Raw genomic sequence first — 115,343 nt, 5'->3', positions numbered from 1 at the left:
AGGGTAGAATTCGCTTCCATTTTAATAGAATTCCAGTTTTTAGGAATTGTATCATAATAAGGGTCATTTCTGTCACCACGAAGGATAACCTGATCGGCCTGAGTTCCATTGATATTTAAAACAGCTCCGGAAGAAACTTTCATTCCGCTGTTTTTGTGAAAATATACCTTAGTTCCGGGATTGATGTCCAGAGTTACACTTGGATTGATGGTAAGATTTCCGTAGATGATCTTCGCTTTATTATTATTCCACGTGGTGGAATTGCTAATCACATTCGGATTGCCGGGAGTCTGAATAAAAAATTCTGCATCCTGAACCACTGAAAATAAAGTCACATGCTGCTGCCCGGTTGGGCCGGTGAAAAGAACTTTATCCTCGGCAATGGCTTCCGGTCCTGTAGCTTCCGGAGCAATTTCAACAAAAATATAAAGGCTGTCTTTCTTTCTTAAAGGAACATTTTTAAAATCGTATCCCGGTTTTCCGTCTACATTGATTCTATATAAGGAAGCAGCTCCCTTTTCAAGATTCACTCTGGGAATCAGGATATCTTTATCTTCATTATTATACACTTTTACCACATAGGTTTCTGAACGTACCTGATGATATACCGTATCACAAAATACTGTGTCTCTTGAGAAACGGAGTTCCTGCGTAGGGCTGTCAAAGGTAATGTCATCCTTATTACATGATACTGCTGCAAGTAGGATCCAGAAGGAAAAAGCCAGTAATAATTTGAATTTCATTGAAATTAAGTTTAAGTAAGTTCCAAATTTAACGAAAATACTTTGAATTTCTTATCTATAAAAAAATATTGAATTCAGTATTTGGAAATTTAAAAAAATGTTGTATTTTTGCAACCTAAAATTTAGCAGAGAAATATCCATTACTATTTCGAAAGCAAACTTAATTTTTTTAAAAATAGTATTATGAAAAACGGAATCCACCCAGAAAATTATAGACTTGTTGTTTTCAAAGATATGAGTAACGACGAGGTGTTTCTTTGCAAGTCTACTGCAGAAACAAAAGACACTATCGAGTATGAAGGACAAGAATATCCATTAATCAAAATGGAAATCTCTTCAACTTCTCACCCTTTCTACACTGGTAAAGTAAAACTAGTTGACACTGCAGGTAGAGTTGATAAGTTCATGAACAAATACAAAAAATTCGCTAAGTAATTTTTGTATACTTAAAAATATTGAAGTCTTCCAATTTTTTGGAAGACTTTTTTTTATTGTTAAAAAATTGCGGATGTTATGAATAAGTTGAATCCATGGTATGCCTTTCATCTCTTTGTCTGTTATCTATCCATCTATTATCTTTTTTATCTTATTCCAACTTCTCTCATCTTTTTGTATTTTTGTTTCTAAATAGTAAGGCTTAACCTTGGTCTCTGCCTTCTACCCTCTAACCCCTAACTTCTAAAAAATGCAATTAGTATTTTCAGACGCACAATATTGGGAAGACTTTCTTCCGCTTACTTTTACCCGCCCTGTTGCAGCCATGCGATGCGGAATCCTTACATTTTCTGAAAGATGGCAGAAAATCCTGGGAAATACTGAGGTGACCTACTTCACGGAACAATATCTTCAGGATAAATTTAAAAGCCCTGAGGAAAAAGAAAGCCTTTTTCTGGTTCCGAATTTCTTTCCTACAGAAACAGTAATTCAACAGATTAAAGACCTTAAACAGGGTGAAGCATTGGTTTATGAAGATGAATTGATCGCAGCTAAAATCAATATGAAAGATTTTTCTCTGAACCAGATTGAAAAAATGACGGATATTAAGGAGGATCTTATTTTCTTTAAAAGACCAAAAGATTTATTTACCTATAACCATCACGCAATAAATTTCGATTTTGACCTGCTTACGAAAGGAAGAACATCGCAGGAGCTATCCTCCACAAATGGCTTTTTAGGAGATAAGAAAGATTTGTTTATTGAAGAAGGAGCTTATATAGAGTTCTCAACGATCAATACAAAGACAGGGAAAATTTATATCGGTAAAAACGCTGAAGTGATGGAAGGCTGTCATCTTCGCGGCCCGATAGCACTTTGTGATGATTCTAAATTTAATCTGGGCGCAAAAATCTACGGGGCAACCACAGTGGGGCCGCACTGCAAAGTGGGAGGCGAAGTGAATAACATTATTATATTCGGATATTCCAGTAAAGGACATGAAGGTTTTGTAGGGAATTCAGTGATTGGAGAATGGTGTAATTTCGGGGCAGACAGCAATTCTTCGAACATGAAAAACAATTACGGGAACGTAAAATTCTGGAATTACAGAGCTAAAGCCTTTGAAGATACAGGGTTGCAGTTTGCAGGTTTGATCATGGGAGATCATTCCAAAACGGCCATCAATACCCAGCTGAATACAGGCACTGTAATAGGAGTAGCATCCAATATCTTTAAACCGGGCTTTCCACCCAATCTTGTAGAAAACTTTTCATGGGGCGGAATGAAAGATGATGAAAGATTCAAACTGGATAAAGTATATGAAGTAGCAGAAAGAGCCATGGCGAGAAGAAAAGTGACTTTAACAGAAGAGGATAAAGCAATTTTGAAACATATTTTTGATACGTATTAATAGAGAAACCTCAGACATTTTCTGAGGTTTATTTTTTAGTTTGAGTATAATAATTGTAAACTATCCAGATATCCTTTTCCGGAAATTACCAATACTTCTTTATCTTTGAAAAAGAAGTATTGGTAATTTGGATTTTCTTTTTTTAACTTATCAAATTTCTTTTCACTCATACTTTTACCATTAAAATAGTAATAATCAGGTGGGCTTTCAGATGTTACTACTACAGCTCCTATTTCTAAATATCGATGCTGGGACTCAATCTGAAACTCTTTTTCATTTATTTGTTCTTTTTTAGAGAAAATAATTGAGGTATTTTCGTAAATATCTCCATTTATTGTATTAGGTACTTCTCTGTTGGGGTTTTTATAAGTTTCATCATTTAACTTATCAAAATTAAAGTATAAGACATTTTTTCTTTTAATCAGCTTATTGGGTATTTCTAAAGTGAAATTTCCATTTTCATCTGTTATTGTTTTTACATATCTTGATTTACAAATGAAGAAAACTTCAGCATTAGATATTTCCTTGTTAGTTCTTTTAAAGATCAGTTTTCCTGAAACCTTTATAACGGCCGCCACTTTTTGTTCAGTAGTAATTTCAGAATTATTTTGAGTCTGTGCCCGAATAAACGTAAGATTGGTAATTAAAATAATTCCTGCAGCAGTCATAGATAATAACCGTTTTGAAATTCTTCCGCAGATTTCTTTGTCATTGGCTGTCTGAAGAATCTCATTAATTTGTTCATCTGTTTTCTCAGTAAAATCTACGACACATTTAGAACATTTCTCACAGAATTTCCCGAAAGGAAAGTCTTGCATATTTTCCCAGTTTTCAGGACAGGGCTTTGGGATTCTAATTTGCTTTTTCATAATCTGTGTTGGTAAATAAACCTCTAGTGCTGGAGGTTTTATACTATTGCTTTGTTAATACAATATCTTTCGGGAAATTAATAGGAAAATCTCCATACTGATCTACATAGGCGTTATGCTGGCAATTAGGATCTATAATGCTTGGAAGATATTCAAAATGTAAGGTCATTTGATTTCCTGTGAAATTTGTAATATCCAAGGTTGCAGTTTTTCTACACATGTTTTTAGGATAGAAGTATAATCGTTTTATATTTCCATTTTTTAAATTGAATCCAATTCCATCAAACTCTGGATTTTGGTTATCAAAATTAGATATTCTATCTATTTCAATTGTTCCGTTCGGAGCAATTACTTTTCTTTCACCTAATATTTTGTCACGATAATAGTAATTAAAATTATCCCCAGATTTATATTTTATTTTTCTTAAATCTAAATATAAAGTTTTATTATCCCATACTCCTTTCCATACTCCTATATATTTGTCTAGTTCGTTGTTTGTGTCTTTATAATAAGCCCCATTAGGAACATCTTCCTTATAGTTTAAAGGATAGGTTTGTGCTTTACATGAAATTGCTAAAATTGTAATTAGCATTAATAATATTTGTTTCATAATATTTATTGTTAATTTGGACAAGGAGTTTCTTTTCGGTCACCGTTTACTAAGTTTAATTGTACATTTCCATTCTCTGTGGTTTTATATAGCTTCAGTCCTGGCATATTCATTTTGTCATTCATGAATTTTAAAAACTCCTTTTCTAATTTTTCCATGTTAAAACTTACATCACCACTTACGTTTGCAATAGTTACAGCCTTATTTAGATACTTGTCAATATAATCTTTATCCAAGTTTTCTAATTCCTTCTGTGTGTAAAGAGGTAAAGGAGTTACAGATGTTGCATCAAAATTAAAAGAATAATTTCCATTACTTGTTACTAAAGTAAATGTAAGATTATTTAATGGTATCTTAGGCATATTCTTAGGTACTGAGTTCCAATTCTGTGCCCAAACAATCCATTGGTTAAAGAAGATGATATCGCCTGGTGAAAACATTGGATACAATCCATCATAATGTGAATGCATTAATGTTATCGTGTTTGAGAATGCTTTGAGATCCACTTGTTGTGTTCCAGGTTTATTTTGTAGTAATTGATTTTGTAAAGATCCATCAGAATTAGTTCCTATCCTATAACCACTTTCATAGCTGTCAGTAGTTTTTCCTTCGAGAGAAGTAATATTATTTTTAAATGTAATATTCGTGGTTTGTGTTTTTAATTTTTCACAGGGGTTTTCAGGATCTGGGTTTTCAGGATAAGGAAATCCGCTATCACCACCAATAGGATCACCACCTCCACCCGGACATTCTCCGTTGGGTCCTACAATTCCTATACACTGATCTATTTCCTGTTCTCTTTCTTTACATTTTACAATAGAATATGTTTCCCAATGCCCAGCGCCGGTTTCGGGATCCGGTAGATTCTCACTATCCGGCATCCATACAGAATAATAACTTGTTGTACATATAATGTCCCTTGCTGCAAGGTTGGCGTTATTATTTGGATGTGCCTTTTTCTTATATTTTGAAAAAAGAAGATTCTGAAAAAAAGCCATATGGTTACTGAAATCAGTAAAATAGAAATAGATATTATCATTTTTTCTTGGAACCTGTAGTACAGAGGTCACCTTTCCGTTTTCTACTATAGGTACGATCAGGAAACTTTCATTATAAGTTCCTACTGTAGTGGCATAATCCCAATAAATAATCCCGTTTACTTTTTTTATTTTTGATTCGTTCTCAAAGTAGATCTTTATTACATTTTTAATATAAGTTTCATCTTCTTTCCAAAGACTTTTGGAAGTATATTCTTTCGATGTAGGATCTACAGAAGAATAAATCTCATCCTGTATGCAGGAATGGAATAAGGTAAAAAGAATGGCCAGCAGGAACAGCCGGAAAATTAAATTTTTCTTCATAAGCATTTGTTTTTTAGTGGTTAAATATATACTTTTTTTACTCTACAAATGTGTGAATAATAAACTGAAACAATACAGTAGAAAAATACTGGTTTCCGTATTATTTTTCTAAAAGAAAAAAATATGTAATTTTGGTAAAAATACATTGTGCTATGACGCTAGGAGAAAAACTGAAAAAAGCGAGAATCAATAAGAACTTTACGCAGGAATACCTTGCCGAAGTACTGAACGTTTCCCAGAAAACCTATTCCAATTTTGAAAATGATAAAAGTAAGCCGGATTTTTTTCAGGTAGAGCATATCGCAAAAGCATTGGAAGTAAGTGTTCTTGATTTTTTAAGCAACGATGGACTTTCTTTTCATTATGACAATATACATGGTGGAAATAATGGTTTTATCTACCAGACTCAACTTCCGGAAAAACTCATAGAACAGTATGAAAAAAGGCTTTAGGATAAGATACGGAGGTTGCTTACCTCAAACAGTTACTCGATAAAAAATAAAAACTTCAAATTTTTTTGAAGTTTTTTTATTTTTGATGTAATAGATCTGTAACGGCAATTGTCTTACCTATAAGAAACAAAACTCATGACCCAAGAAACTTTCAAGAATACGGTGTTTATTCTCAAAGACGAGATGTATCGTTTTGCGAAGCGGTTTGTCATGAGCAGCGATGAAGCAGAAGATGTCGTACAGGATCTCATGATGAAGTTTTGGCAGAAAAGGGATGAGCTTGAGCAGTTCGGGAATTTTAAATCCTATGCGCTGAAGTCTGTCCGGAACGAATGCCTGAACCGCCTGAAGCATCATGATGTAAAAATCGGTTTTGCGGATATGCAGCTTCACCGCTCGGAGCTTTACAGTATGGAAGTTGATAACCTTAAGGAACATATTGTAGGATTTATCAATCAGCTCCCCGAAAAGCAGAAGATGGTCATCCACTTGAAAGATATAGAAGAGTATGATGTTTCCGAAATTTCTGAAATGCTGGAAATGGAGGAAAATGCAGTAAGGGTAAACCTGATGCGTGCGAGACAAAAAGTAAAAGAACAAATCTCACAACTGATGAGCTATGAAAAAAGATCAATTACAAGATAAATACAACGAAGTCTTCCGGGAGATCAGGGAAGATAAAATGAACTGGAGCTTTGAAGACTTTCTTCAGGCTGCAGAAGATGCGGAGCCTGAACAGGATAATACACCTGTTATTCCATTGAACGGAAAAAGTAAGCCGTCCTTTCCCAAATGGTTCTGGATGGCCGCCGGTGTGATACTGATTTTCAGTATCGGTTTTCTCCTGAATAATTATAATACAGATATTCAGGACAGGGAAAAGCTGGTAAAAGATGAGATCTTAAAACAGAAGTCCGGGTTTATTGAAGAAAATAGTGATCACCAGGAACAGGTTGCCGTTAACCATACTGACTCTATTTCCGGAGTGAAAAAAGATTCTGTTTTTCAGAATAATCCGGTAGCAGAAAAAGATGTGCTGGATGAAATACTTCCAAAAAGAGGAAGACTTAAAAAGGAAACAAAGCCCAGATACGTAAGCAATACCTTAAACAGCAAAAGCGTAAATGATTCTGCTGCAGCGTACAATGATTCGTATGTGATTGTAAACGGGAAAAGAATCAGCAGTGAAAAAGAAGCCATAGATGTTGCCAAATACTCATTTATGAAACTAGGAAACGAGTTTAAAAAAACAGTAGCATCTTCTCAAAAAAATGAAAATCTTGAAAGCGAATACTAAAAATAAGATCAATCTCATGAAAAAAATATTTTTTATAATAGCCATAATGCTAAGCAGCTTTGCAACTTATTCTGCACAGACTGATAAGCTGAACAAACTTTTTCAGGATTTTGAAAAAAACGGAGGGGTTACATCCATCAATATCAAAAAACCGATGTTCAAACTCTTGAATACCATTGATGTGAATGACGCCTATGTTGGAAAGATAAAACCTATTTTGAACGATGTAGACGGACTTAAAATTCTGATTATCCCGAAAATTACTTTTCCGGATCGTTTGAAAGACGAAAACCTTGCCAATATAAAAATGAATGAGGAGAAGACAGATAGAGTGAACAATGCATTAAGATCTCTGAATTTCAACGAGCTGATGTCAATGAGCAGCGATGGAACTTCAATGAAGTTCTTAGCTGAAGAAGAAAGAGACAATTATCTGGAAAATCTGGTTTTCAACGTTGATTCCAAAGAAGAGAATATCATTTTTATTCTTAATGGAAAAATGAAGTTATCAGATGTTAATAAAATCATTAATTCTGGCGAAACAACAACGTCTTCTGTAACAAGTTCTTTAAAAAATGACCTTACCTCTGGGAACACTTCTTCTTATCTGAATGGAGATAACAGAAATGTAGGGGAATTCTCAAAAATAGATGCCAGTGTAGGGGTAAATGTTACCTACAAACAGGAAAATACAAGAAGTGTAAAAGTAATTGCTGATGCAGATAAGCTCCAATATGTTATCACCAAAGTAGAAAATGGAGTTTTAAAAATATATGTTGACAATAAAGGAGTAAAAAATCTAAGATTTAAAAACCTGAATGTCAATGTTTCTGCTCCTAGCATTAATGCTATAAAAACATCATCAGGCAGTGTCTTTACTGCAGTGAATCCTGTTACAGAAAGCAGTTTGGCGATTGAAGCAGAATCTGGCTCTATTATTAAAGGAACATTCAATGTGAAGGAGACAGCAGCGGTGGAAGTAAGCTCAGGTTCTGTTCTGGACGTTGATATTAAAACATCAAAACTGGTATTGGACACCTCCAGTGGCGCAAGTGTTAGTATATCAGGAGAGGCTGCCTCTGCTGTAATTGATATCAATAGTGGAGCATCCTGTAAAGCAGATGACCTTAAGATTGCCACTGCAGTGGTAGAATCTACTTCAGGTGCAAGCCTTTCTCTGCTGGTTACTGATAAACTAAAAGTAAGTGTTTCTTCAGGAGCCTCTGTAAAACTGAGAGGAAACCCTGAGCTGGATGCCAGAGTAGATAAAATTTCCGGTGGTAGTTTCAGACAAATAAAATAAAAACTAAACTATGAAGACTCTTAAAAACATTTTCCTTGCTATTCTCACTATAGGTATGCTTCAGTCGTGTATCGTATCAGAAAAACCAAACATCGGCTTTTTTCAAAACTCAAAGTATGACTTCAAAGGAGCACGGTTTGCAAGTATTAATATACCGATGGCTCTTGCCAAATCCTATATTAAAAAGGCTTTAAGGGAAGATGGTGAAAGTGAGGAAACGATCAGTCTGGTAAAGAAAGCCTCAAAAATAAAAGTTCTTACTGTAACCAATGGGAGCAGAGAAATGCTCAATGACTATACCCGGTATCTGAACGATAATCATTATGAAGAATGGGCAACCATAAAGCATGATGGAGACAATATTAATATAAAGGTAAAACAGGATGGAGACGCTATAAAAAATATGCTGATTACCGTAGGTTCCAATAATAATGAAATGGTATTTGTAGATGTGAAAGGAAACTTTACTCCTGGTGATATCTCAAAAATGATTAATTCTGTTTCCGTTAATTAATCCCAAACATCCATAAAGATCTGCTAAAGGCTTATGCCCAAAGAAGAGAAAGTTTACAATGAACGATTCTTTGCCAGTAAGATAGTCAATGGAGGTGTAGGTTTGCTATCCGTAAAGCCAAAGAAAAATAATTTTTAACAAAAATAAGAACCTTTCACAAGTAGTTTCAACATATTCAATTATTTTGTACCGTAACCGTTCTGACAAGGAGCGGTTTTTTCGATTTAAGTTATTGATTATTAAATTTTATTTAAACTATCAAAAAGGATTTTCATATCTCACTAAAATAGCCTAATTTTGCAAAGAAAGTAAAGATGTCTATTCATAACAAAATTGTAGAGACAGCCATCACTTTCGATGACGTTCTTCTAGTCCCTTCTTATTCAGAAGTTTTACCTAATCAGGTTTCATTAAAATCAAGACTTACCGACAAAATCACGCTGAATGTTCCGATAGTTTCCGCTGCGATGGACACTGTTACTGAAGCTGAGCTTGCAATTGCTTTGGCAAGAGTGGGTGGGTTAGGCTTTATTCACAAAAATATGACGATCGCTGAGCAGGCCGCTCAGGTAAACCGTGTGAAGCGTTCCGAAAACGGAATGATCTCTGATCCGGTAACATTATCCAAAGATCATACGTTAGGACAAGCCAGAGATCTTATGTCAAGATATAAGATTTCAGGTCTGCCGGTAGTAGATCCTGATAATGTCCTGATCGGAATTATTACCAACAGAGATGTAAAGTATCAGGAAAATCTTGATATGAAAGTAGAGGAGATCATGACCAAAGAAAATCTGATCACTTCTGATAAAGATACCAATCTTGAAAAGGCAAAAGAAATCCTTCTTAAGAACAGAGTTGAAAAACTACCTATCGTAGATAAAGATAATAAACTTGTAGGTTTAATTACTATCAAGGATATTGATAATCAGTTAGAATACCCGAATGCTAACAAAGATCAGAATGGCCGCCTTATCGTAGGTGCCGGAGTAGGTGTAGGGGAAGATACACTGACAAGAATCGAGGCTTTGGTGCAGGCTGGCGTTGATATCGTAGCAATTGATTCCGCACATGGTCATTCTAAAGGAGTTTTAGACAAGATTTCAGAAATCAGAAAAGCATATCCTACTCTTGATATTGTAGGCGGAAATATTGTAACTGCAGAAGCTGCTAAAGACCTTATCAAAGCAGGTGCAAATGTACTTAAAGTAGGAGTTGGTCCAGGGTCTATCTGTACAACGAGAGTGGTTGCCGGAGTAGGTGTTCCTCAGTTGTCAGCGATCTATAACGTTTACGAATATGCTAAATCTCAAAATGTGACCGTAATTGGCGACGGAGGTATTAAACTTTCCGGAGATATTGTAAAAGCTATCGCTAGTGGAGCAGGTGCTGTAATGTTAGGTTCACTTCTGGCAGGTACAGATGAAGCTCCGGGAGAAGAAATTATCTTCCAGGGAAGAAAATTCAAGTCTTACCAGGGAATGGGAAGCCTTTCAGCAATGAAAAGAGGAGGTAAGGAAAGATATTTCCAGAGTGAAGCTAAGAAATTTGTTCCGGAAGGAATTGAAGGAAGAGTTCCACATAAAGGAAAACTGGAAGACGTAATTTTCCAGTTGACAGGAGGTCTGAGAGCCGGAATGGGATACTGTGGCGCAAAAGATATTGAAACGCTTCAGAAAGATTCCAAACTGGTTATGATTACAGGAAGCGGATTGAAAGAATCTCACCCGCATGATGTCATCATCACACAGGAAGCTCCGAATTATTCTTTATAATAATTAAGAATCATTAATATAAAAATGTCTCCATTCCGATGGGGACATTTTTTATTCAACCTTTGTATATTTAAATCTCGGTTTGATAACCTTGTTCAGGAATTGTCCCTTAGATTTTACCTTTCCAAACTGCTCAATAATAGTGGCAGGTACTTTAAAGTAGTCATAAACCGCCCCTGACTGATATATAATTCTCAATATTTCAGTGTCAGGAAAATAAATGAAATGCTTTACAACACTTGATGGCATAATCCAGTTCATGCAAAAAATATTCCTGAAAAATAAAGCTTCCGGAATTTCCGAAAGCTTCATTAAATTTATTTTAAAAATAGTAATTTATTTTTTCACGAATTTAAATTGATGAGTCTGAAAATTTCTTGTATTTATTTTTAATATATAACCTCCCGGAATAAGTTGTGAAACATCAAGCTTTGAATCAAACATTTCAGACTTTACAAGGCGTCCGTCAATAGTAAAAATCTGGATTGACAGCCCATCTTCTATCCCTGAAATACGGATGAAATCGGTCACCGGATTAGGGAAAATCTGAATTTTATTTTTAGAAAGTTCTGCTGTTCCCAATGTGGTGGTCTGTACATCACCCGACATAGTAGAATTTCCTGCAGCAAGATTTCCATTACACAGCCCGGTTGTAAATGCCGTATTCTCAACCCAGGTACCGACACTGTTGCCAGGAGGAAAAGAGACTGTATTATTTCCTGTAGAATTATAATACACCAATTTAGGATTTGTAAAGGTTCCATATCCTTCGTCAGCAAGAAATTCCCAACGTGTGAGCGTATTGTTCCATTGTATTTTAAATTCACAAGTGCCCAGGCCGCTGCATGGCTCTCCGTCAACAGGTGTGGTAATGTAAATGTTCTTGTTATTGACGTCAACTCCGGTTTTATTGAATATAAAGGTTTGATCGTCAAACAAATTGACACATCCTTTAAAAGTTATGGTCTGTGCGAAAGCTGTGCTTCCGATTATCAGACACGTAAAGTAAAGAATTTTCATAGCGGTTAATTTTGAGAGGGAAAAACTCCCGTCAGTGAAATGATACACTTCAGGGTAAGAAAAGGAGGTCTGTTTTCATGAGGCTGGCTTCCACCTGTGTTTCCTATCATTGTACTTTTCATCAAAGTATTAGCGGCTGTATCAGAATATTCTTTATCAAGACCTTTTGTGTCAGCAGGTAAATTATTTGTTGGAGTACTTTGATTTCCCTCGGCAGTCACAGCACTTACCGTATGGTTGTGGGCCGGCATCTGCGTCACCGTTAATGTCACACTTTCAGTTCCCCCGGTCTGTCCCATTGTATAGGTAGTGGGTCCTCCCGGAGCCTGCCCGTTATGAACAAGTACTCTTCCTCTCATATCAGGTAACGCAAAATTAGTGGTTCCGTTCCCGCCATAGGTAGTTCCCAAAAGAGCAAAAAGAGCTTGGTTCTGAGCGATAGGCAGGAGCTGCCCGTTACATTCTGCCCAGTATTTTGGAACAAAATTATAAGGAACAAAGGCTATCTGTCCTAGAAATGGATCTGATGCCTGAGCTTTTACAGCAGGAGCAAATGCACTGCATATCAGCAGGGTACATGCAAAAAATAAGTTTTTCATGATAATAAAGATTTTATGTAGTATAAAATTAGGAAATATTTTATATAAAACCTTTAATTAAAAGAAAAACCTTTCGCTATATAGCAAAAGGTTAGATTTTATTTATTGAAAACTATATTACAATAGATTTTTTCTCTTTAACGATCAAAGTTTTAATTACATTTTAGTTTTTTAGATTGTCTTTAAAGTCTTCAATCCTGAAATCTGTCAGTGCATTTCCTTTTTCAATTTTTTCTTTGGAATACAATCTGAAATCATTTTCAGTTTTTTCCAAAAGATAGTCATATGGGCCTATATGAGAGATGAGTTTTACCAGAACCGGAGAAATTTCAAGACAGATAAATAGTCCCATAATAAAAGCGGCAGCAAGCCCTATAACAGCAGAATTTTTTCCAAGCTCGTCCAATGCCTGCAGCCTGGCAGCAAACCCATTGAACTTATCTTCAAAGGTTTCAGTAGATTTTCTTTCTGTTTCCAGGTTGGTATATACCTTGGAAATTTCTTTATCCAGATATTCCAGTCTTGGAGCTGCCTGCTTTTGGAAATTCTCAAGATCCTGTCTTCGTTGTTCTTTTAATTCCTGTTTACGTTTGGCATTTGGCCCGTAACCTTCTTTTCCACTGGTTAAACCTGATTGTTTCCCCAGGATTTCTTTTTCAAGTTCTACGGAAGCAGAATCATAGGCCTTCTGATACTGAGCAATTTTTCCTGAGATCTGCTGCTTTTCTGTCTCAAAAGGGCCGCTTTGCTGAAGAATCCTTCCATTCATTTCTCCCTGGAGCTGTTTTTTGTTTCTTTGGATAATGGTATTCAGCTGTTTGTTGACTTCCTTTTCAAAAATTTTAAGTTCCAGCGGCTTAGAAATGATAATTCCCAGAAATGTAGCCAGTATAAGACGTGGAATGGCCATCAGAATCTGATTCCACCATGTTCCTGTTTTTTTGATGGAAGAAACAATATAACGGTCAAGATTGAAGATCATTAACCCCCACAGAATTCCAAATCCTACGGAAGCCCAGATATTGTCGAATACCGTATACATGGCATAACCTGCAGATAAAGTGGCGAATACTGCAGTGAAAAGTACAATCCCTCCAATCCCGGAAAATTTATTCCATTCGCTGGGAGTCTTTCTTAAGATGTGGATGTTCCCGCCTGAACATACCATCAGAAATTTTTGGAACCAGTTTATTGTATGAGTCCCTTGATTTATAGTTTGTTGGTTTGTTTTCATAACTGAAAATTTATACAAAGGTAGTACTAAAAATCATACCAATGTAAAAGATAGTATTATGTTTTACCAAGTAACTATGTGAATTTACCTAATGTATTGCGTTTGAGTGCATTAAATTTGCTTTTGAAATATAAGTGGAAAAGATGAAAATTATTTCAGTCTGTCCGGATTCTGCTTCAAAAAACTATCCCATCCGGAGTAAGATTTGGTATCTGCGATCGTTCCGGAATTAAAATGATGGCAAACAGCAACCGCAAGCCCGTCAGAAGCATCTAAGTATTTCGTAGGGAATTCTTTTAGCTGAAGAAGGTTTTGAAGCATTCCGGCTACCTGCTCCTTACTTGCATTTCCGTTTCCGGTAATGGCCATCTTGATCTTTTTTGGAGAATACTCGGTAATAGGGATGTTTCTGTAAAGACTGGCAGCCATAGCAACTCCCTGCGCACGTCCCAGTTTCAGCATACTCTGTACGTTTTTTCCATAAAAAGGGGCTTCAAGGGCCACTTCATCCGGATGAAACTCATCAATAAGAGACAGTGTTCTTTCAAAAATATATTTGAGCTTGGTTTCGTGGTTGGGGTATTTTTTTAAGATCAGTTCATGGATAGAAACCATCTCCATTTTTCCTTTTTTTATGGAGATGATGCCAAATCCCATTACAGTTGTCCCCGGGTCAATTCCTAAAATTATTTTCTCTGAAATCATTGCTTCAAAGATAGGGCTTTCTATGTTTTAAGTATAAAAAAGAATCCACAATGATTTTCATACCTGTTTAAAACTTTAGTACCTTTAAACAAAAATGATTATGAAAAATGTATTTAATGTACTTATTGTTCCTGTTTTCCTGTTATGCAGCTTTCAGAAGGAAGGAATTTTAACTCAAAGTAAATATCCGGAATCTGTTGCAAAGAGCGACCGGATTATTTATTTGTTTTTTAAAGCCGGTAAAGATCAGTCTGGAAATGCAAAAATTACTCTCCAGAGTACTAAAATTGCAGACGGCAGATTGAAACATATGCCTTCTTTTGAAAGAGGTGATATTCGTGAAGGTGATCTTATTATCACATTGTCTGAGTCTGGTGGAAAAGAGGTTGGGAAACAGCTTGTAAAAAATCCTTTTAACCCTGAACTAGAGGTGTATGAAAAAGAAGGAATTTCAAGACACAAAGCTTTCCTTCAGAATGCAGAATTCAGTGTCCGGTTTTCTTATTCTGAAAATATTCAGTCAGTAAAGATTGAAAAAGCAACTGATGATGGAGTACAGGTAATATTCACACAAAAACTATAATTATGAAAAAAACTTTATTATCCCTTTTGATAGGAAGCAGCTGTTTTGCGCAGACATTTGAGACGGTACCTCTTTTACAGAACGGAGATAACAGCAAGCGAATTGTTATTGCAGTTTTAGGTGACGGATTCACCTCTGCACAGCAAACTGCTTTTACTACATCAGCTCAGGCTACAGTCAATTACCTATTCACAAAAAGCCCTTATACAGAATATAAAAATTATTTTAATGCCTATGTGGTAAAAGTGGTTTCCACAGAATCAGGAGTGAAGCATCCGGGAACAGCTACGGATGTTGCTGAGCCTGTAATCCCTGTATCCAATCCTAATAATTATCTTGGCTCTACTTTCGATGTCGGAGTTCACAGATGTATCTACAGTAATACGACCAATAAGGTAGGACAGGTTCTGGCCGCTAATATTCCTGATTATGATATCACATACGTGTTAGGAAATTCTACGGAATATGGAGGCTGTGGAGGTACCTATGCATTTGCTTCACTCAATGGCTCTTCAAATGAAATTGTAGTGCATGAGCTGGGACATTCCTTTGGTAAATTAGCCGATGAATACTGGTTTTCGGGTTCACTTGAATCTCCGAATAAAACCCAGAATTCCAATCCTGCCACCATTAAGTGGAAAAATTGGGTAGGATTGAATGGAGTAGGCGTATATCCTCATGCAGAAAGTCCAACGTGGTTCCGCCCGCATCAGAGTTGTGAGATGAGGTACCTTAACCAGCAGTTCTGTTCCGTATGTAAAGAAGCAATTATTGAAAGAATCCATAGTCTGGTTTCTCCTGTAGATTCTTATACTCCTGCAAACAATACTTCTGTTGACGCAACATCCAGTGTCACTTTCACGGTTAATGAAATTCTTCCCATTCCCAATACCCTGGCTAACTCGTGGAATCTGAACGGAACGGTTCTGGGAGCAACAGGAAATAGTGTTACGATTACCCCGGGGCAACTGAATAACGGAAATAATACCTTGATATTTTCGGTAGTTGATAACAATCCGCTTTTGAAAGTAGATAATCACAGCACTCTTCATGTTACCAGTGTTTCCTGGACTCTGAGCAAATCAACCCTTAAGCTTTCAGAAGTAAAAGCAGAAGAAAGACGCTTCAGCATGTATCCAAATCCCACAGCTGGAGAATTTTTTATCAAAGGAAAACAGGAATTTTCAAAGAATGTAAGTGTGGAAATATATGATGCTTCCGGAAAATTAATCCCGTCCGGATTTGAATTGAAAGAATCTGCACTACGGGTGGATATTAAAAATTATCCTGCAGGTACTTATCTGTTGAATGTAAAAGAAAATAAAAACCTGATTATTTCTCAGAAGATTATAAAAGAATAAAATTGAAATAAACCGGGGACAGCCGGATTTAATTTTCCAGCTTTTTCTCTGCTATAGACACCCATTGTCCATCGTGACGCAACAGTAAAATTTTATCAACTAAGAATTTAGTTTTGTATTGCATGGTTTTGTATTTTTCCCAGGCTTTGAGGTAATTATCCCAGGTCAGATCTCTGTATCCTATCGTCATATGAGGATTGAAAGAATAATTGCCAAAATTGAAATGTTGTTTTACCCTATAATAAAGCTCTGTTAGGTGAGGATTATTATCAGGCTGAACAAATATTACAGGATTCTTTGGATTAGGAAAACTTCCAAACCCATCAAGTTCTATTTCAAAAGGAGTCATTTCTGTATTGATCTTCTGAAAAGCAGTGTGAATATCACCCTCCAGTTCTGATTCTCTGGAAAAGGGCGGGAAAAGAGTAATGTGTGCTTCATTTTTTAACGCCCTGGAACTGGCGTAATGAATTGCCAGATCTCTTTTGAAGAATTTTATTTCTTCAATAATCTCCTGAGGAGGGTAGATGGCAATGAAGTACATTTTTTTCATAAAGCAAATTAAGAGTTTTTTACATTAAATTCTAATACATAAGAAAATTATGCATAAGTTTGTAATGCATATAAATTCTTTCATGAAAAAGAACAGCCTTTATAAAGGTACCTTACAGAATATTATTTTGAAACTCCTTTCAAAAGAAATTAAAATGTATGGATATCAGATTACCCAAAGAGCTAAAGAGCTTACTCAGGGTGAGCTCGAAATGACAGAGGGAGCCCTTTATCCATTGTTACACAAATTGGAAAGCGATGGAATGATCACTTCCGAAATTCAGAAAATCAACGGAAGAGAACGGAAATACTATCTGCTGACCGGAAAAGGAAAAAAACAGCAGGCAGAACAGGAATTTGAGATGAAAAGCTATTTACTCAACCTACAGACAATTTTTAATATATGATCACAGAGGCACAGGAAAATAAAATGACAGATTATCTGGTTGCTCAACAGCTCTCATTAGATATTCTTGTAGAAATCAGAGATCATATGATCAACCAGATTTCGAATATTCAGTGTAATGAAAATATCAGCTTTGAGGAAGCCTTTTTAAAGGTAAAAGAATCCTGGAATGGAGAGTTTAAAAAGGTGAATTACCTGTTATTTTACCCTGAGAAAATTCCTTTGATTGCCAAAAGAATTATTCAGGAAAAGTACAGTGTGCTTTTCAAAAAATCTTTGATGGTAGGTACCCTGGCTTTTGCTGTCAATCTATTGCTGATTTTTATATCAGGAAATCAAAAGCAATATGATCTTTTTTTTAAACTGTTGAATGGCTCCTTTGTAACAGCAACGATATTAATCTGGATTTTAAATTATAAAATCTGGAAATATATTAAAGCTGACTTTAAATATAGGGGGAAATCTCTTTACACCATGTATCAGCAGAATCTGGGATTAATGGTTGTTTGCGCCAGCTCCATGATGCAGGTGGCCATAAGGAGCGGACATTATGCTTACCGGTTTTTCAGAGAACAGAATTATACTGATGTGGTAGGTTTTCTGATGACTTTGATTCTTCCCTTTTGTATTACAGGTCGCTCTCGTTTTTGCCGTACTCAATTTTATTGAGCATAAAAAGAATTTATTAAAAATGCAGGAATTTCTGAAGTCAGCATAAACCATCAAAATTAATCCTTTGATCTAAGCTGTATAAGCGTATTCTCAAGATGATCTGTGATCTTTTTTACTTCAATATGAGGCCTGAAAATGGAGCTTTTCCCTTTTTCTTCATTTGCGATGTTAGACAGGATAATTACGGATGTTTTTGTATCCGGATAATAGATGTTTAAGGACGGAGAACCCTTTATATAACCACTGTGAAAATAAGAATTAGGTTGCCCGATATTAAGCATGATTCCATAGGCATAGCCCATCTTTCCAAAGATAGCATGGCGTCTTTCTGAACTTTTTGCCATAAACATCTTCAGGGTTTCAGGTTTTAAAATTTTTCCGCCATACAGAGCGTTATTCCATGAATGGAGGTCCTGAATAGTAGATAAGATTCCACCAGCCGGAGTTCCGATTTCTCTTCCCCCTAATCTTTTCGGCATGTTGGGAACTTCCTGAAATGTACCGGGTGTACCAAGATAGGCACTTGCGAAATTTTTCCCTGTAAAAATATCGCCTGTAGAAGAATGCGTCATTCCGGCTTTTTTAAAGAGCTCCAGTACATTCTCACTATATGGTTTTCCGGAGACTTTTTCCACAATCTTCCCAAGGGTATTGAATCCGTCGTTGGAGTAGAAAAAATCTGATCCGCTTTTGAACATCAGTTTTCCGCCCAGCATATTCAATCCAGAAGTATGATTTAACAATTGGTGAATCGTTATGTTTTCATATTCCCTGGTCTGGAATTCTTTCAGGTATTTTGAAGCTTTATCCTTTACGCTGAGCTTTCCCTGTTCCATCTGAAGCAGGATCAAAACAGCCGTGAATTGTTTACTCACAGACCCTATGGCAAAAATGGTATTGCTGTCAATTTTCGTTTTTCTCTTAAAGTCAGCATATCCGTTTTCTCTTCGGTAAAGAGGTAAAGAATCCTTGAAAACAGCTATGCTCCCATTAAAATGATACTTTTTGAAGGTGGAATCAATCTGTTGTTCTAAAAGTGTTTTCTGAAAAGCTGTGATGGTAGAATCAATAATTGCTTTTTTATCAACAGGAGAAGCTTTCGGAGCTTCAGTTCTACAGGAAAACAAAAGACAGAAAAAGGACAGGAGTAATAAATTTTTGATCACAGGTGTTGTATTTTTAAATGATGGTTGTGTTCTTAAAGATACTAAAATATCTAAAAGAGCATTAAGGGATGCAAATTGCGTGCTAGAAAGGGTTTTTTAGGTAAGTTAAATATCATTTTATGATTCTCTTTTAATACTTTTGAATATTATTTGTCACAAAACTATGAATGAATATTTGAAAAGAGATTCAGAAAACATACGGCATCTGCTGGATATTGTCAAAGAACAGGGCGCAGAGTACCTGAGCACTATTGAAGAAAGAACCACATCCATCATCCATCATCATCCATCAGAAAAACATGAGCTGCCCGATACAGGATATGGCACGGAAGAGGCACTTCGTATTTTCAACGAAAAATTTGAGCCGATAATGGTTGGTTCCGGAGGTCCGAGATATTGGGGATTTGTAACCGGCGGTGCGACACCGGCATCGGTAGCGGGCGACTGGCTTGCCACTGTTTATGATCAGAATACCCAGACGATGAAAGGGCAAGGTGATATCTCAGGAATCATAGAGGTGGAAGCTATACGGCTTTTGCTGGATCTCCTTCAGCTTCCCGAAAGTTTTTTGGGAGGCTTTGTAACGGGTGCTACTATGTCCAACTTTACCTGTTTGGCAGCTGCCCGCCAATGGCTTGGCAAAGAGATGGGAAAAGATATTGCCAGAGAAGGTGTTTCCGGAGAAATAAAAGTGCTGGGAGCAACACCCCATTCATCTTCCATCAAATCACTGTCACTATTGGGATTGGGCAGCAATAACATTGTTCAGATTAAAATTCAGGAAGGAAACAGGGAAGCTATTTGTATTCAGGATCTTGAAGAAAATATCCTGAAACTTAACGGAGAGCTATTTATCCTGATTTCCAGCGGAGGAACAGTTAATACAGTGGATTTTGATGATTTTAAGGCAATCAGTAAACTTAAAGAAAGGTACAGGTTCTGGTGGCATATTGATGCGGCTTTCGGTGGATTTGCAGCCTGTTCAGAAACACACAGGCATCTTGTAGAGAATTGGGAATTTGCGGACAGTATAACTGTGGACTGCCATAAATGGATGAATGTACCTTATGAAAGTGCTGTATTTCTGATTAAAGAGCAATATAAAATTCTACAGATTGAAGCCTTTCAGAATTCAAATGCTCCCTATCTTGGAGATCCTTTGGATAATTTTAATTACTTAAACTTCCTTCCTGAGAATTCAAGAAGGCTGAAGGCACTGCCGGCCTGGTTCTCTCTCATGGCATATGGTAAAAAAGGATATCAGGAAATTGTAGATGATAATATATCCTTGGCGGGACAGTTTGGAAAGCTGATTGAAAACAGTGATGATTTTAAACTGCTGGCTCCCGTAAGATTGAATACCGTTTGCTTTACCCTAAAAGATGTGGCAAGACAAAACGAGGTGGATTTATTTCTTGAAAAGGTCAATGATACAGGAAAAGTCTTTATGACGCCTACTTTTTATAACCGGCATAAAGGAATAAGAGCGGCTTTTGTCAACTGGATAACCAGTGAAAAGGACATCCGGCTGGTATTTGATCTTATGAATGAAATTATTGCAGAAATAAAATAATAAAAGCCTGTGGATCAATATTCACAGGCTATTTTAATAACAGATCACTGAACCAGAAAACATATTCTTCATCTTCGTCTTCAGGAGCTGTTTTAGGTTTAGGGTATGTTTTTTTGACTGTTTCGCCGATCTCAAACTCAACTGGGTTTTTGAAAATGGGTCCGTCAAAGGTAAAGGTGTGAAACTCCCCATTTTCTCCACATGGATCTACATTTTCAGGAAGGTCATTGATGAATTTTTGATCAATAATCCGTCCTGCAAAACTTTGATCGAGGTAAGATCCGTTGACGCAGGTTACAATAGTTTTAAAGCCAAGCTCTAAAAATTCATAGATGAGGTTGGTGGTATTTTGTTTCCAAAGAGGAAATATGGCCTTCATACCAATAGCATTTAATTGGTCTTCTCTGTATTTTCTTAAATCTTCCAGGAAAATATCTCCAAAAATGGAATGTGTAATCCCCCGAGCTTTAATTTCTGCCATTTTTTTGCTCATGATTTGCTGGTATTCTTCCATGGATGGCTCTTTGGGAAGCTCCATTTTCATTAAAGGAATTCCAAGGCTTGTCGCTTGTTTTTCTAAAAGAGAAACATGGACTCCATGCATGGAAATTCTTTGAAATTCCTCATTGATGCTGGTGAGAAGAGTGGAGATCTCATATTGATCCTCCTGGAGTATTTTATAAAGGGCGAAGGCAGAGTCTTTTCCACTGCTCCAGTTGAATAAAGCTTTTGGTTTCATCTTAGAAATAAAAATCTTCCAAAAATAGGAAGATTCCGTGAATTAATATTTTTTAGACTGGATTTCTCTGACAGGAATAAAAGCACCGTTAATATAATCGATTTTCTGTTCGAACGGGTAAGCAGGATTTGAAGCAAGCAAAACGCCCACCGCACCGAAGAACATTCCGATACTCAGATTACCTGCATTGGGGCTGCCTCCCGATCTTAGTTTTCCTACAAAATAATAGTCGTTGTCTTTTTTTTCAGCTTTATTAAAGAGGTTTTCGATAGGAAGATAAATGTATAGCTCACCTTTGTAAATAACTGCATAGATGTCTTCCTTTTTTATTTCCTGTTCTTTTCCGTCAACAGTTTCGTAGATCCTTACAATTTTCGGCATGCTGCCATAAAACTTTACGTGGGTGATTTCTTTTTGAGGCTGCTGGTTTTTTAATGAAAGATAATCCTTATAAACACCATCTTTTAACTGGGTAGAATTATATAAAGCTATAGACTGTTTGTCAATATCATCAAATTGTTTAATCTGTTCAAAAGTATATTTCATTGTTGTATCAGCTTTTCTGGATACATTTTTAGCAATGAATTGCCCCAGCATTTCACTGCCTTTTCTTACAATTTCTTTCGTTACATCTGATGCTTTGTGATCAACAACTGTATCTGTTTTTTCAAGTAAAGAATAGGTTCCGTCTTCATTTTTTGCGAATAAAAACCCCTGGAAATAACAATATCCGAATTCTGTAAATGCTTTAGAAACTTCGGCAAAATATAATTGTTTAAGATATAAAACCAAACTTCCATTCTCTGCATTGCCATTATTTAAGCTGTTTAGAACACTTTGGAACTGTTCGGAAAGCGGTGATGTGGGAATAACTCTTGCTTTTGCATTCAATGCGCCCTGCTGTACAATTCCTATTGAAGTCGTATCTATTCTGTCATCAATAACTTTGATGGTTTTATAATAGCTTTTATCTGCTTGATGGGTGGGAAGACTGATTGTAAAATCTTCTGTACGTTTCTGCGATAAGACCATACATGAGGTACAGAGCGCTGTTAACAATAACATTCCTTTTAAATGGGTTTTCATAGTGGTTATTTTGAACTGTAATAACGAATAAATTTAATGATTAGTTTATGAAAATAATAAAACCCCAAAGAATTTCTTTGAGGTTTTTTATTAATATATCGGTCTGATTACGACTTACATATTTCTTCTGTATTTACCGCCCACTTCAAATAGAGCATTGGTAATCTGTCCCAGAGAACAGTATTTCACAGCATCCATCATGACTTCAAATAAGTTCTGCTGGTTGATGGCTGCATGCTGAAGTTTTCTTAACGCTTCTTCAGATCTGTTGTCATTGGCTTGCTGGAAGTTATGAAGAGACACAATCTGTGCCTGTTTTTCCTCTTCTGTAGAACGGATAACTTCTCCTGGTAAAACCGTTGGTGAACCGTCTTTTCCTAAGAATGTATTTACTCCGATGATCGGATATTCACCGGTATGTTTCAGCCATTCGTAATGCATAGATTCTTCCTGGATTTTTGAACGCTGATACATGGTTTCCATGGCTCCCAGAACACCGCCTCTTTCTGTAATTCTGTCGAATTCTGAATAGACAGCTTCTTCTACAAGATCTGTTAATTCTTCAATGATGAATGATCCCTGAAGAGGATTTTCGTTTTTGGCCAATCCTAATTCTTTATTGATAATTAACTGGATTGCCATGGCTCTTCTTACAGATTGCTCAGTAGGAGTCGTGATCGCTTCGTCATAAGCATTGGTATGAAGTGAATTACAGTTGTCATAGATCGCATACAGTGCCTGAAGAGTAGTTCTGATATCGTTGAAATCGATTTCCTGAGCATGCAGAGAGCGTCCTGAAGTCTGGATGTGGTATTTCAGCATCTGGCTTCTTTCATCTGCTCCGTATTTTAATTTCATCGCTTTTGCCCAGATTCTTCTTGCTACACGTCCGATTACTGAATATTCAGGGTCGATACCGTTGGAGAAGAAGAAAGATAAGTTGGGTGCAAAATCATTGATGTCCATTCCACGGCTTAAATAGTATTCCACATACGTGAAACCGTTGGCCAGTGTGAATGCCAATTGGGAAACCGGATTGGCTCCAGCTTCAGCAATATGGTATCCTGAAATGGAAACAGAGTAGAAGTTTCTCACTTTTTCTCTGATGAAATATTCCTGAACGTCACCCATTAATCTCAACGCAAATTCCGTAGAGAAGATACAGGTATTCTGAGCCTGGTCTTCTTTTAAAATATCAGCCTGGACAGTACCACGAACCGTGGCAATTGTTTTCGCTTTGATTTCCGCATATACATCAGCAGGGATTACTTCATCACCCGTTAATCCTAAAAGCTGTAATCCTAAACCATTGTTGGAGGGAGGAAGTTCACCGTTATATTTCGGTCTTTCTAAGCCTTTGTCGTCAAATTTCTCCTTAAGCTTAGCTTCTACTTTAGACTCTAAACCGTTTTCTTTGATATATTTTTCAACATTCTGATCGATGGCCGCATTCATGAAGAAAGCCAGCAGCATCGGTGCAGGACCGTTGATCGTCATTGAAACTGAAGTCAGTGCATTTACAAGATCAAACCCGGAGTATAATTTTTTAGCATCATCCAATGTTGCAATAGAAACCCCCGCATTTCCGATTTTACCATAGATATCCGGTGGTAAAGCAGGATCCTGACCGTATAATGTTACAGAGTCAAATGCTGTAGACAAACGTTTTGCAGGCATTTCTGCAGAAACATAATGGAATCTTCTGTTGGTTCTTTCAGGACCTCCTTCTCCTGCAAACATCCTTGTAGGATCTTCACCTGTTCTCTTGAACGGATAAATTCCCGCTGTATAAGGGAAGCTTCCCGGAAGGTTTTCCTGCCCTTTCCATTTGATCAGATCACCCCAGTCATTGTATTTTGGTAGTGCAATTTTTGGAATTCTTAAGTGGGATAAAGACTCTGTAGAAGTTTCAACCTTGATCTCTTTTCCTCTTACGAAGTAAGAATAAAACTCTGCATGGAAAGCTTTTTTCGTGTCGTCCCAGGTTCTCAGGAAATCGATATTATCCTGTTGAAGCTCTTTTTCTGCCTTTTGATATTCAGCATCCAAAACTTCATTGGAAATGATATTTTTTACGCCTTCAATATGATACATTTTCCTGGCTAATTCAGCCTGCTTTTCAATATTGAGGTCGTATTGTTTGTTGTTTTCAACGATTTCAGAAAGATAGCGGACTCTTTTCGGAGGGATAATGGTTACTTCTTCTGTGATTTCCTGCTCTGCAAAAGTATTTAAGTTCAAGTCTGCAAACTTTTCGTTTACTTTTGAAACCAATCTGTTGTATAATTCAGTGGTACCATGATCATTGAACTGAGATGCTTTTGTGGCATAAACCGGCATGTCTTCCAATTGGCTTTCCCATAAAAGGTGGTTTCTCTGGAACTGCTTTCTTACCGCCTGAAGAGCATCCAGGGCTCCGCGTTTGTCAGATTTGTTCAATGCGACAAGATCCGCATAGTCTAACATGTCGATTTTTTCCAGCTGTGTAGAAGCTCCATATTCAGGAGTCATTACGTACATGGAAACATCTGCGAAATCCGAAACTTCTGAGCCAGACTGCCCGATCCCTGACGTTTCGAGGATGATTACATCCGGGTGAGCCAGCTTCAGTACATTCAGTGCAGAATGAATAAACGGAGATACAGAAACGTTGTTTTCTCTGGTGGCCATAGAACGCATATACACCCTTGGATCATTGATCGCATTCATACGGATTCTGTCTCCCAGTAAAGCACCTCCGGTTTTTTTTTTCGAAGGGTCAATGGAAATAATCGCGATTTTTTTATCTGTATTTGAACGTAAGAAACGTCTTACCAATTCGTCTGTCAAAGAAGATTTACCTGCTCCTCCGGTACCTGTAATACCAATAATCGGAATGGTTAAATCTTTAGATTTTTCGTCGATTGCTTTTACAAGATCCGGCTTTTCTTCTGAAAAGTTTTCAACGGCAGAGATGATTTGTGCAATGCTAGATGGGTTTTCAAAGCTGATATCATCAAGATCTTTGGCTGTAACATCTTTTCCTGTAGCAAAATCTGATCGGTGTACCAGATCATCAATCATTCCCTGAAGGCCAAGCTCACGGCCGTCATCCGGAGAATAAATTCTGTCGATTCCGTAAGACATAAGATCTTTGATTTCTTCCGGAAGGATGACACCGCCACCGCCACCAAAAATTTTGATCTGAGGTGAATTTTTTTCTCTCAAAAGGTCGTAGATATATTTGAAATATTCATTGTGACCTCCCTGGTATGAGGTTAATGCAATTGCATTGGCATCTTCCTGGATCGCTGTATTTACAACTTCTTCTGCTGATTTATCGTGTCCTAAGTGGATCACTTCGCATCCTGTTCCCTGAATAACACGACGCATAATATTGATTGCAGCATCATGCCCATCAAATAATGAGGCAGCAGTTACGATTCTTACCTTGTTGGTTGGAGTATATTTTTGGGTTTCCATAAAAAATTCTAGACAGTTTCTAAGTTCTCAAATATAGTAATAAAATGAAAACCTTGTCTTGCAGTGTAATGTTTTGATTTTTAAACGTTTAAATTAATTATTTTTTTAGCAGGGCAGTCTTTGCCAGAGGCGAGGCCTGTATTTTCCGGATTATTAGGATACTCCATAAAAATATAAATGCCGGCAGATCAAAATCTACCGGCATTTTTCCATTGCTTCAACCTGATGTGGGTCTTTAATTGTAAAAAAGCTTTTGTTTTTATTGTTTTTCTGAAAATAGTGTTCTTCTTTTGCTGTCCAATCCCAAGTTCAATCCTAAAAATGAAATGAGATTATCCTTATCACCGTAATTCTTTCCAAAAGCTGCATTAATGTACACACTGTCAGATACTTTATAATTAATGATTCCGTTGGAACGATAGGTGTTGTCCAGATCACTGCTTCTGTAGATAAATTCATAGCCGATAGAGAATCTATTGTAGACGAGCTCTATTTTTCCACCAAAATCATAATTGTTGGTTTTGCTGAATCCGTTAGCAACATCATAAACTGTTTTGTCCTGCATGTATCTTGCAACGGCATAGAAATTTAACCTTTTTTCCGTTTTTGAAGTGTCTGTAGAGGTTTCTTTGATGGTTACTTTGGATTTTACCTTATTTTGATCTTCAGCAGAGCTGGGATTTTGTCTTTCGAGATTAATTCCGGAACTCATGGTCATCCAAAATCCCAATTTTCCGAATTGATTATTCTTGAATTGATTATCTAAAAAGAAAGTGCTGTAGGCCGAAGCCACATCTAATTGAAAAGCAGGTTTTTCGTCAAGGTACTTTTTATATTTTTCAGTTTCGGTTTTATAATAATCTGTGACAAACTCATCTTGTGCTTTTTCAAGTTTTTCTTCCTTTTCGCTTGGGCTGATGTTAGATGTGATGATCTCTTTGAACTGTGGTGATTGTTCAAACTCTCTTTGAATATCGGTTAATTCCCTGGAAATGTTATTGTTTGAATTCGCAATGGCATCTATATTTTTTTTATTCCTTACCTTAAGTACTGTGGTTCTTAAGGAAAAAGATGCAGAAGGATTTTCTGTGTCAAGATTTTCAATTTTATAATTTCTCAGAAAGGCCAATGAGAATGAAACATTTTTTGCTTCACTGAAAATGTTATTCTTATACTCATAAGTATTGTCCGGTTTTTTAATACTGTTAATGCCGGCATATTTCAAAGCATCCATCTCCGTTAAAGGAAATAAATGAGTGGGGGTAAGTTCTACTGCATAAGCATTAGGAAGACCGTCACTTTCGCTGAAAGAATTAACTATACTGGTCATGAAAGCCTTTTTCGATTTTGGAGTTTCCAAATCCGAACTTGCTAAGCCGAGAAGCATTACACTGGGTGCATTGGAAAGCTCCAGTTTATTTAGTTCTGCACTAATTTCTTTGTTTTGAGAAAATAGCAATGTTGTTCCGGTCACCAGAGCTGTTAGTATTAATATCTTTTTCATAGCTCAACTTTTATGTATTTATAAACTCCATAGATAAATTTACCGGATAAATCTTTAGTTGTTTTCCCTTCAAAAGGATTGAAATGAAAGTTCTTACTAGGGATCTGAGGAAACTCAAATTTTATTCTGCATGTATTGATTAAGATCTGCAGATGGTTCACCTGCATATTAATATTAAAAGAGGTTGCGAAAAGTAAATTATTGGATTCTAAATCTGCTTTTGGAATGGTAAAAGAAAACCCATCCTCTTTTAAATTGTTGTCATCTATCCGCATTCCATTGATGATAAAATGGGGATCGCCAAATTGTGTGTTAGCGCTTATTATTACATTCACTTCCACGTTATTTTCGTGAAAGTCAGCAATTTTTACTGTTTTGTAGGGAATTTTTTTCATGTCTATTAATTTTTTTGTGTATTTTTTTTAAAATTATTGACTCATTCTCATGAGGATTTTGGCTTTAATTTTATTTCAAATTTATCATTTGTAACATCCGTTGTCAATTACCTTTTCGGGTGATATGATATTGTTTTAATGACCGGATCCAATTTTTCAGGAATAAAAAAGTGCAGCTTCTGATTCAATAATTAAATTGTGAGTACTGATTCTGCACCCCAATTAAATTCTCTATTTTTGCAGCATATTTTACAGACATGCAAAAAGCCTTGATGTATTTCGCTTTAGGAACGGTAGTAAGCTTCCTGATCAATTATTTCTTTTTAAGTTCTGAAAACATCGGACTGGATATTTATTATGCCTTTGCCTTCGGCTCTGCCTGGGGAATTGCTTATTATCTGGATACTCCTGATTTTACACTGCCTAAAAAATTAGGCCTTTCATTTGCAGCCATGGCGGTTCTGGTGCTTATCGGAGCTTTAATTTTTAATCTTGAGCTGGCGATTCCATCTATCCTGAAATTTTCAACAGTTTTTGTGGCCTACTATTTATTTGCAAGCTTCAGGGGAAATAAATCCCTTAGAAACTAGGCTAATGAAGCATAATAAAGCTTAAATACATTAACGCCAGAAACATCAGAATCAATCCTATATAGTTTACTATAAATAATAAGGAACCTTTCAGAATACTTATCCTTTTTTTGGTTTCGTATACCCTGTGGTGTGCTACAAAGAAATAAATGGTCATATAAAGGCCAAGCCCCAGACTGACTAAGACATACAATAAGGTAAGTAAGCTGCTCTCCGGAAGAAAGCTTGCAATTTTTTCTCCCACTATAAATATCATTATTGCTAACAGAAGGAATGAGAAATAGTGAAGGGTAAATATACCATGATCAAAGTACCACCATTTTTTCTTGTTATGAAACAGCCATAGAAAGAATGCAAATATCGGGAGATATACAAAGAGCGCTTTAGGAATGGTATGAATAAAATTTTCTTTATACTTTTCCCAAATCTGATTCTTGCTGTATCCGTCTTCTTTCAATTCAAATACTTTTTCTGCAACGGGCCTCATTAAGGAATAGATACCTGTGTTGTCCTTGGCAAGAATAGAATCATATTGTTTTATTGTATAAGCATGCATAATGGATGCTTCCTGAGGATCAAATGTACTGTCAAACAGTTCATCTTTTTCCTTACCGTCATTTATTTGTAAGGTATCGAGTCCTTTTTGTGTAGTGGCTGCCGTTTCATGCGAGAGGACGCCTTCTTTTTGCAATTTTTTTACAAGGTCTTTGGAAATATCTTTCTGATTTTTTGCCCTGGTTTCTTTTTTAATGTGACTCGGTTTCTCAGCTTCCTCTTTGGCATGAGGTAAAATATTGGGGATGAAAAATGTCAGGAAACTTATGAATATATATAGTTTTACAGGAGCCACATATAATTGTCTTTTACCCGCAAGGTATTCTTTGGTAAGTCTTCCTGGCCGGGTAAACAGATATTGTATGGTTTTCCAGAACTGCCCGTCATAATGGGTGAAATCCTCAATAAAATGAGTAAAGAGAAAATGGAAGGGCTGTCTGCTTTCAATATTTTCCTGTCCGCAGTGGGGGCAAAACCTTTCTTCAACGTGGTGCCCGCAGTTCAGGCAGGTTTTATCTTCTCTTAGTTTTCCGTGGTTCATGGATTTTAGAATATGGTTAGCGCAAATATAATTATTTCATTGAAATTATAATTATATTAGTATGTTTTACGGAAATCTTTAAAGTAAATTTAATAAAAGAAAGAGTTGAGGGAATAAACTCTTTGCTTTTTCATTTGTGTTTTTAGAATCTTCGACGTATTTTTTCGGCACAACAGTTTTCAATATGTATGCCAGAATTGTAAATAAGTTAAAATCTATTGACAGCGAGGATATAATGAAGATTATATAGATTAAATAAAATATGTTTTTGGGTTACAAAAATAATTTGTACCTTTGCACACCCTTTTAGGGGTAAATTATGTTTAATCTTTAACTAAAACGTGTGAATACATTAAGTTACAAAACTGTTTCAGCGAACAAAGCTACTGCTAATAAAGAATGGGTTGTGGTAGACGCTGAAGGACAGCCGTTAGGTAGATTAGCTTCTACGGTTGCAAAGATTTTGAGAGGTAAGCACAAAACGAATTACACACCTCACGTAGATTGTGGTGATAACGTAATCGTTTTGAATGCTGGGAAAATTACACTTTCCGGAAACAAGTGGGCTGATAAGACTTATATCTGGCATACAGGATATCCTGGTGGACAGAAGTCTATGACTGCGGCTGAACTTCAAAAGAAAGATTCTTTAAAGGTATTAGAGAAGTCTGTAAAAGGTATGTTACCTAAAAACAGACTAGGAGCTGCTATCCTTAAGAACCTTTATTTATATGAAGGAACTGAGCACAAACATGAAGCTCAACAGCCTAAAACAATTAATGTTAACGAATTTAAATAATTAATTATGTCTATAGTTCACAAAATCGGAAGAAGAAAAACTTCTGTAGCAAGAGTTTATGTAAGACCAGGTTCTGGAAACATTACAGTAAACGGAAAAGATGCTAAAGAATATTTCTCTACAGACGTGATGGTTTACAAATTAAACCAACCGTTTATCCTTTCTGAGACTGTTGGTCAGTATGACGTTACCGTAAATGTTTTCGGTGGTGGAAATACAGGTCAGGCAGAAGCTATCAGATTAGGTATTTCAAGAGCTTTATGCGAAATCAACGCTGAGTTCAGATTAGCATTAAAGCCAGCTGGTTTACTTACAAGAGACGCAAGAATGGTGGAAAGAAAGAAGCCAGGTCAGAAAAAAGCAAGAAAGAGATTCCAATTCTCAAAACGTTAATTTTCAGACTTCAGATTCAAGATTTCAGATTTCAGAATTTATTCAATCTGTTGTCTTTTATCTAAAATCTATTTATCTAAACAAAAAAATTGCCCGTTACGTTTAGCATCCAAACGCTTCTCCCATCTAAAGAAGTTGTTGATTGTTTAAAAGACGGAAAGTAAACTAACAAAAACAGAAAACATGGCAAAAGCAAATGTAAAAGACCTTTTAGAGGCTGGCGTACACTTCGGTCACATGACTAGAAAGTGGAATCCAAATATGGCTCCATACATTTTTATGGAGAAAAACGGTATTCACATTGTAGACTTACATAAAACAGCAGTTAAATTAGATGAAGCTTGCAGTGCTTTAGAAAAATTAACTTCTGCAGGTAAAAAAGTTCTTTTCGTAGCTACTAAGAAGCAAGCGAAAGAAGTTGTTGCAAAACACGCTTCTGAACTTAATATGCCTTATATTACTGAAAGATGGCCAGGTGGTATGTTAACGAACTTCGTTACTATCAGAAAGGCTGTAAAGAAGATGAACTCTATCGACAAAATGAAAAAAGACGGTACGTTCGAAACTTTATCTAAAAAAGAAAGATTACAAGTTGACAGACAAAGAGCTAACCTTGAGAAGAACTTAGGTTCTATCGCTGACATGGTGAGACTTCCATCTGCTGTATTTGTAGTTGATATCTTAAGAGAACACATCGCGGTAACTGAAGCTAAGAAACTAGGTATTCCGGTTTTCGGTATCGTTGATACAAACTCTGACCCTAGAAAAGTTGACTTCGTTATCCCAGGAAACGATGATGCTTCTAAGTCTATTGATATGATTCTTAGCGTAGTTTCTGAATCAATCAAAGAAGGTCAGTCTCAAAGAAAAGCTGATAAAGAAAAATCTAAAGAAGAAGGAGAAAAAGTATCTGCTGATACAGATGCTGATTTCGATGCAGAATAATTAAAGATTTTCTTTACTATAGGAAAAACGCTGGATTTCGATCCAGCGTTTTTTTATTTGTTTATATTAAGGCTTTTATTATTAAAAAATAAAAACCTACAGTATTCTGCAGGTTATATTTAGTTTGAAAGTTTTATAGAATAGGAAGTCGTTATATACTTTGTAGATTGATAAGTCGAGTTGCATAAAATTCCGGATAAGCTGTAGTTCTGATTTTTAGGAACCATAGTATATCCTATTTTTCCGGCTCCGATTGGGATTTTCTTGAAGAAATTATTCCCGGTTACCGTAAGCACCATGTTGCAGGGAGATTTGTTTTCTACCGAAATAGAGGTCTTAGGATTCTTAGGATCATCGCTGTTAAGAAGATCATTAAGAACTTCTGTTGTTTCCGGCTTATAAGTCTTTAATAGTTCGTTATATTCTCTTTCCGTATTGGCTGCTTTGTTGCCTGCACTGCTGCCAGGGTAGGGGTAGGAAGTTCTTCCCGGATAGCTGCCATAGTTTACATTACAGCTGGCAAGAATTAATGAGATCCCGGTAAGAACTAATAGTTTTTTCATCCTATTTTATTTTTTTTTGACTTTGTTTTTTTTGGTGACTTTTCCGGTATCGGTTCCTTTTGGACAGATTTCAGTTCTGCACCAGGTTGTTTCGGATTGTCTATCGTTACAAATATACTTTTTTTAATATCTTTTGTAGAGGAATATTTCATATCGCAGATATTGCTGTTGAGTGTATATAAACCCTTGGTAAGCACAATAAAGTTTTCTGAATGGGCTGCAACAGCCAGATTGTAAAACTCTTTTCCTTCAATTCTCAGTACAATATTGCAGTCTGAGCTATTTTTAAATAAAAGAATTGACTCGTTCCGGCTGATATCCTTATTAAACATAGCATTCAATACCTTTACTGTTTTTTCCTTATGCTGAACAGTTGTTTCAGCAATGAGCTTTTTAAATTCTTCAGCATCTTCCGAATCAGGATTTCTCATAATGCTTTTAGGAATATCTGCAGTAACAGGCCTGGCTTCCATTGGCTTGGCGGTACGGGCTCCTTTTGTCCATTCTGTGTTTTTTAAAGCAATAAGTTTTGGCTTCAGTACGCTTTTCTTAGGATCGTCAGGGTGTGCGTTCTTCAGGTATTGTTCAATTTCTTTGATATTTGTGCTTTTTAGAATCTCTTTACTGCTTTTTTGAGCGTTTGTAAAGGTCGGGATAAGAAATGTGAAGAATAAAATCGTTAAAAAATTTTATTTCATCAAGTTTTTATTTCATCAGCTTATCCGGAATTTGATATACGTAATTGTTTTTCCCTTTGCTGAGAACAGCTCTTCGTAATACGTTTTGATATCTCTCAAATGTTCCGTATTGGGATCATATTCCGGGGCACCATAGATATCGTGATGGGCAGAAATAATTTCATAGCCTGCTCCCTGCAGATATCCAAGCGTATATCCGTGCAGGAATTCTGAATCAGTTTTCAGGTGGATAATCCCTCCTGGCTTAAGGAATTTTTTATAACGGTTTAAAAAATCCGGATGTGTTAATCTGTGTTTTGTTCTTTTATATTTGATTTGTGGATCCGGGAACGTAATCCATATTTCATCTACTTCATTTTCAGCAAAAAAATAATCTACAAGTTCAATCTGCGTTCTCAAAAAAGCCACATTATTCATGTTGCTATCTACAGCTTCTTTAGCGCCAAACCAAAATCTTGCCCCCTTGATATCAACTCCGATAAAGTTTTTTTCAGGAAATGTTTTTGCGAGTCCTACCGAATATTCTCCTTTTCCACAGCCTAATTCCAATACAATTGGATGATCATTTTTAAAGAAATTTTCTCTCCATTTTCCCCTAAGTTCGAAACCATTTAAAGCCTCTTCCCTTGTGGGTTGGATTACATTCGGTAATATTTTGTTTTCTGCAAATCTTGCTAATTTATTCTTGCCCATTGAGTTATAAAATGAGTGCAAAAATAGTGAAAATTTGTGGAGTATCTTTGTCTTTTGGGGGTAAAAGACAAAGAGATCATTCGTTTCCAGCTGATATTAATGGCTACCCAACGCCACCATAATAGGCCTTTCAATTGTTTTTTGCGAGGCATACTGAGCTCCGCAAACAAGGCTGGTAAAAAGATACTGGCCTTTTTCTATAACAATTGAGCCTTCGCCCTGGGCAGGCACAGCCAGTCTGTATTTAGTAGTCCCTACACCTTCCATTCTTACAATGATATTACAGTCAGATTTATTTTGAATCAGAACAATGCACTCTTTGGTATTGGGATCATTATCAAATAAAGAATTAAGGATTTTGACTGTCCTGTTTTTATGTTCCACAGGAGATACCGCCATAAGCATATTGAATTCTTCTGCTTCAGCATTAGGGATAGCAGCATTTGCAGTGGTGTTAACAACAAATGTATTCTGAGCAGTACTTGGTGTGTAAACAGTAGTAGGCTGCTTTGCTGCCAGTTCAGCCTTATATTTTGCAATTTGCTTCTGTTTGATGATGGCATTCATTTCATCAAAAGTGATCTTTGTAGAGGGTCTTCTCCTCAGCATAGCGAGCATTTCCTGCATATCTTTTACTTTCTGGTCGGCAGGATGTGCATTTTTGATGTATTCTTTCATCATTTCCATTACCCTGGGTTTCAGGACAGATCTTCGGGGATCATCGGGATGGGCATCCCTTAAGAAGGCATTGATTTCGTAGATATTCTTACTTTTCAAAATATTACTGTAGTCTTTCCCTTTTTTTTGAGCAGACATCGTAACGAAAAACATACAACAAAGAAGTAAAAGTACTTTTTTCATTAATTAGTATTAAATTAAAATTTGGTGCTTCTATTTAATTTGCTTTCCGGGTTGGTTAGTTTTAATTGAATAACGAAATACCGGTGTTTTTATTTTAAACACTTGTTTGTGAGATAAATTTAAACATATTTTTGAATATCAGAGAAGAAAATGCTGTTAAAGTTGAATTATTTACATTGAAAGAATTGTGAAATGACAACAACCGTATGTACAGGCAAAAAAAATCCATGTAAAGCACATGGATTATTACGTTATTCTAGTTATTGGCTACCACCTCCTGGAGATGTGAGCTTCTAAGTCTTTTCTGATAGATTGGAAGGTATTTTTCAATAGGAATTTTTATCGCCTCAAAATTACCGGCCAATACATAAGCCTGGATGTTTTCAGAAGTATAAACAAACTGGAGGAAGTTATCAATTAAATTTTCAGGGATTTTAAATTTCGCGAAATAATCTTTCCCCAGATAATTTTTGATTTGTGCCACAGAGCTGTTCATTCTTTCATAAGCCTGATAACGCTGCTTTTTCTTTCTTTCCCCGGAAAGGATGTCATAAATACTCTCAAGACTGAAAGTAAGCCCGCCATCCCGAAGTCCGGCAACAGGAAGTTCAGGTGGAGTGCCGTCACCTTTCGGTTCAGGAAGACCAATTACTTTTTTAAGAGCATATGCTTTGTCTTCTTTTCTTAAAGAGTTTACATCATACCGAAGATTTCCGGTAGGCTTAAATCTGCTGAGTACAATTTCCTGAATTTCATAATAAGCAATTTTAAGCTCAACCAGGTTTTTTTGCTGCATTGACTGAGGAGTCAGCTTAATATCTTTTCGCTCGGTCACAATAGAGGTAAACCGGATCACATCCCCGGCGTTGGCGGGAATATTAAAATTACCATTGTAATCCGTAAGAACGGTTTTCTGTGTATTCAGGTTAGTGACATAAACCTGATTGAGATATAAAATAGAGTTGTCTCTCAGAAATACCTCTCCGGAATATAGTTGTGCATTAATTTTTGCCAGAAAAACCAATAGCAGCAAAGTAAACAGTTTCTTCATATAATGTGCAAAATTACATAGAAATAAAGCAATTTTGCTTAATTAGATATGGAATAGTGGTTAAAGTTATATTAAACTTTAACATTTAATTGTTAAGGAGTGTTAGAAATCTGTCAACACTTTAAAAAGGATGATTTATACGTAAATAAGCCGGAAGGAAATAATACTGAATTTAAGTAAAACTTCTTTCGGCTGCTTATTTTTATCTGTGCCTCACCAGCAGCCAGCTCGTGTATTTTATCATAAGGCTGGAGCCATATTCTGTCCAGGTGACAAAATACCAATAAGTAGCAGTAGGAACATATCTGCCGCCAACTCTTCCGTCCCAGGTGTATCTGTTTTCAGGAGTTCCTCTGAAAACCTCTGCTCCATATCTGTCGAAGATCCGGAATACAAGATTCTCATTTTTCATTAGGGCAGAATAGCTTATTTCTTCATTATAACCGTCTCCATTTGGAGTAATGGTGTTGATCAGATTAATGATAGCAAATGGTTTTTTAACATCCTCGCATATTTTAGAGTCTCTTACAAATACAGTGTGCTCTCCTCTGGGTACATTGTAGAAAGTATTGGAGCTCTGCCATACTACCCCATCCAAAGAATATTCATAAGGAGGTATGCCGCCGCTTACTCCGACTTTTACTGTTGTACCGTCAATTTCAATAGATGTAATCGCAGGAAGCGTCAGTTCTGTAACATTTACATATTGTTTGTAAACACAGCCGTTGAAGGTAAGTTCTACCCAATAACTGCCAGGGGCAACATTGGTAATGGAAGGAGTAGTTGCTCCTGTGCTCCATAAATATCTTTCAAAGCCGGATCCCGCATCAAGTGTAGTGGTGGTTTTCGGACATATGGCCTTATCTTTTAATACCTCTGATTTTTTAGGAATTTTAATGTTGATTATAAGAGTGCCAATTTCCGGACAGACTCCATTTTTTTGAAAACGGATGTAGTAAGTCTGAGAAGTTGTAATATTAACAGGGGGTGTAATTATATTTACATTGTTTTGTGCATCTGCTAAAGTGGCATGGAAAGTAAATGTAACATTCGGGTCCAGTGTGAACTGGGGAATAAACTGAGCTAAGTTGACACTTTTTATTCCATCCAAATCATCATCACAAGTACTTTCTACAACAGTCTTAGTAATCAATGTTATTTTTTCTCCGATACTGAATTGTAAAGGTTTTATCACAGAAGCACATCCATCCGGAGAATCTACTCTGATGTAAATCGTTGTAGTTGCGGTATAGCTCCAGTTGTTAGGAAGGGTATTATTGTTTCCGGCGTTGGCATCTGCCAGATTTGCATAATATCTTACATTAGGAAAATAATTTGGATTATTCAGTACAACAGGAGTGATGCTAGAAAGTGTAACAATAACTGTTCCGTCCAGATTATCATCACAGAAAACGCCGTTGTAATTATCCAGAATAATAGCTTTATTAAAAAGAGATAATGTTATTTGTGCAATACTTTTACAGCCAATATTGTTTTTTATAACAGCGTATATGATGGTACCATTCGGTGCGGTATAAGCTGTTGTATTAGTTATCAAGGCTCCTGCATTTTCATTCTGAGCATCCAAAAGGGATGGATAATAAGTAATGGTCACGGGTGAATTACTTGTAACGTTGGCGGTAGTAAGATTGAATGTTCCTTGTCCATTGATATCACAGGCAAATAATGTTGTATTCATTACTGCAAGAGTCTGAATATTGATGGTAACAGTTACTGTTTCACAATCCGGGAAATCCGGATCATTTCCGCAAAAGGTATAAGTGAATGTATCTGTTCCTGGTGTACCGGGTGTATTTACAGTATATGTAATAATGCCGGTAGTAGGGTTTACAGCAGCTGTACCCAATGACGGTGCTGCCGTGATAGCTACAGTACCGGGAACAGGAGTTTGTGGCGAACTACTGAATGCAGGGGTTATAGTTTTAGCACTACATACGTTATATGATGTATTGGTTAGTTTTGTACAGTTTAAAACCTTAAATTTTTCAGTGATCAATGGTGCACAACTTCCCATTGTTACAGAACATGTATAATATCCTGGTAGTGCAGGAGTAAACGAAGAAGCAGTAGCTCCAGGAATAATAACTCCATTTCTATACCATTGGTAGGTATCATAGATGAGAGGATCCACCGTAAGAACCATTCCCGGAATACAGCCGCCTCCGGATTGTAAAATAACGGGTTGTGTAGGAAAACCCGCAAAAAAGCCTCCATACCCTACAGCATCACTTCCGGCAGTAATTCCGGCCATAATTGCTTTATCTGAAACTACCGTAATCGTACCTGTCACATTGGGAATGCCATAGGTAACCCAATTGGTGGTGCCTGTCATATTGTACGGGCCGGTTATAGCAGGAGGATTTGCCCCATTTACTGTAATATTAGCCCCTCTTTCGGTAATGAGGTTGAGTTTTGTAGGGATATTCAGAATGCCTGTGGGGTGATTATTGGAAAGAACAAAGTTTTCATTAATAAGCCCGAGCTCATTAATCTGTTTCGGAAGGTAGCAGTTTAAAGCAGGAATGAAATTGAATCCTCCAGTATATGTTTCACTTCCCATATTTGAATCTCCGGCTAAAATCTGGTAAACATAAGCATTTTTAGATGTTTTGAGATATAAATTATAATGTCCGTTTCCTTGAAGAATATATTTGGAGTCAGGAACAACGAAATATTTTCCCGCATTGATGATTGCTATAGGAGCTATTTCATTGTTGACATAGATCTGAGTATTGTCTTCACTCGCAATTACAATAGCTCCTTCTGTATGGGAGCCAATCGGCCCGTTACCTTTTACAATGGCAAATTCATTTCCAAGTCTGTTGACAGGTACTGACTGATCCATTAAAATATCTGAACCAGATGGAAAATTTCCGGCATATTGTCCGTTAAAGTTTCCATTAGTAACATTAATGGGTTTGTTTGAGGTAATTTTCGAACCAATAAAACCGTTAAAGTTTCCTGCAATGTTCCCAATTCCATCAATGATATAAGACTGTCCTTTATTTAAGGTGAAAGTCATTGTTGGATTGGTCGCTCCGGTCATTCCGTTTGAAAACTGAACGGTAGGGCTATATCCGGAAATGGTAACAGTGGTGTTATCTTCAGTGGCCAGTACGCTGGTCATGAAGTTCAGAATAGGATTGCTCACAGTGATAGGTGCAGAAGCGGCGTAAAATTTTAACCCTGTGGAAGGGATTCCTTTGGAAGTAATGATTTCCGCATGATTGTATACCGAAAATCTTAAATTGGCATAAAAAGGGAATTCTGCTTTAAGGTATAAGCCTTTGGTTGTTGGGATAAATAAATCCGTCTGCAGTTTGGTAATAATATAATCCCTTAATACATCAAATTTCTGTGGATTATTTTTACTGATAATTACCGTTCCAATCAGAACGTTATTATTATAAATATTTACAGGAAAAGGAGTCGTTCTGTTGGTGGACAAATACAATTTCTGATAAGGATTTGGAGCAACTGTCCTGTCTATCATGGGAGCAAACCAATGCTCTCGGTCCAATTGGGCAAAAGCAGAGGTGAAAATGTAAAACATAAACAAAAAAGATAAAATTTTTTTCATTCAGTGGTAGTCTTTATCACAAATTTAGTAATAAATAGTATTAAATTCTTGAAAAAAGAATAAAAAAACCATGATTCCTATGGTTTAAAAATCCGGGTCTTTATTATCTAGGTTTTTAACATCATTTTAATTATGAAAGTTAACAAATAAGCCACGATTAAACAATCGTGGCTCATTCAATATAGTTTTAAACTAATTATTACTCTCTGTTTTTAACAAGAATCCAACCTGTATATTTTATTGGAGTCTTTTCTTTGTTGGATTCATTCCAGGTGATATGATACCAGTATGTTCCTGTTCCTAATTTCTTATCAAAGTGTTTTCCATCCCATCTGTAGTTGTTGAATCTGTTTCCGGTGAATACCATATTTCCATATCTGTCATATACTATAAAGCTCAGATTTTCTTTATAAGCCAGTTCACTGTAATCTATATAGTCATTTACATTATCTCCATTAGGGGTAATGGCATTTAACAGATTAGGAATTGTAACTTCTACAGCAACAGGAGTGCAGTTATAGTTGTCTTTTACATAGAAAGTGTGCTGTCCTCTTGTTAAACCTGTGAAAGTGCTTGAATCCTGCCAGTTAGCTGTTCCGTCAACTGCATATTTGTAAGGAGGTTTACCACCGCTTACAATTACTGTTGCTGTATTGTTGTTGATCTCAATGGTTTGAATTACCGGATCTTCAACTTTTTTCACCTTTACGGTCTGAGGAAGGAAACATCCGTTCTTACCAAGTATTACGGTGTATTCTCCAACACCCACGTCTCTGATACCTGAAGTAGTAGCACCTGTGCTCCATTGGTATGAATCGTATCCTGAACCTGCATCCAGGTTAGTTTTCGCATCCATACAGATATACTGATCTACAAGGATTGGAGACTTTTTGATTGGAAGTACAATTAATTCAATTTTTGCATTTGCTGTACATCCTTCAGCAGTAGTTACTTTCACATATACAAATCCTCCTGTTGAAGGGAAATTTTCAGGCGTTGTAATTTCATTAATCCCTGCAGTAAGATCATTCAGAGTACGGTAATATTTTTTTATAACAGCATTATAGTCTGTTACCTTTGCTTTTGTAAGATCAAAATAAGCGTAAGGAGCCACATCATACCAACAAGCCTTAATAGAGGTGTCAGTTACGATGAACGGTACTACAGTAAGGTTTAATGTTACCTGCTCGCAATCTGTAAACTCAACTGAGTTTCCACAGAATTTATAAATGATTTTGTCTGGACCTAAATATCCGGGATTGGGTGTATAAGTGATTGTCCCGTTTGGATTTACCACAGCTGTACCCTTTGTAGGAGGGGTTAAAATTACTACTGTACTTGGAACCACCGTTTGGGTGGAAGAAGTAAACGCAGGTGTGATAATTTTAGTGGAGCAGGCATTGAGAGCTTGCGTAGTTTCTTTTAAACAGTTTTGTACCTTATAAATCGGAGTGGTGATAGGAGGGCATGTTCCCATTGTTACTTTCACTGTATAGTTTCCTGATTGTGTAGGAGTGTAAGTATAAGTTGTTGCACCAGAAATAGCAACTCCCTCACGGTACCATTGGTAGGTTTCATATCCGTCATCTACTTCCAGAATAAGCCCCGGAACACATTCTCCTGCTTTTTTGGCAATGACAGGAATGGATGAAAATCCGGCAAAATATCCTCCGTATCCTGCAGTACTGTAACCTCCGTTGATGCCTGCTGTTACGGCTTTTGTAGATGTGATTTTTAAATTTCCTGTTACTCCTGTTATTCCATAAGTAACCCAGTTGCTGTTTCCTGTCAATGGGAATGGCCCATCTGTTGTCGCAACAGGGTTATCATTTACCATTACGGTAGCTCCAGTTTCTGTTAATATATTTAATTTTACGATTAAGTCACTCTGTGTTATACTTGCTCCGCCTGCACCCAGGGGCATCTCATTAATTTTACCGATTTCATCAATTTTTCTCGGTAGGAAACAGTTTAATGGCGGAATGTAGTTGAATCCGTTGGTTGCAGCGTTCGATCCGATTCCTATAAACTGATAAAGGTATACATTCTTAGTCGTTGAAATAAACATATTGGAATGTCCTGTACCTTGGCTCACATAACTTGTTTCATTGATTCTGTACCATTGTCCGGCAGCAAGGGTTGCAACAGGAGTAGTGCCTCCATTCAGATATACTTCAGTATTATCTTCCGTCGCAATGATAAGTCCCCCCTCCATATTAAGATTAGGAGCGGTAGATCTGGTTTTTACCATAGCAAAAGTATTGCCAAGTCTTTCAACCGGAACAGATTGATCCAGAATAGGGTCTGTACCGGATGTTGGGGTTGAGAAGTTACCGTTGCAGCTTCCATTGGTAAGGGTTACAGGCTTATTGGAAACCACTTTTGCTCCCATGAAACCTGATTGATTGGCAGATTGTGAACCAGAACCTGCGAAAATAAAAGATTGCCCTTTCTGCAATGTAAAAGTATGAGAATTACTGGTAGGAGTTCCGTTGATGAAAACTACTCCTGCAGTAGGGTTCCAGGTTACTGTTACGCTGGTATTATCTTCAGTAGCCATGATACCGGCAGTAAAGTTGTAAACAGGGTTGGTATCAGTATTAGGACTTTGAGCAACAAAAAATGTTTTCCCGATTCCTGCTTTTCCTTTGCTGGTAATAACTTCCCCGTGAATATCCTGGGCAAGCCTTAAACTGCAGTAGAAAGGCTTTGTTCCTTTCAGATAGAGCCCTTTATTGCCAACGATAAAAGCATCAGTTACTGTACCTGTAGAAATAAGACTGTTGGCAACCTTATAGGTTTGAGGACTACCTTTGCTGATGGTAACTGTGGTAACAGGAAGATTGTTGTTATAGATTGTAACATCAAAGGGAGTAGGAGAGTCAGTGGAAAGATATATCATGTTGTTATAACTTCCGTAACTGTCGTAATAAGGAGCAATCCAATGCTCGGTATCCCTTTGTGCAAAGAGTGTATTAATTGTCAAAAAAATTAATACCAGACTGAGTAAAAATCTTTTCATGTGTATGGAATTAGGATTTCTACAAAATTAAAATAAAAAATGAAATACTTTTAATAAAATTTAAATAAATGTTAAAAAAATGTTACCATTTTTTAATTAAAATCCATCTTGAGTATCAAACTGCTAATTGAATTTCATGCTTATTCTATTTTTTAGTGTTGGTGGAAGACGGATATTTTTTCCATATAGTATAGTGTCCATATTTATGAATAAAAAATCCCGGTGAACTTCACCGGGATTCTATATTTTTTGAAAGATGTGCTTATAGGCTTACTCTTACAAATCCTGTTACTTTTAGGTCTTCGTTTACAGATTTTACGTAATCAGCAACTGAGATACTTCCGTCTTTAATGAAATCCTGGTGTACCAATGTGTTGTCTTTGTAGAATCTCTGCATTTTACCTTTAAGGATGTTATCGATAATGTTTGCAGGCTTACCTTCTTCAGTAAGTTTGTGTCTTTCGATCTCTAATTCTCTGTCGATAGTTTCCTGAGAAACAGCAGTTTCGTCAAGAGCGATAGGGTTCATTGCAGCTACCTGCATAGAAACGGCTTTAGCAGCTTCGTCAGCTCCGTCTACTTTAGCAGAAAGAGAAGTGATTGCAGCGATTTTGTTTCCAGCGTGGATGTAAGCTCCCAAGAAATCTCCCTGGATTCTTTCGAAAGAACCGATTTCAATTTTCTCACCGATAACTCCTGTTTGCTCAACTAATTTCTCAGCAACAGTGATTCCGTGGAAATCAGTAGCTAAAAGCTCTTCTTTAGTAGCCGCGAAGATTGCCATTTCAGCTAATTCGTAAGCTAGCTCGATGAATGCTTCGTTTTTAGCAACGAAGTCAGTTTCACAATTTAAAGAGATTACAGCACCTAAAGTGTTGTCTTCGTTTACTCTTGCGATTACTGCACCTTCAGTAGATTCTCTGTCAGCTCTGTTAGCAGCAACTTTTTGTCCTTTCTTTCTAAGGATATCTACCGCTTTTTCGAAGTCTCCTTCAGCTTCAACTAGAGCTTTCTTGCAGTCCATCATACCTGCACCTGTTTGGTTTCTTAATTTAGCTACGTCTGCAGCAACTGGTGTATAAGACATAATATCTATTATTTTTTATTTAAGATTAGTATTAATTTTCAGCTTAATTTTAGAGCAGTGCAAAGATAATGATTTTAATGATAAACTAAAAAATGACTTTTCACGTTATTAATATATTTAATACTATTTTAAAGATTTGATTAATGAAAAAAATCTTCTTTCTCCTATTTATATGCATTTTCTCTCTTGGATTTTCCCAAAAAAAGAAAAAAACAAAATCTAAAGCCGTTGTTGAAAAAGAAACTGTAATTATCTATACAGAGCAGGAAGCTGAAATTTCAAAAGAAGCGAGAGTGATTGCCGGATTTTTGAAACAGAATCCCGGACATGCCAAAACAGATTATTTTAAAAGAAGACTGATTGATATTATTATGGCGGGTAATTCTCCTGAAGCAAAACCTACCATTAAGCCAATCAGCAAAGAAAAAATTGAAAATATTGTAAAAAATAATGAGCTGAACAGTGGTAAAACGGTTGCTGTGAACAAACCGTATACTGCTAACGGTAAGCCTGTATCTGATAATACAGCGGCGGCGATTGAGGCTTTAAAAGAAGAAAGGCGAACTACTTCGACAGGTACTGCAGGTGCAGCAAAAACTGCAGGAACATCCAAATCAGGACCCAGTGAGGAAAATAAGAGAACAGCGGCTATGCTTACCCATCTTTTCAATAATGATATAAACAAAAATGAGGCTTATGTAAATATTAAAAACAGGTCAGCATGTAACCTCGTAGTAAAAATAAGCGGTAAAAAATATTATAACCTGACTGTTCCTGCAAAAGGAGAAAACTTTATCCTTGTAGATAAAGGAGAATATATAATGACAACAATGGTATGTGATGCAAAATATTCCTCTTTGAAGAAAATTTCTCAGGATATTGAAATTGCACTCAATGTTTCAGAATAGATTACAATAAACAGAAGAAAACTAAATAAAAAGGTTAAGAAGAAATTCTTAACCTTTTTATTTTTTTATCCTTTAAATTGACCCATCGCAATGAATTTATCCTGTCTCTGGGTTTCAAGCTCCTGTCCTGTAAATTTGGAGAACGCTTTGATATTTTGTAAAATTGAATTTTTCAGGTTCAGATAAGTTGTTTCCTGATCATAATGAGCACCTCCAAGCGGTTCCTCAATAATTCCATCAATAAACTTTTCTCTTAAAGCATCTGCCGGAGTAAGGTTTAATGCATTGGCAGCGTCTTCCTTGTGATCCCAGTTTCTCCATAAGATAGAGGAACAGCTTTCCGGTGCAATAACAGTATACCATGTGTTTTCTAACATATATACTTTATTTCCTACCCCTATTCCTAATGCACCACCACTTGCCCCTTCTCCGATAATATAAGTGAAGATTGGCGTTTTCAGCTGAACCATTTCAAAAATGTTTCTTGCAATAGCCTCACCCTGTCCTCTTTCTTCAGCTTCCAATCCCGGATAAGCTCCCGGTGTATCTACTAAAGTTACTACAGGGATATTGAATTTTTCAGCAAGCTTCATTAGTCTTAAAGCTTTTCTGTATCCCTCCGGATTTGGCATTCCAAATCTTCTGTGCTGTCTTTCTTTAGTTGTTCTTCCTTTCTGAGTTCCTATGATCATTACTTTCTGACCATCAAGGGTAATCAATCCTCCAATCATTGCCGGATCATCAGCGAAATTTCTGTCTCCATGAAGTTCTAAGAAACTGCCTTTGTCTGCCATTCCGTGGATATAGTCCAATGTGTAAGGACGATCCGGGTGGCGGGACAGTTGTACTCTTTGCCAAGGCGTAAGGTTTGAATAGATTTCTTTTTTCTTTTCTAAAATCTTATCCTCAATCTGGCTGCATGCTAATTTTACATCAACACCACTTTCTTCTCCTACTAAAGAACAGGTCTGGTATTGATCCATCAATTCTTTGATAGGAAGTTCGAAACTTAAATATTCCATTTCTTGAAGTAAATTAAATCTTTCAAATGTATGAAAAATTATGGTTATTCTATTTAAAATTATTTATAGCATTGCTTATTCTGGAGATACTTTCCTCTTTACCAAGGGTTTCCAGAATGTCCGGAACATCCGGTCCTTTCAGTTCTCCCACCAAAGACAAACGCAGCGGCATCATTACTTTACCCATTCCCAATCCTTTGCTTTCAGCGAAATCATGCATCTTTTCCTTTAGCGTTTCAGCAGTAAAGTCTGTAGATTCGAAGGCAACAGCCAGTTCTCCTAAAATTGCAGATGTTTCATCATTCCATGCTTTTTTTGAAGCTTTTTCATCATAAGAAGCTGGGGCTTCAAAGAAGAATTTTCCGTTTTCATAAATGTCTTTCGGAAAAGTGGCTCTTTCTTTCATAAGATGAATCACCTTCAATAGCTTTTCATCCGATACACCGGTAAGATCAAGATCTGTATTTTTCAGAACCTGAAGAAGCTCTTCATCAGACTTCATCTGAATATACTGGTGGTTGAACCATTCAGACTTTTCTTTACTGAATCTCGCACCGGCTTTATGTACTTTATGAAGATCAAATTCCTTGATCATTTCATCTAAAGGAAGTATTTCCTTGTCATCTGCAGGAGACCATCCTAATAGGGCAACCATATTGATGAAGGCGTCAGGAAGATAACCGTTTTCTCTGTATCCTTTAGAAACTACACCTGTTGCAGGATCTTTAAAATCAAGCGGGAATACCGGAAATCCGAATTTATCTCCATCTCTTTTACTTAGTTTTCCTTTTCCTTCAGGCTTTAAAATTAAAGATAAGTGTGCAAACTGAGGCGCTTCCCACTGCATTGCTTCATATAATAAGGTGTGAAGTCCTAACGATGGCAGCCATTCTTCTCCACGGATGACGTGAGAGATCTCCATTTCGTGATCATCAATAATATTGGCAAAATGGTAGGTTGGCATTCCGTCATTTTTCACAAGAACTTTATCATCTAAAGTATTGGTATTGACAGAGAATTTTCCACGGATGATATCCTCAAGATTTAATACCCGGTCAACAGGCATCTTGAATCTTACCACATAAGGAGTTTTCTCGTCTAATAGGCGTTGAACTTCTTCTTCAGGAAGAGCAAGGCTGTTTCTCAGGCGGTTTCTCGTTTTATTATCATAAGAGAAAACATCACCTCTGGCTTCATATTCTGCACGTACAGCATCCAGTTCCTCTGCAGTATCAAATGCAATATAAGCATACTCTGTTTTCAGGATCTGCTCAGTATATCGGTCATAGATATCTCTTCTCTCAGATTGTCTGTAAGGAGCAAACTTTCCTCCTTTCTTAGGACTTTCATCAGGGATGATTCCGCACCATTCCAAAGCTTCTTCAATATATTCTTCAGCGCCTTCCACATATCTGGCAGTATCTGTATCTTCAATTCTCAATACAAATTCCCCACCTTGATTTTTTGCAAAAAGATAATCATATAATGCGGTTCTTACGCCTCCCAGATGTAACGGCCCTGTAGGACTTGGAGCAAAACGTACTCTTACTTTCTCCATTTCAATTTTAATTTTTGCAAATTTACTTAAAATTATGCGTTTAAGAGATGATTTATGATCTGGTATTGGTTTTTTGATTCTAACTTTTTTATTTATTTCTGCAGATCTTCGTGAAATGCTGTATGAAAGCTTCCAGTCTTATATTTCAGGATTGAATTTATATTTGTTTTTTTTATAATGTGTTTGAATTGGTTTTCGGTATTTAATATTAAATTCCAAATTGAGATGTGTAATTTATTTATTAATGTTTTTTTAATTAATTATTAAATTCACTAAATAATGATATAAATCATTATTCAATTATTTTTTCACAAGGTAATGAATATTATATTTGCGGAAACTTTTAAATAACCTATGAAAAAACAAATTTTATTTTGCTTCAGTAGCTTACTGATGCTTTTTATGAGTTCATGTTCAACAGAAGAGCTGAACAATGAGGTAACCCCTGAAAGCCCTGCAGCAAAGGCTAATAACCGATTGGCAGCTGCCAAATTCGCAGGAGACGGAGTTTACGATGTCTTAGGACACGGTTATAATGTTACCGGTGAATATGCCAATGCAACAGCAGCCGGTTTTAAAGTGATCGATATTGACCGTTTTAAAGCAGAGCAGACCAACAGACTAATCAGCGAAAACACATTCTCCCAGGAATACACTGAAGAATATGGAGAAAATGCTGAAACGTATTCTAAAATGGTTTCTACCAAAGTAAATGTTACGGCGGGTATTCCCTTATTCAAGAAAACACTTTCAGTAGGATTCAATTCTGCAGTGACTACCAACAATAAGTTTGAAGGGAAATACATCTACGGAAGCTACAACCTTACCATTAAACAAAAAAGAGTAAGATTCAATGCAACTACAGATATGTTGGGCGATTATCTTACTCCGGAATTTGTTCAGGATTTACAGACAAAAACTCCACAACAAATTGTAGAAGACTACGGAACTCACGTAACGCTTGATATTTACACAGGGGCGAAACTGGATGTTTTATTCCAGGCAGAAACAAGAAGCCAGAGTCGTGACCGTGCTGCAAGAATTGGAGTAAAAGTAGGGATGAAAGATATCTTTGATGTAGATGTAACCAACGATGTGAATACTTCAGAATCATCCATGAACTATTCTAAAAAATTATCCTTTAAAACAAGAGGTGGAGATCCTTCAAAAGGTTTGGTAGGAGAGTTGAATCTTGATACGTCAAATCCTAAAATCAACATTTCCAACTGGCAGAACAGCTCTAATGCAAGCAACACTGTTTTGGTAGATTTCGGAAGCAACGGATTGGTAATTATCTATGACCTGGTAAAAGACGCTGCTAAAAAAGCTCAGCTTAAAGCCTATGTAGATCAATATCTTATAGATAATAAAGTGTATATGGAATTCAATACAATTCCTGTTTACAGATATTATAACGGAGTAGATCATTATTATACTAAAACTCTTGGCAGCTACAGCGGATATTCTTATGAAGGAACAGAGTTCAATGCGTTCTTATATAAAGCTCCAAACACAATTCCTATCTACAGATACTATAATGGTAAAGATCATTATTATACAAAGACTCCGGGATATTATCAGGGATATGTAGACGAAGGAATTGAGTTCAATGCTTTTGCTGCCCAACAGCCTAATACGGTTCCTATTTACAGATACTGGAATGGTAAAGACCATTACTATTCAAGATCAGGTGTAAGACCTTCCGGATATGTATATGAAGGAATTGAATTTTACGCTTACTAATTAAAAATATTGTTATTTTACAGCAAGACAAGATGCCGCCTCAGCTTTGAGGTGGCTTTTTTATATTGGCAACACAAATAAATATTCATAAAAAATTTTCGTTGATAAGAGGAACACCGGAAGAATATTTCAGGCAGTCTTACCATTAAAAATGTATTTTTGTAGCTTATAAATTAAAATGATCAATGAAAAAAGCAATCTGTCTTTTTATCGTAGGAGAGAAATACTGGAAAATGTACAATAAAAACAGAGCAAGCTTTGAAAGCTATGCTAAAAAATGTGGTGCAGATCTGAAGATCATTGATCAACCTATGGACGGTAAATTTCATCGTCCGCTTCTTTCTCAAAAATTGTTGATCCCTTCTGAAACAACAGATTACGATATGGTTCTTTTTTTGGACCTGGATATCATTATTTCAGATAAAGCGCCTTCAATCTTTGATTATCTTCCTGAAGATAAATACTTCGGGGCAATTCTGGATCCAAGAGGAACTGATGAGTTCAACAAAACCTGGGGACATATCCCGAGAATTCTGGAAGAAACCAGTGAAATATATTTTACCGACCGCCATTTTGAAGCCAATTCATTATTGCAGGGAAGTATTAACGGCGGTGTATTTATTTTCAGACCGAAAAAAATAGCGGATACTTTTAAAGAATATTATTTTTCAGACCATAATCAGGGAGAACTGAATAGTTTTGAAGAAACACCATTCGCTTACTTTTCACAGATCAATAATTGGTTTGAAGCTTTACCGCCGGCATTCAATGTTCAGATCCTGTATAAAATAAAAGGAACAGAAAAAGGAAAAGAAGTAGAAGATGAAGAGAAAAAAATTCCGGGATTTTTCAGGAAATATTATTACAGAAAAACAGGAAGCTGCTTTTATCCCACAAAGAAGTATAAAAATTATGTGCAACAAATTATTGCTGAGAATTATTTTACCCATTTTTCTGGCAATTATCCTATAATCTACAATTAAATTATGAGCTTACTTTCACGCTTCTCCAGCAAATTTATAACAGTTTCTTACGGAATCACTGTCAATGATGAAGTTAAAGAACTAAAGAATTTATTGGATATTCTCCTTCCTTTGATCGATCAGAATGATGAGGTCATTGTCCTCCAGGATATCACCAATAAAAATAAAGAGGTTACAGAGCTGCTTGCGGATTATAATACTATTGTTAAGATTGAAGCAAGACTGGATGGAGACTTTGCAACGTTTAAAAACAGATTAATAGAAAAGGCAAAGTGCCAGTACCTGTTTCAGATTGATGCAGATGAATATCCTACCGAACATTTCATCAAAACATTGAAACCTTATCTTAAAAAAGAAAAAAGTGTCGAAATGTTTCTGGTCCCAAGAATCAATATTGTAGAAGGAATTACAGAAGAATATGTACAGCAGATGGGCTGGAATATGAATGCCGAAGGCTACATCAATTATCCTGACTACCAGGAAAGGATTATCAAAAACAACAAAAAAATCTTCTGGAAAAATAAAGTACACGAAGTTTTGTATGGAAACAAAAACTTTACAGAAGTGCCAAAAAAATACGAATTATCATTAGTTCATAAAAAGAATTTTGAAAAACAGAAAAAGCAGAATGATTTTTATGAAACATTGGAAGATTAATCAGTTTGAATTATTAGAAAACTAAAATGGAAAATTTAGGAATTAACGTTTTTGGATTTATAAATGGAGAATTTGGTATTGCAGAAGCTACAAGGCTTAATTGTAAGGCAATACAGACGGCAGGAATTCCCATCAGTCTGATCAATTACAATGTGAATACCAATCACAACAATAATGACCTTACTTTTACGGAGTTTTCTGATCACGCCCCTTATCCCATCAATCTGATTCAGATATCTCCATCTGAAACTCCTAACTTTTTTGATTATTTTGATCACTCTTTTTTTAAGGATAAATACAATATTCTTTATATGGCATGGGAATCTGAGACGATTCCGGAAGATTATGTGATGAATATGAATCTTTTTGATGAAATCTGGACTCCATCTACTTATTGCAAAGAGTGTATCGAAAAATACGTTAGCTTACCTGTAAAGGTTATTCCACATCCTATCAATATAGAACTTGCAGATACTGATGACAGAGATGCGGTGCAATTTTATGATAAAAGCCTTTTTAACTTCCTTTTCATTTTTGATTATAACAGTTCTGTTGAGAGAAAGAATGTAATCAATCTGATTAAAATTTTCAGAGAGACTTTTGATCACGGAGATAATAATGCTTTCCTGACGATCAAAACTTCGCGTTCTCAAAAATTTCCTACAGAAAAAGAACAGCTGATACAGGCTATTGGCGATTCAAAGAAAATTAAGATTGTTGAAAAGATTTTTGATAAAAATGCCCTGAATTATGTGATCAGCAATTGCGACAGCTATATTTCTCTTCATAGATCTGAAGGTTTCGGTTTGACCATGGCTGAAGCGATGTATTTTAAAAAGCCTGTTATCGCTACAGGATATTCCGGGAACCTGGAGTTTATGAATACGGAAAACAGCTTCTTAGTTCCGGCAGATGTTATTGCTTCTGATTCTCGTGTCATTAATTACGAAGCCAATACCGTTTGGTCAGAACCTTCATTACAGGAAGCAGGGATTTATTTAAAAACTGTTTACGAAGGAAAAGCAGAGGTGGAGGAAAAGGCTGAAAAAGGACAAAAAACCATTGCAGAAGATCTTTCACTGAAAAGGATAGGGCAGCTCATCAAAACAAGATGTGAAGAGCTTTTTGCTGAGAAAAGAATCGGACAGAACAAGTCAACATTAATCAAGCTGTATGTGGAAAACATTTTGTTGAAAAAAGATTTAAGGATTTACAAGAAGAGTGCTCCGATTCAGTTTATTTACAATATCAAGATGTATATCAGAAATAGAAAAGGCAAGAAGTAATCATTTCCTGCCTTTGATTTTTTTAAGGAAAGCATTTACTTGCTTTCTTGCTTTATTATAAAGAGTTCGTTCAAGATAATTGATTTTTGTCTGTAAGCTTTCAATTTCACTCAGATAGAACACATTGTTTACATCGCCACCACTTCTTTCTTTTTTGCCGAAGTCATCAATAAAACCAAGTCTTTTTCTGAATAGTTCTCCGATAGATTGGAGTGAAAAATTTTCAGCGATTTGTGATTTTGCATTTTCTCGCATTACAGTCAGACTCTCAAAATTGTTTTTGATATAACGGAGCTTTTCAACAGCATCTTTCAGGCTGGGTCTGGCAAGTGTTAAACCTTCGTCAATCAGTCCTTTCGTATTGGAAGTTTTAATAAAATCATACTGAATAAGAAAGCTGTTGTTTACATTCATGAAATCCAGGTTTCCCGAATAACCGGTTCCTACTACAATTTTTCCATACGCCATTGCTTCTGCCATGGTTAGCCCGAAACCTTCAGAACCATGAAGGGAAATCAGTACGTCAGCCTGCTGGATCAGCGAATGCAGCTTTTCCTTTGAAAAATGCTCATTAATGATAATTACATTAGGAATAGTACTATAGGCTTCCAAGGCTTTCTGGGCATCTTTGCTTCTCTCAAGATTATGCGTTTTTACGATAAGAACACTGTTTTTATCTTCTTTAAAAACGGTGGTGAAAGCTTCAAGCGTAGCCTCCGGGTTTTTCCTGATAGTTGTGCTTAATGAATCGAAAATCGTAAGATAAATCTTTGAATCCTGAGAAATAGTATACTGGTTCAGATCAAAATCCTTAGAATCTGCCATTTTTTGAATTGGGTGAGAAAATCTGATCACCGGAATTCCTGTATATTTTGTGAAAATATTCACACAGAAATCACTTGGAACCCAAAGCTCATCAAATACATTCAATATTTCAACAACCTTATCGGAAACTTCAGGAAACTCCCAGGCCCAGTAGATGATGTTGTAATGATCCTTAAGATTCAGATCCTGATTCTTGGAAAAAAAATTGTTGATAAAATTGATATTAATATGGAAAATATTAATTGTGGATGATGCTTCGGAACCTGTATCAATTCTTTCAAAAGTTTCGCTGGAATAATTAATCCGGTTTACTTTGATACCGATTACTTCCAGTGCTAAGGCATTCAGCCTGGTCGCTTCGGAAATTCCGAAATTCCCGTCAAAAAAACCATGATAATTTACACTTAATGACATAGCTTATAATGTTTTAAGTTTTTCTTTTACTTCTTCAGGTGAAAATGCTCTCAGGCTGTCCACAGAATTGCTGCTTAAAGTATTCCAAAGTTCTTCATCATTATTCAGCTGAATGATAGATTCTGCAAAGCTGCTTTCGTCATTGGCAATCAATACATTTTTTTTATCGGTAAGCTTCATTCCTTCAGCACCAATATCTGTGGTAACCACCGGTAAAAAGTATTCAAAAGCCTGCCCGATCTTGCCTTTTACCCCGGCACCAAATCTTAAAGGAGCCACCATAATTTTTGAATTCATAAAATGCTCTTCAATGCTTTCCACAAAACCTAAAAATTTAAACTTAGGATATAGTTTAAGATCCAGCTTTTCTGCAACATTGCCGATGATGCTTACTTCCAGTTCAGGATTCGTCTTCCAGACAATGGGCATTATTTTTTCATATAAAAATTTCACTGCATCAATATTCGGTTCATGTATAGAGCCAATGAAGGTAATTCCTTTACTTTCACTGAAGCTTTTTCTTTCAGAAATATCAATTTTAGGATAATGGATATTGGAAATCGTAATGATTTTATTTTTATCAGCATACTGGCTCATAATCTCTTTCTCTTTATCAGAGATCGCAATAATATAATCCAGTTGTGGAGCAACAACGGTTTCCAGGCGGAAAAAATGTTTATAATTTTTCTTTAAAGAAATGCGGGCCGGTTCCAGTTCAATCGCTCTTTTAAACCTTAAAAAATGAATATCTACCATATCGTAAATGAATTTGGTAGAAGGTAAAACGGCTTTCATTTTTTTATAAAACAGATTCAGGGCCAGAGGACCGTTGAACCAAACGTAATCTATATTTTTAAAGGAAGACAGGAAATCAAGGATATTCTTATACCTGTTGTTTTCTATGTAAACGATAACATTATGCTGTTGATAAAACTTCACATAAGAATCATCTTCAAACATATGGGGAGCGAATAAAATACAGTTGTATCCTGATTCTTTGTAAATAAATATAAGTTCTTTCAGCCGGTTGGCTCCGGATTCTTTATCATGGGCCGGGAAATCTCTTGATACAAACAGGATTGTTTTTTTTGAAGCGTCATACAGGTTGATATTGACGATATCCTTAGACTGAAGATATTTGAGTTTTTCTTTTCTTTCGAAGTGTTTTTTTATTTTTTTTAAGATTCCCATTTGTCAGTTTTTAGTATCCAGTTCAAAAACTTTATTTACCCAACTATCCAAAGTGTATCTGTAGTAGATTTCTTCCGGAATTTTCTCGTAAGGCTTTTCAAAAAAAGATTTGTCAAGATTACTAATATTTTTGTTTAAAATCAAAATATTATTGGGATTGTAAAAATCATAGGTTTTAATGGCTTCGTTATCCGTAATGATTTTCTTATCCAGCGCCATCGCCTCAAAAACCCTGAAGCTGAGCCCATATTGTCCTGCGCGCATCAGATCCAGTAAAACTTTAGAGTTTTTATAATATGTTGGAAGAGCATCATGCGGAATTTTTTTGATACTGAAAACCAGGAAAAGATTTTTAGGCACTGTCATGAAGATATTCGTCAGCTGATGTTTCCATGATTTTTTTCCGATAATCATGATCTGGAACTTCAGTCCCTGCTCAATCAGCTTTTTAGCCAGTAATTTTATCAGAGAAACCCTTCTGTTATCGTAAGATGTGATGTAGAAAAGATCCATTTCAGGCTGCTGGGTTTCTTTCGCACAGTGCGGAAGGTAAATGTAATTGGTTAACTTTTCAAATCCGTGCTTTTTAACATCGATATAATCAAAAGAAAATACCTTGTCAAAAAGATACAGTTTATCTTCTACAGGAACTCTTTCAAGATTGTCATACAGATAAGTAACCAGCCGGTCTGTATATTTTCTTATTTTTTTAAGAGTGGAAAGATCGAATGTATCCGGATTCATCACGAGTATCTGATCCTGATGTCCTAATTTTTCAAGAGAATCCAGAACGTATTTCTGCCTTTTTTCAGTCTTAAGATTTTTGTTTAAAAAAGTTTTGCTTAAAGCATTGACAGCCCTTTCATTGAAGTTGGAATGAGTAACGGTACTGATCTTTATATGATGTGCATCAATACCGCGTTTGCATAATGTTTCAACAATATACTTATCATAATCCCAAAAATCATAACTAATGATACAAATCTTCATTCAACTAATTTTGCTCTTTTTTTAATGATTCATAGGTTTCATAAACGCTTAAAGACTGCAGGTAAGATAACTGATACCCTTCTTTTCCGTCTAAAATACCAAGTCTCATTATATAGGCTTTAAAGAATTTAAAAGCTGTTTTAAGATATTGAACCCAAACACTGTACTTTTTTCCTTTTGCAGCCAGTTCTTTCCCCTTTAAAACTCCGTAATGAATCATTTTTTTTCTATATGATTCATAATCTGAAACGGAGTAATGGAGTAATTTATTTGTTAAAATCCCGATGGTTCCGTTAACCTCCAGAGTTTCATGCACCTTTTTGCCTGCCATATATCTGGCTTTCGATTTTCTGAATAGCCTGAAATTTTTATCAGACTGTGTTCCTGAAAAATGAATAGGTTTCTGGGCAAAAAAGAATTTCCTGTAAAAATAGTAGGCATCCTTTTGCCAGGGTTTATTCAGCTCATCAATAATTTCCTGTTTCAGGGCCGGTGTAATTCTTTCATCACCATCCAAAAATAAAACCCAGTCATTAGTTGCATTATCCAGCGCCATATTTCTTTGCTTTGTAAAGTCTTCAAATTTATTTTGAATCACCTTTACATTGGGAAATTTCTTCGCAATTTCTACAGTTTTATCCGTGCTAAATGAGTCTACTACTATTATTTCATCACAGAAATCAAAAGACTCGAGGACGTCCTGTATATTTTTTTCCTCATTATATGTTATGATTAAACCACTTATATTCATCACAACGGTTTGTTTGATAGAGAAGTACGTGAATACTTCCTTAAAATTGTTTTTTAAACTAGTTTTACTCTGTCAAAGATAAGTTTTAATTTGAATTTTATAATCGAATCTTTGCCTTTTATAATCAATTCTACACAGTTCGTATAAGTGCTGTGTAGAGTAATAATTCACTTTACCTCCAATTCTTACTGCAAAATCAATTCCTATTTTTTCAAAATAGAAAAAAAAGCTGATTTATTTACTTTTTTTTGAAGATAGTTTCCATAGGAATTTGCCAAAACCTTAAATGACTGTGATGTTTTGAGGCTGAGAATCTCCATAAGAATAAATATACAGTAAGGGTATGGTTCTTTGTTCACCATACCCATTAAATTTTTTCTTAAAGAATTTTGCCTGAGGATATTTCTGACTGAAGATCTCTTTTGTCTTATCTGCGGAAAAGCTGTCGGCAATCATAATTTCATCAGCAGTATCTGTAAATGAATCCAGAAAGTCTTACGATGTTCTATTTTTCATTAATAGTAATGTCTGCAAGTGAAAAAGCCGTTTATTTATATTCAAGAATGGTCTTTTCAATAATTTTTACACAATCCAGTAATTGTTCTTTAGTAATAACCAATGGTGGTGCCAGTCTGATGATGTTGCCGTGTGTAGGTTTTGCCAGCAATCCGTTTTCTTTCAGCTTCAGGCAAAGATTCCATGCAGTGGAGCTGTCAGGAGTATCGTTGATCAGAATAGCATTTAAAAGGCCTTTTCCTCTTACTTTGGTAATAAGGTCTGTTTTTTCGATCAGTTTTTCAATTTCAGCTCTGAACAATTGTCCGAGTTCTTCAGCTTTTTCAGATAGCTTTTCTTCAGCTACTACATCCAATGCCGCTACAGCTACAGCACAAGCAATAGGGTTTCCTCCGAATGTAGAACCGTGCTGTCCAGGCTTAATAACATTCATGATATTATCATTCGCCAAAACAGCTGATACAGGATACATTCCTCCGGAAAGCGCTTTTCCTAAGATTAAGATATCCGGTTGTACATCTTCGTGGTGGCATGCAATCAGTCTTCCTGTTCTTGCAATACCTGTCTGAACTTCATCAGCGATGAAAAGTACGTTGTATTTTTTACACAGCTCAGAAGCATTTTTAAGGAAGTTTTCATCCGGAACATACACTCCTGCTTCTCCCTGAATAGGTTCTACCAGGAATGCTGCAATATTTTCAGCATCTCTGCTAAGAACTTCTTCCAAGGCTGCAATATCGTTATAAGGAATTTTGATAAATCCTGGGGTAAAAGGTCCGTAGTTTTGGTTGGCATCCGGATCATTAGAAAAAGAAACAATGGTTGTCGTTCTTCCATGGAAATTGTTTTCGCAAACGATGATTTTTGCTGCGTTTTCCGAAATCCCTTTTACTTCATAACTCCACTTTCTGGCTAACTTTACGGCTGTTTCCACAGCTTCAGCCCCGGAATTCATTGGTAAAACTTTATCAAATCCAAAAAGAGAGGTAATTTTCTGTTCGTATTCCCCTAATTTAGAATTGTAGAAAGCTCTTGATGTTAAAGCCAGCTTTTGTGCCTGCTCTACCAATGCTCCTACAATTTTTGGGTGAGAGTGTCCCTGGTTCACAGCAGAATATGCTGAAAGAAAATCATAGTACCTTTTGCCCTCCACGTCCCAAACGAAAATACCTTCTCCGCGGTCCAGAACTACCGGAAGCGGATGATAATTATGAGCTCCATGTTTGTCTTCAAGGTCAATAAAATACTGTGAGTTTTTTGTTTGTTCTGCTGTTGACATATATTTTGGTTTTCAACAAATTTACGCAATATTAATGATATGCATGAACAAATGCCCAGTATGGTTTTGGGATATAATTGAAGTAGATTTTAAGCTGGAATAATATCGTATTAGAAAATATTTGCTCTGTAGACAGGTAGTTTTAGGTATTATATCTTTCTTATGATGGAATTTTAATTTTCGCTACTTTATTAATTTTTATGATCCAAAAATAAAAACTGCCTCAAAAAGAGGCAGTTCCAATTTATATTTTAAATAATCTTAGTGATTATCATATTTTCTATCCATTACAAAATCTTCCATGAATTTTGTAGTATAGTTTCCTGCAAGATAGTCTTCGTTATCCATCAGTTGTCTGTGGAAAGGAATGGTAGTTTTTACCCCTTCAATATAGAATTCTTCAAGAGCACGTCTCATTTTCGCAATAGCTTCCTCACGGGTTTGAGCCGTAGTGATAAGCTTGGCGATCATTGAGTCGTAGTTGGAAGGGATTGTATATCCGGAATACACGTGAGTGTCTACTCTGATCCCGTGTCCGCCAGGGATGTTTAATCCTGTGATTTTTCCTGGTGACGGTCTGAAGTCTGCATAAGGATCTTCTGCATTGATTCTGCACTCAATTGAATGTAATTTAGGGTAATAGTTGATTCCTGAAATAGGAGTTCCCGCAGCAAGAAGAATTTGTTCTCTGATCAGGTCATAATCAATTACCTGCTCAGTAATAGGGTGCTCTACCTGGATTCTTGTATTCATTTCCATGAAATAGAAATTTCTGTGCTTGTCTACAAGGAATTCGATCGTTCCTACCCCTTCGTATCCAATAAATTCAGCCGCTTTTACAGCTGCGTCGCCCATTTTTTCACGAAGTTCGTCAGTCATGAAAGGAGAAGGTGTTTCTTCCGTTAATTTCTGATTTCTTCTCTGTACAGAACAGTCTCTTTCAGAAAGGTGGCAGGCTTTACCATATTGATCACCGGCAACCTGTATTTCGATGTGTCTAGGCTCTTCAATCAGCTTTTCCATATACATCCCTCCGTTTCCAAAGGCAGCTACAGCTTCCTGAATTGCAGATTCCCAGTGATCTTTAAGATCTTCGGCTTTCCAAACAGCTCTCATCCCTTTTCCACCACCACCGGCAGTAGCCTTGATCATTACAGGATATCCGGTTTCTTCAGCGATTTTTACAGCATGCTCATAAGATTCGATTAATCCGTCAGAACCTGGCACACATGGTACGCCAGCCGCTTTCATGGTAGCCTTGGCATTAGCCTTATCACCCATTTTTTCAATCTGCTCAGGAGAAGCACCAATAAATTTGATACCGTTCTTTTGACAGATTCTTGAGAAGTTAGCGTTTTCAGATAAGAATCCGTAACCCGGATGAATGGCGTCAGCATTGGTAATTTCCGCAGCGGCAATAATGTTAGGAATTTTAAGATAAGAATCTTTACTCATTGCAGGGCCAATACATACTGCTTCATCAGCAAATCTTACATGAAGACTGTCTTTGTCGGCAGTAGAGTATACCGCAACAGTTTTGATTCCCATTTCTTTACAAGTACGTAAAATACGCATTGCAATTTCGCCACGATTGGCTATTAATATTTTTTTGAACATCTTCTTCAATTTGAAAATTAGATAATTTGAAAATTAGATAATGTTATTTTAATGTAGAATTTAATCTAACATCTAATGTCTAACATCTAACTTCTAAATTAAGATGGATCTACTAAGAATAATGGTTGGTCATACTCTACAGGAGTAGCATCGTCAACTAAAATTTTAACGATTTTTCCGCTGATTTCAGATTCAATCTGGTTGAATAGCTTCATTGCTTCAATAACGCAAACTACTTTACCAACAGCAACTTCGTCACCTACATTTACAAATACATCTTTATCAGGAGATGGTTTTCTATAGAAAGTACCGATCATTGGTGACTTGATCGTTACATATTTGCTGTCATCAGATGCCGCTTCAGCTTTTTCAGCAGCAGGAGCAGCAGGAGTTGCAGCCGGTGCCGGAGCAGCTACCGCTTGTGGTGCAGTGTGGTATACTGCGGGCTGTGCATAAACAGTATCGCTTCCAGCTAATGGAGTTTTAATAGTGATTTCGAAATCTTTAGTTTTGTACTTCACTTCTGAAACTTCAGCTTTAGATACAAACTTAATAAGATTTTGTATGTCTTTAATGTCCATAAATTTGATATTTGATTTGGTGCCAAAGATACCAAAAAAACGTAAAAAACAACAAAAAACCGCCAAATTTTATCAAAATTGGGCGGTTTTTGTATTAAAATGAGGCTTTTTCAATGAAAAGCGACTCTTAGTTTTCTTCAGTAGCAGCTACTTCTTTTTCCAATACTACTTTACCTCTGTAATAAAGTTTCCCTTCATGCCAGTGAGCTCTGTGGTATAGGTGAAGCTCTCCTGTTGTTGCATCTTTAGCTAATTGAGGAACTACAGCTTTGTAATGAGTTCTTCTCTTATCTCTTCTTGTGGACGACTGTCTTCTCTTTGGATGTGCCATTTTCTAATAACTTTTTTAATTGATGAGCGATGAGATTCATCATCTCATCATATTTAAATTATTCTATTTAATTATTGTCTTTTAATTTTCTTAAAGCATCCCATCTAGGGTCACTTTCATGTTCTTCCTCTTCGGTTACCTCAATATCTTTAGGACTGAACTGATCAAGAATCTGAAGATCTTCATCACTTACATTCGGTGAAATCTTTTTCATCGGGATAGAAAGCATTACATTTTCGTAGATTAAATGGGCTACATTGAAAGCATGCTCTGTGCTGGGAATAGTAATGACATCTTCATTGCTGTCATCATATTCTTCCCCGAAATTCACCAGAATTTTAATTTCATTCTCAATAGGATAGTCGAAATCTTCATTTGTGATATCACAAACCAACTCAACCCATCCATTAATTTTAATCTCAAATTCTAGAAAAGTAGTATGTTTATCAAGTGATACATTTACTTCTATTCTAGGATTTGTAAATTCCTGTTCAGTGTCAAATAATTGAAAGAACGTTTTATCTATCTCAAACCTGAACTCGTGTTTTCCGTTTTTCAGTCCGGAAAAGCTTACGTCATAGTTTCTTAACTTGTCCATAAAATGAGTGTGCAAAAATATGCATTTTTTTTATAATAACAAATAAAATCTACAACAAATTGTTTTAAAATTTGTTTTAAAGATTTATGCTTCAGTTTCCTCCGGTAGATCTTCATCTATTCCGTTGTCTACAACCATTTTTCTTGGCTGAAGGCGGTCATTCATCAGTTCGCTGTATTCACTTCTGTTCTTGAAAACCTTGATTGCCGTGAAGATCGCTTCTGTGAAACTCTGTTCATCGGCCACATTTTTTCCTGCAATATCATACGCTACTCCATGATCCGGAGAAGTTCTGATGAAAGGAAGCCCGGCTGTATAATTTACCCCTTCTTCATAAGCCAGTGTTTTGAAAGGAGCCAGTCCCTGATCATGATACATGGCCAAAACTGCATCGAAATTCTTGTATTTGTTCGGCTGGAAAAAGCTGTCTGCAGGAAAAGGTCCGAAGGCCAGTATTCCGTTGTCCGAAAGTTCTTTGATTGCCGGAGCGATAATTTCAATTTCTTCATTTCCGATGACACCGCCATCGCCTGCATGAGGATTTAACCCTAACACTGCAATTTTAGGTTTTTGAATACAGAAATCTTCTATAAGCGTTTGATTCAATACCCTGATCTGTTTCTTTATTTTTTCTTTGGAAATATTTTCAGCGATCTGTGCAATAGGAATATGATGCGTGGAAACGGCTACTTTAAGATCTTCAGTAACAAGGAACATCAGTCCCTTTTTGTTGAATTTCTCTTCAAAATACCCTGTGTGTCCGGCATGTTTAAAGCCCATTTTTACCATTTCATCTTTGTTGATGGGAGCAGTCACCAGGACGTCAATATCTCCTTTTATCAAAGCCTCAGTTGCTGCCTCCAGAGAATCAATCGCCATTTTCGTAGATTCTTCCGTGGGTACTCCCAATTCTACATTAACATTTTCTTTGGTAAGGTTAACCATATTTAGTTTCCCTGCCTGGGCCTGTGAAGGCTCATTAATATAGTTGAAGTTAACATTCAGCTTAAAAATATTTTTCTGATAAGTGAATAATTTCCCCGAACCAAAAATTACAGGAGTGAAAAAATCTGTAATAGTTTTGTCTTTCAGAGACTTCATAATGATCTCAGGACCGATGCCATTGAAATCACCGATTGAAATTCCTACTCGTACTTTATGGTTTTTTGGGCTCATTTTGATTATCTTTGAAGATTATAATTTACAAATTTAGCAAAAAATAATATGTTCACAGGAATTATTGAAGCAGTTGGTGTTATTGAGAAGATTGAGGAAAAAGGAAGCAATATAGATTTTACGCTTACATGTCCTTTTACAAACGAGCTGAAAATTGATCAGAGTCTTGCACATAACGGATGCTGCCTTACAGTGGTTGAAATAAAAGACAATCAATATGTGGTAACAGCCATCAACGAAACGCTGGAAAAAACCAACCTTGGAAAATGGGAATTGGGAACTGTTGTAAATCTTGAGCGATGCATGAAGATGGATGGAAGACTGGATGGGCATATTGTTCAGGGACATGTTGATAAAACCGGTGAAGTTGTTAATATTGAAAATAAAGACGGAAGTTATTTTATTACCATGAAATATGAAAATGACGGAAGTTTTGTTACGGTGCCACAGGGGTCAATCACGGTAAACGGAATCAGCCTTACCGTTGCTAAAAGTGAGGATGCTCAGTTCTCTGTAGCCATTATTCCTTATACCTGGGAATTTACTAATATGAAACATTTGAAAATTGGTGATAAAGTAAACCTGGAATTTGATATCATTGGTAAGTATATTGCTAGGTTAATTAAAAAGTAGAATGTCGATTAATAAGTATAAAGGATATAGCTTAAGGAACCGGGTGTTTTTCGGCTTCTTACTGGTATGTTTTTTAAGTGTTGTGGCTACTTCACTTGTCCCGTATTTTGTTCTGAGGAATAATTCCCTGCAGCAAAGTAATATTGACATGCAGGAGAAAACTACTGCGGTAATGAGGTATCTGGATTATGCCGTAAGCCGTACACTTGTAGAAACTAAAGATTTACCAACCGTTTTAGGAAATAAAATTTTTGAGATAGGGGATATTAATCAACATGATATAATTATTTATGATCTTAAAGGAAATTACCTTCTTTCCAATAAAGATGAAGCCTTGGTTGAGCAGAAAACAATTCCTATAGAGATTGTTAACAGGATATTAGCCACGGATGCAAGAGTGGATCTTACAAGATATGATGCTGTTAAAGATGCAAGGTTAACCTCTTCTTATCTTCTCTTAAAAAATAATGAACTGAAACCTATAGGAATAGTCTATATTCCTTTATATCACAATGAATCTGCTTACCTTGAAGTGCTGCATCAGTATGTAAAATATATTCTTTTAGTTGATATATTTCTCATTCTGTTTAGTATCTGGATCAGCTGGGTTACTTCTAATAGTCTTGCAAAAACAATTACGAAATTCTCTGACATGATTACCCGTATTACATTGTTTGAAAATGAAATGCGTCCCATCAGGTATTATAAGAATGATGAGCTTAATGCGTTGGCAAGAGCTTATAACAGAATGATTTTACAAATTCAGGATCAGAAAGAAAGGCTTAGGTTTAAGGCATCTGAAGAAGCATGGAGAGAGATGGCCAAGCAGGTGGCTCATGAGGTGAAAAACCCATTAACACCGATGAAGCTTACGATTCAGAATTTTGAAAGAAAATTTAATCCGGAAGATCCTAATATCAGTGAAAGAGTAAAACAAATGAGTAAAACTATTGTGGACCAGATTGATCTGATTGCCACTGTAGCCTCAGCCTTCTCAGAATTTGCAAAACTTCCAGAAAAAAATAATGAAGTCATCAATCTGAATACGGAAGTGGAAGATATTCTCCGTGTTTTCAATGATGACAGTATCTTTATGCATGCCAACAAGAGTAATATTATGATCAATATGGACAGGATTTACCTTTCCAGAATCATAACAAACCTTGTGACCAATGCTAAGCAGGCTGAAAGCGAACATAGAAAGCTAATCATTAATGTAGACGTAGAGCAGCATCAGAGAAGAGTAATGATCTCTGTTCAGGATAACGGAATAGGTATTCCCGAAAATATGTACGAAAGAATCTTTGAACCGAACTTTACATCAAAAAGCAGCGGAATGGGGCTCGGTCTGTCAATGGTAAGAAAAATGATTGAAGATTATAAAGGTGAGATCTCCGTGAAATCAGAAGTAGGAAAAGGGTCTACATTCATTATTACACTGCCTACCAATTTATAGTGAAGCCTTTTACATTTAAACAGTTTGAAATTCAGCAGTCTAAAGAGGTCTTCCGTGTAGGAACAGATGGAGTTCTGCTGGGGGCGTTGGCAGATGTTGAGCGTGCTTCCAATGTGCTGGAAGTAGGAACAGGTACGGGGTTGATTTCCCTGATGCTGGCGCAAAGAAATCCACGGGCAGAGTTTTTAGGAGTGGATATTAATAAAGATGCTGCAAGGCTTACCCAACTCAATTTTGAAAATTCGCCTTTTTATACAAGGCTAAAAAATTTCCATCAGGATTTTAAAACTTTTGATACACAAGATCGGTTTGATCTTGTTGTATCCAATCCACCTTATTTTGAAGAATCAGGATCTGAAAAAGACAAGATTGCCCGTCAGACTGTAGAATTAAACTTCAGGCAGTTGATAACCAAAGCATCAATGCTTTTATCTGAAAATGGAATTTTTTCAGTCATTATTCCTGTTGAAGCAGAAGAAGTTTTTGTTTTAACAGGGAAAGAAATAGGGCTGTTTCTGTGCCACAGAGTCAATATCAAAGGAATTGAAAACTCGAAAACTAAAAGATTAGTTCTGGAGTTTTCGTTACAAGAGCAAGAAATTAACGAATCTGACTTTATAGTAGAAAAAAGTCCGAGACAATACTCGGACCAATATCTTGAACTCACCAAAGAGTTTCATGTTTTTAAATAGAGAAGTTGGTATTTCCAACTTTCTTAACCTTTAGTTTCCTATTCAAATAATTCTGAAGTATCCAATACAGAAACTTTTCCGTCTTCACATCTGATGGCTTCACCAGGGAAGTTTTGAATCATATGGTAATCATGTGTTGCCATTACTACTGCGGCGCCGTTTTCAAGGGCAACCTGCTTCAACAGCGTCATAATTTCATTCGAAGTTTCAGGGTCTAGGTTTCCTGTCGGCTCATCGGCTAAGATAAGATCAGGGTGGTTGAGAAGTGCTCTTGCAATGGCAATACGCTGCTGCTCACCTCCGGAAAGTTCGTGAGGCATTTTATGCTTTTTGCTCTTCATGTTCACGCTTCCTAAAACCTCATTGATGCGGTCTTCCATTTTTATCTTGTCAGTCCAGCCTGTTGCTTCAAGAACGAATTTTAAGTTTTTCTCAACGGTTCTGTCGGAAAGCAGCTGGAAATCCTGGAATACAATTCCTAATTTTCTTCTCAGATTTGGAATATCAGAAGGTTTTAGCTTTGCCAGTTCAAATCCTACAACAGTTCCGTGTCCTGATGCCAATGGAATGTGTCCGTAAAGCGTTTTCAGAAGGGAACTTTTTCCGGAACCTGTTTTTCCGATAAGGTAGCAGAATCTACCTTTTTTAATGTTAAGATTTACATCAGAAAGAACAGTGAAGTTTTTTTGCGCAATCTTTGCGTGCTGTAAACTTATAATATTGTCTCCGGAGATATTTGTATGTGGCATAATTTAATTTTAAAGGCTGTTTCTAATAAAAATATTTCAACTTTTAAAAATAGAAAAAAGATGTTGATGTAGCCTAAATTTTAGTAAATTTTAACAACAAAAAATGCCTGAAAAGCAACTTCTCAAGCATGTTTTGTATATGATAATAAAAAGATTATCTCTTAGCGCGTGCAGCACTTACAGTTAAACTCTTTCTGCCTTTAGCTCTTCTCGCAGCCAAAACTCTTCTTCCATTTGGCGTAGACATTCTTTCTCTGAAACCGTGTTTGTTTCTTCTCTTTCTTTCTGATGGCTGGAATGTTCTTTTACTCATTATTATATGTTTAAATCGTAATTAATCTATTAATTTTCAGGTTGCAAAGATATATAAATTTTTATAAGTTACAAACTTTAATTATCTTTTTTTAAAATAAATGTAATGTTTTTCAGTGAGGCATTTACAACCCCTTATAAGAAAACCATTTTCCGGAGGCAAAAATAATATTTAAATGATTTATATAAAAGCTCTATCTTTGAAAACTTTAATTTTAACGAAAAATAAACACCGGATGTTTACACCAGCAGAACTTTTAGATATCAATATATTACTTACCCAAGAGAGCAAAATTGTGATTCTTACCCATTATAATCCGGATGGAGATGCTATTGGTTCAAGTTTGGGATTGAAGCACTATCTGAAAGCAAAAGGAATTCATGCAGAGGTTATCGTACCGAATGATTTTCCGAAGTTCCTGAAATGGATGCCGGAGTCCAAAAAAGTTATTATTGCAGAATATAAAAGAAAGCTGGCTTCTGATATGATTGCAGGGGCAGATGTTATTTTCTGTCTGGATTTTAATTCTCCGTCAAGAATCGGATTATTGGGAGACTGGCTTATAAAAGCGCCGGGAAAGAAAATTCTTATTGATCACCATCAGCAGCCGGAACAATTTGATTTTGTTTACTCAGATACGGTAATTCCGGCCACTTCACAGATGATTTATCATTTCATTGAAGCAATGAATGATGAAAAACTGGTGAATCAGGATATGGCTGAATGTCTTTATACCGGAATTATGACGGATACCGGAGGGTTCCGATTTCGTTCTACCAGTGCAACGACACACAGAATCATTGCCAATCTTATTGAAAACGGGGCTGATCCTGCGATGATCACATCCAATACATGGGATACCAATACGGTTTCCCGTCTGCATTTACTTGCTTTGGTGCTTGGAAGAATAGAAGTGGTGAATGACGGAACAGTGGCAGTCTTAAGCCTTACCAGAAATGAGCTGAAAGAGTTTGGTTTCCAGAAAGGAGATACAGAAGGTTTTGTTAATTATGGTTTAAGTATTGCCGGAGTAAAAATGTCTGCATTCTTTATGGAAGACCTGTACGAAGACTTTGTTAAAATTTCTTTCAGAAGTAAAGATGATGTGGATGTGAACCAATTCTCAAGGAAATATTTCAACGGTGGCGGGCATATTAATGCGGCCGGTGGAAAATCTTTAGATTCTTTAGCCGGAACGATAGTCAACTTTAAAGAGAAAGTAAAAGAAGAAGGTTTTTAAAGAGTTGAAAGACTGAAATTTTTAATCATTAGGTTTTACGATATCCCTTTTCTTCAAGTTCCTGACAGGTATATTCATACACCTGCTGAAACATTTCATCCATATATCTTTTGTTGAAAAGGCTATATTTCGTCATCTTTGGCGGATCTAAAAATATATTACAGTATTTTGCTTTCGAATACACGGATTTTGCAATCGCTAAGTGAAGAATTCTGTCAAATTCCTTCATCAGACTCATTTTTTTTAACTCATCATAGCTGATCGAGTTGACATGAGAGGCAATCAGGAAATTGCATTTATCCATAATTGGTTCAATGGGAAGATTGTCCAGAACACCGCCATCTACATAAATTTTTTCCCCTATCCTTACCGGAGGAAGAATAAAAGGGACACTTGATGAAGCCAGCAGCGGCCCGAAAAGTTCTCCTTCAGAAAAAAAGTCTACAATGCCATGAGTCATTTCTGTGGCAGCAACGTAAACCGGGATTTTCAGAATACTGAAATTGTCTTCCGGGAAGTAATCTTTGAGGAGTTTTAAAATAAAATTAGAACTGAAAATCCCGTTTTTTGATAATTTTAAAGCTGATCGCGAGAAAAAGGAGGTTTGTCTTACAATTTCCATCATCTCATCCGGCGTTTTTCCAAAAGAATAAAAAGCACCAATGATAGAGCCGGCACTGGTTCCGGAGATAATCTGCGGTTTCAGATGATATTCTTCCAGAGCTTTCAGTACGGCAATATGGGCAATCCCACGCATTCCTCCGCCTGAAAGTGTAAGCCCGATGACCGGTGGTGCCGGTGGTTTCTTTTTTTTGAATGAAAATAAAGCCATACCAAGTTATCCTCTACTAATATACAGGATTTTTATTAAATACGGCTGTAATATGTCATCAAGCGATGTTATAAAACCAGTTTCTTGGGAAGATTGTGAAGAAGTTCTGTATTGATGATTTCGGCACAGATGCCAGGCTTTTCCCAGTGGCCATTGTGTCCGCAGTCCAGAATATAAGATTTGATATTCGTTCTGTCCGGAAGATGTTTGATCATCATATCGGTTTTTACCGCATTATCATGTTTTCCTGCCAGTACCAGTATTTTGGCCTCCAGGTTTTCGAGAACATGTTTTTTGTCGGTTCTTTCTACCATGCCTTTTACACAGGCAAGGGCACCAAGATTGTTGGTGGAAAGGGCGGTTTCAAGAGCGGTTTCAATTTTCCCTTCCAGGATATCTCTTTCGTTCGGGTTGAATAAATTGGGAACGCCGGCTCTTGCATAATGGGCAAATGCATCCTTAATGATTCTGTAGCTTTTGATACGCTGTTGTTTTTTCTCTTCATCATCCGGAAAGTAAGTAGAGAAAAATAAAGTCAAACTTTTTAAAGAATCGGGGTATTTTTCAGCAAAGGCAAGTGAAGTATAGCCTCCCATGGAATGTCCTAACAGATGCACTTTTTCTAAATGCTGATGATCTAAAACTTTTTTTACCTCCTCTGCCATCAGTTCCATGGTATGAACTTCTGCAAGAATTTCGGACTGTCCGTGGCCGGGAAGGTCAATTTTGAGCAGTGAAAAATCTTTGGAAAGATGATGTTCCATATCGCTCCATATGGATATGTTTTCCATAAATCCGTGAAGAAGTACCAATGTTTCCTTTCCGGTTCCTTTTCTTTCAAAGTTCAGCATGATTCCAAAATTATAGAAGGTTAAAAATAATTGAGCAGATTGCACACTGCAGCTCCGTTTCTTCCTTCAAATGTAAACAAAAAAGAGCATTTTAAAAATGCTCTTCGTCTTTTTATTGAGTTAATTCCTTGTAAACCTTTGTTTCCCATGGTTTGATGTCTGTTACGCCATATCTTTCCTTTTTAGATATAGCGAGGTTATCCAGCATGTCTACAAAATTTTTGTAATTGGCTTCATCCGTTGGTTTTATAATAACCGTGAATTTGTTCTGTGCAGGAGCGTTTTTATAAGCTTCAGCAATGATTTTTGAAATCTTTATTCCACTGAAATCTGTTTCTTTCAGATTTCCTGTATTCAAGTCTTTCTGATTGCTCTGATGATAAAATACACGGTTGTCTTTTCCAAGGATAAATGTAATCTGATTTTGATCGCCGATTACGGGAATATCTGTTGGATGAAGGTTGGGATCTTTAGCGGGCAGCCCCAGATCCATTACATTAGGTTTTGTAAAATTAGTGGTGAACATAAAGAATGTGATGAGCAAGAACCCCAGATCTACCATAGGAGTCATGTCTACCCTGATCATTTTTTTCTTTTGTTTGCCTTGTTTTTCTTGTGCAATTACTTCTGCCATGATTAAAAGTTTTAAAATGTTAAACGTTATTTTTTAATAATTCTTACAAAACATATGCCTTGTTTGTGGAATAATCAATAGATTCATGAATCTATTGATTGTTTTTATAATGAATTTTAAAATATTCCCGCGTCTTTTTAAAAACTGATCACCTTAATATAATTTGGTTTACTGATTAACTTAATTTGGCACAGATTTAAATAAAAAAAACTCACACCGTAAAGTGTGAGTTTAAATGATATATAAATAACTTACTTATTCTTTTTGTAGAAATTAACACCGCATTCCAGGAATTTTTTGAAATCCTCTTTAGGCATGTACCCTGAAACGGGGGTGTTGATTACTTTCCCGTCCGGAGTAATTAAAACATAGTGAGGCTGTGAGTTATTGTTAAAATTAACCTGTTGGAATAAGCTCCATCTGTCACCAATTGTTTTTACCTTTTTGATCTGCCCGTCACCAAGGTCTATTTTGGTTTTTTGATCCTCGGGAAGCTCCTCTTTATCATCTACATATAAAGAAGCCAATACTACATCATTCTGTAGGATGGGTAAAATATCTGGTTCGCTCCATACAAATTCCTCCATTTTTCTGCAGTTTTCACAACCGTATCCGGTGAAGTCAATCAGGATAGGTTTATCCTCTTTTTTGGCAAGCTCCACTGCTTTGAAGAAATCGTGTTTCGGGTGCATCCCTAGAATTCCGTCTTTTTCATCATGGAAATAGCTTACGTTCAGCGGAGGTAAAATTCCGCTTAATAATTGAAGCTTCGGACGCTCAGAAGGGATCAGACCCTGGATTAAGTAAATCACAAAACCAATTCCCAATACTCCCAATATCTTTCTTGTCATGGAAATTTTAGGCTTTTTATCATCATGCGGGAATCTGATGAATCCTAATAAATATAATGCTAATCCTAATGCAACAATGATCCAGATGGCGATAAAAAGTTCTCTTTTTAAGAAGAATGTTTTAGATACAAGATCTGCTTTAGAGAGGAACTTCAACGCCAATGCCAGTTCTACGAACCCTAAAACCACTTTTACCGTATTCATCCAGCCTCCTGATTTCGGAAGACTTTGTAATGCCTGCGGGAATAAAGCCAGTAATCCGAAAACAATAGCCCATGCCAGTCCGAACCCTGCCAATGCAAATGTCAGCAGCATTGGAACGTTTGTAGAACCCGTTACGGCACTTCCCAATAAACTGCCTAATATAGGTCCTGTACAAGAGAAAGAAACAATCACCAATGTTAATGCCATAAAGAAAATACCGATAATACCTCCGGCTTCTTCCGCTTTAGAAGACTTGTTGGCGATAGAACTTGGCAACGTGATATCATAATACCCGAAGAAACTTCCGGCAAAGAATATGAATATAATAAAGAAGGCAATATTCAGCCATACACTGGTAGAAATCTCGTTGAAGATATTTCCTGCAATACCATCAATAACATGGAAAGGAATACTCAGTAAAACAAAGATAAGAAGGATGAAAAACCCATAGATAAGAGCATCTCTTTTCCCTTTTGCTTTGTTTTTACTTCCTTTGGTAAAAAATGAAACCGTTAATGGGATCATCGGGAAAACGCAAGGAGTAAGCAAAGCGATTAACCCTCCGATAAATCCTAGGAATAGGTAAGTCCAGTAGTTTTCATCCACTTTGGCAGACGCTGTACCGCAATCCGTCAAAGGCTTTTTAAAATCGATCGTTTCAATTTTCAGCTGTTTAGGATCCAGTTTAGAAGTTTCTGTGACCACAGCTTCAGTTTTTGCCGGATTTTCAGTAACTGTTTCTGTTGTTTTTACCGAATCTTTTACAGGATCAGCTGTTTCTTCAGTGGCAGCCGCTTCCGTAGCCCCTTTTGGCGTAACTTTTTGGTTGAATTCTAATGTATTGGGAGCCAGGCAAACTCTGTCGTCACAGGTCTGATACGTAATCTCAGAAGTAACATCCGCAGGTTTTGCAGGATCTTTTAATTTAAATTTCTGTTTAAATCCAGCCGAATTGGAATAATAAACAATGGTTCCCCCGAATGCTTCAGAAAATTCTTCATGCTTTTTGCCTGTTTCGGTAAACTTTCCAATCAGCTCGATATTCTTTCCTGTCACTTTATACTCAGTAGGAATTCCGGTATCTTCCGGTAAATCTTTTGAATAAATGTGCCATCCGCTTTCCATGGTAGCATTCAATACCGCTTCGTATTGGTTGTTCCCAAGATCGTTGATGGTAAATTTAAACTTTACAGGATTTTTTATCTGCGCATTCATTCCTGTCGCTAAAAAGAGCAGAATTAATAAAAACCAATTTCTAAATTTCATTGTTCCTTTCATTAAAAATTTTGAGACTCCACTTTGTCTTCTCGTTCTTTATATATCTTCTATCCTGCCTGAAAGGGATGATCCCAAGTACAGAATCATTACTGTCAGTCAGTATCCAGATTTTTTGCCTCGCTAAAATAGATAATTTTTCGTCCCTAAAAAACTTAGAAACTTTCTTTTTCCCCGAAAAGCCAGCCGGATAAAACTCGTCTCCCTCTTTTTGTTTTCGCAAATAGAGCGGAAAATGGAGTTTCTCAGCATCAAAATCCCATTCCCATCCTTTATTGAATTCATCAATGTGCTCAATATGATCTACGAGATTGATATTGATCTGGTTTTCTGAAAAATCAAAATGTCCGATCAGCAGTATTTGTTCTTTAGATTCTTTTTCGTTGTTTCTATCAATGAAAATCAGTTCATCACGATTGATAACTAAGTGGTATTTTTTTGAAAAAAAAGAACTGTTATTTTTGGCTTTAAAAATTTTGACGATTTCTTCTTCCTGGTTGAAACCGTATTTTTTTAAAATTTCAAATTTCACGAAACCGCTTTGCTGATTCAACTTTTCCTTTGATAGTATTTTATAGCCTTGGTTAAATACGGTAAGCTGATTTTCTATCTCATGGATCTGCTTCTGAATAAAATCTTTGGTTTGATTCAGCAGAGAAGAACTTTTTCTGAAGTTTTCCAGAAAATGATCATTGGTTTCCATCAGCATCGGAACAATTTCATTTCTGATTTTATTCCTCAGATAATCATTCTTTTTATTAGACAGGTCTTCCCGGAATTCAATAGCATGCTGTGCGGCAAACTCATATATTTCTTTTTTTGAAAAGGCTAGGAAAGGGCGAAGTATATGATTATCATTCGATGGAATTCCGCTCAGCCCATTGATGCCGGCAGCTTTGGAAAGATTGATGATGAAAGTTTCCAGCTGATCATTCAGATGGTGGGCTGTAACCAGAAATTCCAGTTTTTCTTTTTCCTGAATTTCTTTGAAAAAGGCATACCGAAGTTCTCTCGCCCAAAGCTGGATTGAGTTTTCCGGTTTCTGATCTTTTTCTGAAACTTCATACAAATGAAATTTTATATGATTTTTCTCACAAAAATCCTGCACTGTTTTCTGATCCTGGTCAGAATCATTTCCACGGAGTTTATAATTGATATGGGCAACCTGAAACCGGAACTGCGTGCCTTGAGTTTCATGTCCGAAATCCCGGAATAAAGAGGCCAGAACCATAGAGTCGGCGCCTCCGCTTACCGCCAGAAGATAGGTGTGATTTTCCGGTTCGTGAACGAGATTTTTTAACTGATTGATAAAGGTTATTTTTTTCAACATATATGTTGAGAATTTCTTTTATGCAAAGATAACCGATATAATTCAATTGAATTTTGCTAACTTTGAGTAGTCTAAAAATGATTATTTATGAAGATTTTAAAAATTTTAGCAGTTTCTGCAATGGCGATGGGAATGACATCTTGTGTCAGCAAGAAACAGTATGATGCTTTGAGCACAAACTATAAGCAGTGTATTGAAAATATTGGAGAAAGACAAAGAGAAATTCAGGATTTGAAATCTCAGAACTCTGCATTGGCAGGTGAAAATAATTTACTGAAAAGCCAGCATGATGCTTTAAAGTCATCACTTGATGCATGTTTGTCCAATACCGGAAAAAGTTCTGCTAACATTGATAAACTGGTAGGTGAAATTAATGCTTCTAACTCTTATATCAAGCAGCTGATCTCCAGCAATGCTAAAAATGACAGCCTGAACCTTGCATTGTCTAACAAACTGAAGAGATCTTTGGATAATGTATCAGATGAAGATGTACAGGTAAAAGTACTGAAAGGAGTAGTGATGATCTCTCTTTCTGATAAAATGTTATACAAAACAGGAGATTACAATATTTTACCTGCCGCTCAGGAAGTGCTGGGTAAAGTAGCTAAGGTGATCAATGATTATGATAAATACTCTGTATTAATCGAAGGTAATACGGATAATGCTCCGTTAAATTCTCCGAATCTTCCAAGAGATAACTGGGATCTTTCTGCATTAAGAGGTACCTCTGTTGCGAAAGTTCTTCAAACCCAGTTTGGTGTAGATCCGGCGAGAATTACTGCTGGAGGACGTTCTGAGTATAATCCTAAAGCTACTAACATGAGCGTTTCAGGAAGATCAGAAAACAGAAGAACGGAAATCATCATTATGCCTAAACTTGATGAGTTTATGAAGCTGATGGATATCACTCCTAAAAAATAATCACAAAACCATACATAATAATAAATCCCGGAGCAATTCGGGATTTGTTTTTTATGATATTTCCTGGATATGAATAGATATATTTTAAAACAAAAAAATCCCGAAGGTGGTCGGGATTTTTTAATCAAATTAATTCTTCCTTTTTCAGGTGCGAAATAATTCGTTGCAAAAATGAAGTGGATATTTCTGTCTTAGCTTTTGCTGCAGAAGAATCAGCTCTACTTTTCAGTACAACTTTTTTGTGATTCTCATGGTTAGTTTGTGTCTCTCCTGCAATCATCTTGTTTCTCTTAGTGTTTTTACCCCTTATTCTCTTTGCAAACTTAAAACTAATACCATAAAATAACATCCGTATTTTCCCGGTATTTTATATGGGGATTTCACTGAAATAAATGATGACTTAATTGTGATAAATAAATTATTTCAATCTAATTGTTTGGTTAACAAAATAATATGTATATTTAAATCTCTATATAAGGAAATAATAAAGAGGTGTCCGAAAATCTAAAGAGTAGGAATTTAATACTAAACTAAAATAATTATGAAAAATTTGAAAAAACTTTCAAGAGGAGCAATGAAAAATGTACAGGGAGCAGTTATGGATTGTAACCCACAGATCATCTGTCAAAGAACCACCGACTGCTGTCCGGGATGGGTATGTGCCTCAAGAGGACAATATTGTGTAGCTTTATAACAAACTTTTAAAGCTAAGTACATAAAGCAAGAGGGATTTATTTCTCTCTTTTTTTGTATCTTCTTTTTGAATTTAAAAAGTAGCTTTAAAATCCTTAAATTTGTTTAAATTAAAATTATATGAGTTTTTTTGAAGAAAAGAATCCTGAGATGGACAGATATTTGGAAGCACATGCTTCTTCGGAATCCGACATTTTGAAAAAACTGAGAAGAGAGACCTACCAGAAGACAACACAACCTCATATGATTTCCGGATATCAGCAAGGAAGATTATTGACGATTATTTCCCAGATGATGCAGCCGAAAAGTATCCTTGAAATAGGTACATTTACAGGATATGCAACCTTATGTCTTGCGTCAGGTCTGGCAAAAGACGGGAAAATTACTACTCTGGATGTGAATGAAGATCTCGCTTATCTCCCTAAAAAATACTTTGAGTCAAGTGAATATGCCGGTCAGATAGATTTTAAACTTCAGGATGCCAAAGAATTTTTGCAGGAAACGGATGAATTTTTTGACCTGATTTTTGTAGATGCCGATAAAGAAAATTATGCTGAATATTTCAAACTTATCAAACCCCATACAAAATCAGGTACAGTAATCCTGTTTGATAATGTTTTGTGGTACGGAAAGGTGTTGGAAGAAAATCCAAAGCTGAAATCTACGCAGTCTATCCAGGAATTAAATGATTTAGCGGCAAAAGATGAAGATTTTGAAAATCTTATTTTACCTTTGCGTGATGGAGTCAACTTTCTTCGCAGAAAGTAATTAAATATCCAAAGATTAAAATAGTTAAAGAGGATACAGTTCGTATTTTTTCTTTAAATTATTCAATCTTTAAATTGAGAGTTAATGAATAAAGGAATTTGTATTGTTACAGTAGCGCCGGTTCGTGCAGAGAATTCTGACAGAGCTGAAATTGTTACGGAAATATTGTTCGGAGAAAGTGCAGATATTTTGGAAGTGGATAAAAACTGGACCAAAATAAAAATGCACTATGATGGCTATGAAGGATGGATGGACGCCAAACAGCTAAAACCGATGACAGATGAAGAACTTGCCAATAGAAAAGTGACTGTCGTTACTGAAGATTTCTCTTCCGTATTAATGAATGATGGTAAGACTTTACTGTCTATGGGCTCAGAAGTAGAGTTTCCGGTAGTGGCTTCAAGAAGAAGTCATGATGTACGCGAAAGTATTGCACTGACCGCAAAAGAATTCCTGAACGTACCTTATCTTTGGGGAGGCAAAAGTTTTTTTGCAGTAGACTGCTCCGGATTTACCCAATTGGTTTATAAAATCCATAATATAAAAATACCCAGAGATGCCTCACAACAGGCTGAAGTAGGAGAACCACTAACTTTTGTAGAAGAAACACAGCCTGGAGACCTTGCCTTCTTTGAAAATGCAGAAGGAAAAATTATCCATGTCGGAATTATGCTGGACAATCAAAAAATTATCCATGCCTCCGGGAAGGTGAGAATTGATACCCTGGATTCCACTGGAATTTTCAATAAAGAAATGAATAAGCATACTCATAAACTGAGAGTGCTGAAAAGTGTAATTTAATCATGATTAGTCTCCTCTGAAATGGAAAATATTCTCTTTACAATTTTTGATATTTTTAATTTTGGATGGGTGGTTTTTCTGTGGTGGTTTACCTTAAAAAACTATAACACCCTGCCAGAGAGAATTCCTGTGCATTTTGATATGGAAGGAAAAGCTGATGGATTTGGTGGAAGAATGTACGCATTTCTGATGCCTGTACTGGCTTTGGGATTATATGCGCTATTCGTTTATGGTATGAGGCATCCTGAAGATACTAATTTCCCCGTAGAAATTACAGAACAGAATATGAATGCTCAGTTTTTAGTTATGAAAACCGGATTAAGAATTCTTTTTGTGATACTGGCAGTTATTTTTACGAATATCCAGGACTATATATTCAGATATGCAGTTGATGATCAGGCGAAGCCCAGGATTTCATTTGCTTCCATTTTTTTATCCGTTGTGCTGTTTGTTCCTCTATTGCTTTTCATTACTCATCTATTCAAATGATACATTCTAAAAATAATTCAGAACACTATACCTGGGGAGATCATTGTGACAGCTGGATCCTGAAAAATACCGGGAACTTATCTGTAAAGCAGGAAAAGATGCCTGCAGGAACTTCAGAAAAGCTACACTTTCACAAGGTGGCAGAGCAGTTTTTTTATATTCTGAAAGGAGAAGCGGTATTGTACATCAATGAAGAGAAATTTTTGGTTCAGAAAGGGGAATCCGTTTCCATTGAACCCGGGTCAAAACATTTTATCTCCAATGAATCTGATGAAGAAATTGAATTTTTAGTCATATCAAATCCCCCGGCGGAGTATGACAGAATTGAAATTAAAGAATAATTAAAATGGCTTTTCTCTACAATATATTTATCAGCCTTCTGACTTTTGGAATGAAAGTTTTTGCATTGATTAATGATAAAACTAAAAAAGGTGTTGAAGGGAGAAAACAGTCTTTGGACAAAGTGAAGTCAGCATTTTCGAAGACGGATAAAGTAATCTGGATGCATGCTGCAAGTTTGGGCGAGTATGAGCAGGGATTGCCTGTATTGGAAAAGCTTAAGGAAAATTTCCCTCAGCACAAAGTACTGGTAACCTTTTTTTCTCCGTCAGGATATGAGAATGTGGTTAAAAAGAAACATATTGCAGATGTTATCTGTTATCTGCCATTTGATAAAAAAAGCACTGTAAAAGAATTTATAGCTCAATTTAATACTGAACTATTTTTTACGGTTAAATACGATTACTGGTACAATCTCCTTGCTGAGTTAAAAAATCAGGGAACAAAAATCTATGTTATCTCTGCATTGTTCTATGAGAGGCAGTCTTTCTTTACTTCCTATGGAAAATGGTTTGTAAGGCAGCTTCAGAAGGATGTAGATTGGTTTTTCCACCAGACTCAGTTTTCATTGGCTCTGGCAAAAAGTGTAGGGCTGGTAAAGTCTTCTGTAACGGGAGATACAAGATTTGACAGGGTAAAACAGCTTCGTGAAAGGAATAATCACGTAGATTTTATTACAGATTTCAAAGGTCAAAATAAAACGGTTGTTTTCGGAAGTTCATGGCATGCTGAAGAAAAAATTGCCGAAGTGGTTTCTCATAAAAATAATACGGTAAAACTTATCATTGCACCTCATGATCTGAAAAGAGTAGGGCATTTGAAAGGTATATTTCCAAATGCATTATTGTACAGCGAGATACAAAAAAATCAGGCAGCAAAGCCTGGAGGCCAAATATTAATTATAGATAGTATTGGGCTGCTGTCAAAACTATACTCTTATGCAGATGCAGCCGTTGTAGGAGGAGGGTTTCATGATGCCGGCCTACACAATATTCTGGAAGCGGCAACTTTTGGTGTTCCTGTAATTTTTGGGAATCATTACAAAAAAAACCCGGAAGCTGACGATCTGATCTCAGCGAATGGCGGGAAGTCGTTTCCTGACGAATATACAGCTGCAGAATTTGTTTTATTTCTCTTGAATGAAGATAATAGAGAAGAGCTTACAGAAATATCTCAAAATGCAAAAGAATTTGTAGATGGGAAACCCGATTCTACCAAAATGATTCTTCAGAAAATTTTATCTTAAGAATCCCTGGCTTTTAATATCCTTCATGATCTGGTCAATATTTTCAGGAACTTTCTCACATTTAAACCAATTGAAATCCAGACCATTATTGATACACAGTTTTTGCAGGTAATGATTTTCTAAAATTTTATCTAAAGTTTCATTAAGGTATTCATCAATCTCCATCCAGTAATCTTCATCCAGCTTTTTTATAAGAGTCAGAGATTTGAAGACTTTATTGATAATATAAATGTAAAGCTTGTACACGTTGTCAAACCTTTGTCTGCTGAGGTCGCTGTTGCTTTCCAATATTTTGTTAACGAGAAGAAGATTCAGTGAAACTTCCCCGAATTTATCAGTAGTGATTTTTACGTGTTCGGTGATTTCTGCACTTATTTTTCGAACAGTAGACAGGAAATATTTGGCATTACCCACATATTTTGAAGCCAGAAGTACCTGTTCCTCCACATGTTCTTCCATAGAATTTCTTTTGTCATCCGTGGTTTCCGGATCAATCAGTTCAAAGTAAAGCTTTTTAGATAATAATTTATCTTTTCTCAGGAGTCTGAAAATAAGCTTGTCTTTATCGGAACCTGAAAAAGCACTCAGAGCAGCTTTGAACTCTTTAGAATATTCCATTAATTAAAAATTTTTGAATATTTCAGGAATCCGTTTAATGCCCAGTTAGCGGTATAATACAGCGATTTTACTGTTGAGAATCCCATGAAATCTTTATAAACAAGATATTGGTCTTTAATAATATTTTTTTTCTTTCTGGAAACACTGTTTTCACGCATTCTGTATTTAGCCATCGTCTTTTTTACAGGAATCCCTTCAGGAATTACTTTTAAAAGATTCAGCCACATCACATGATCTTCACGTTTGCTTTTTACAGGAAACAGAAATTTTCCAACCCTTTGGGTGTCATACATTGTGGAGACGGGAGCAAGACGGCAGGTTTTCAGCAGATTGGAGAATGTAACTACCTTATCCGCCAGAAAATCTTTCAGGATAGGCTGAAGCTGTTCATCACACCTTGAATAGTTACAGTATACGAGTTCTGCATTGTGCTCCTTCATATAATCCGTCATGGTTTCAAGATATTCCGGATACCAATAATCATCAGAATCCAGAAAAGCGATATATCTTCCCTGTGCTCTTTCCAGCCCGTTGTTTCTTGCATTTCCTGCACCTCCGTTTTTCTCCAGTACCCGCAGTTTTATTCTGGGATCATTATATTTTCTGATGATCTCAACAGTATTATCTTTGGAAAGGTCATCCGTGATCAGCCATTCCCAGTTTTCGTAGGTTTGGTTAAGAACAGACTGTATGGTTTCCTCAATAAATTCTGCAGAATTATAACAGGGAGTGATAATGGAAACAAGATCTTTCATTTATGCTTTTTGAATTGTAAAATTATAAAAATCTTTTTTCATAAAAATGCCAGGAGCTTACACCTACCGCAATAACCACCAACATACATACCAAAGCCATTACAAATGGATTGTAATCTTCAAACAATCCTAATGTCTGGAAAGTTCTGATAATAGGAAAATGGAAAATGTAGATTCCGTAGGTGAAATCACCATATTTTCCGAAATTATTTAAGAATTTAAATGAATAGGCAATATACATGACGATAACGCCGATCATCATCGGAGAAAAAAGCTGAATTTTTAAATATAAATCAATCCAAACAGTGGCGAGAGCAATGATGAAAATTATATTTTTATGTTGGATGAATTTATCAAAATTAAAGTAAATCAACATTCCGGGGATAAAATAGGATAATGTTCCGGGAAGCTGCTTGGCAACTGAAATTTTATGTAAAGATTCAAAATAATTGAGATAAATAAGCGACAAGAAGTACAAAATAACCAAGCTTATATTTCTGTACTTATTATTCTTTCCGAAAAGTAAAAACAACAAAGGAACCGCAAAATAGTAGCACATTTCTATTTTCAGTGTCCATAGGGCACCATTCACTGCTTGGTTTCCAAAAACTCCGGGGAGCCAGGGTGCTTTAAAATTTAAAAATAATGAATTCCAAAAAAGGTATTTGTAAACTTGTGTATTACTGAAATATTCTGTGAAAGAATACGTACTTACCAAGCTTAATAAAATCGCACATAAAAAAATAACCAATAAATAAGCGGGAACAATTCTTTTGATTCTCTTTTTTAAATAACTTTTCAGGCTTGAAGACCTGTCATAGCTCCTTGCAATAAGAAATCCACTCACTGCAAAGAAACCGAAAACGGCAATTTCTATAGGGCTGTGTTCAAAAATCCTGAGATCAGGAGATGCGCTGAGGGTACCAAGATGTCCAAGAAAGACAATAAAGGCAAGGAGAACCCGTATAAAGTCAAAATTGTTTTTCGTAATATCCTGCATTTGTATTTTTCTTTCTTACAAAAATAACTTTTTTAATAAAATGAATGGTGTCAATTTATTCATTATTTGTTAAATAAAGGGAAAATGAGGTCTGGCTGTTTTAAAATATATATAAATAAAGGTCAATGAAATAATTTTTCATAAAAAATAGTAATATAAATCAAAAAAATTATAATTTTAGCGCTTGAAAAAATTGATCTATGAAGAAATTAGCATTACTATTTGCAGGTTTGTCATTGTTTGCCGCTACAGGATGTAGTGATAACAATGATACTGTTCTTGAAGCTCCTCTAGTTGGGACCTGGCAGCCATTGAAAGAAGTGGTTACTACTGTTGAGACTGGTGAAGATCCGGTTTCTAACACGATTACTTACACGGATTGCCAGAAGCAGACCAGATGGTGGTTCAGCCCTGATTCCAAAGGAGGAAAAACAAACTGGGGCGATACTGCTACACCCGGCCAGTGTGCTATTCTTTCAGAAATAAAATTCAACTATACCTATAATAAGGAAGGAAAAGATGTGCAGATGAAAATTCAGGGAGTCGTAGAGCCGCAGAATGCAAAGATTATTACGTTGGATAATACAACGCTCAATCTTGCAATAAGAGAAGAGACTCAGGATCCTACTGTATTTCAGACAAGAACTTATACGTTCAAAAGAGTTAGTCAATAATAGTATATACTTCAGGATATAAACAGATCTCATCTCCGGATGGGATTTTTTTATTGAGCAGAGAATGGCAATTCATCATAAATTAAATTTCTATTTCCTTTAAAATCATTATTTTTGTGAATCTTGTCAAAAAGAAAAATAATTCAGTCTAACATATAACATATATATAAAGTGTTTTACGATCATCAGCAGATAGAAAAAAAGTGGCAGAAATACTGGGAGGAAAATCAAACCTATAAAACCTCTAATAACACAGACAAACCTAAGTTTTATGTACTCGATATGTTTCCGTATCCATCAGGAGCAGGACTTCACGTAGGTCACCCGCTGGGATATATTGCATCGGATATCTATGCGAGATACAAAAGACACCAGGGGTTTAATGTACTCCACCCGGTAGGATATGACAGCTTTGGACTTCCTGCTGAGCAATATGCTATTCAGACAGGACAGCATCCGGCGATTACGACGGAACAGAATATCAACAGATACGAAGAGCAGCTGAAAAAAATTGGCTTCTCATTCGACTGGAGCAGAGAAGTAAGAACTTCAGACGCTTCTTATTATAAATGGACGCAGTGGATTTTCATCCAGTTGTACCACTCCTGGTATAATAAAAATACGGATAAGGCAGAATCTATTGATTCATTGATTCAGCATTTTGAAGAAAAAGGGACAGAAGGTTTAAATGCCAATCAGAATGATGAATTAAACTTTACTGCAGAAGAGTGGAAGAATGCTTCCGATATTGATAAAGAAGATATCCTGTTAAACTACCGTCTTGCTTACAGAGCAGAAACCACGGTGAATTGGTGCCCTGCATTAGGAACTGTATTGGCTAATGATGAAGTGAAAGATGGAAAATCCGAAAGAGGAGGATTCCCGGTATTCCAAAAGAAAATGATGCAGTGGAGTATGAGGATTTCTGCATACTCTGAAAGATTATTACAGGGATTAAATACATTAGACTGGCCACAGCCGTTGAAAGATTCTCAGGACCACTGGATCGGAAAATCTCAGGGAGCGCAGGTTCAGTTCAAAGTAGAAGGCTATGACGAAACGGTTGAGGTGTTTACGACAAGACCTGATACCATCTTTGGAGCTACCTTTATGGTGCTGGCTCCGGAAAATCCTTTGGTGGAAACCATTACTACTGCTGCACAAAAAGCAGAAGTAGATACTTATATTGAAGAAACTTCCAAAAAAACGGAGAGAGACAGAATGTCTGACGTGAAAAACGTAAGTGGGGCTTTCACCGGAAGTTATGCCATCAATCCGTTCAGCAATGAAAAAATGCCGATCTATATTTCCGATTATGTATTGATGGGATATGGAACAGGGGCGGTTATGGCAGTTCCTGCACACGATGAGCGTGATCACAGGTTTGCGAAGAAATTTAATCTTGAAATCAAGAAAGTGGTAGAAACTGAAGAAGACGTTCAGGAAAAATCTTTTGATTCCAAAGATTCCGTTTGTGTAAATTCTGATTTCTTAAACGGATTACATTATAATGAAGCAAAAGCAAAAATGATTTCCGAGATCGAAGCAAAAGAAATCGGTCATGGAACTACAAACTACAGACAGCGTGATGCTATTTTCTCAAGACAGCGTTATTGGGGAGAACCAGTTCCTATATATTATAAGGATGGGATGCCCTACACATTGCCAACATCCGCTTTACCGTTAGAACTTCCTGAAGTTGAAAAATATTTACCTACAGAAGACGGAGATCCGCCATTAGGAAACGCAAAAGAATTTGCCTGGGATGAAACCAACCAGAAAGTAGTGGCTACAGATCTTATTGATGATATAACCATTTTCCCGTTAGAATTATCTACAATGCCGGGTTGGGCAGGAAGCTCATGGTACTTCCTTAGATATATGGATCCTAATGATGAAGAAACTTTTGTTAAAAAAGAACTGGCAGATTATTGGGGACAGGTAGACTTATATATAGGAGGAAGCGAGCATGCAACCGGCCATTTATTATATTCCCGTTTCTGGAACATGTTCTTAAAAGACAGAGGATATATCAGCCATGATGAGCCATTCCAGAAATTGATTAACCAGGGGATGATCTTAGGGATGAGCGCATTTGTATACAGAATTGACGGGACTAATCAATATGTATCTAAAAATTTAGCAAAAGACTACCAGACTCAGCAGATCCACGTAGACGTATCCTTATTAAAAGGTACCTCTGACGAATTGGATACTGAAGCCTTCAAAGCATGGAGACCTGATTATGCTAATGCAGAATTTATTCTGGAAGACGGAAAATACATCACAGACCGTGAAGTAGAAAAAATGTCCAAGTCAAAATATAATGTAGTAAACCCTGATGATATCTGTGATGAATACGGAGCCGACGGTTTAAGACTATATGAAATGTTCCTGGGACCATTAGAACAATCTAAGCCTTGGAATACACAGGGATTAAGCGGAGTATATGGTTTCCTTAAAAAATTCTGGAACCTGTATTTCAATGGGGAAGTATTTGAAGTTTCAGACGAAGAACCTACAAAAGCAGAACACAAAGTTTTGCATACCTTAATAAAGAAGGTAGTTTATGATATTGAAAATTTCTCTTTCAATACTTCAGTATCATCCTTTATGATCGCTGTGAACGAGCTGCAGAAAATAAAATGCAGCAAGCGCAATATTTTAGAGCCGCTAGCCGTTATCATTTCTCCGTATGCTCCTCACATCTGTGAAGAATTGTGGAGTTTATTAGGGCACGGTACATCGATAGAATTTGAAAAATTCCCGGCATTGAATGAGGATTATCTGGTTGAAGACGAAATTGAGTATCCGGTAAGCGTAAACGGTAAAATGAAGTTCAAAATTTCACTTTCCGCTCAATTATCTGCCAAGGAAGTAGAAGATTTGGTGATTTCTAATGAGAAAATGCAACAAATTTTGGAAGGTAAAACCCCTAAAAAAATCATTGTAGTCCCTCACCGTATTGTGAATATCGTAATTTAAAAAAAAATTAACATTGGGAAATTAAAAAAAATGGGTGTCTTATTTTTATGATTTTTTAATTCAAATGTTAAATTTGGATAAAATAAATAAAATAATTTAAAATAATTATTATTTCGAAATCGTATTAAATTTTCTTTATCAAAAAAAAGCAAAATGTTTAATTAAGACTCTTGCATTTTAATTAATTTTGCCTTTAATTTACACCCTGTAAAATTTTAAAACAATATAATTTAGTTAAATATGGAAATGAATGTTTCAAAAAATGATGAGCAAGTAGTTGCTAGAAAGGCAGGAGGTTTAAATCCAGCTGTTATTATTCCTATTCTATTTATTATAGGAGTATGTATTTATTTATTCGTTCTTGGGAGCCCAGGAAACTTTAAAGATGCAGACAAACTAGGAAGTGGTTCTGTAGCTTTTTCAAGTGTTGAAGGAAAAGACATTCACCCAGAATCGTTTTTAGGTATTATCTACAAAGGAGGGGTTATTGTACCAATCTTGATTACTTTCATGATTACGGTAATCGTTTTCTCTTTTGAAAGATATTTCGTTCTTGGTAAAGCAGCTGGAAAAGGAAACTTAGACAACTTCGTTGTACAAGTAAGAAGCTTACTTAACCAAAACAAAATTGACGAAGCTATCGAAGAGTGTGACAGACAACAAGGTTCTGTTGGTAACGTAGTAAAAGAAGGTCTTACTACTTACAAAGCACTTTCTCACGATACTACATTAAATAAGGAGCAGAAAATGGTAGCGCTTAACAAAGCTATCGAAGAAGCTACTACTCTTGAGATGCCAATGCTTGAGAAAAACATGATGATCCTTTCTACTTTAGGTACTGTTGCAACATTAGTAGCACTACTTGGAACGGTAATCGGGATGATCAAGGCGTTCTTCGCATTAGGTTCAGGAGGAGGTACTCCGGATGCTGCTGCTCTATCTACTGGTATCTCTGAAGCCTTGATCAACACGGCATTAGGTATTGGTACTTCAGCAATCGCTATTATCCTTTATAACTTCTTTACATCTAAAATTGACGGATTAACTTACAAGATCGATGAGATCTCTATGAGTATCCAACAATCTTTCGCTGAATTCAACTAAGAATTAGCAAGATATTTGCATTAGCAATTAAAAGAAGTTTAATTAAAAATATTTTATAATAATGGCGAGAGTCAAACCAAAAAGACATGGAGTAATTACGGACATGACTGCAATGTGTGACGTTGCGTTCCTACTCCTTACGTTCTTTATCTTGACCACTCAGTTTAAAAAACCTGACGTGGAGCAGATCAAACCGCCATCTTCAATTTCGGAAAAATTGCTTCCTGATGCTAGTTTAATGACTATCAATGCTACTCCGGACGGAAAATTCTATTTCCAGCCAGTAGACAATGCATCAGAAAGACTTGCTCTTTTGGAAAAAATGGGACAAAAGTACGGCGTTACTTTTGACAACAACCAAAAAGCAGCTTTCCAGAAAGTTCAGGCAATTGGAGTTCCAATGAACCAGCTTAAAGGTTATTTGGATATGCCTGCAGATGAGCAGAAAAATTATAAGAGTCCTACAGGAATTCCTATGGACAGTACAAATAAACAATTAATTGATTGGGTAAAAGAAAGTTTGAGCGTTAACCCTGACTACAAGTTAGCTATTAAAGGTGACGTTACAACGCAGTATCCTAAAGTTAAAAGTCTATTTGAGGGTTTAAGAGATATTGATTTTCTTAAATTTTGGTTGATTACATCACAAGAAGGTAAACCTAACGAATAATATCGATAGAAATGGCAGAAGTACAAGTACAAGAGAAAGGCGGCAAGGGCGGCAAGGTCCGTTCCAAGAAGCAAAGTACCAGAGTCGATATGACTCCGATGGTGGACTTGGGTTTTCTATTGATTACCTTCTTTATGTTCACAACTACGTTCAGTAAACCGAACGTTATGGATTTGGGTCTTCCGGCTAAACCGAAAGATGAAACAAAAAAACCACCTCCAACAGAAATTAAACTTTCGAACTCAATTTCTATCTTATTAGGAAAAAATAACAGAGTGTTTTGGCACCAGCAGGATGCAACTTCCTTGAATGACCAGACTCTTATGGAAACTACTCTTGATAGAGAAGGAATTAGAAAAGTAATTCAGCAGGCAAAATCTAGAGCTGCAGATCAAAGTAAATTTACCGTGATCATTAAGCCAACTGATGATGCTATATATAAGAACTTTGTTGATATTCTTGATGAAATGGCAATTACCAAAAGTGAGCAGTACGGGGTTACTGATATCAAGCCTTGGGAAAAAGCGATTTACGAGAAAAAAGTAGGAGGTGCTGCTGCACCGGCTGCTACAAAGTAATTTAACCATAAAATTGTATATCTAATCTATGGCAGATGAAAATGTATACGGTCAGAATCTTACTTTAGACGAGATCGTATTTGAAAATAGAAACAAGGAATATGGTGCCTATGATCTTAGACATCAGTATCCGAGACTTTTAACTAAGTCTTTTATCATCGGAACAGCATTATTCCTTTTGGCAGCTTTGTCTCCGTTCATCTATCTTACGATTAAAAATCTTACAGCTCCTCCTAAACAAGAAGTAAAGGCAGATCTGGTAGATATTATCGAGGAAGAACCGATTATCGAGCAGCCTAAAGAAGAAGAACCACCACCACCTCCGCCTCCAAAAGAGGAAGAGAAAATCGAAGTGATTCAGAACGTGGTTCCAGAGCCTGTAAAAGCTCCGAAAATTGAAACACCACCACCGCCGATTTCTAAGCAGTTGGAAACTACAACTGGTTTGAATAATCAGGAGGGGGTAAAAGCTCCGGCTTATACACCACCACCGCCGCCACCATCTACAGGTACTAAAGCTAGTACAGTAGAAGTGAAAGCGAACAACCCGAACGAGATCTATAAAGATGTTGACCAGTCTGCAGAATATCCTGGAGGTATGGGAGCATTAAGAAAGTTCTTGGGAGATAACTTCGATACATCTTTGATGGAAGGAGGTGAAGGAACACTTAAAGCTAAGCTTAAGTTCGTTGTAGAAAAAGACGGAACTGTATCTGCGGTTACCATTGAAGAGAAATCTCCAAATGCTGACTTCAACAGTGAAGCTGTACGTGTAGTTAAGAAACTTAAAAAATGGACTCCTGCGAAAAGAAACGGGGAGAGCGTTAGGTCTTACTATAGCGTACCATTTACGATGAACTTTGAATAAGACTTATTTATTCAAAATATAAATAAAAAGAGAAGCATATGCTTCTCTTTTTATTTTTTTTGGTATTTTTGTTACATGATGTTCAATTGGTTATCCCTGGTTACGGGATTGTTTTATATCGTTTTAGGAATTGTAGTGATTGTCTATAAATTCTTCTTTACTATTTTAGAGCCTGCTGTTGCCTATGCATTAGGAGTAGTACTGGTTATTTATGGTATTTTCAGAATTTACAGAGCAATCTCAAGAATTAAAAAATCGAGAAATGAAGAATAGTTTCAAGCTTGCAGTAATTTTTGTGTTAAGCATAATACTGGCTGGCTGTAAAAAGGAGAAAAATACTCCTTCCTATCACAAAGGTGATCTTACAATTTATACTGACGAATCTTTTCAAAGCGTTACAGAAGCATTAGCCGAAGGCTATATGATCAATTATCCTGAAACACACATTAAAGTAGAAACCAAGAAAGAAGATTTAGGACTTCTTGATCTTCTGAAAGGAAATGCCAAGGTGATTGTGATGTCCAGAAATCTTAATCCTGAAGAAATAAAAACATATGAGGAAAGAACAGATTTGAAGTTTCTTCCTGCTAAATTTGCTGCAGATGCAGTAGTTTTTGTTGTTCCTAAAGATTCACCGAAAGAAAGTATCTCCATGGAGGAAATCAATAACGGGCTGATATCTGATAAAAAGGAATTTATCTTTGATGGAACTAATTCCAGTAATCTGAATTTTGTCGCTGGAAAATTTAAAAAACAGCCAAAAGACCTGAAATTTTCCATTATTCCGGGAAATCAGAAGATTATAGAGGAATTAGGAAAATATCCTGATAAAATAGGGGTTATTGGGCTTAATACTTTTAGCCGTCCTTATGATAAAACTTCAGAAAAATTGAGAGAAATGGTAAAGGTGCTTCCTGTAGTAGATAAAGGGAAATCATATAATGCAGATTTTGAAGGACTACGTACTATGGAATATCCGTTTACAAGAGTACTGTATTTTCTTATTAACGAAGGTAATTTTAATATTGCCAATGGATTTATAAGATTTTCGTGTACCCATTTAGGTCAGAAAATTGTACAGAAAGAAGGCTTGCAGCCTTATAACCTGTATAAAAGAGAAGTGCAAATGCGTTAAAAAAAATTAAATTCACAATTTATCCCTATTAAAAATATTGATTTGGTCTGAAAATTGTGTAGAATATAACTCAATTATTAGAAAATATAAAATGAAAGATATAATGAATATGAATGTAAAGAAGATTGCTTTTGGAGCAGCCGTGGTATTTTTTACCGGTTTTGCCTCTGCACAGACATTGCAGGATGGTATTAACAGTATAGACAGTGATAAATTTGCGCAGGCAAAAACAAACTTCACTGAAATGATCGCTAAAGAGCCTACAGCTGAAAACTACTTCTATTTAGGAAATACTTTCTTAAGACAAGGAGAACCGGATTATGCTAAGGCGATTGAAAGTTTCAACAAAGGACTGGCTGCTGACGGTAAAAGCTATCTGAATAAAATTGGTTTAGCTGCAGTTAAATTAGGTAAGGGTGATAAAAATGCTGTTGCTGAAATTCAAAAAGTAGTTACTGATTCCAGAGAAAAAGATGCTGAAGTTCTGTTCAGAGCTGCAGAAGCTTTAACTTTATTTGAGAAAAACAATTCACCGGATCTGGCTATCCAGTTTTTGACTAAAGCTATTGAGAAAGCTGAGAAAAAAGGAGTTCCTGCACATTATTATTATACATTAGGAGATGCTTACAGATTGAAAAGATCTCCTGGAGAAGCAATGTCGGCTTACGACAAGGCTTTACCTGTAGCTAAAAATAAAGCTTCCGTTTACACAAGAATGGCTACTTTATGGATGGCTGCACAAGTATGGCAAAAAGCCAAAGAAAGTGTTGATAAAGCAATTGCTGTAGACCCTACTTATGCTCCTGCATATAAGGCATTAGCTGGTTACGATATTAGATACCAACAGAACGCAAAAGCTACACAAGATCTTATCAACTATACCAAATATGCTGATGAAGATCCATATACTCAATTAGAAATTGCAAAATTATACTTCACAAATGAAGATTATGCAAATTCTAAAATGGTATTAGATAAGATTTTTGATAAAATCGATGATCCTATTAAGTTCAAGTTAAGAGCTTACAATGCATATGCAGATAAAAATTATGCAGATGCTAAACAAAATATGGATACTTTCGTTTCTCAGGCTGAGAAGACAAGAGTATTACCTGCTGACCAAGGTTTACAGGGACTTATTGCTGCTGGTTTAGCAAAAGATGAAAAGGATGCTGCTAAAAAATCTGCTTTAATGGCTGAAGCTCAGCAAAAAGTGGGTATTGCAAAAGCTGCAAAAGATGAAACAATGAAGTGGGATCTTGAATTGGCTAACATCGCAGGTGGTGGAGGTGCTTCACAAGCTGAGGCTGATAAAGGACCAACTAACCCTACTATTGAAGCATTGAAAAAACAAGTAGCGGCTAACAGCCAGGACTCTGATGCTCTGTTTAAGCTGGCAACAGCTTACCAAGATGCTAAAAACTGGAACGGAGCTATCCTTACTTGGCAGAAAATGTCTGCACTTCTTCCTGACTGGGCACCGGCGTATTACAGCCAGGGGTATTCTTACCAGCAGGCAGGAAATAATGATGCTGCAAAAATTGCTTATGAGAAATTCATCAGTACAGTAAAACCTGCTGACCAGGAAGCGAACAAGCAGACTCTTGCGTATGCTTACTTTGCCGTAGCTTATATGAGTAAAGATTCTGATGTTGCAAAAGCAAAAGATTATGTAGCTAAGTCTTTACAGCTGGATCCTACTTATCAGGATGCTGTAAAATTAAATGCTGAAATCAATAAATAATTTAAAATTTAAATTATAGCTATTAAAACTTCCCATTCATAATGTTTGGGAAGTTTTTATTTTAAACCCTATCTTTGAATATATGAAAACTGATATACTTGCTTTTGGTGCACACCCTGACGATGTAGAACTTGGATGTGGCGGAACTATTGCTAAAATGGTTTCTGAAGGAAAAAAATGTGTTGTTGTAGATCTTACAAAAGGAGAACTCGGAACAAGGGGGACCGATGAAACCAGAAAAGCTGAAGCAGCAGATGCCGCCAAAATTTTAGGGCTTTCCGCACGAGAGAACCTTGGAATGAAGGATGGCTTTTTGGTAAATTCGGAAGAATACCAGATGAGGATTGTGAAAATGATCCGCAAATACAGGCCGGAAATCGTTTTGGCCAATGCTATTGATGATAGACATCCCGATCATGCGAAAGGAGCGAAATTAGTATCGGATGCGTGCTTTTTATCCGGACTGAGAAAAATTGAGACTGTATTAGAAGGAGAACCTCAGGAAGTGTGGAGACCTAAACATGTATTTCATTATATTCAGTGGAAAGATATTAAACCTGAATTTGTAATTGACATCTCAGAACATCTTAATACCAAGCTTGAAGCCTGCATGGCATATAAAACTCAGTTTTATGACCCATCTTCTAAAGAACCTGAGACGCCGATTACCACAAAAGACTTTTATGAAAGCTTGACGTACCGCGCACAGGATTTAGGGCGATTATCGGGAGTTACTTATGCTGAGGGTTTTACGTCTGAGAAGTTAATTTCTTTGAAAAATTTTGATGGAATTGTTTGGTAGTTGACGAAAATGTCCTATATTTGCACTCAGAAAAACGGTGATTGTAGCTCAGTTGGTTAGAGCGTCGGATTGTGGTTCCGAAGGTCGTGGGTTCGAGACCCATCATTCACCCAAAGAAAGTACACTTTTTGAAAGTGTACTTTTTTATTTTGTACTATTTTCAGCAGCTGCTGAAAATTTCTTTTTTCTACTTTTTTCTCCAAAATTTTTCACGCATTACGTTTTATATTCTTAGCAGACACATAAAAATGGTATTCTTTACTCCTTTTAAATAAATTTATGGATTAGATGGCTGAAACTTTTATATTTGTTTAGCTAAATCACGAGATGTAATTCTCGTTAAATTATCTCAAAAACCAAAACTATTACGATGAAAAAATTCTTTACAATTCTCACTTTATTATTTGTACTAACATTTTATGCTCAATCTTACTATAAAAATATGTTTGATGAGAAGCATTATGATACATCATTAGGTAATTCAGATAGCCCTGATCAGGCTGAGTTTTCTTGGGGGGTGCCTGCTCATATGGAAGCATTAGTATTAATGTATGAAAAGACAAAAGAAGAAAAATATGCTAAAACCTTAATTAAGTGCATGGGAAATGTGATTGATCGAAGAGATGATCTTAGAGGTCAGGTGCCGGGATTAAGTCAGATTTTTGATTATCGTCATGTTTCAGGTGCCGCATGGTCCACTAATCATTACAATGCCACAACAGATATAGGGTTGCCTTATTCTCATTTAGTGCATAGTGCTAATATTACATATCCTATGGCTAAGTTTGCAGCTATTGTTAAAAATGATGGTAGCATTCAAAATATATTATATCAATCAGGTGGTCGTTATAATGGAATGACTTTTAAAGATATTGCTGATGATCTTAAACAAAAGGTAAAAGAAACGCTTCTTTATCATAAAGACCAGTGGTTTACGGAGTATAATTCTAATCCTAATGATAGTATAGGTTATTATAAAGAAAGAGATTCTATTAATCCTAACAATAACCCTCCAATAAATTATAAAAGCGTAATAGCTCCCTTTAATATGCAAAGCTCTATGGGACGGGTTTTGGTACAAATGTATAAAGCAACAGATGATCAAAATTATCTTAAACAGCTTAATAAAATTGCTAATTTCTTAAAATTAAATACCTCTGTTAACAGTAATCTAGGGTCATATACTTGGAGATATTGGAACCATTTTAATTTACGTGATGATATATCCCACGCAGGCTTAACGGTGAGCTTTCCATATGAATGCTTTAAATATAATATAAAGAATAGCACCAACGATTCTCTTTATACATCTTTAGATATGAAGAGATATGTTAAAAGTTTTACAAAAGATATTTATCAGGGACCTTTATCAATCAATGATGCAGTGAATTATAACGGGTTAAAATGGAATATTAAATATAGTACTATAAATAATGTTTCAACGGATATTAATACCAAATATGATTCATACGTTTCTTACATGTGGCTATATCTATCCTCGGAATATGATAAAAAAATATATCAGATAATTGCAGACTTACAAGCGGCAAAAAATTATTATGATCATATTAATGTAGAAGGGTCATCTTTGACATTGGCGCTTTTAGCAAATTATGAAAACTTTATAGTACCTGTGAATACTTATCATTTGTGGGGAGAAGATTCTGATTGGAGAGGTGTTGCAAAGGGGAATTTTGATGACGATGATGACGATGAGTTTGTGAAAATCAGGAATTATGATGGGTTGATAGGTACTCTGGAACCTTATGGTAAGAGTTTCCGTACTGTTACAAACAGCATAGTCTATAATGGCTCCTACAATTGGAAAGGCTTGGGTGCTGGTGATTTCTTTGGGGATAATAAAAGCGAAATTATTGCATTGAGTGATCATACTGATTTTAATAAGAATGGCTTTTATATTTTTAAAATTGAAAATAACCAAATCGTTGAGCATTCAAAATTTATAGGTTTTGGAGCAGAGTCAGATTGGGTGGGAATTACTGCCGGGAATTTTATCAGTGGAGGGAAAGATGATTTTGTTGCTGTCCGAAATTATAATAAAGAAGTAAGAGTATATCAATTTAATGGTACTGACCCTGAATTGGTCTATTTTAATCAGCTCAATCTGCCTGCAAATTCTAAAATTAAAGCAGTTGCGGCTGGTAATCTTGACGGCGTTGGTAAAGATGAAATTGTATTGCTTATTGATGCTGATGACTATATGCAGAATGGTGTATATGCATATAGTATTGATGATAATGGAGTAATGACATTGATTGATAAATCTATAGGATTTGGCGCGGCTTCAGATTGGAAAGGATTAGCTGTTGGAAATCTTGATGGAGATGGAGCAGATGAAATTATTGCTCACAGAAACTTTGATGGAGATTATAAAGTTTTTAAAATGAAAGAATCAAATGGAATTAAGTTTTTAGATAATATTGGAATTGAAAGCTTCCCAGTATTGCAAACCAAGAACAATGTTATGTGTTTTGGAAACTTTGATCTAAGTTCAAAAAATGATGAACTGGTTACTCTTAGAAAAGATGGTGGCATAGTGATGTTTTCAGCCGCGAAAGTTGTCAAAAATCCTCCTGCAGCCGGTAAACAATCAGATCCATGTCAGAATGAGCAGCCGGAAGTGTTATTCAGCTTTCTGAAATCAGCATTTAAAAAAGAGTCAAAAGAAATAATATCAGCAAGATAGGGAAATCAGTATGACGAATTTTAAATATAAATATTAAAATAAAATTCAATAGAAACGGGCTTTAGCCCATTTTTTTGTAATAAATCAGTTACAAAGTATCATTATTACTAAAAGATTCCGGTTGAACTGCCGGATTTCAGCCCATAAAAAAAGCATCTTTTTCAGATGCTTGTGTTTTTAGAATATTCTTTTATTAAACTTCGTCGTCAGAATCAATCGTGAAAGATCTGCTTTTGAAGTCTTTGTCATGTTTTTCTGAAATTACATCCTCACCCTTTTCATTAATGATGAAATCTGTGGACTCATTAAACATCTCCTGGAAACTCTTAAAATCTTCCTTATAAAGGTAAATTTTATGCTTCTCGAATGTAGCTTCCCCATTCTCTCCGAAATTCTTCTTACTCTCAGTGATGGTAAGATAATAATCTCCTGCTTTCGTCTCGCGCACATCAAAGAAATAAGTTCTTCTCCCTGCTTTTAACACCTTCGTGAAAATCTCATTTTCATGGCGTTCCTTGTATTCACTCATTGTTAGATATTTTTTAATCTTGTTAAGAACAAATATAAAAGAATTCTTTTAATCACAAAATTTTTTTTATGATTTATTTAACAATTGAGAACGAAATGGCTATGCAGTTACAGAATTGGCAATTTCGGTCAGGTTGATAATTTGATGGGCTTTTTGAGCGCTAGACTCTCTGTGTGTGATAATTATGGAAGTAGCATTACTGATTTTTTTATCAATATTTTCCAGAATATTCTGCTCCGTTTCAGTGTCTAAAGCCGACAGCGAATCGTCAAAAATAATGATATTAGGGTCTTTTATTAACGCTCTTGCGATACAAATTCTTTGCTTTTGTCCCCCCGAAAGCATGACCCCGCGTTCACCTACTAGTGTTTTATATTGATCTTTAAACTCTACAATATTTTTGTGAACATCTGCAATATGGGCATACTCTACCACTTTCTCATGAGAAGGATGATCAATGGCAAAACCAATGTTATTTTCGATAGAATCAGAAAATAAATAGCTCTCCTGTGGAATATATCCAATGAAGTTTCTGTAGTTATCCAGATTATGATCTTTCAGGCTTTTACCGTCAACTAGGATTTCTCCTTCACTAGGATCTATCAGTCTGCATAAAAGTAAGGCAATCGTTGATTTTCCGCTTCCGGTTTTACCCATAATCGCTAAAGATTCTCCCGCTTTTACTTTAAAGCTTAAATTATCCAGGGCTTTGATTCCCGTATTGGGATATACATAAGAAACATTTCTGAACTCTATATCTCCTTTAATAGGATAATTCTCAAAATTAGTGTTAACGATCTCAGATTTCTTATCCATAAATTCATTGATTCTCTGCATAGATGCTTCTGCTCTTTGATTCACAGAAGTTACCCATCCTACCATAGAGAAAGGAAAAATAAGGGTGTTGATATACATAAAGAAATCTGCAATCTTACCGATGCTTAATTCTCCCGCAATATACTTAGCGCCGCCAATCCAGATGATAGCAACATTTAGCAATCCGATTACAAAAAGAATAATGGTAAAAAAATAGGCCTCTGTTTTGGCTAGATCCAAAGCCTTGTTCTGATAGTCAGTAACTTTGATTCCATAATTTTTTTCGATATATTTTTCTCTGGCGAAAAATTTTACCACACGGATTCCGGAAAAGCTGTCCTGGACAAAAGTTGAAATAGCAGACTGGCTTTTCTGCATAATTTTCGACTTTTTATTGATGATTGAACTTACTTTATAAATGGCATAAGATAAAATAGGAAGCGGAAGTAAAGTCCACATGGTCATGGAAGCATCCGTTTTTACCATATAAATAGCCGTGATCACTACAAGGACAATTAGGTTGGCCACATACATCACGCCGGGGCCAAGGTACATTCTTACCGCCACCACATCTTCACTCAATCTGTTCATTAAGTCTCCGATGGTGGTCTGTTTATAATCTGTTAAAGATAAATCCTGATAATGTCGGTAAATTTTATTTTTAAGCTCATATTCTATCCTTCTGGAAGCAACAATGATAGTCTGCCTCATCATAAAGGTGAAAAATCCGGTTAAAAGAGAACATCCTACAATAATTCCAACATAGATTAAGACCTGCTGGTTAAAGCCCAGATTCCCACTTTTGGTAAGTTCATCTACGGATTTTCCTACAAACTGAACCTTATATATATTGAAGAAATTACTGGCAATGATAAAGAGTACCCCCCAAAACAGTAGTATTTTGTGTTTCCAAAAATAAGGGTTTAAGGTTTTTAGCGCTTTCATATAGTTTGACAAAATTACAAAAATGTCATCACATTACGAATTTCATCAATTTTAAATTTTGTATCTTTGCACCCATAAAAAAGCTCTTTGAATGTTAGGAAGACGACAAATCCGTGAAAAAGTAGTACAAACCGTGTATTCATACTACCAAAATCCTGTAAAATTTGATGTTTTAGAGAAAAATATGTTTACCGGGATAGAGAAAATCTATTATCTGTACATCTACCAGCTTAATTTTTTGGTAGCCCTGAAAGAACTGGCCGAAAATCAGATTGAGATTGGAAAGAATAAATTTCTTAAAACTGATGCTGATATCAATCCTAACCAAAAATTCATCAACAACCAGGTGTTGCTTAAACTGGAAGAAAATCCTGAAAGATTATTTTTTACCGGTCAGCACAAGCAATTGAAATGGGATATGCATGATGATTTATTGGTAAAAACTTTCCAGAGGATCACTGCAGGAAAACGTTATCAGGATTTCATGAAAGAAGAAGGATACTCTTTTGAAGAAGATCAGAAATTTATTGGTAAATTATTCCTGAGATATATTGCTGAAAATGATGATTTTCATGATTATTTAGGAGATAAGGAACTTTCATGGTATGATGATATTCATATTGCCAATTCAATGGTACAGAAAACAATTGGTTTCCTGAGAGAGGATGAAGAAAGCAGAACTTTGATCAAGATGATTAAAGATGAAGAAGATAAAACTTTCGCGGCAAAACTGTTGAGAGATACGCTGAACAACTGGGAAAACAACGAAAAGAAACTGGAAGAAAGACTTGAGAACTGGGATCTGGAAAGAGTTTCTTTAATGGATAAGGTAATTTTGTCTACAGCGATTACTGAACTTGACAACTTTGCTTTCACGCCTTCAAGAGTCATCATTAATGAATATATTGAAATTGCAAAAGTGTTTGCCACAGACCGTTCCAATATCTTCATCAATGGAATTTTAGATAAATATTGTAAAGATCAAAATAGAATATAAAATGAAAAAGACGTTATCAATTATCGCCTTGTCAATTATAGGCTTTGGGTTAGTTTCATGTAAAAAAGAAAACAAAGAAACTCAAAGTACTGAGACTGCAACTACCGATTCTACAGCTGTTGCGGCTCCGGTAACTACAGATTCTGCAGCAGCACCAGTAACAGGTGAAGCAGCAGCACCGGTTTCTAACAAGCCATCTACTTCCGTTGCTTTATCTGAAAATAGCTTCGATTTTGGGAAAATCAAAAAAGGAGACAAAGTAGAGCATGTATATGAAGTTACCAATACAGGAAAAAACCCATTAATTATTTCTGAAGTTAAGCCAGGATGCGGTTGTACTGCTCCAGACTTTACAAAAGAACCGATTATGCCTGGTAAAAAAGGAAAAGTTACTTTGCACTTTGACTCTTCAAGCTTTGACGGAAACGTTCAGAAGTATGCAGATGTTTTCGCAAACGTAGAAAAATCTCCAATAAGATTAACGTTCACGGCGAACATTCAACCATAATATTTAAAATATGTTAACACTATTTTTACAGGCAGCAGGTGGATCTTCACCTATGATGCTGATCATGATGGGGGTAATGTTTGTTGGGTTTTATTTCCTGATGATCAGACCTCAGATGAGAAAACAGAAACAGGAAAAAAACTTTCAGGAAAACCTTAAAGTTGGAACAAGAGTAGTTCTTACATCAGGTCTCCACGGAAGAATTGCTCAGGTTCAGGATGACGGTTTCGTAATCGAAACTTTATCCGGAAAACTGAAGTTTGAAAAAGCAGCAGTTTCAAGAGAAATGACTGAAGCCCGTTTTGGAGATAAAGCAAAATCTGCGGATAAAACAGATGACAAAAAAGAAACAGCAACTGAAGAAAAGAAATAATTCAGTCTGAAAATATTTAGATGCGGCGGGTGAACGAAGTTCACCCGCCGCAATTTATTTGTACAATAAGTTGGCCCACTTGTCAAAGCAATTAGAGAAATTAGTGTTTAATAAAAAATTATCTTTGCTGTATGAATCAAAACGCAAATAAAACAGTTCTTATTCTGGGCGCCAATTCGGATGTAGCAAAACAATGTATAAAGCAGTATCTTGAAAAAGGATTTTCAATAATGGCTGCTTCCCGAAATACAACATCTCTGAATGATTTTATCCGCTCAAATAATCTGGATCGTTCAAAAGTTTCTGTTTTGTATTTTGATGCTGCTGATTTTGATTCTCATCATCAGTTTTATTCCAATCTTCCTGTAAAACCTCATATTGTAGTCTATGCTGCAGGCTTTTTAGTAGACAATCAAAAAGCTCTCACTGATTTCAAAGGCGCAAAACAAATGATGGAAGTCAATTACATGGGCGGAGTGTCCATTCTGAGTATTATTGCAATGGATAAGGGCAATAAGAACCTGGAAAGGATTGTTGGGCTCTCTTCATTATCAGGAGTAAGAGGAAGAAAAAGTAATTTTGTCTACGGAAGTACAAAGGCTGCATTTACCCAGTTTCTCGCAGGGTTGAGACAAGAACTGGCTTCCCGTAAGATCACTGTGAATGCTTTGGTAATCGGTTATATCAGGACAAAAATCAATGAAGGGCTGGAATTGAATGAATCTCTGATCATGGAACCTGATTATGTGGCGAAATTTATTGTCAATGCAGGGAAATCATTTATCATTGTTCCGGGCTTAAAATGGAAGATTATTTACCATATTCTTAGACTTTTACCGGAAAGTTTAGCTGCAAAATTACCTTAAGTAATATTTTATTAATGTTATTTTTTCTTATGGCTGCCACTTCGGTATCGTTTTTGTAATTCTATGACCCGAAAATTATTTCTTCCTGCAAGATTCAATTTCTGAATGATTATTGAATAAAGCTGAAATATTCTGCTCAGCTGCCAATCTTATTTTCAAGGATAAATATAATTTACTTTCACTCATACAGTGGAAGCAAATTTCTTTTTTCAAATCCTGCAGGAGATGCCAATATCTATTCATAGTAAAATATATACAATACAAAAATGGACGATTTAGAATTGAACAAAATTCAACAACACTGGGATACGTTAATCTCTTCAGCCATTTCATGGGCACCGAGAATTTTTACTGCAGTCATTTCTGCATTATTAATTTATCTGATTGGATCGTGGATGATAAGAATGATTAAGAAACTGGTTCAAAAAGCTTTCAAAAAACGAAATATGGAAGCTTCACTGCAGCACTTTCTTTTAAATATGATCAATTGGGGACTTAATATTTTGTTGTTTATCGTTGTTGTAACGCAGCTGGGAGTACAGACTTCTGCATTTGTTGCCATGATTGGTGCCGCAGGTCTGGCAGTAGGTTTAGCGTTACAGGGATCATTAACGAATTTTGCAGGTGGAATTTTAATTTTATTACTAAAGCCTTTTAAAATTGGTGATTTTATTTCTACCAATTCAGGAGTTTCAGGAACTGTAGATGCAATAGATATTTTTCATACGAAACTGGTCACTCCACAAAACCACCTGATTGTTATTCCTAACGGGGTGGTTTCAAACAATAGTATTACCAATTTTACTCAGCTAGGAACAAGAAGAACCTCGTTGGACATCGGAGTTGCCTATGATGCAGATCTTAAGCATACGAAGCAGATTCTAATGGAAGTCATTAAAAATAATCAGTACGCCCTTACAGCACCTGCGCCACAAGTAGTGGTTACCGAACTTGGAGAAAGTGCCATCAATTTATCAGTAAGGGTAAGTGCTTCCACGGAAAACTTCTGGACGATGAATGAAGAACTGATTATTGGTTGTAAAGAAGCTCTTGACAATGCAGGAATCGGAATCCCTTTTCCACAGAGAGATATACATGTTTACAACAAGTAGAATAATATCAAAAGACTCCCGCATATTTAATGTGGGAGTGTTTTATTTACTCCATATCCTGCAGCAGCTCCAAGGCTTTTATCATATCAATTCCCTTACCCAATACAGGTTTAAATAAATCCCCTTTCTCTTTGATTCTGTCAAGGGCATTATTAATAGTAAAATCTGTAGGTTTCAGCCCCGGTTTTAATTCATCCCAATCCAGCGGCATAGAAACGGATGCCCCTTGTTTGGGTCTCAGGCTGTAAGCGCTTGCAAGGGTCTGCCCGGTCCTGTTCTGCAGATAATCAAGATAGATTTTTTTGTTATCTCTTTTTTGAAGACTTCTTTCCAGGGTCGTAATTTTAGGCAGCTTGTCATTGACCTGTTTCATGAGAATATGCGCAAAGTCCTTTACCTGGTCAAAATCATAATGTGCCCCCATTGGAATATAGATATGAATTCCTGTACTTCCGGAAGTTTTGCAGTAGCCTTTTATTTTGATTGCTTTTAGCACCTCATTTACCTGAAGAGCTGTTTCAATCACCTCATCAAATGTGTTTTTTGTAGAAGGATCCAGATCTAACACCAGATAGTCAGGATGCTCAAGATCCGGTAAGGAACTGTTCCAGGGGTTGAGGTCAATACAGCCCAGATTATTCAGATAGGCCAATGTAGCCTTGTCATTGCAGTAGATATAATCAATATATTTATCATTGGATTCAGAATAGACCTGTGTTGTTTTTATCCATTCAGGAATATGGTCTCCTGCATCTTTCTGATAAAAGCCCTGTTCTTCAATTCCGTTCGGAAAGCGGTTAAGAGAAAGCGGCCGGTTTTTTAAATGCGGTAAAATATAAGATGCCACAGACTGATAATAATCAATGACATCTCCTTTTGTTATGCCGTCTTCAGGAAAATAGACTTTATCCTGATTTGTCAGCTTTACAATATGTTTATCCAATGTGATTTCTTTTTCTTTCTCAGAAACTTTTGTTTTTTTTGATGCTGCTTTCATTTTTATTTCTTTAGGTTTTTCGGTGAAGGATGAATCCTGAAGATCTTCAGGACCTTTGTCTTCCCTGATTGTTATAAAAACAGGATGTCTGAAGATTCCGTCCCGGGTAATTTCAGAATATTTGATTTCACATACCAGCTCAGGCCTTGTCCAGGTTACCGGCATGTTGGTCTTGGGAATTGTTTTGAAAGGTGAAGATTTTACAATTAACTTCTGAAGTCTTTGATAAAGCTGTTTTAGAGAAGTAGCATTGAATCCTGTTCCTGTATGACCACAGTAAGTAAGCTGCCCATTGATATATTTTCCCAATATCAATGCCCCAAAGCTTTCCCGTGATCCTCTGGGCTCTGTAAAACCACAAATCATTACTTCTTCTGTGTCAGAAAACTTTATTTTAAGCCAGTCACTGGTTCTGTTATTTTCAATATACAGACTATCAGCCCGTTTTGCAATCATCCCTTCCAGCTGCATTTTTTTCATCTGAGAAAAAAACTCAATCCCTTTTTCCTGAATATGATCGCAATATTTAATTCGATCGGTTTCCGTAAGCGCTTCTTTTAAAAGTTCCTTTCGCTGAATAAGGGGAAGCTCTTCTGTAGAATGGCCATTCAGCCAAAGAAGGTCGAAAACCTGATAGACAAGGGCTGCATTGGGATTATCCCCGATTTGCTGCAGAAGCTGAAAACTAGGCTTTCCCTGTTCATCATACACTACAACTTCTCCATCCAGAATCATGTGATATTTTTGTTTATCGAAATCCTGGGTGATTTTATCAAATTTAGATAAAAATGAAATTCCATTTCGGGAGTAGAAGAGCGGAGATTGATGGCTGAGATCAGCAATGGCTCTGTAGCCATCCCATTTTATTTCAAAGATCCAGTCTTTATCGTTGAAGGCTTCTTCTGAAAGTTTGGCCAGCATAGGTTTGATAAAAGACTTCAGTTTTTTCTCGTTTGTTAAAGAATTAAAACTTCTGAACCGTTTCTCAGTTGTTATGACTTCTTTTTTTCCTTTGTTTTTAGGCTTTTTTTTTCCTCTAAAAATTGGGTAACCAGAGATTTTGGTGAAGTATTTTCTTCAGCATCATACGGACTTTCTGCAAACTTATCTTTATGTTTAATGAGCAGCCATGAGTTATCCTCTGTATTTTTCATTTTAACCAAAGCAAATTCACCTTTCAGTTTTTTGCCATGTAAAATAAATTTTAAAGAACCTGCATGCAATTCTTTCAGAAGCTCTTTTTCATCAGAAAGTTGGGTGTTTTCTTCCAAAGGTTCATACGTTCCGCTGTCCCATATTTCTACCTGTCCGGCACCGTAATTGCCCTCAGGAATATTTCCTTCGAAATCTTTATAATCGTAAGGATGATCTTCCACCATCATAGCCAGGCGTTTGTCTTTTGGGTCTAAAGACGGGCCTTTCGGAACTGCCCAGCTTTTCAAGACTCCTTCCATTTCAAGCCTGAAATCATAGTGAAGCCTGCTGGCAGCATGTCTCTGAATAACAAAAACCAGTTTTTCCTTGCTTTTTTTTGTTTTTCCTTTTGGTTCGCTGGTTTCATCGAACTTTCGTTTTTTATGATAATCTTTGAGAGCCATTATGATGCGGATTTGGATTTGGAACTGTTCAGGCTGGCTTTTAACTGTGCCATGAGGTCAATCACTTTGCCTTCTTTTGCGGGCTGGGCTTTTTTGGCTTTTATATTTTTGCCTTTTGCTTTCTGCTTGATGATCTTCATCAGTTCATCAGAATAGGTGTCTTTATACATTGCAGGATCAAATTCCTGAGAAAGCTGCTTGATAAGGCTGACCGCCATTTTGAGTTCTGCCGGTTTGGGTGCTTTATGAGCAGGAATTTTTAAATCTGCATATGCTCTTATTTCCTGATCAAATCTCAGGCGGTTAAGAACCAGTATATCATTTTTGTAGGGGCGGATCATGCCAATGGTTTCCGTCTCACGAAGTACGAATGTGCCAATCCCTACCATTTTAGTTTCTTCAAGTGCTTTTAATAAGAGCCTGTATGCACTTTCACCATTTTTCTGGGGTTCCAGATAATAAGGTGTTTCAAAATACACACTATCTACTTCCACTTCCTTTACGAACTGGTCAATAGAGAGTATCTTTGTTTTTTCAGGGCTTGCGGCTTCGTAATCTTCCTCATCCAGAACGATATATTTGTCGTCCATGAGATAACCTTTGACGATATTTTCCCATTTTACCTCTTTCCCCGTGCTTTCATTGACTCTTTTGAACCGGATGTTTGAAAAATCAGATTTATCAAGCATGTCGAGATCCAGTTTTGTAGTTTCTGTTGCCGAATAGATTTTAACGGGAATATTTACTAAACCGAATCCAATGGCGCCATTCCAAATTGCTTTCATTGTCTTACGTTTTTAAAACTCAAGCAATTAATATGCCGCAGGAGGCTTGTGTGGTATCCTTAACAGGCTTTTGTTATCAAATGACAATTGTTTTTTAGCATTAACTTTTATATCTTTATAATATCCGCAATCCGTGGTTACAAAAGAAATATGGAAGAGCTTTTTATTTATATCAAAAAATTTGGAACACTGAATCCGCAGGATGAATTTTTGATTGCTGAAGGAATTCAGGAAATCACGGTTAAGAAAGGAGAACCTTTTATAGAAGCGGGAAAGGTGAGCCAAAGAATTGCTTTTGTAAAAAAAGGTGTTTTCCGGTCTTTATATTACAATAAACAGGGTGATGATTTTACCCGGTATTTCATCTATGAAGGAAGATTTATCGGAGATTTTCAGGGGTTTAATGATCAGCTGCCTGCTCATGAAGATATTGAAGCTATTACCGATGCTGTATTGCTGGTGATAGATCTTAAACATTTTAAAATTCTGGAAGAGAAAATTGCCGTATGGCCGGTTTTATTTGCCAGAATCCATGCTTTTGTAGTCGAGAATAAGCTCAAGGTAGCCAGTATTATGCTGAATCAGGATGCTAAATCGCGCTATATTCATTTTTTAAACCATTATCCAGGTCTTGCCAACAGAGTTCCGCAGTCTATGCTTGCTTCTTATCTCGGGGTTACGCCTTCTTCATTGAGCAGGATCAGAAGAAATATAGTCTAGAATTAATGATAAATGATAATCGATAAATGATACCACTTTGGGTGGAAGAGTAATAGAGTTTGTGAGTTTTTACTAACTTCTAAAATCTAGCTTCTAGTTTCTCAATAAATCTCTTTTTGTCAAATGGCAATGGTCTTTCTGTCTGGCTGTCATAGCTTTGTCCCATAAAATTAAGTACAAATATGGATATTGTATTAGGATTACAGTGGGGTGATGAAGGAAAAGGGAAATTCATTGATCTGATTAGTGAAAATTATGACATTACAGCACGTTTTAATGGCGGTTCTAATGCTGGGCACAGTATTGAAAGAAACGGCCGCAGAATTACACTTAAAATGATCCCTTCGGGAATCTTTATGAAAGGAGTGCAGAATGTGATCGGGACTGGAACTGTTCTGGATCCTGTAAGTTTTAAAAAAGAAATTATACATCTTCAGGCGTTTGATGCAACGGTTCAGCCGGAAACCAATGTGGTTATTTCACTCAAAGCTCACTTTGTGCTGCCTACGCATAAGCTTCTGGATATTTTTATGGAAGAAAGTTCTGATTACACAACCATCGGAACCACCAAAAATGGGATCGCGCAGGCTTATTCAAATAAAATTTTAAGACAGAATGTAAGAATAGGAGATATGTTTGCTCCTGACTTTAGAAGCAGAGTGCAGCACATTTTAGAAAGAGATTATAAGATGTTAAGCGCAGGAGACATGCCGCTGCCTTCTTTGGAGGAAATAAGTAATGAATTTTTTGAAGCGGTAGATTTTTTAAAGAGATTCAATTGTATTGAAACGGAAATATATCTGAATAGTGCTTTGTCAGAAGGGAAAAAAATCTTAGCGGAAGGTTCTCAGGCGGCAATGCTGGATATTGACCATGGAACCTATCCTTATGTAACCTCTTCATCCACCACAGCTTCAGGAGCGAGCAGTGGGCTAGGAGTTTCACCGAAAAAGATCGGTGAAATATTTGGAATAGCAAAAGTATACTGTACAAGAGTAGGGAACGGAGTATTTCCAACCGAGCTTTTTGATGAATTAGGGGAAGAGATCAGAACTAAAGGAAATGAGTTTGGCTCCAATACAGAACGTCCGAGAAGAACCGGATGGCTGGACCTTCCTGCTTTAAAATATGCCGTGATGATCAACGGAGTTACCCAGCTGGTTCTGACGAAAGCCGATGTTTTGAGCGGATTGAAATCTGTAGCCGTCTGTACCCATTATAAATTGGAAAACGGAATGATTGAAACTGTTTCCGGGATTCTTCCTGAAAATGGAAAGTCAATATTGAAATGGTTTGATGGATGGAATGCGGATTTTTCTGTCTTGACGAGCCCTTCAGAATTGCCGAAGGAACTAATAGAGTTTCTGTCATTTTTGGAGGCAGAATTAGGGATCCCAGTAGCTTATCTTTCAACAGGACCGGGAAGGGAGCAGATGCTGAAGATGAAATAAAAATATAGATCTGAGGATTAAGCATAAAAGTAAAGCGGGGCAAATACCCCGCTTTACTTTTATGCTTTTAAATTCAACTGTAATTCTAATTCGTCGAGCTGTGCATCAGCAATAGAAGCCGGTGCATCAATCATTACATCCCGTCCTGAATTGTTCTTAGGGAAAGCGATATAATCTCTGATCACTTCGTTACCATCAAGAATAGCTACCAAACGGTCAAATCCGAATGCTAAACCTCCGTGTGGCGGAGCTCCGTATTTAAAGGCGTTCATAAGAAACCCAAACTGAGCTTCTGCTTCTTCTCTGGTAAATCCTAATAAATCAAACATTTTAGACTGAAGATCTCTGTCAAAAATTCTGATCGATCCTCCTCCGATTTCATTTCCGTTCAGAACCATATCATAAGCGTTGGCTCTTGCTTTTCCTGGATCAGTTTCCAACAAGTGGATATCTTCCGGCTTTGGAGAGGTGAAAGGGTGGTGCATCGCATGGTAACGTCCACTTTCTTCATCAAATTCCAACAGAGGGAAATCAACTACCCAAAGTGGTGCGAATTCGTTTCCTTTTCTTAATCCCAAACGGTTTCCAAGTTCCATTCTCAATGCTGAAAGCTGAGCTCTTACTTTATTTTCGTTTCCGGAAAGAATCAACATTAAGTCTCCTTCTTTTGCTCCGAATTTTTCAATGATTTTTCCTAAATCTTCTTCGTTATAGAATTTGTTTACTGATGAGGTTTTCACTCCGTCATTCTGGAATTTTGCCCAAACCATTCCTGAAGCTCCGATCTGAGGGCGCTTTACCCAATCAACAAGCTCATCGATTTGCTTTCTTGTATATTCTGCACATCCTTCTACATTGATTCCGACCACTAATTCAGCCTCATCAAATATCTTAAAGTCTTTTCCTTTTACCAGTTCATTCAGTTCTACGAACTCCATTCCGAAACGGATATCCGGTTTGTCATTTCCATATTTTCTCATCGCATCTGCGAAAGTCATTCTTGGGAAATCTCCGAATTCCTGACCTGTAATATCTTTTATCAGCGTTTTGGTCATTCCTTCAAATACGTTCATGACATCTTCCTGTTCTACAAAAGCCATCTCACAGTCGATCTGTGTAAATTCCGGCTGTCTGTCGGCTCTTAAATCCTCATCGCGGAAACATTTTACAATCTGGAAATATTTATCCATTCCACCTACCATCAAAAGCTGTTTGAAAGTCTGTGGAGACTGTGGCAATGCATAAAACTGTCCCGGGTTCATTCTGCTTGGTACTACGAAGTCTCTTGCTCCCTCTGGAGTTGACTTGATCAGAACAGGAGTTTCCACTTCAATGAATCCTTCCTCAGATAAGTAATTTCTTACTTTCTGTGCCATCTTGTGACGGAAGATCAGTTTATCTTTTACCGGATTTCTTCTGATATCCAGGTAACGGTATTTCATTCTTAATTCTTCACCGCCGTCTGTTTCATCCTCAATGGTGAAAGGAGGAAGCTGGGAGTCGTTCAGAATAGTCAGTTTTTCTACCAGAATTTCAATTTCTCCTGTTGGAATATTAGGGTTTTTGCTTACTCTTTCAATGACTTTTCCGGTAGCCTTAATCACAAATTCACGGCCCAGTTTTTTAGCTTCTTCCATCAATTGTGCAGAAGAGCGGTCCTGGTCAAAAACCAGCTGGGTAATTCCGTAACGATCTCGAAGATCTACCCAAATCATAAATCCTTTATCACGGATAGTCTGTACCCATCCTGATAGTGTAACTTCTTCATTCAGATTTTTCAGAGATAGCTCTCCGTTGGTGTGTGATCGAAACATAATTATTTGTTTAAAGTTCAATGTTTAAGGTTCAATTCCGAACCTTGAATTTTTCGTTGGCAAAGATAAGATTTTTGCAGGTTTTATAAATAAAAAAACTTCCTTTCGGAAGTTTCATATATTGTTTTAGGTTTTTTAATCTCTGTTACCGCCTTTTGCTATCAGAATTTTCTTTACTTCTTCGCTGCCTTTTGTTTCATCAGCTACTTCAAGAGGTGTTTTGTTCTGACATTTTTTATTAACATTGGCTTTATTATTCAAAAGATAGTTGATAATGTTCTTTCTATCAGACATTACACTAAAACCAAGAGGGGAATAAAGTATATCTCCAACAAGGAAGCATTTGTTGTAATCTCCGGGGGCAAACTGTTTCTTAAATGTTGCTATATCATCAGAATAAATGGCTTTCATCTTTTCCTGAGTCATCTTTTGGGCAGATAACATGCTGCCAGATAGTAACAGTCCAAATAGAAAGATAGTAGAGATTATTTTTTTCATAAGGATAATTTTTAAGAATATACAAATCTAAATTAAATTTTATTACCAATTGCTAAGTTTTCCTACTAATTGGATTTGTATTTTTGGGATTATATAAAATAATTGATTACGAAATGACGAAATATATTGAGTTTTTGAAAAAAGCATTCAGCGGTGAGGAAACTGATTTTACGAAAGTGAACATCAGAAGTGCCGTACTGCTTTTAGCCATTCCGATGATGCTGGAAATGGCTATGGAATCTGTATTTGCACTTGTTGACCTCTATTTTGTCGGCCATCTGAAAGAAAGCGGTTTTGCTATCCAGACGGTAGGACTTACAGAATCTGTACTTTCGGTGATGTATTCTATTGCGATTGGGATGAGTATGGCGGCAACAGCATTGGTCGCAAGAAGAATTGGTGAGAAAAACCCGGAACAGGCTTCCAGAAGTGCTGCGCAGGTATTGCTTGTTTCCTTTGCCATTACTTTTGTATTAAGCTTACTCGGAGTGATCTATGCGGAAGAAATTCTGATTTTAATGGGTTCTAAACCCGAAGCGGCTGCTTATGGAAAGAACTTTACCAGAATTATGATGGGAAGCAGTACGATTATCATGCTTTTATTTTTAATCAATGGTATTTTCAGGGGAGCTGGCAATGCTATGATCGCAATGAAAAGTTTATGGATGGCCAATATCGCCAATATTATTCTCTGTCCGATACTGATAAGAGGATTGGGGCCTGTTCCTGCTTTGGGATTAACCGGAGCCGCTTTGGCGACAACAATAGGACGCAGCATTGGGGTTATTTATCAGTTGTACCATCTTTTGGTGGCCGATACACAAATCCGTATAAAGATTCCTTATTTTAAACTGAATTATGGATTAATCAAATCCATTATCAAAATAGCAACACCCGGGATCTTTCAGTTTGTTATTGCTTCGTGCAGCTGGATCTTCCTCGCCGAACTTGTAGCAACTACAGGAGGTGAAAATGCTTCAGCCGGTTATCAGACCGCTTTAAGGCTGATGATGTTCTTTATGCTTCCGGCCTGGGGTTTAAGTAATGCAGCATCTACGCTGGTGGGGCAGAATATGGGCGCAAATGAGATGCTGAGAGCAGAACAGTCGGTGATGAAAACCGTGAAATATAATGTCATCTTTATGCTGGTGGTGAGTCTGATCTTTCTTTTTATGGGGAACTTTTTAGTGGGGTTTTTTACCCAGGAAATTGCCATTAAAGATTTTGCTAAAAATGCGCTTCAGATTATGAGTATAGGATTTATTTTCTATGGAATAGGAATGGTGATGATCAATGCCTTCAATGGAGCTGGCGATACATGGACACCCACCTGGGTTAATCTTTTTGGATTCTGGCTGTTTCAGATCCCTCTGGCTTATTTTTTATCCAAATATCTTGAAATGGGGCCTAAAGGAGTGTTTATTTCAATTCCGGCAGCAGAAACTTTAATTACAATCGTTGCCTTTATTTTATTTAAAAAAGGAAAATGGAAAACGATAAAAGTTTAAGGCAAGGTGCTGGAAGATGGAAGAAGGAAGTACTGGCAGCTTGAAATATTTAAGCTAGCCTTTGTTAACAAAAATGAAAAAAGATAAGTAATCTGCTTGTTGAAGATTGGATGCTGGAAGCTGGAAGTACTTGCTGCCTGAAATATTTAAACTGGCCTTTTATCATCAAGATGAAAGAAAATAGGATTAATTGATAACAGAGAATCGAAAATAGTAACCTGATAGTAGCTGCCAGCATCCATCCTCCAGCTTCCCTCCTTAGTTTATAAAACTTTAACAACTTCATTAATTGGATTTTAGTATTATATTCTCTAAATTCGTAGTACAACAAATACATAATACTATGGGAAAAGGAGACAAAAAATCAAGAAGAGGAAAAATTAATTCAGGAAGTTATGGAAAAAGAAGACCCCGAAAAGCTTCAAAGTCTTTTGCCGCTTCTGAAGAAAAATCTAAAAAGTAATCAAAAATAAAAAAGACCGAAGATCATATCTCCGGTCTTTTTTTATGAAAATTAAATTAATTATTTACCTCCAAGAATATTTCCAAGGATGCTGCCTAATCCACCGCCGCCTTGTTGTTGGTTTCCACCACCGCCCAATACACTTCCCAGTATATCATTCAGAGGATTTCCTGATGATTGAGACTGGCCGCCATTTCCTAAAACACTTCCAAGAATGTCATTTAAAGGATTAGACTGCTGAGCCTGAGCCTGGTTTGATGCATTTCCAAGGATTCCTCCCAAAAGATCTCCCAAACCACCTGCGCCTACATTACTCTGCTGTTTCTGCTGCCCGATGTAACCCATGACAACAGGTGCAAGCATAGCAAGGATAGGACCTATTTTATCTATTGAAATCCCCGTGTTTTGCGACAGCTGGTTTTCAACGGTACTTTTTTGCCCACCAAAGATATGATCAAGAATAGATCCGCCTTCGGCTTGTCTCGCCTCTATTTGTGAAGCGTCATTTAAGATACTTCCGTTATGGTCTTTATCTAAAGCACTATTTAAAGCTTCCGCTTCTTTAGCATCCTGAGATTTGTTTCTAAGATAAGAAATGATAAGAGGGGCCGCTACAGCTAATAGGGCAATTACCTGGTTTTTGCTGATCCCGAATTTATTTTCAGCCTGTTCAGCAACCTGGCTGCCGGTGTTCCCTGTAAGTAAGTCAATTAAACTCATTTTTGTGTTTATTAAGTATTTAATAAATCAAAGTTATCAAAAAATATGGCTCAGAAAATGACGGTCTTTCATAATTATTGTTAAAGTTTTCTGATCTGTTCTTCCGTGTAACCTTTGCTTTTTAAAAGCTTTATATATTCTACTGCACTAATGGTCATCCACTCAATAGGTTCAGGAGCCTTTTTCTTATCAATAGTGAACTCGAGAATACCTGCATTATTATTCATCCATGGAAGTGTATAATAATTCAGTCCGCCTTTATATTCTTTAAATGTGTGAAATTCTTTTCCTTTTTCTGTTAGAAAGATAGCTTTAAACAGCAGAAAGTACCCTGCCGGAATTAATAGACAGACCCATGAAAATTTTCTCAGATGAGCATACTTTGCAGAAGAAAGACCATATCCGATGGATAAAGCAAAAATTATATTGAAAGGCAAAAAGAAAACGTAATTGTCTGATACAGCATAAAACGTGGAAAATCCATATACACAAACTGCTCCTGTAGCAAAAACAAAAAACATTTTCCTGTTAGTTTTATAAAGGTATACAATACCTGCGCCTCCAAAAAATGTAAATATGTTGAAATTATAAATAAGATATACCAACGATTGAAAAAAATCTTTTACATACTGAATCATGCTTTTTTTCAAAGAATCTTCTACCCAGGTTCCCTGATCAGAACTGTAAGGAGATGTGAAAGGGAGCCCCTGAGAAATATTGAGAATAAATAAAAAGCCGAATAATATGGCAAAAATCAATAGTGCAGCTGCTGTATATTTTTTTTCAATTCTGAAATAAAATAAGAAGACCAGTAAAGCAGGGATCAGAAGGATATTCTGAATGTGTACCCATAAACTGACTCCTAAAAACAGACCGCTCAACGGGATATACATTTTTTTCTTTTCAGTAAAGCTTTTTATAACTGAAAAGAAAAAAAGACTTACCCAAAGAGAATTGTAAGTATATACTTCTACTATTTCTGCATTTCTCCAAAACGTAAAACTGAAACCGAAAACAAAAGCAGCTGTAAGAGATGCCCATTCTGTTTTTGAAATACTTTTCACTGCGAGATAAACGACAGAAACTGTAGCAGCTCCTGAAAAAACCACCAGAAACCGGCTTGCTTCAATAGCATTGTTACCTGCCAGATTTTTAATAAAAATAACCGTATTAATATATAAAAAGTGGCTGGTTGCAGTGGCAGTTGTTTCCCATATGCCTTTTTCTGCACTCAATACAAATCCTACACAGTCGGCAAAAGGAATTTTTGAAAAACTTCCGAAATAGTAAATCCCGAGAAAAATAATAAACAAAAATACAGCTGATAAATATTTGTTCATATTAGTTCTTTATGATCGGCACATTAGAACAGGCTTCTCCGAACATCAGAGATTTTACGATAGGTTTTAATTGTTCTACCAATTCGATATAAGCATTTTCCGGGATTTCTTTATCAGAACAACCTTTTACAAGTACCCTTTTTCCTCTCATTTCCTCAAAATCATGAGTCTGAATAGCATTGTGCATTAAAATAACTTCCATATCCTCACGGTTTCCAAAAACTATTTTCTTTGCTACATCTGTAAGTTTGGCTGTTAAAACAAAATATGCCCAGAGTGGAATAATAGTATCTACAGAATTGTAGATGTATATATATTTGTCCTTATATTGCTCAGTATCGATGGCGTCTACCTTTTCACGGAAATCTTTTTCCTTGAGGATCATTTCCTGAAAAAGAAAATCTTTAAGGTCAATACCCTTTCTTTCCCCTTTTGGAAGTAAAGTGGCAAGGTCAAAATTGATAAGGCCGCTTTCAGCAACTTTATTCCGGATTTCAAATTCTTCTGACATTTTTTATCATTATCTTTGAACAAATTTACGAATTAAGATCATATCTATTTTAATTTGTTCTCTATCCTTACTATAGAAATGAAGTATTACATTATTGCAGGTGAAGCTTCAGGTGATTTGCACGGAAGTAACCTGATGAAGGCCTTGAAACAAAAAGATCCGAACGCAGAGTTCAGGTTTTGGGGTGGTGACCTTATGAAGGCTCAGGGCGGAACACTGGTAAAGCATTACCGCGACCTTGCTTTTATGGGATTCCTGGAAGTCGTTATGAACCTCCGTACCATTCTGAATAATATTAAGTTTTGTAAACAGGATATTCAGAAGAACAGACCTGATGTTTTGATTCTGGTGGACTATCCGGGTTTCAACCTGAGAATTGCCAGATTTGCCAAAGAACTTGGGATCAAAGTTGTGTATTATATTTCTCCACAGCTTTGGGCATGGAAAGAAGGGCGCGTAGAGACTATCAAGAAGTATGTGGATGAAATGATGGTTATTCTCCCTTTTGAAGAAGACTTTTACAGAAAACATGGCGTTCATTCCCATTTTGTAGGCCATCCTTTGCTGGATGCTATTTCGGACCTTCAGGAGATCAGTATTGAAAAATTTAAATCGGAACACGGACTGAATGAAAAAGAAATCATTGCATTGCTGCCGGGTTCCAGAGAACAGGAAGTGGAGAAAATGCTTGAAATAATGCTTTCCGTAAGACCGAATTTTAAAAATTACCAGTTTGTAATTGCCGGAGCACCGAGTCTTCCTAAAGAATTTTATCAGAAATATGTGGATGACAATGTTCATTTTGTATCCAATAAAACCTATGATTTGCTGAGATGTTCCAAAGCCGCTTTGGTTACTTCCGGAACAGCTACACTGGAAACCGCTTTGCTGAATATTCCTGAAGTGGTTTGCTATCGTGGAAGCAAGATTTCTTATGCTATTGCTAAAAGATTAGTGAAAAATATCAATTATATTTCTTTGGTAAACCTGATCATGGACAGAGAAGTTGTGAAAGAACTGATTCAGAACGATCTGAATACTAAAAACCTTGTAGAAGAGCTCAATAAGATTTTAGCAGGAGAAAAAAGAGAACAGGTTCTGAATGATTATAATCTTCTGAGAGAAAAATTAGGTGGCAAAGGAGCCAGTGATCATGCCGCTGAGGTGATCTTGAAAGTATAGTTCTTACAGAGCATCCGCGAATTTTAATCTACCATTTAACTATGAATTTCTATACCCGTTTCTTATTATTACTGGCATTCACATTGTTTTTCTCAAATAGTTCTGCCCAACAAGGCAATTCAAGAGAGAAAGTTCAGATATTCTATTACGGCTGGTATGGAAATCCGGCAGCCGACGGAAGTTATCAGCACTGGAATCATGAAATTCTTCCTCACTGGAGTAATCCGAAATGGAACAACTTGGGTCATCACCAAGGAGGAGATGATATTGGAGCCAATTTTTATCCGGCGCTTGGAAATTATAGTTCCAACGATGCAAAGATCATTGAAAAACATATGAAAATGATCAAAGACTCTGGAGTAGGAGTGGTGGTAGTAAGCTGGCTGGGAAAAGATTCATTCACCGATAAAAGTCTGATCAAATTTCTGGATATTGCAGATCGTTTTGACTTAAAAATTGCATTTCACATTGAGCCGTTTTATAAAAATACTTCAGAATTAAAAGAACAGCTTTCCTATCTTATAAAAACGTATTCCCGTCATCATGCTTTCTATAAAAAAGAAGGAAAACCTCTGTTTTATGTATACGACAGCTATAAAATTCCTAAAGAAGAGTGGGCGAAAATGTTATCCGAAAATGGAGAAAAAACAGTCAGGAATACAGAGCTAGATGCACTTTATATTGGGCTTTGGGTTGAAAAAGATGACTCGGAATTTTTTGATTCAGCAGGCTTTGATGGTTTTTTATACTTATTTTGCCAGCGAAGGTTTTGTATATGGAAGTACAACTGCTAACTGGAATTTCATGGCCCACTACGCTAAAGATCACAACCTGATTTTTATTCCTTGTGTAGGACCAGGCTATTCCGATACCAGAATACGCCCATGGAATGAAGCAAATTTCAAAAGCAGAGACCATGGAAAGTATTACGAAAAGATGTTTGATGCTGCAATCAGCGTATATCCGGATTTCATTGGGATTACATCATTCAATGAATGGCATGAAGGGACACAGATAGAACCTGCTACTCCTAAAAAAGTGGGTGATTTTAAATATGAAGATTATGGGAAAGACCCTTTATTTTATATTAAAGAAACGAGGCGTTTAACGGATAAATTTTTGAAAAAGAAGTAATATACTTTCAATCGTAATCTTTATAGAAAAAAATCAAGTGCCCTGTTAATGTTTTTATGAAACACAAAGTGTTTATTTAGCTATTTAAGAGATAACATACCATTAGTTAATTATCTACTTTACAAGGATAATTAATTGAAATTGCACAAGCAGCCACATCTTATTCTGGTAATATGTTTTATCCTTGGAATTCTTTCTCAGGATAGAATGGTAATGGCTGAACCTATTATTTATTGGGTTGCATCAGTTTGCTTGATTCTGCTGGCTTTAATTTGCTTTCATTCTTATATGCTGCACAAAGCCAAAACTGTTTTACTGTTGCTTTTGTTTTTTGGAACAGGGATTATTTTTCACTTTTATAATATTTCTTCATCCGATGGCCAGCTGCAGGTAAAGAAAAAGGAGACTGTTACTTTTAAGATTTCTCAGAAATTACATTCTACTGAAAAATATAGAAAATACGAGGGACCAGCACAGAAAGGAAATATAAGTTTCAACTCAATTTTTTATGTTCCAAGGGATTATAGAGAGCTGGATTTTATTCATTACTATAAAGCTGAGGCTTATATCACACAGCCTAAGGCCCCCCAGTATGACTTCCAGTTCGGATATGCCAGGTACCTGAAAAGGAAACATATTGATTGCCTGGTTTATATTTCAAAAGATATTATTTCCGGAAAGCGGGATGATTTAACACCTGCAGATAAGCTGCGGCAATACAGGCTTGAGATTCTTAAGAAGATTGATAAAACCGGAATGTCGGGAAAAAGTAAAGAATTTTTAAAAGGTATCATTCTGGCGGACCGAACAGAGATTGATGCAGATACCGTACAGGATTTTAATAAGTCCGGGCTGGTTCATTTCCTG

General features: G+C 36.3%; 115 protein-coding genes and 1 tRNA gene (2 of these 116 cut by a window edge). 58 read left to right on the top strand and 58 right to left on the bottom strand.

Translation table 11 applies throughout. The features are described 5' to 3' along the window. Positions 1-743, bottom strand: partial view of a hypothetical protein gene (locus ACP3T3_RS12765; protein ID WP_426476235.1) — the 5' portion only. Its footprint begins 667 nt before the window's first position; the window shows 743 of its 1,410 coding nt (coding positions 1-743); its start codon is at positions 741-743; the stop codon falls past the left edge of the window. 183 nt (positions 744-926) lie between these two features. Here ACP3T3_RS12765 and ACP3T3_RS12760 point away from each other — a divergent pair, with 183 nt between their 5' ends. Together ACP3T3_RS12760 and ACP3T3_RS12755 are read left to right on the top strand one after the other, a co-directional pair. After that, complete coding sequence (locus ACP3T3_RS12760; RefSeq protein WP_002976190.1) at positions 927-1,178, top strand: type B 50S ribosomal protein L31; 252 nt, start codon at positions 927-929, stop codon at positions 1,176-1,178. Positions 1,179-1,428: 250 nt separating this feature from the next. Beyond that, on the top strand, positions 1,429-2,589 hold the full coding sequence (locus tag ACP3T3_RS12755) for a GlmU family protein (RefSeq protein ID WP_426476234.1): 1,161 nt from the start codon (positions 1,429-1,431) through the stop codon (positions 2,587-2,589). Between the two features lie 35 nt (positions 2,590-2,624). On the opposite strand, the gene ACP3T3_RS12750 is transcribed toward ACP3T3_RS12755, so the two are convergent. Genes ACP3T3_RS12750 through ACP3T3_RS12740 form a run of 3 tightly spaced genes read right to left on the bottom strand, consistent with a single transcriptional unit; the run spans position 2,625 to position 5,429 of the window. Further along, positions 2,625-3,458 (bottom strand): hypothetical protein, encoded by an 834-nt coding sequence (locus ACP3T3_RS12750; protein WP_426476233.1) that lies wholly within the window; start codon positions 3,456-3,458, stop codon positions 2,625-2,627. A gap of 43 nt (positions 3,459-3,501) precedes the next feature. Continuing rightward, on the bottom strand, positions 3,502-4,068 hold the full coding sequence (locus ACP3T3_RS12745) for a DUF6705 family protein (RefSeq protein WP_426476232.1): 567 nt from the start codon (positions 4,066-4,068) through the stop codon (positions 3,502-3,504). 11 nt (positions 4,069-4,079) lie between these two features. Then, a complete protein-coding gene (locus ACP3T3_RS12740) occupies positions 4,080-5,429 on the bottom strand; it encodes a hypothetical protein (RefSeq protein ID WP_426476231.1) in 1,350 nt (449 codons plus the stop codon). Positions 5,430-5,581: 152 nt separating this feature from the next. On the opposite strand from ACP3T3_RS12740, the gene ACP3T3_RS12735 reads away from it, so the two are divergent. The 6 genes from ACP3T3_RS12735 to guaB all read left to right on the top strand — a co-directional run bounded on the left by ACP3T3_RS12735 (position 5,582) and on the right by guaB (position 10,770). Beyond that, positions 5,582-5,881 (top strand): helix-turn-helix domain-containing protein, encoded by a 300-nt coding sequence (locus ACP3T3_RS12735; protein ID WP_426476230.1) that lies wholly within the window; start codon positions 5,582-5,584, stop codon positions 5,879-5,881. Between the two features lie 135 nt (positions 5,882-6,016). After that, positions 6,017-6,526 (top strand): RNA polymerase sigma factor, encoded by a 510-nt coding sequence (locus ACP3T3_RS12730; RefSeq protein WP_426476229.1) that lies wholly within the window; start codon positions 6,017-6,019, stop codon positions 6,524-6,526. After that, positions 6,501-7,178: a hypothetical protein gene (locus ACP3T3_RS12725; RefSeq protein ID WP_426476228.1), complete on the top strand. Its 678-nt coding sequence runs from the start codon at positions 6,501-6,503 to the stop codon at positions 7,176-7,178. Before ACP3T3_RS12730 ends, ACP3T3_RS12725 begins: the two co-directional genes overlap by 26 nt. A 16-nt stretch (positions 7,179-7,194) precedes the next feature. Next, positions 7,195-8,481 (top strand): DUF4252 domain-containing protein, encoded by a 1,287-nt coding sequence (locus ACP3T3_RS12720; RefSeq protein ID WP_426476227.1) that lies wholly within the window; start codon positions 7,195-7,197, stop codon positions 8,479-8,481. Positions 8,482-8,491: 10 nt separating this feature from the next. Next, positions 8,492-8,995 (top strand): DUF4252 domain-containing protein, encoded by a 504-nt coding sequence (locus tag ACP3T3_RS12715; RefSeq protein ID WP_426476226.1) that lies wholly within the window; start codon positions 8,492-8,494, stop codon positions 8,993-8,995. Positions 8,996-9,309: 314 nt separating this feature from the next. After that, positions 9,310-10,770, top strand: coding sequence for an IMP dehydrogenase (gene guaB, locus ACP3T3_RS12710; protein ID WP_426476225.1), 1,461 nt, complete (start codon positions 9,310-9,312; stop codon positions 10,768-10,770). Between the two features lie 51 nt (positions 10,771-10,821). Here guaB and ACP3T3_RS12705 read toward each other — a convergent pair whose 3' ends face one another. The 5 genes from ACP3T3_RS12705 to ruvC all read right to left on the bottom strand — a co-directional run bounded on the left by ACP3T3_RS12705 (position 10,822) and on the right by ruvC (position 14,328). Next, positions 10,822-11,082 (bottom strand): KTSC domain-containing protein, encoded by a 261-nt coding sequence (locus tag ACP3T3_RS12705; protein WP_426476224.1) that lies wholly within the window; start codon positions 11,080-11,082, stop codon positions 10,822-10,824. 24 nt (positions 11,083-11,106) lie between these two features. Then, positions 11,107-11,790: a T9SS type A sorting domain-containing protein gene (locus ACP3T3_RS12700; RefSeq protein ID WP_426476223.1), complete on the bottom strand. Its 684-nt coding sequence runs from the start codon at positions 11,788-11,790 to the stop codon at positions 11,107-11,109. 5 nt (positions 11,791-11,795) lie between these two features. Beyond that, positions 11,796-12,389 carry a phage tail protein gene (locus ACP3T3_RS12695; RefSeq protein WP_426476222.1) on the bottom strand — a complete coding sequence of 198 codons (594 nt, stop codon included), beginning with the start codon at positions 12,387-12,389 and terminating at the stop codon, positions 11,796-11,798. Positions 12,390-12,552: 163 nt separating this feature from the next. After that, positions 12,553-13,623 carry a DUF4407 domain-containing protein gene (locus ACP3T3_RS12690; protein WP_426476221.1) on the bottom strand — a complete coding sequence of 357 codons (1,071 nt, stop codon included), beginning with the start codon at positions 13,621-13,623 and terminating at the stop codon, positions 12,553-12,555. 150 nt (positions 13,624-13,773) lie between these two features. Next, positions 13,774-14,328, bottom strand: a complete 555-nt coding sequence (gene ruvC / locus ACP3T3_RS12685; protein WP_426476220.1) for a crossover junction endodeoxyribonuclease RuvC — start codon at positions 14,326-14,328, stop codon at positions 13,774-13,776. Between the two features lie 100 nt (positions 14,329-14,428). Between ruvC and ACP3T3_RS12680 the strand changes: the two genes are divergently transcribed. Both ACP3T3_RS12680 and ACP3T3_RS12675 read left to right on the top strand, forming a co-directional pair. Continuing rightward, positions 14,429-14,911 carry a hypothetical protein gene (locus tag ACP3T3_RS12680; protein WP_426476219.1) on the top strand — a complete coding sequence of 161 codons (483 nt, stop codon included), beginning with the start codon at positions 14,429-14,431 and terminating at the stop codon, positions 14,909-14,911. A 2-nt stretch (positions 14,912-14,913) separates the two neighbouring features. Beyond that, a complete protein-coding gene (locus ACP3T3_RS12675; RefSeq protein WP_426476218.1) occupies positions 14,914-16,272 on the top strand; it encodes a M64 family metallopeptidase in 1,359 nt (452 codons plus the stop codon). Between the two features lie 28 nt (positions 16,273-16,300). On the opposite strand, the gene ACP3T3_RS12670 is transcribed toward ACP3T3_RS12675, so the two are convergent. After that, positions 16,301-16,825, bottom strand: a complete 525-nt coding sequence (locus ACP3T3_RS12670; RefSeq protein WP_426476217.1) for a 2'-5' RNA ligase family protein — start codon at positions 16,823-16,825, stop codon at positions 16,301-16,303. Positions 16,826-16,907: 82 nt separating this feature from the next. Between ACP3T3_RS12670 and ACP3T3_RS12665 the strand changes: the two genes are divergently transcribed. After that, positions 16,908-17,231 carry a PadR family transcriptional regulator gene (locus ACP3T3_RS12665; protein ID WP_426476216.1) on the top strand — a complete coding sequence of 108 codons (324 nt, stop codon included), beginning with the start codon at positions 16,908-16,910 and terminating at the stop codon, positions 17,229-17,231. After that, positions 17,228-17,899 carry a hypothetical protein gene (locus ACP3T3_RS12660; protein WP_426476215.1) on the top strand — a complete coding sequence of 224 codons (672 nt, stop codon included), beginning with the start codon at positions 17,228-17,230 and terminating at the stop codon, positions 17,897-17,899. The genes ACP3T3_RS12665 and ACP3T3_RS12660 overlap by 4 nt, the downstream gene beginning before the upstream one ends. 59 nt (positions 17,900-17,958) lie before the next feature. On the opposite strand, the gene ACP3T3_RS12655 is transcribed toward ACP3T3_RS12660, so the two are convergent. Beyond that, the gene (locus ACP3T3_RS12655; protein WP_426476214.1) at positions 17,959-19,068 is read right to left on the bottom strand and encodes a serine hydrolase domain-containing protein; all 1,110 of its coding nucleotides are present in this window, start codon (positions 19,066-19,068) and stop codon (positions 17,959-17,961) included. 163 nt (positions 19,069-19,231) lie between these two features. Between ACP3T3_RS12655 and ACP3T3_RS12650 the strand changes: the two genes are divergently transcribed. Further along, positions 19,232-20,641, top strand: a complete 1,410-nt coding sequence (locus ACP3T3_RS12650) for a pyridoxal phosphate-dependent decarboxylase family protein (protein WP_426476213.1) — start codon at positions 19,232-19,234, stop codon at positions 20,639-20,641. Between the two features lie 28 nt (positions 20,642-20,669). Here the strand turns inward: ACP3T3_RS12650 and ACP3T3_RS12645 are convergent, their stop codons facing one another. From ACP3T3_RS12645 to ACP3T3_RS12625, 5 genes are all read right to left on the bottom strand, one after another. Next, positions 20,670-21,380, bottom strand: a complete 711-nt coding sequence (locus tag ACP3T3_RS12645) for a diphthine--ammonia ligase (RefSeq protein ID WP_426476212.1) — start codon at positions 21,378-21,380, stop codon at positions 20,670-20,672. A 42-nt stretch (positions 21,381-21,422) separates the two neighbouring features. Further along, a complete protein-coding gene (locus ACP3T3_RS12640) occupies positions 21,423-22,466 on the bottom strand; it encodes a hypothetical protein (RefSeq protein ID WP_426476211.1) in 1,044 nt (347 codons plus the stop codon). Positions 22,467-22,580: 114 nt separating this feature from the next. Next, the gene (locus ACP3T3_RS12635; RefSeq protein ID WP_426476210.1) at positions 22,581-25,928 is read right to left on the bottom strand and encodes a methylmalonyl-CoA mutase family protein; all 3,348 of its coding nucleotides are present in this window, start codon (positions 25,926-25,928) and stop codon (positions 22,581-22,583) included. A 259-nt stretch (positions 25,929-26,187) separates the two neighbouring features. Beyond that, a complete protein-coding gene (locus ACP3T3_RS12630) occupies positions 26,188-27,432 on the bottom strand; it encodes a hypothetical protein (RefSeq protein WP_426476209.1) in 1,245 nt (414 codons plus the stop codon). Continuing rightward, positions 27,429-27,827: a hypothetical protein gene (locus tag ACP3T3_RS12625; protein ID WP_426476208.1), complete on the bottom strand. Its 399-nt coding sequence runs from the start codon at positions 27,825-27,827 to the stop codon at positions 27,429-27,431. The genes ACP3T3_RS12630 and ACP3T3_RS12625 overlap by 4 nt, the downstream gene beginning before the upstream one ends. 257 nt (positions 27,828-28,084) lie before the next feature. Between ACP3T3_RS12625 and ACP3T3_RS12620 the strand changes: the two genes are divergently transcribed. After that, complete coding sequence (locus tag ACP3T3_RS12620) at positions 28,085-28,417, top strand: hypothetical protein (RefSeq protein WP_426476207.1); 333 nt, start codon at positions 28,085-28,087, stop codon at positions 28,415-28,417. A 1-nt stretch (position 28,418) separates the two neighbouring features. On the opposite strand, the gene ACP3T3_RS12615 is transcribed toward ACP3T3_RS12620, so the two are convergent. Further along, positions 28,419-29,513: a DUF3667 domain-containing protein gene (locus ACP3T3_RS12615; RefSeq protein ID WP_426476206.1), complete on the bottom strand. Its 1,095-nt coding sequence runs from the start codon at positions 29,511-29,513 to the stop codon at positions 28,419-28,421. Between the two features lie 343 nt (positions 29,514-29,856). Here ACP3T3_RS12615 and rplM point away from each other — a divergent pair, with 343 nt between their 5' ends. From rplM to rpsB, 3 genes are all read left to right on the top strand, one after another. Then, entirely contained in the window at positions 29,857-30,312 is a 456-nt protein-coding gene (rplM, locus tag ACP3T3_RS12610) for a 50S ribosomal protein L13 (protein ID WP_002976217.1), read from the top strand. A gap of 6 nt (positions 30,313-30,318) precedes the next feature. Beyond that, positions 30,319-30,705 carry a 30S ribosomal protein S9 gene (rpsI, locus tag ACP3T3_RS12605; RefSeq protein ID WP_047373582.1) on the top strand — a complete coding sequence of 129 codons (387 nt, stop codon included), beginning with the start codon at positions 30,319-30,321 and terminating at the stop codon, positions 30,703-30,705. 183 nt (positions 30,706-30,888) lie between these two features. After that, on the top strand, positions 30,889-31,650 hold the full coding sequence (gene rpsB, locus ACP3T3_RS12600) for a 30S ribosomal protein S2 (protein WP_034692922.1): 762 nt from the start codon (positions 30,889-30,891) through the stop codon (positions 31,648-31,650). Between the two features lie 119 nt (positions 31,651-31,769). On the opposite strand, the gene ACP3T3_RS12595 is transcribed toward rpsB, so the two are convergent. From ACP3T3_RS12595 to tsf, 8 genes are all read right to left on the bottom strand, one after another. Further along, on the bottom strand, positions 31,770-32,213 hold the full coding sequence (locus ACP3T3_RS12595) for a DUF6759 domain-containing protein (RefSeq protein WP_426476205.1): 444 nt from the start codon (positions 32,211-32,213) through the stop codon (positions 31,770-31,772). Next, positions 32,210-32,686 carry a DUF6759 domain-containing protein gene (locus ACP3T3_RS12590; protein WP_426476204.1) on the bottom strand — a complete coding sequence of 159 codons (477 nt, stop codon included), beginning with the start codon at positions 32,684-32,686 and terminating at the stop codon, positions 32,210-32,212. The genes ACP3T3_RS12595 and ACP3T3_RS12590 overlap by 4 nt, the downstream gene beginning before the upstream one ends. Positions 32,687-32,926: 240 nt before the next feature. Further along, the gene (trmB, locus tag ACP3T3_RS12585) at positions 32,927-33,604 is read right to left on the bottom strand and encodes a tRNA (guanosine(46)-N7)-methyltransferase TrmB (protein WP_426476203.1); all 678 of its coding nucleotides are present in this window, start codon (positions 33,602-33,604) and stop codon (positions 32,927-32,929) included. Between the two features lie 96 nt (positions 33,605-33,700). After that, a complete protein-coding gene (locus ACP3T3_RS12580) occupies positions 33,701-34,465 on the bottom strand; it encodes a DUF6759 domain-containing protein (RefSeq protein ID WP_426476202.1) in 765 nt (254 codons plus the stop codon). Positions 34,466-34,721: 256 nt separating this feature from the next. After that, positions 34,722-35,516 (bottom strand): hypothetical protein, encoded by a 795-nt coding sequence (locus ACP3T3_RS12575; protein WP_426476201.1) that lies wholly within the window; start codon positions 35,514-35,516, stop codon positions 34,722-34,724. Between the two features lie 202 nt (positions 35,517-35,718). After that, positions 35,719-39,117, bottom strand: a complete 3,399-nt coding sequence (locus ACP3T3_RS12570; RefSeq protein ID WP_426476200.1) for a T9SS type B sorting domain-containing protein — start codon at positions 39,115-39,117, stop codon at positions 35,719-35,721. Between the two features lie 199 nt (positions 39,118-39,316). Beyond that, positions 39,317-42,139, bottom strand: coding sequence for a gliding motility-associated C-terminal domain-containing protein (locus ACP3T3_RS12565; protein ID WP_426476199.1), 2,823 nt, complete (start codon positions 42,137-42,139; stop codon positions 39,317-39,319). Positions 42,140-42,401: 262 nt separating this feature from the next. Beyond that, positions 42,402-43,226: a translation elongation factor Ts gene (gene tsf / locus ACP3T3_RS12560; RefSeq protein ID WP_426476198.1), complete on the bottom strand. Its 825-nt coding sequence runs from the start codon at positions 43,224-43,226 to the stop codon at positions 42,402-42,404. A gap of 143 nt (positions 43,227-43,369) precedes the next feature. Between tsf and ACP3T3_RS12555 the strand changes: the two genes are divergently transcribed. Beyond that, positions 43,370-44,134, top strand: a complete 765-nt coding sequence (locus tag ACP3T3_RS12555) for a DUF6759 domain-containing protein (protein WP_426476197.1) — start codon at positions 43,370-43,372, stop codon at positions 44,132-44,134. Between the two features lie 65 nt (positions 44,135-44,199). Here the strand turns inward: ACP3T3_RS12555 and ACP3T3_RS12550 are convergent, their stop codons facing one another. Both ACP3T3_RS12550 and gltX read right to left on the bottom strand, forming a co-directional pair. Beyond that, the gene (locus ACP3T3_RS12550; RefSeq protein ID WP_426476196.1) at positions 44,200-45,156 is read right to left on the bottom strand and encodes an acetyl-CoA carboxylase carboxyltransferase subunit alpha; all 957 of its coding nucleotides are present in this window, start codon (positions 45,154-45,156) and stop codon (positions 44,200-44,202) included. Positions 45,157-45,205: 49 nt separating this feature from the next. Then, the gene (gene gltX, locus ACP3T3_RS12545; protein WP_426476195.1) at positions 45,206-46,714 is read right to left on the bottom strand and encodes a glutamate--tRNA ligase; all 1,509 of its coding nucleotides are present in this window, start codon (positions 46,712-46,714) and stop codon (positions 45,206-45,208) included. Between the two features lie 354 nt (positions 46,715-47,068). On the opposite strand from gltX, the gene ACP3T3_RS12540 reads away from it, so the two are divergent. The 4 genes from ACP3T3_RS12540 (at position 47,069) to ACP3T3_RS12525 (ending at position 51,383) form a co-directional block, all read left to right on the top strand. Continuing rightward, positions 47,069-48,457 (top strand): MAC/perforin domain-containing protein, encoded by a 1,389-nt coding sequence (locus ACP3T3_RS12540; protein ID WP_426476194.1) that lies wholly within the window; start codon positions 47,069-47,071, stop codon positions 48,455-48,457. Between the two features lie 185 nt (positions 48,458-48,642). After that, positions 48,643-49,440, top strand: coding sequence for a hypothetical protein (locus ACP3T3_RS12535; RefSeq protein WP_426476193.1), 798 nt, complete (start codon positions 48,643-48,645; stop codon positions 49,438-49,440). A 3-nt stretch (positions 49,441-49,443) separates the two neighbouring features. Next, positions 49,444-50,097 (top strand): glycosyltransferase, encoded by a 654-nt coding sequence (locus tag ACP3T3_RS12530; RefSeq protein ID WP_426476192.1) that lies wholly within the window; start codon positions 49,444-49,446, stop codon positions 50,095-50,097. A 26-nt stretch (positions 50,098-50,123) separates the two neighbouring features. Further along, positions 50,124-51,383, top strand: coding sequence for a glycosyltransferase (locus tag ACP3T3_RS12525; protein ID WP_426476191.1), 1,260 nt, complete (start codon positions 50,124-50,126; stop codon positions 51,381-51,383). Here the strand turns inward: ACP3T3_RS12525 and ACP3T3_RS12520 are convergent, their stop codons facing one another. The 11 genes from ACP3T3_RS12520 to pdxA all read right to left on the bottom strand — a co-directional run bounded on the left by ACP3T3_RS12520 (position 51,384) and on the right by pdxA (position 61,652). Next, positions 51,384-52,622 (bottom strand): glycosyltransferase, encoded by a 1,239-nt coding sequence (locus ACP3T3_RS12520; RefSeq protein ID WP_426476190.1) that lies wholly within the window; start codon positions 52,620-52,622, stop codon positions 51,384-51,386. A gap of 3 nt (positions 52,623-52,625) precedes the next feature. Then, on the bottom strand, positions 52,626-53,813 hold the full coding sequence (locus ACP3T3_RS12515) for a glycosyltransferase family 4 protein (protein WP_426476189.1): 1,188 nt from the start codon (positions 53,811-53,813) through the stop codon (positions 52,626-52,628). A gap of 3 nt (positions 53,814-53,816) precedes the next feature. Further along, positions 53,817-54,803, bottom strand: coding sequence for a glycosyltransferase family protein (locus ACP3T3_RS12510; protein ID WP_426476188.1), 987 nt, complete (start codon positions 54,801-54,803; stop codon positions 53,817-53,819). Positions 54,804-54,807: 4 nt separating this feature from the next. Further along, positions 54,808-55,554 (bottom strand): glycosyltransferase family 2 protein, encoded by a 747-nt coding sequence (locus tag ACP3T3_RS12505; protein WP_426479970.1) that lies wholly within the window; start codon positions 55,552-55,554, stop codon positions 54,808-54,810. A 282-nt stretch (positions 55,555-55,836) separates the two neighbouring features. Beyond that, positions 55,837-56,010 (bottom strand): hypothetical protein, encoded by a 174-nt coding sequence (locus ACP3T3_RS12500; protein ID WP_426476187.1) that lies wholly within the window; start codon positions 56,008-56,010, stop codon positions 55,837-55,839. Between the two features lie 91 nt (positions 56,011-56,101). Continuing rightward, on the bottom strand, positions 56,102-57,349 hold the full coding sequence (gene rocD / locus ACP3T3_RS12495) for an ornithine--oxo-acid transaminase (protein ID WP_426476186.1): 1,248 nt from the start codon (positions 57,347-57,349) through the stop codon (positions 56,102-56,104). 261 nt (positions 57,350-57,610) lie between these two features. Beyond that, positions 57,611-58,966: an acetyl-CoA carboxylase biotin carboxylase subunit gene (gene accC, locus ACP3T3_RS12490; RefSeq protein WP_426476185.1), complete on the bottom strand. Its 1,356-nt coding sequence runs from the start codon at positions 58,964-58,966 to the stop codon at positions 57,611-57,613. 98 nt (positions 58,967-59,064) lie between these two features. Then, entirely contained in the window at positions 59,065-59,547 is a 483-nt protein-coding gene (gene accB, locus ACP3T3_RS12485; RefSeq protein ID WP_426476184.1) for an acetyl-CoA carboxylase biotin carboxyl carrier protein, read from the bottom strand. A 127-nt stretch (positions 59,548-59,674) separates the two neighbouring features. Beyond that, positions 59,675-59,878 carry a 50S ribosomal protein L32 gene (gene rpmF / locus ACP3T3_RS12480; RefSeq protein ID WP_002976251.1) on the bottom strand — a complete coding sequence of 68 codons (204 nt, stop codon included), beginning with the start codon at positions 59,876-59,878 and terminating at the stop codon, positions 59,675-59,677. Between the two features lie 67 nt (positions 59,879-59,945). After that, the gene (locus tag ACP3T3_RS12475) at positions 59,946-60,476 is read right to left on the bottom strand and encodes a YceD family protein (RefSeq protein WP_426476183.1); all 531 of its coding nucleotides are present in this window, start codon (positions 60,474-60,476) and stop codon (positions 59,946-59,948) included. A gap of 84 nt (positions 60,477-60,560) precedes the next feature. Then, positions 60,561-61,652 carry a 4-hydroxythreonine-4-phosphate dehydrogenase PdxA gene (pdxA, locus tag ACP3T3_RS12470; protein WP_426476182.1) on the bottom strand — a complete coding sequence of 364 codons (1,092 nt, stop codon included), beginning with the start codon at positions 61,650-61,652 and terminating at the stop codon, positions 60,561-60,563. A 48-nt stretch (positions 61,653-61,700) separates the two neighbouring features. On the opposite strand from pdxA, the gene ACP3T3_RS12465 reads away from it, so the two are divergent. The 3 genes from ACP3T3_RS12465 to ACP3T3_RS12455 are packed head-to-tail and all read left to right on the top strand — an operon-like array spanning position 61,701 to position 64,433. Beyond that, a complete protein-coding gene (locus tag ACP3T3_RS12465; protein ID WP_426476181.1) occupies positions 61,701-62,285 on the top strand; it encodes a riboflavin synthase in 585 nt (194 codons plus the stop codon). Position 62,286: 1 nt separating this feature from the next. Further along, positions 62,287-63,741 (top strand): ATP-binding protein, encoded by a 1,455-nt coding sequence (locus tag ACP3T3_RS12460; RefSeq protein WP_426476180.1) that lies wholly within the window; start codon positions 62,287-62,289, stop codon positions 63,739-63,741. Then, positions 63,741-64,433 (top strand): tRNA1(Val) (adenine(37)-N6)-methyltransferase, encoded by a 693-nt coding sequence (locus ACP3T3_RS12455; RefSeq protein WP_426476179.1) that lies wholly within the window; start codon positions 63,741-63,743, stop codon positions 64,431-64,433. The genes ACP3T3_RS12460 and ACP3T3_RS12455 overlap by 1 nt, the downstream gene beginning before the upstream one ends. Positions 64,434-64,471: 38 nt before the next feature. Here the strand turns inward: ACP3T3_RS12455 and ACP3T3_RS12450 are convergent, their stop codons facing one another. Together ACP3T3_RS12450 and rpmH are read right to left on the bottom strand one after the other, a co-directional pair. After that, complete coding sequence (locus tag ACP3T3_RS12450) at positions 64,472-65,182, bottom strand: cell division ATP-binding protein FtsE (protein ID WP_426476178.1); 711 nt, start codon at positions 65,180-65,182, stop codon at positions 64,472-64,474. A 154-nt stretch (positions 65,183-65,336) separates the two neighbouring features. Beyond that, entirely contained in the window at positions 65,337-65,495 is a 159-nt protein-coding gene (rpmH, locus tag ACP3T3_RS12445; RefSeq protein ID WP_039365072.1) for a 50S ribosomal protein L34, read from the bottom strand. Positions 65,496-65,730: 235 nt separating this feature from the next. On the opposite strand from rpmH, the gene ACP3T3_RS12440 reads away from it, so the two are divergent. Then, positions 65,731-66,735, top strand: coding sequence for a DHH family phosphoesterase (locus ACP3T3_RS12440; protein WP_426476177.1), 1,005 nt, complete (start codon positions 65,731-65,733; stop codon positions 66,733-66,735). Between the two features lie 28 nt (positions 66,736-66,763). Here ACP3T3_RS12440 and ACP3T3_RS12435 read toward each other — a convergent pair whose 3' ends face one another. From ACP3T3_RS12435 to tilS, 5 genes are all read right to left on the bottom strand, one after another. Next, positions 66,764-67,567: a patatin-like phospholipase family protein gene (locus tag ACP3T3_RS12435; protein WP_426476176.1), complete on the bottom strand. Its 804-nt coding sequence runs from the start codon at positions 67,565-67,567 to the stop codon at positions 66,764-66,766. A 68-nt stretch (positions 67,568-67,635) separates the two neighbouring features. Beyond that, a complete protein-coding gene (locus ACP3T3_RS12430; protein ID WP_426476175.1) occupies positions 67,636-68,418 on the bottom strand; it encodes an alpha/beta fold hydrolase in 783 nt (260 codons plus the stop codon). A 112-nt stretch (positions 68,419-68,530) separates the two neighbouring features. Then, positions 68,531-69,052: a biopolymer transporter ExbD gene (locus tag ACP3T3_RS12425; protein WP_426476174.1), complete on the bottom strand. Its 522-nt coding sequence runs from the start codon at positions 69,050-69,052 to the stop codon at positions 68,531-68,533. A 251-nt stretch (positions 69,053-69,303) separates the two neighbouring features. After that, positions 69,304-71,373 (bottom strand): cytochrome c biogenesis protein CcdA, encoded by a 2,070-nt coding sequence (locus ACP3T3_RS12420; RefSeq protein WP_426476173.1) that lies wholly within the window; start codon positions 71,371-71,373, stop codon positions 69,304-69,306. Beyond that, the gene (gene tilS, locus ACP3T3_RS12415) at positions 71,363-72,712 is read right to left on the bottom strand and encodes a tRNA lysidine(34) synthetase TilS (RefSeq protein ID WP_426476172.1); all 1,350 of its coding nucleotides are present in this window, start codon (positions 72,710-72,712) and stop codon (positions 71,363-71,365) included. Before tilS ends, ACP3T3_RS12420 begins: the two co-directional genes overlap by 11 nt. Before the next feature lie 87 nt (positions 72,713-72,799). Between tilS and ACP3T3_RS12410 the strand changes: the two genes are divergently transcribed. From ACP3T3_RS12410 to ACP3T3_RS12380, 7 genes are all read left to right on the top strand, one after another. Then, on the top strand, positions 72,800-73,633 hold the full coding sequence (locus ACP3T3_RS12410; RefSeq protein ID WP_426476171.1) for an OmpA family protein: 834 nt from the start codon (positions 72,800-72,802) through the stop codon (positions 73,631-73,633). 541 nt (positions 73,634-74,174) lie between these two features. Beyond that, complete coding sequence (locus tag ACP3T3_RS12405) at positions 74,175-74,327, top strand: CCPGW family putative bacteriocin (RefSeq protein WP_426476170.1); 153 nt, start codon at positions 74,175-74,177, stop codon at positions 74,325-74,327. A gap of 119 nt (positions 74,328-74,446) precedes the next feature. Continuing rightward, positions 74,447-75,094 (top strand): O-methyltransferase, encoded by a 648-nt coding sequence (locus ACP3T3_RS12400; protein ID WP_426476169.1) that lies wholly within the window; start codon positions 74,447-74,449, stop codon positions 75,092-75,094. An 84-nt stretch (positions 75,095-75,178) separates the two neighbouring features. Then, positions 75,179-75,895, top strand: coding sequence for an NlpC/P60 family protein (locus tag ACP3T3_RS12395; protein ID WP_426476168.1), 717 nt, complete (start codon positions 75,179-75,181; stop codon positions 75,893-75,895). Between the two features lie 21 nt (positions 75,896-75,916). Then, positions 75,917-76,384 (top strand): DUF1648 domain-containing protein, encoded by a 468-nt coding sequence (locus tag ACP3T3_RS12390; protein ID WP_426476167.1) that lies wholly within the window; start codon positions 75,917-75,919, stop codon positions 76,382-76,384. Further along, on the top strand, positions 76,381-76,725 hold the full coding sequence (locus ACP3T3_RS12385) for a cupin domain-containing protein (protein WP_426476166.1): 345 nt from the start codon (positions 76,381-76,383) through the stop codon (positions 76,723-76,725). The genes ACP3T3_RS12390 and ACP3T3_RS12385 overlap by 4 nt, the downstream gene beginning before the upstream one ends. Positions 76,726-76,730: 5 nt before the next feature. Next, positions 76,731-77,969, top strand: coding sequence for a 3-deoxy-D-manno-octulosonic acid transferase (locus ACP3T3_RS12380; RefSeq protein ID WP_426476165.1), 1,239 nt, complete (start codon positions 76,731-76,733; stop codon positions 77,967-77,969). On the opposite strand, the gene ACP3T3_RS12375 is transcribed toward ACP3T3_RS12380, so the two are convergent. Genes ACP3T3_RS12375 through ACP3T3_RS12365 form a run of 3 tightly spaced genes read right to left on the bottom strand, consistent with a single transcriptional unit; the run spans position 77,961 to position 80,342 of the window. Beyond that, positions 77,961-78,587, bottom strand: coding sequence for a deoxyuridine 5'-triphosphate nucleotidohydrolase (locus ACP3T3_RS12375; RefSeq protein WP_426476164.1), 627 nt, complete (start codon positions 78,585-78,587; stop codon positions 77,961-77,963). The genes ACP3T3_RS12380 and ACP3T3_RS12375 overlap by 9 nt on opposite strands. After that, complete coding sequence (locus tag ACP3T3_RS12370) at positions 78,587-79,342, bottom strand: glycosyltransferase family 2 protein (protein ID WP_426476163.1); 756 nt, start codon at positions 79,340-79,342, stop codon at positions 78,587-78,589. Before ACP3T3_RS12370 ends, ACP3T3_RS12375 begins: the two co-directional genes overlap by 1 nt. Before the next feature lie 22 nt (positions 79,343-79,364). Further along, positions 79,365-80,342 (bottom strand): acyltransferase family protein, encoded by a 978-nt coding sequence (locus tag ACP3T3_RS12365; protein ID WP_426476162.1) that lies wholly within the window; start codon positions 80,340-80,342, stop codon positions 79,365-79,367. A gap of 200 nt (positions 80,343-80,542) precedes the next feature. Here ACP3T3_RS12365 and ACP3T3_RS12360 point away from each other — a divergent pair, with 200 nt between their 5' ends. From ACP3T3_RS12360 to ACP3T3_RS12305, 12 genes are all read left to right on the top strand, one after another. Beyond that, positions 80,543-81,016, top strand: a complete 474-nt coding sequence (locus ACP3T3_RS12360; protein ID WP_426476161.1) for a lipocalin family protein — start codon at positions 80,543-80,545, stop codon at positions 81,014-81,016. A 171-nt stretch (positions 81,017-81,187) separates the two neighbouring features. Beyond that, entirely contained in the window at positions 81,188-84,001 is a 2,814-nt protein-coding gene (gene leuS / locus ACP3T3_RS12355) for a leucine--tRNA ligase (RefSeq protein ID WP_426476160.1), read from the top strand. Between the two features lie 240 nt (positions 84,002-84,241). Next, positions 84,242-85,105, top strand: a complete 864-nt coding sequence (locus tag ACP3T3_RS12350) for a MotA/TolQ/ExbB proton channel family protein (RefSeq protein WP_047373530.1) — start codon at positions 84,242-84,244, stop codon at positions 85,103-85,105. A gap of 61 nt (positions 85,106-85,166) precedes the next feature. Next, a complete protein-coding gene (locus ACP3T3_RS12345) occupies positions 85,167-85,775 on the top strand; it encodes an ExbD/TolR family protein (RefSeq protein WP_426476159.1) in 609 nt (202 codons plus the stop codon). A gap of 11 nt (positions 85,776-85,786) precedes the next feature. Beyond that, positions 85,787-86,353: an ExbD/TolR family protein gene (locus ACP3T3_RS12340; RefSeq protein ID WP_426476158.1), complete on the top strand. Its 567-nt coding sequence runs from the start codon at positions 85,787-85,789 to the stop codon at positions 86,351-86,353. A 28-nt stretch (positions 86,354-86,381) separates the two neighbouring features. Next, entirely contained in the window at positions 86,382-87,221 is an 840-nt protein-coding gene (locus ACP3T3_RS12335; RefSeq protein WP_426476157.1) for an energy transducer TonB, read from the top strand. A 75-nt stretch (positions 87,222-87,296) separates the two neighbouring features. Then, the gene (locus tag ACP3T3_RS12330; RefSeq protein WP_172617109.1) at positions 87,297-87,494 is read left to right on the top strand and encodes a DUF308 domain-containing protein; all 198 of its coding nucleotides are present in this window, start codon (positions 87,297-87,299) and stop codon (positions 87,492-87,494) included. After that, complete coding sequence (locus ACP3T3_RS12325) at positions 87,484-88,356, top strand: PstS family phosphate ABC transporter substrate-binding protein (protein ID WP_426476156.1); 873 nt, start codon at positions 87,484-87,486, stop codon at positions 88,354-88,356. The genes ACP3T3_RS12330 and ACP3T3_RS12325 overlap by 11 nt, the downstream gene beginning before the upstream one ends. A gap of 91 nt (positions 88,357-88,447) precedes the next feature. Next, positions 88,448-90,100 (top strand): tetratricopeptide repeat protein, encoded by a 1,653-nt coding sequence (locus ACP3T3_RS12320; protein WP_426476155.1) that lies wholly within the window; start codon positions 88,448-88,450, stop codon positions 90,098-90,100. A gap of 82 nt (positions 90,101-90,182) precedes the next feature. Next, complete coding sequence (gene bshB1, locus ACP3T3_RS12315) at positions 90,183-90,902, top strand: bacillithiol biosynthesis deacetylase BshB1 (RefSeq protein ID WP_426476154.1); 720 nt, start codon at positions 90,183-90,185, stop codon at positions 90,900-90,902. A gap of 36 nt (positions 90,903-90,938) precedes the next feature. Next, positions 90,939-91,014: transfer RNA gene (locus ACP3T3_RS12310), tRNA-His, on the top strand. Between the two features lie 258 nt (positions 91,015-91,272). Next, positions 91,273-93,609 carry a hypothetical protein gene (locus ACP3T3_RS12305; protein WP_426476153.1) on the top strand — a complete coding sequence of 779 codons (2,337 nt, stop codon included), beginning with the start codon at positions 91,273-91,275 and terminating at the stop codon, positions 93,607-93,609. Between the two features lie 193 nt (positions 93,610-93,802). On the opposite strand, the gene ACP3T3_RS12300 is transcribed toward ACP3T3_RS12305, so the two are convergent. Beyond that, positions 93,803-94,138 (bottom strand): DUF3276 family protein, encoded by a 336-nt coding sequence (locus ACP3T3_RS12300; protein WP_027375472.1) that lies wholly within the window; start codon positions 94,136-94,138, stop codon positions 93,803-93,805. 99 nt (positions 94,139-94,237) lie between these two features. Continuing rightward, positions 94,238-95,899 (bottom strand): ABC transporter ATP-binding protein, encoded by a 1,662-nt coding sequence (locus tag ACP3T3_RS12295; RefSeq protein WP_426476152.1) that lies wholly within the window; start codon positions 95,897-95,899, stop codon positions 94,238-94,240. A gap of 91 nt (positions 95,900-95,990) precedes the next feature. Here ACP3T3_RS12295 and ACP3T3_RS12290 point away from each other — a divergent pair, with 91 nt between their 5' ends. The 5 genes from ACP3T3_RS12290 to ACP3T3_RS12270 all read left to right on the top strand — a co-directional run bounded on the left by ACP3T3_RS12290 (position 95,991) and on the right by ACP3T3_RS12270 (position 99,755). After that, positions 95,991-96,896 (top strand): transcription antitermination protein NusB, encoded by a 906-nt coding sequence (locus ACP3T3_RS12290; RefSeq protein ID WP_426476151.1) that lies wholly within the window; start codon positions 95,991-95,993, stop codon positions 96,894-96,896. A gap of 1 nt (position 96,897) precedes the next feature. Then, complete coding sequence (locus ACP3T3_RS12285) at positions 96,898-97,404, top strand: DUF1573 domain-containing protein (RefSeq protein ID WP_426476150.1); 507 nt, start codon at positions 96,898-96,900, stop codon at positions 97,402-97,404. Between the two features lie 10 nt (positions 97,405-97,414). Continuing rightward, complete coding sequence (yajC, locus tag ACP3T3_RS12280; RefSeq protein WP_426476149.1) at positions 97,415-97,777, top strand: preprotein translocase subunit YajC; 363 nt, start codon at positions 97,415-97,417, stop codon at positions 97,775-97,777. A gap of 131 nt (positions 97,778-97,908) precedes the next feature. Beyond that, positions 97,909-98,643 carry an SDR family NAD(P)-dependent oxidoreductase gene (locus tag ACP3T3_RS12275; protein ID WP_426476148.1) on the top strand — a complete coding sequence of 245 codons (735 nt, stop codon included), beginning with the start codon at positions 97,909-97,911 and terminating at the stop codon, positions 98,641-98,643. 266 nt (positions 98,644-98,909) lie between these two features. After that, the gene (locus ACP3T3_RS12270) at positions 98,910-99,755 is read left to right on the top strand and encodes a mechanosensitive ion channel family protein (RefSeq protein WP_426476147.1); all 846 of its coding nucleotides are present in this window, start codon (positions 98,910-98,912) and stop codon (positions 99,753-99,755) included. Positions 99,756-99,801: 46 nt separating this feature from the next. Here the strand turns inward: ACP3T3_RS12270 and ligD are convergent, their stop codons facing one another. The 3 genes from ligD to ACP3T3_RS12255 all read right to left on the bottom strand — a co-directional run bounded on the left by ligD (position 99,802) and on the right by ACP3T3_RS12255 (position 103,135). Then, the gene (ligD, locus tag ACP3T3_RS12265) at positions 99,802-101,673 is read right to left on the bottom strand and encodes a DNA ligase D (protein WP_426476146.1); all 1,872 of its coding nucleotides are present in this window, start codon (positions 101,671-101,673) and stop codon (positions 99,802-99,804) included. Positions 101,674-101,744: 71 nt separating this feature from the next. Beyond that, complete coding sequence (locus ACP3T3_RS12260; RefSeq protein ID WP_426476145.1) at positions 101,745-102,350, bottom strand: DNA polymerase ligase N-terminal domain-containing protein; 606 nt, start codon at positions 102,348-102,350, stop codon at positions 101,745-101,747. After that, on the bottom strand, positions 102,350-103,135 hold the full coding sequence (locus ACP3T3_RS12255; protein WP_426476144.1) for a Ku protein: 786 nt from the start codon (positions 103,133-103,135) through the stop codon (positions 102,350-102,352). Before ACP3T3_RS12255 ends, ACP3T3_RS12260 begins: the two co-directional genes overlap by 1 nt. 150 nt (positions 103,136-103,285) lie before the next feature. Here ACP3T3_RS12255 and ACP3T3_RS12250 point away from each other — a divergent pair, with 150 nt between their 5' ends. Then, positions 103,286-103,855: a Crp/Fnr family transcriptional regulator gene (locus tag ACP3T3_RS12250; protein ID WP_426476143.1), complete on the top strand. Its 570-nt coding sequence runs from the start codon at positions 103,286-103,288 to the stop codon at positions 103,853-103,855. Positions 103,856-104,037: 182 nt separating this feature from the next. Next, positions 104,038-105,306, top strand: coding sequence for an adenylosuccinate synthase (locus ACP3T3_RS12245; RefSeq protein ID WP_426476142.1), 1,269 nt, complete (start codon positions 104,038-104,040; stop codon positions 105,304-105,306). A 59-nt stretch (positions 105,307-105,365) separates the two neighbouring features. On the opposite strand, the gene aspS is transcribed toward ACP3T3_RS12245, so the two are convergent. Together aspS and ACP3T3_RS12235 are read right to left on the bottom strand one after the other, a co-directional pair. Then, on the bottom strand, positions 105,366-107,120 hold the full coding sequence (gene aspS, locus ACP3T3_RS12240; protein ID WP_426476141.1) for an aspartate--tRNA ligase: 1,755 nt from the start codon (positions 107,118-107,120) through the stop codon (positions 105,366-105,368). A 135-nt stretch (positions 107,121-107,255) separates the two neighbouring features. After that, positions 107,256-107,618, bottom strand: a complete 363-nt coding sequence (locus ACP3T3_RS12235) for a hypothetical protein (protein ID WP_426476140.1) — start codon at positions 107,616-107,618, stop codon at positions 107,256-107,258. A gap of 113 nt (positions 107,619-107,731) precedes the next feature. Here ACP3T3_RS12235 and ACP3T3_RS12230 point away from each other — a divergent pair, with 113 nt between their 5' ends. Together ACP3T3_RS12230 and ACP3T3_RS12225 are read left to right on the top strand one after the other, a co-directional pair. Beyond that, positions 107,732-109,126 (top strand): MATE family efflux transporter, encoded by a 1,395-nt coding sequence (locus ACP3T3_RS12230; protein ID WP_426476139.1) that lies wholly within the window; start codon positions 107,732-107,734, stop codon positions 109,124-109,126. 343 nt (positions 109,127-109,469) lie between these two features. Beyond that, the gene (locus tag ACP3T3_RS12225) at positions 109,470-109,589 is read left to right on the top strand and encodes a 30S ribosomal protein THX (RefSeq protein WP_089689565.1); all 120 of its coding nucleotides are present in this window, start codon (positions 109,470-109,472) and stop codon (positions 109,587-109,589) included. A gap of 60 nt (positions 109,590-109,649) precedes the next feature. On the opposite strand, the gene ACP3T3_RS12220 is transcribed toward ACP3T3_RS12225, so the two are convergent. The 3 genes from ACP3T3_RS12220 to ACP3T3_RS12210 form a co-directional block, all read right to left on the bottom strand. Continuing rightward, on the bottom strand, positions 109,650-110,309 hold the full coding sequence (locus ACP3T3_RS12220) for a DUF937 domain-containing protein (protein WP_426476138.1): 660 nt from the start codon (positions 110,307-110,309) through the stop codon (positions 109,650-109,652). An 80-nt stretch (positions 110,310-110,389) separates the two neighbouring features. Then, positions 110,390-111,649, bottom strand: a complete 1,260-nt coding sequence (locus tag ACP3T3_RS12215) for a protein O-mannosyl-transferase family (RefSeq protein ID WP_426476137.1) — start codon at positions 111,647-111,649, stop codon at positions 110,390-110,392. A 1-nt stretch (position 111,650) separates the two neighbouring features. Then, entirely contained in the window at positions 111,651-112,160 is a 510-nt protein-coding gene (locus tag ACP3T3_RS12210) for a DUF2480 family protein (RefSeq protein WP_426476136.1), read from the bottom strand. A gap of 78 nt (positions 112,161-112,238) precedes the next feature. On the opposite strand from ACP3T3_RS12210, the gene lpxB reads away from it, so the two are divergent. The 4 genes from lpxB to ACP3T3_RS12190 form a co-directional block, all read left to right on the top strand. Next, positions 112,239-113,342 carry a lipid-A-disaccharide synthase gene (lpxB, locus tag ACP3T3_RS12205; RefSeq protein ID WP_426476135.1) on the top strand — a complete coding sequence of 368 codons (1,104 nt, stop codon included), beginning with the start codon at positions 112,239-112,241 and terminating at the stop codon, positions 113,340-113,342. A gap of 41 nt (positions 113,343-113,383) precedes the next feature. After that, positions 113,384-114,136 carry a hypothetical protein gene (locus ACP3T3_RS12200; RefSeq protein WP_426476134.1) on the top strand — a complete coding sequence of 251 codons (753 nt, stop codon included), beginning with the start codon at positions 113,384-113,386 and terminating at the stop codon, positions 114,134-114,136. After that, positions 114,045-114,476 carry a hypothetical protein gene (locus ACP3T3_RS12195; RefSeq protein WP_426476133.1) on the top strand — a complete coding sequence of 144 codons (432 nt, stop codon included), beginning with the start codon at positions 114,045-114,047 and terminating at the stop codon, positions 114,474-114,476. Before ACP3T3_RS12200 ends, ACP3T3_RS12195 begins: the two co-directional genes overlap by 92 nt. A 141-nt stretch (positions 114,477-114,617) precedes the next feature. Then, positions 114,618-115,343: the start of a ComEC/Rec2 family competence protein gene (locus ACP3T3_RS12190; protein ID WP_426476132.1), read on the top strand. 1,047 nt of this gene lie beyond the right edge of the window; only the first 726 of its 1,773 coding nucleotides appear in the window; the start codon lies at positions 114,618-114,620; its stop codon lies off the right edge, out of view.

Origin of the sequence: Chryseobacterium sp. CBSDS_008 (assembly GCF_049959325.1) — a bacterium.
Taxonomy (GTDB): domain Bacteria; phylum Bacteroidota; class Bacteroidia; order Flavobacteriales; family Weeksellaceae; genus Chryseobacterium.
Note: the sequence above shows the minus strand (reverse complement) of the source record. Positions and strands in the feature narration are given on the sequence as shown.

Coding starts and splice junctions, on each gene's coding strand:
- ACP3T3_RS12715 (WP_426476226.1), top strand. CDS start 8,492: ATGAAGACTCTTAAAAACATTTTCCTTGCTATTCTCACTATAGGTATG.
- accB (WP_426476184.1), bottom strand. CDS start 59,547: ATGGACATTAAAGACATACAAAATCTTATTAAGTTTGTATCTAAAGCT.
- ACP3T3_RS12370 (WP_426476163.1), bottom strand. CDS start 79,342: ATGAAAGATCTTGTTTCCATTATCACTCCCTGTTATAATTCTGCAGAA.
- ACP3T3_RS12345 (WP_426476159.1), top strand. CDS start 85,167: ATGGCGAGAGTCAAACCAAAAAGACATGGAGTAATTACGGACATGACT.
- ACP3T3_RS12255 (WP_426476144.1), bottom strand. CDS start 103,135: ATGAAAGCAATTTGGAATGGCGCCATTGGATTCGGTTTAGTAAATATT.
- ACP3T3_RS12615 (WP_426476206.1), bottom strand. CDS start 29,513: ATGAACCACGGAAAACTAAGAGAAGATAAAACCTGCCTGAACTGCGGG.
- ACP3T3_RS12665 (WP_426476216.1), top strand. CDS start 16,908: ATGAAAAAGAACAGCCTTTATAAAGGTACCTTACAGAATATTATTTTG.
- ACP3T3_RS12395 (WP_426476168.1), top strand. CDS start 75,179: ATGAATAAAGGAATTTGTATTGTTACAGTAGCGCCGGTTCGTGCAGAG.
- ACP3T3_RS12300 (WP_027375472.1), bottom strand. CDS start 94,138: ATGAGTGAATACAAGGAACGCCATGAAAATGAGATTTTCACGAAGGTG.
- ACP3T3_RS12510 (WP_426476188.1), bottom strand. CDS start 54,803: ATGAAGATTTGTATCATTAGTTATGATTTTTGGGATTATGATAAGTAT.
- ACP3T3_RS12620 (WP_426476207.1), top strand. CDS start 28,085: ATGCAAAAAGCCTTGATGTATTTCGCTTTAGGAACGGTAGTAAGCTTC.
- ACP3T3_RS12450 (WP_426476178.1), bottom strand. CDS start 65,182: ATGCCACATACAAATATCTCCGGAGACAATATTATAAGTTTACAGCAC.
- ACP3T3_RS12640 (WP_426476211.1), bottom strand. CDS start 22,466: ATGAAAACCCATTTAAAAGGAATGTTATTGTTAACAGCGCTCTGTACC.
- ACP3T3_RS12210 (WP_426476136.1), bottom strand. CDS start 112,160: ATGTCAGAAGAATTTGAAATCCGGAATAAAGTTGCTGAAAGCGGCCTT.
- tilS (WP_426476172.1), bottom strand. CDS start 72,712: ATGTTGAAAAAAATAACCTTTATCAATCAGTTAAAAAATCTCGTTCAC.
- ACP3T3_RS12745 (WP_426476232.1), bottom strand. CDS start 4,068: ATGAAACAAATATTATTAATGCTAATTACAATTTTAGCAATTTCATGT.
- ACP3T3_RS12460 (WP_426476180.1), top strand. CDS start 62,287: ATGTCGATTAATAAGTATAAAGGATATAGCTTAAGGAACCGGGTGTTT.
- ACP3T3_RS12700 (WP_426476223.1), bottom strand. CDS start 11,790: ATGAAAATTCTTTACTTTACGTGTCTGATAATCGGAAGCACAGCTTTC.
- ACP3T3_RS12430 (WP_426476175.1), bottom strand. CDS start 68,418: ATGCTGAACTTTGAAAGAAAAGGAACCGGAAAGGAAACATTGGTACTT.
- ACP3T3_RS12290 (WP_426476151.1), top strand. CDS start 95,991: ATGTTAGGAAGACGACAAATCCGTGAAAAAGTAGTACAAACCGTGTAT.
- ACP3T3_RS12365 (WP_426476162.1), bottom strand. CDS start 80,342: ATGCAGGATATTACGAAAAACAATTTTGACTTTATACGGGTTCTCCTT.
- rpmF (WP_002976251.1), bottom strand. CDS start 59,878: ATGGCACATCCAAAGAGAAGACAGTCGTCCACAAGAAGAGATAAGAGA.
- ACP3T3_RS12405 (WP_426476170.1), top strand. CDS start 74,175: ATGAAAAATTTGAAAAAACTTTCAAGAGGAGCAATGAAAAATGTACAG.
- ACP3T3_RS12515 (WP_426476189.1), bottom strand. CDS start 53,813: ATGGGAATCTTAAAAAAAATAAAAAAACACTTCGAAAGAAAAGAAAAA.
- ACP3T3_RS12740 (WP_426476231.1), bottom strand. CDS start 5,429: ATGAAGAAAAATTTAATTTTCCGGCTGTTCCTGCTGGCCATTCTTTTT.
- ACP3T3_RS12385 (WP_426476166.1), top strand. CDS start 76,381: ATGATACATTCTAAAAATAATTCAGAACACTATACCTGGGGAGATCAT.
- rocD (WP_426476186.1), bottom strand. CDS start 57,349: ATGTCAACAGCAGAACAAACAAAAAACTCACAGTATTTTATTGACCTT.
- ACP3T3_RS12245 (WP_426476142.1), top strand. CDS start 104,038: ATGGATATTGTATTAGGATTACAGTGGGGTGATGAAGGAAAAGGGAAA.
- ACP3T3_RS12235 (WP_426476140.1), bottom strand. CDS start 107,618: ATGAAAAAAATAATCTCTACTATCTTTCTATTTGGACTGTTACTATCT.
- ACP3T3_RS12730 (WP_426476229.1), top strand. CDS start 6,017: ATGACCCAAGAAACTTTCAAGAATACGGTGTTTATTCTCAAAGACGAG.
- ACP3T3_RS12645 (WP_426476212.1), bottom strand. CDS start 21,380: ATGAAACCAAAAGCTTTATTCAACTGGAGCAGTGGAAAAGACTCTGCC.
- ACP3T3_RS12580 (WP_426476202.1), bottom strand. CDS start 34,465: ATGAAAAAAGTACTTTTACTTCTTTGTTGTATGTTTTTCGTTACGATG.
- tsf (WP_426476198.1), bottom strand. CDS start 43,226: ATGTCTTATACACCAGTTGCTGCAGACGTAGCTAAATTAAGAAACCAA.
- ACP3T3_RS12525 (WP_426476191.1), top strand. CDS start 50,124: ATGGAAAATTTAGGAATTAACGTTTTTGGATTTATAAATGGAGAATTT.
- ACP3T3_RS12360 (WP_426476161.1), top strand. CDS start 80,543: ATGAAGAAATTAGCATTACTATTTGCAGGTTTGTCATTGTTTGCCGCT.
- ACP3T3_RS12675 (WP_426476218.1), top strand. CDS start 14,914: ATGAAAAAAACTTTATTATCCCTTTTGATAGGAAGCAGCTGTTTTGCG.
- ACP3T3_RS12535 (WP_426476193.1), top strand. CDS start 48,643: ATGAAAAAAGCAATCTGTCTTTTTATCGTAGGAGAGAAATACTGGAAA.
- ACP3T3_RS12660 (WP_426476215.1), top strand. CDS start 17,228: ATGATCACAGAGGCACAGGAAAATAAAATGACAGATTATCTGGTTGCT.
- ACP3T3_RS12200 (WP_426476134.1), top strand. CDS start 113,384: ATGAATTTCTATACCCGTTTCTTATTATTACTGGCATTCACATTGTTT.
- ACP3T3_RS12410 (WP_426476171.1), top strand. CDS start 72,800: ATGAAGATTTTAAAAATTTTAGCAGTTTCTGCAATGGCGATGGGAATG.
- ACP3T3_RS12635 (WP_426476210.1), bottom strand. CDS start 25,928: ATGGAAACCCAAAAATATACTCCAACCAACAAGGTAAGAATCGTAACT.
- ACP3T3_RS12295 (WP_426476152.1), bottom strand. CDS start 95,899: ATGAAAGCGCTAAAAACCTTAAACCCTTATTTTTGGAAACACAAAATA.
- ACP3T3_RS12540 (WP_426476194.1), top strand. CDS start 47,069: ATGAAAAAACAAATTTTATTTTGCTTCAGTAGCTTACTGATGCTTTTT.
- ACP3T3_RS12425 (WP_426476174.1), bottom strand. CDS start 69,052: ATGGCAGAAGTAATTGCACAAGAAAAACAAGGCAAACAAAAGAAAAAA.
- bshB1 (WP_426476154.1), top strand. CDS start 90,183: ATGAAAACTGATATACTTGCTTTTGGTGCACACCCTGACGATGTAGAA.
- ACP3T3_RS12735 (WP_426476230.1), top strand. CDS start 5,582: ATGACGCTAGGAGAAAAACTGAAAAAAGCGAGAATCAATAAGAACTTT.
- ACP3T3_RS12625 (WP_426476208.1), bottom strand. CDS start 27,827: ATGAAAAAAATTCCCTACAAAACAGTAAAAATTGCTGACTTTCACGAA.
- ACP3T3_RS12220 (WP_426476138.1), bottom strand. CDS start 110,309: ATGAGTTTAATTGACTTACTTACAGGGAACACCGGCAGCCAGGTTGCT.
- guaB (WP_426476225.1), top strand. CDS start 9,310: ATGTCTATTCATAACAAAATTGTAGAGACAGCCATCACTTTCGATGAC.
- ACP3T3_RS12630 (WP_426476209.1), bottom strand. CDS start 27,432: ATGAAAAAGATATTAATACTAACAGCTCTGGTGACCGGAACAACATTG.
- ACP3T3_RS12670 (WP_426476217.1), bottom strand. CDS start 16,825: ATGAAAAAAATGTACTTCATTGCCATCTACCCTCCTCAGGAGATTATT.
- ruvC (WP_426476220.1), bottom strand. CDS start 14,328: ATGATTTCAGAGAAAATAATTTTAGGAATTGACCCGGGGACAACTGTA.
- yajC (WP_426476149.1), top strand. CDS start 97,415: ATGTTAACACTATTTTTACAGGCAGCAGGTGGATCTTCACCTATGATG.
- ACP3T3_RS12375 (WP_426476164.1), bottom strand. CDS start 78,587: ATGGAATATTCTAAAGAGTTCAAAGCTGCTCTGAGTGCTTTTTCAGGT.
- ACP3T3_RS12305 (WP_426476153.1), top strand. CDS start 91,273: ATGAAAAAATTCTTTACAATTCTCACTTTATTATTTGTACTAACATTT.
- gltX (WP_426476195.1), bottom strand. CDS start 46,714: ATGGAGAAAGTAAGAGTACGTTTTGCTCCAAGTCCTACAGGGCCGTTA.
- ACP3T3_RS12750 (WP_426476233.1), bottom strand. CDS start 3,458: ATGAAAAAGCAAATTAGAATCCCAAAGCCCTGTCCTGAAAACTGGGAA.
- ACP3T3_RS12380 (WP_426476165.1), top strand. CDS start 76,731: ATGGCTTTTCTCTACAATATATTTATCAGCCTTCTGACTTTTGGAATG.
- ACP3T3_RS12720 (WP_426476227.1), top strand. CDS start 7,195: ATGAAAAAAATATTTTTTATAATAGCCATAATGCTAAGCAGCTTTGCA.
- ACP3T3_RS12350 (WP_047373530.1), top strand. CDS start 84,242: ATGGAAATGAATGTTTCAAAAAATGATGAGCAAGTAGTTGCTAGAAAG.
- ACP3T3_RS12695 (WP_426476222.1), bottom strand. CDS start 12,389: ATGAAAAACTTATTTTTTGCATGTACCCTGCTGATATGCAGTGCATTT.
- ACP3T3_RS12215 (WP_426476137.1), bottom strand. CDS start 111,649: ATGAACAAATATTTATCAGCTGTATTTTTGTTTATTATTTTTCTCGGG.
- ACP3T3_RS12275 (WP_426476148.1), top strand. CDS start 97,909: ATGAATCAAAACGCAAATAAAACAGTTCTTATTCTGGGCGCCAATTCG.
- ACP3T3_RS12400 (WP_426476169.1), top strand. CDS start 74,447: ATGAGTTTTTTTGAAGAAAAGAATCCTGAGATGGACAGATATTTGGAA.
- ACP3T3_RS12705 (WP_426476224.1), bottom strand. CDS start 11,082: ATGAAGCTTTCGGAAATTCCGGAAGCTTTATTTTTCAGGAATATTTTT.
- ACP3T3_RS12570 (WP_426476200.1), bottom strand. CDS start 39,117: ATGAAAAAAATTTTATCTTTTTTGTTTATGTTTTACATTTTCACCTCT.
- ACP3T3_RS12225 (WP_089689565.1), top strand. CDS start 109,470: ATGGGAAAAGGAGACAAAAAATCAAGAAGAGGAAAAATTAATTCAGGA.
- ACP3T3_RS12650 (WP_426476213.1), top strand. CDS start 19,232: ATGAATGAATATTTGAAAAGAGATTCAGAAAACATACGGCATCTGCTG.
- ACP3T3_RS12500 (WP_426476187.1), bottom strand. CDS start 56,010: ATGATTGCCGACAGCTTTTCCGCAGATAAGACAAAAGAGATCTTCAGT.
- ACP3T3_RS12230 (WP_426476139.1), top strand. CDS start 107,732: ATGACGAAATATATTGAGTTTTTGAAAAAAGCATTCAGCGGTGAGGAA.
- ACP3T3_RS12725 (WP_426476228.1), top strand. CDS start 6,501: ATGAAAAAAGATCAATTACAAGATAAATACAACGAAGTCTTCCGGGAG.
- pdxA (WP_426476182.1), bottom strand. CDS start 61,652: ATGAGCCCAAAAAACCATAAAGTACGAGTAGGAATTTCAATCGGTGAT.
- ACP3T3_RS12550 (WP_426476196.1), bottom strand. CDS start 45,156: ATGGAATATTTAAGTTTCGAACTTCCTATCAAAGAATTGATGGATCAA.
- ACP3T3_RS12335 (WP_426476157.1), top strand. CDS start 86,382: ATGGCAGATGAAAATGTATACGGTCAGAATCTTACTTTAGACGAGATC.
- ACP3T3_RS12420 (WP_426476173.1), bottom strand. CDS start 71,373: ATGAAATTTAGAAATTGGTTTTTATTAATTCTGCTCTTTTTAGCGACA.
- ACP3T3_RS12390 (WP_426476167.1), top strand. CDS start 75,917: ATGGAAAATATTCTCTTTACAATTTTTGATATTTTTAATTTTGGATGG.
- ACP3T3_RS12195 (WP_426476133.1), top strand. CDS start 114,045: ATGACTCGGAATTTTTTGATTCAGCAGGCTTTGATGGTTTTTTATACT.
- trmB (WP_426476203.1), bottom strand. CDS start 33,604: ATGGGCAAGAATAAATTAGCAAGATTTGCAGAAAACAAAATATTACCG.
- ACP3T3_RS12250 (WP_426476143.1), top strand. CDS start 103,286: ATGGAAGAGCTTTTTATTTATATCAAAAAATTTGGAACACTGAATCCG.
- ACP3T3_RS12475 (WP_426476183.1), bottom strand. CDS start 60,476: ATGGACAAGTTAAGAAACTATGACGTAAGCTTTTCCGGACTGAAAAAC.
- ACP3T3_RS12690 (WP_426476221.1), bottom strand. CDS start 13,623: ATGAAAACAAACCAACAAACTATAAATCAAGGGACTCATACAATAAAC.
- ACP3T3_RS12575 (WP_426476201.1), bottom strand. CDS start 35,516: ATGAAGAAACTGTTTACTTTGCTGCTATTGGTTTTTCTGGCAAAAATT.
- ACP3T3_RS12270 (WP_426476147.1), top strand. CDS start 98,910: ATGGACGATTTAGAATTGAACAAAATTCAACAACACTGGGATACGTTA.
- ACP3T3_RS12755 (WP_426476234.1), top strand. CDS start 1,429: ATGCAATTAGTATTTTCAGACGCACAATATTGGGAAGACTTTCTTCCG.
- ACP3T3_RS12520 (WP_426476190.1), bottom strand. CDS start 52,622: ATGTCATTAAGTGTAAATTATCATGGTTTTTTTGACGGGAATTTCGGA.
- ACP3T3_RS12530 (WP_426476192.1), top strand. CDS start 49,444: ATGAGCTTACTTTCACGCTTCTCCAGCAAATTTATAACAGTTTCTTAC.
- ACP3T3_RS12565 (WP_426476199.1), bottom strand. CDS start 42,139: ATGAAAAGATTTTTACTCAGTCTGGTATTAATTTTTTTGACAATTAAT.
- aspS (WP_426476141.1), bottom strand. CDS start 107,120: ATGTTTCGATCACACACCAACGGAGAGCTATCTCTGAAAAATCTGAAT.
- ACP3T3_RS12320 (WP_426476155.1), top strand. CDS start 88,448: ATGAAAGATATAATGAATATGAATGTAAAGAAGATTGCTTTTGGAGCA.
- ACP3T3_RS12505 (WP_426479970.1), bottom strand. CDS start 55,554: ATGAATATAAGTGGTTTAATCATAACATATAATGAGGAAAAAAATATA.
- rpmH (WP_039365072.1), bottom strand. CDS start 65,495: ATGAGTAAAAGAACATTCCAGCCATCAGAAAGAAAGAGAAGAAACAAA.
- ACP3T3_RS12325 (WP_426476156.1), top strand. CDS start 87,484: ATGAAGAATAGTTTCAAGCTTGCAGTAATTTTTGTGTTAAGCATAATA.
- ACP3T3_RS12590 (WP_426476204.1), bottom strand. CDS start 32,686: ATGGAAGCCAGGCCTGTTACTGCAGATATTCCTAAAAGCATTATGAGA.
- rpsI (WP_047373582.1), top strand. CDS start 30,319: ATGTCTATAGTTCACAAAATCGGAAGAAGAAAAACTTCTGTAGCAAGA.
- ACP3T3_RS12555 (WP_426476197.1), top strand. CDS start 43,370: ATGAAAAAAATCTTCTTTCTCCTATTTATATGCATTTTCTCTCTTGGA.
- ACP3T3_RS12680 (WP_426476219.1), top strand. CDS start 14,429: ATGAAAAATGTATTTAATGTACTTATTGTTCCTGTTTTCCTGTTATGC.
- ACP3T3_RS12440 (WP_426476177.1), top strand. CDS start 65,731: ATGTTTACACCAGCAGAACTTTTAGATATCAATATATTACTTACCCAA.
- rpsB (WP_034692922.1), top strand. CDS start 30,889: ATGGCAAAAGCAAATGTAAAAGACCTTTTAGAGGCTGGCGTACACTTC.
- ACP3T3_RS12340 (WP_426476158.1), top strand. CDS start 85,787: ATGGCAGAAGTACAAGTACAAGAGAAAGGCGGCAAGGGCGGCAAGGTC.
- ACP3T3_RS12465 (WP_426476181.1), top strand. CDS start 61,701: ATGTTCACAGGAATTATTGAAGCAGTTGGTGTTATTGAGAAGATTGAG.
- ACP3T3_RS12285 (WP_426476150.1), top strand. CDS start 96,898: ATGAAAAAGACGTTATCAATTATCGCCTTGTCAATTATAGGCTTTGGG.
- ACP3T3_RS12330 (WP_172617109.1), top strand. CDS start 87,297: ATGATGTTCAATTGGTTATCCCTGGTTACGGGATTGTTTTATATCGTT.
- accC (WP_426476185.1), bottom strand. CDS start 58,966: ATGTTCAAAAAAATATTAATAGCCAATCGTGGCGAAATTGCAATGCGT.
- ACP3T3_RS12260 (WP_426476145.1), bottom strand. CDS start 102,350: ATGGCTCTCAAAGATTATCATAAAAAACGAAAGTTCGATGAAACCAGC.
- ligD (WP_426476146.1), bottom strand. CDS start 101,673: ATGCTGGCCAAACTTTCAGAAGAAGCCTTCAACGATAAAGACTGGATC.
- ACP3T3_RS12760 (WP_002976190.1), top strand. CDS start 927: ATGAAAAACGGAATCCACCCAGAAAATTATAGACTTGTTGTTTTCAAA.
- ACP3T3_RS12435 (WP_426476176.1), bottom strand. CDS start 67,567: ATGGCTTTATTTTCATTCAAAAAAAAGAAACCACCGGCACCACCGGTC.
- ACP3T3_RS12595 (WP_426476205.1), bottom strand. CDS start 32,213: ATGAAAAAACTATTAGTTCTTACCGGGATCTCATTAATTCTTGCCAGC.
- lpxB (WP_426476135.1), top strand. CDS start 112,239: ATGAAGTATTACATTATTGCAGGTGAAGCTTCAGGTGATTTGCACGGA.